This is a genomic window from Rhodococcus sp. 06-156-4 (genome assembly GCF_002259345.1).
Taxonomy (GTDB): domain Bacteria; phylum Actinomycetota; class Actinomycetes; order Mycobacteriales; family Mycobacteriaceae; genus Rhodococcoides; species Rhodococcoides fascians_E.
Genome location: NZ_NPGB01000006.1, coordinates 1 through 103022, shown reverse-complemented (window position 1 = coordinate 103022; position 103022 = coordinate 1). Strand labels below are relative to the sequence as shown.

Sequence of the window (103022 nt, the reverse complement as noted above, 5' to 3'; positions counted from 1 at the left end):
CGGAAGCTAAGCCCTCCAGCGCCGATGGTACTGCACCCGACAGGGTGTGGGAGAGTAGGACACCGCCGAACACACTTTCACAGCACACCCCCGGGAACCCCACGGTCCCCGGGGGTGTTCTGCATTCCCCAACAAAAACACTCCACCACGCACACCCCCACGAGCCACCGGTCGACACCGAGCAGGTGCCAGCACTACGCCATACACCCCGCACCGACACACCGGGCCCGTTCACACAGACGCGCACCCACGTGCCGGACGCTCACCCCAGTGCTAGCACTACGCCGTGCACCTGACGCAACGGCGAGCATCCGTCACCGAACAGCGACCACGTCCACCGGAGAACACCCCCCGAATGTGCGCTGACACCACCACACGCACAACCCCCAGGTCCCACATGATCACCGACGCTGCTGTCGACGGCACTCCGATTGCCCGCGACCCGATGACGAGCCGGCGCGATGTGCCGTGCAATTTAATTCGGTGGCGCCTGTGAGAGTTGTGCAGCATGATGGTGCACGGAACACGGCGAGTACATGGACCGAAAGGGGTGCGACTTGGTGAGAGAACTCAAAAACATTGCCGGGCATCCGTTTACGGTGTCCCGTGCCGCACTCTCTTTCGAGTAGCGACGTCCATTCCGCTATTCGTATTCGCAGGGCATTCGGCGTCTTCGCCTGTCCTGATCATGCTGGGCTGCAAAGCTATTCGAGGAGTTCCCATGTATCTGTACGAGAACGTAATCCGTGAACACGAACTGCGCGTTGCGAAGTCGTTGGAACGGTACCGGAAGAAGAAGGGTGAGGACGGCGAGCATACGGACAACTACCCGTTGTTCGCTACCGCTCGCCGGGCGATCCGGGAGAAGTGAGCAGGTCGCCGAAGTTGTCTGCGTTCGTTTCGATGAATTCGCGGACGAACCAGCAGGACGGCTGAACGAACAGTTCGTGCGAGCGCGTGTCGTTCAACGCGTATTCCGTCAGTACCGCGGCGTACCCTCTGCCGCGGTACTGGGGGAGTGTCACGGTGTGGAAGAAATTGCGGGTGTCTCCGACGTCGAAGTACTCGGATACCGCGGCAACTTCGGTGTCCGAGTACAACACGAATCTGCTTCTTTCGGTGTCGTGCTCGGCGCGTACGTTCATGCGTCGATTGTGCACGGTATCCACGTGAGGCGCCGGACCACTAGGCTGAGGTCAGATTCCCGAGTCGTGCGCGTGCTACCCGTCGTAGGCACCTCTCTTCATCTGCACGGGTAGGCAGAACAGAGGTAGCACCGTGGAAGACGTTTCGGAGCAGGGCATACGCGCATTCATCGAAGCGGTGGTGATGCACGGGGGTCGCGCTGAGCGGCTCACCACGTCGCGTCGCAATCCGGTCCAGGTGTGGGCAGTCGACGGTTCCAGCTGCGTGGTCCGAGTCAGGTCCAAGGTGGAGGGTGACTGGAAGGCGCGTCGGCAGGACGAGTCGCTGGCCACCGATGACACCGGCTCGACGTACTGGGTGTTCGTGGATCTGGGCAAGTCGGATCCGTCTTTTTTCATGGTGTCGTCGGAGGAAATGGCCGCGGACATCAGGGGCGAGGTCGATCTGTGGGTGCAGGATTCTCCGTTGCGCTCTCGGACTGGACACCACGCAATCGCTGTCGGCCGGGTGCAACACGGTCACGACAGGTGGAGTCTTCTGGGGTTGAACGTCGACGCTGACCCGACGCTGGCAGAAGCAGCGCACTCCGCGGCGTCTCATCGCGTCGGCAAGAAGACCCGGCGAACGGATGCAAAGCGTTCCGCGTCGGTCGAAGAGGTGATCGACCTGCGCGTTCGTGTCGTTGCCGACTTCGACGGCTACCGGCTCAGTGCGCGGTACGACCCCGACAGTTCGCGCCTCGAGATCGTGCGCGGACCGATGGAGGGCCGTAGATTCGAAGATCCCACCGAGGCCGCCAGTGCCGTCGCGACACATATCAGCGGCGATGCGCAGGTCTGCGACGGTTGGAAATTCTGGGAGCTCGACACCCCTGAACGCGCGCCGCTCGGGTCGCTTCTGTAGGTCACAAGTGGACCGACCGTTCTGTTGTGAACGGTCATAGCAATCCCAGAAACAGCGGATCGATCAGGTTCTACTCCCTATCGTGGGTGAAGTTCCTGTTTGTTATCGAGACGTTCGACACCCCTCGCACGGCAAGGTCCCCGGCGGATCCGCTGCCCAGCTACGTCGGCGTCTCGGTCCGTTGAGTTCGATGGCGACGACGAGTGGCGTTGTCGACCAGGGAGGCAAAGTTCCGTGGAGCATTCGTTTCGATCCCCATCGCTGCACGCATCGCGTTTCGTCATCCTTGTTGCGCAATTCGTGGACCGACGGATCTCGGCCGACCACTTTTCCGCTCAGTTCCGGGCCCTGGAAAGCAGCGACTCCGGATACCTCGAGCGTGACATCTCCATGATCGTTCGCAAACTGTCCGTCGACGTCGGCGCCTACCGTGGAGATGTCAACTTGCTGGGCGTCGACTTCATCGACAGCGAACAGCTGTGGCGTGCATCAGGAGAGGCCTTCCGGGACCTGCTGACCCTTCAGTCCGAGTTGCTCGGCCGCGAAGCCGGCTGATTCTTCTTGAACGTCTCCCGAAGTCGGACAAGATCTTCGAGGCGGAACCTGCGGTGAGTGCCGCGCATCTCGATCGCGAGGTCGCCCGCGTCGGCCAGTTTTCGGACGTAAGTGTCGGATACACCGAGGATCTCGGCTGCCTGCGACGTCGTCAGTAGCTCGCTCACCGGGCCCACCGTCACCGACGTACCCCCGGCGAGAAGTCGGAGCAGTTCCACGACAGCTCGTCGGCCCGACTCGTCGATGTCGAGTTCCACTCCATCGAGCGAAACAGTGGGTACACGATCACCCGACTCCGCAATGCGGGCGGAAACCAACTGTGCATCAGGGTGCGACAACGCCGATGCAATGTACCGATGATCCATACCTCGAGCCTATCTGCAGGCTCTACTCCCATGCTGGGCATATTCTCTAGTTACCGCTACTAGAAGGAGTGTCCGTGCCGCAGTTGTTGCATCTAGATTCTTCCGCTGATCCTGTTGCGTCCGTGAGTCGAGCGGTGACCGCACATTTTTCGGACACCTGGCATTCGCTCGGTGCCGATCATTCTGTGATCTATCGGGATCTGCATCGCAATCCGCCGCCTCATCTGCCGACGTCCGCGTTGCACTGGGCGCCGCATCTGAGAACTTCGGACGAGATTGCGCCGCCGGAGGCGGAGGCGTTGCAGAAGGAACTGATCGACGAGTTGGTGTCCGCGGATGTGCTTCTCGTCGGTGCGCCGATGTACAACTGGTCCGTTCCGTCGACTCTCAAAGCGTGGATCGATTACATCCACGTTCCGGGCATCACCGTGCCGTTCGACGCGCCGACTCGGCCTCTCGAAGGCAAGCCGGTTGTCGTGGTGTCGTCGCGAGGCAACCAGTACGGCCCGGGAACGCCGGACTTCGGTGCCGATCACACGGTGCCGCAGTTGCAGCAGGTGCTCGGTGTGGCGTTGGGGATGGAGGTCTTCGTCGTGACCGTGGACCTGACGCTCGCCTCCCGGGTTCCGGCGATGGCGGCGTTGACTCCGCAGGCGGAAGCGAGCCTCGCGGACGCACGATCCGCAGTGGCAGCTCTAGCGTCCCGACTGGGTTCGTGACCGACGTGCGCTGACGAGTACGTCGATCAGTTCCGACTCGACGGCAGCGAATTCGGGTGTCGTGACGACCATCGGCTCACGTGGCCTCGGCAGGGGAACGGCGACTTGGCGTCGGACATGGGCCGGTTTGTCGGACAGAACCACCACGCGATCCGAGAGGTACACGGCCTCTCGGATGTCGTGCGTGATCATCAGTACCGTCCACCGGTAGCGAAGCCAGACGTCCTGCAACCATTCCTGCATGTCTGTTCGGGTCAGCGAGTCCAACGCGCCGAACGGTTCGTCGAGCAGGAGTAGGTCGTGGCCTTGAACGACGGTCCGGAGGAGTGCGGCGCGCTGGCGCATTCCCCCGGACATCTCCGAGGGCCGAGCGTTCTCGTAACCAGCGAGTCCGAAGACGTCGAACAGCTCCCGAGCCCGGGTACGCGCCTCTTTCTTCGGAACGCCCTGCACCTCGAGGCCGAGGGTCGTGTTGTCCAGCACCGACCGCCAGGGGAACAGCAGGTCTTTCTGCGGCATGTAGGCACTGCGGGGTGCTTCGACGACACCCCCGTCCGGCGAGTCGAGGCCGGCCACCATGTTGAAGATGGTGCTCTTGCCGGATCCGCTCGGGCCGATCACCGACACGAATTCACCGGGTTCGACGTCGAAGTCGATGCCGTCCAGGATCGTGCGGTTGCCGTAGGACTTCGTCAGGCCTGCCACGTGCACTCTGCTCATCGCGGCTGTTCCTCTCGTCCCCGTTCGTCGCGAGCCCAGGGTATGAACAGTCTCTCGACGACGTACGTCAGCAAGAAGAGCAGGACGCTGATGACGGCGGTGACGAGGACGGCAGCGAGCACCAGATCGGTACGAAACGAGTTCTTCTGCTGGCTCATGTAGATGCCGAGGCCCGCGCTCGCGCCGGCATATTCCGCGAAGATCGCACCGACGACGGCGTAGGTGATGCCGATTCGGAGCGAGGTGAAGAACCGCGGCATCGCCGACGGTAGACGCACGTATCTGAACTGCTGCCAGCGGCCGGCTCCCATGCTCGACAGCAGCGCTCGGGCGTCGCGATCGGCCGAGGCGAAGCCCTCGATCAGGCCGATTGCCATGGGAAAGAAGGTCGCCAACGCAATGACGAGGATTTTCGGAAGCAAGCCGAACCCGAACCAGATGATCAGCAGGGGCGCGATCGCGATGATCGGCAGTGTCTGCGACACCACGAACAACGGAACGACTGCTCGACGCAGCCAGGGCGAGAAGTCGACGGCGACAGCGAGAATCCAGGCGACGACGCAGGATACGGTGAAGCCGATGACCGTGACCTGCAGTGTCGCTGCAGCATTGGCCGCGATCGTGTCTCGATGCGCCCATCCCTGACTCAGGATTCGCGTGGGTGAGGGAAGTACCTGAGGCCGAATTCCACTGACGGTGACGTAGATCTGCCACACCGCGACGAGGACGACGACGATGGTTGCCGACGGCAGGGCCCAGCGAACGAGAGCCCGCCCGTCCGCTCCGGCAGTCGGCCATCGCCTGACACCGCGTGCGGCCGGAGACGCCTCGGAAGACGCGTCGCCGATCGCCGAGGTAGTCATTCGGCGACGTACTCGTCGGTGAAGTACGTGGACCAGTCGGGCTCGGACGTGAGTGGCGCGCCGTTCTCGTCCACCAGAACCCCGTTGTCGTACAAGAATTTCGAGTACTCGGTCCACTTGTCGAGGTTCTGCGTACCGACGGTGCCGTCGTCGGTGCGCATGTACTTGTCCGCCAACATTCGTTGGCTCTCGAAGACCAACGATTCGTCCGTGAAGGTTCCCGGGTTGGCGTCGATGACGTCCTGGGCGGCGCGATCGGGGTCGTCGGCCGCAAGCTGGTACCCGCGTTGCAGTGCCTGGACGAATTTCCCGGCTTCATCGGGGTTGTCGGCCAGCCAGTTCTCGTTGCCGCTGATGGTGATGGCGTACGCGTCGGGGAACGCGTAGTCGGTGTTCTCGAAGTACTTCATCGGGGTCCCGCTGTGCTCGGCTTCGATGCCTTCCCATGCGAGATAGGAGACGGTGAAGTCCGCGGTACCGGAGTACACGGCTTCGTACGCCGACGTCCCCAGCACCACGGTCTCGTACTCGCCTCTACCACCGTCGTTCTGGATAACCTGTCGTAGGCCTGCCTGCTCACCGGTGTCGCCGAAGCCGGCGTACACCTTGCCGTCCAATGCCTTGGGGCTCGGAATGTCGTCTCGGTCTGCGCGGACACCGATTGCCGTCGCCCAGTGTTGCAGGGGGGCGAGCACCGAAACGATCTGCGCACCGGCGGCTTTCGCGAAGACGGTGGAGCTCTGCGTGCTGATCCCGAACTCCGCATTACCGGAATCGACGAGGGTGTCCGACGAAGTGTTGTTGTACGGCAACACCTCTACGTTCAACCCTGCGTCCGCGAAGTAGCCCTCCTGGAGGGCAACGTACAAGCCGGTGTGATTGGTGTTGGGTGTCCAGTCGAGCGCGAACCTGATGGTGTCCGAATCGTTCGTTTGCGCGCACGAGGTCAGGCCCGCCACGGAGATCGCGGCGCACGCAAGGGCGAGGAGACGTTTCATCGTGCCACCGGCCACGGCGTCGGGTGAAGTGCGGTGTCCCAGAACATCAGTTCGTACCGGGTGGCGACGCGAAACGCCTGCGTCATGGCGTGGCGCTGCACGTCCGTCGCCGCAGCAGCCGCGTCGTCGACGAGGGCGCGGTCGCCGTCGACGAGCGTGCGGAACTCGTCGGAATCGTACGTGGACACCCACCGTGCGTAGGGGTGTTCGGGATCGCGCTGCAGGACTTCCCGTGCCGCGAGCGACAAGCGAACTGCCACGTCGGCATAGATCCAGTAGCACGGAAGTACGGCCGCGGCCGCGACTGCGTAGGGCTCGGTCGCGGCGGTGGCGACGAGGTACGAGACGTAGCCGAGGCACGCCGGTGAATGTTCGATCTCGGCGCCGGGGCTCGGAAGCGCGTCGCTGGAGAGCAGCGACGCATGAAGTGACGCTTCGGCGACGGCACCTGCCGCAGACGACGACCAGAAAGCCGCGGTCTGCGTGTCCGGCGCTCTCGACGCCAGGATGGACAGGGCTTTGGCGTATCCGGCCAGGTAGAGCTCGTCCTGGGCGATGTACGTGCGGAACGCGTCCAGCGGAAGCGTGCCGTCACCGAGGAGCTCGAGGAACTCGAGATCGTCGATCGCGGCGCGCAGATCCGCCGTCGCGTCCCACAGGTGATCCGTGTAGCGACCGGAATCGCCGGGTTTTTCCGAGTGCACCGAGTGCACAGGCGTTGTCATCGCCTTGACATCCCTTCGTCAGCATTACCTGCATCAGGTTCGACGGGTGTGATCTCAGCATCCGCATGTACGGACGCACCCCGTGTCAGAACATCGCCGACCCTAGCACTCTCGTCGGCGATCCGTTACTGCATGTCCTCGAGCTCCTTGCCGTTGGTCTCGGGAATCTTCGATTTGACGAAGAAGAACGAGACTGCCGCCATGACGGCGAAGAATCCGTAGATCGCCCACAGGCCGATCGCTTGGGTGAGCGGCGGGAAGGCAAGTGTGACAGCGAAATTGGCCAGCCAGTTCGCGGCGGTTCCGATTCCGAGGGCGACGGCGCGCATACGGTTGGGGAACATCTCGCCGAGAAGAACCCACATGATGGGTCCCCACGTCGCCGCGAAGAAGATCACGAACAGGTTCGCTCCGACCAACGCGACGGCACCCCACGGGCTCGGGAGGGACACGTCGTCGCCACTGCCGATCTGTTGGGAGAACGAGATCGCTGCCATCAGCAGACCGACGAACATGCCGACGGAACCACCCAGGAGCAGTTTGCGTCGGCCGATTCGGTCGACGAACAGAATGGCCACGAAGGTCATCGTGACGTTGATGATCGAGGTGATGACCGACGTCGTGAACGACTGGTCCTCGGTGAAGCCGACGGACTTCCACAGCGTCGTCGAGTAGTAGAAGATCGCGTTGATGCCGACGAACTGTTGCAGGACGGCCATGACGATGCCGACCCACACGATCGGCTGGAGCCCGAACTTCGGGCCGCGGATGTCGGCGAACGAGGCCTTCTCCTCCTTGCGGAGAGTGAGGCGGATTTCGTGGACTCGCTCGTCGGGATGCAGTTCACCGGTGATGTTGGCGAGGATGTCGGCAGCTTCCTGGTCGAGATGCTTGCCGACGAGGTAGCGAGGTGACTCGGGGATGGTGACTGCGAGCAGGCCGTAGATCAGGGCCGGTACGACGCCGACGAGGAACATCCAGCGCCAGGCTTCCTGGCCGAGCCAGAGGTCGTTGGACGCACCGTCCGCGGCGCCCTGCAGCAGAGCGTCGGAGAGAAGGGCGGCGAAAATACCGAGGGTGATGGCGAGTTGCTGCAGTGACGCCAGACTTCCGCGCCATTTCGCGGGAGCGATCTCGGCGATGTAGGCGGGCGCGATGACGGAGGCGATACCGATACCGAGGCCGCCGAGGATGCGCCACAGGATCAGGTCGGGGACGCTGAAGGCGAGGCCCGATCCCAACGAGGAGATGGTGAACAGGGCCGAGCCCAGCACCATCACTTTCTTGCGGCCCCATCGATCGGCGAGCGAGCCCGCGAACCAGGCGCCGACGGCGCACCCGATCAGCGCGATGGCGACGACGAAGCCGGTGGTGAACGAGCCAAGTGAGAAACGGCCTTCGATGGCGTCGACGGCCCCGTTGATCACGGAGCTGTCGAAACCGAACAGGAAGCCGCCGACCGCGGCGGCGACGCTGACGCCTATGACTTTGGCGTTGCGTCGAGTCGGCGTGGTGGACATCGGGAAAACTCCTTCCCGGTCGGAGAGCTCAGTGCTCTCGGCCGCGACAGATGATCGTGCGGCGGTCTCGCCGTACGGCTGTCAGCTTATGCCCGGTCGTTCGCACTGCGAAACACACCGGTCACTTCACCTCGAACGCCGTGTCGGACACGGTGAAACCATGCCCTACCTGGTCGGTGCAGGAGACCCCGGCGAGCTCGTCGACCCTGCACGTGATGCCGTTCGACGTACCCGACCCGGGTATCGAGAGCGTTTCACCGTAGGGGAGCGGAGTGGCGATGGCGTCGAACCGATGGAACCGAGGGTCACCGGAGCTCAGGAATCGCGCCGCGGTGCCGGCCGTCAGCTCGATCGTGTTGGGAGCCACTCGAGAATCCGGAGCGCCGCTGCCCTCGACCCGGGGAGCAGTGGGCGGGAACTCGCCGTGACAGCCGGCGACCGACGCATCGGTGATGAACACGGCGCATTCGAATTTCCCGGTAGGGGAGGTGAAGTAGTAGAAACCGCTGAGCCCCTCGTAGCGAGCGGGGTCGGCGACTGCGGGCGTGGTGGTCGAGTTCGTCGTCGGCAGAGTGGTCGACGGCAGAGTGGTCGTCTGCTCGGGAGTGGTCGTGGCCGGGGGTGTGGTCGTCCGGATCACCGACGGCGGATCGGTGTCCACCGTCGCGAGGGGCGCCGTTGCGTTCCCCGACGACTGCGTGCTGCACCCGGACAGGAGGACGGCGGCAAGCCCGCACGCTGCACCAGCGTAGATCCGAACCCGCGTCATACGGCTCAGCATAAAGAACGTCGCGGACATGAACGACGATCCGCGCCGACGGGGAGTTGGTACGTTGGCGAACGCCGGTAGATCGTAGGAGGGGCCATGAGCGAGACGACATGCCAGGTGCGCACGCCCGACGGTGATGTGATCGGCCATCAGGACGGGTCGGTCCACGCGTGGAAGGGCATTCCCTACGCGGCGCCGACGGACGGTGAACATCGATTTCGATCCCCTCGCCCCGTCGAACCGTGGACACAGCCGCGGGACTGCAGGCACTTCGGGTCCGTCGCTCCGCAGGGCCTGGACAACCCGGTACCCATCGATCCCGACATCCCCATGTCGGAGGACTGCCTGTCGCTCAACGTGTGGGCGCCGGAGCCGGACGGAACCCCGCGACCGGTCATGGTGTGGATTCACGGCGGCGCCTACTCGCTCGGGTCCTCGTCTCAGGCGGTGTACGACGGTCGGCGTCTCTCGGAAGTCGGCGACCTGGTGATCGTGACGATCAACTATCGGATCGGCGCGTTCGGATTCCTCGACCTGTCCTCGTTCTCCACCGACGACACGGTGTTCGAATCGAATCTGGGTTTGCGGGACATGATCGCGGCGCTCGAGTGGGTGCGCCGATCGATCGACGCGTTCGGCGGTGACCCGTCGAACGTGACGCTGTTCGGTGAATCGTCGGGTGGCGCGTCGGTGACGACGCTGATGACGTCGCCGAAGGCCGCGGGGTTGTTCCACCGCGCGATAGTGCAGAGCGCACCCGCGACGTCGGTGTACGGTCCCGACCGCGCTGCGCAGGTGGCGGGACGATTCCTCGAACTCGTCGACGTCACGCCGGATCGAATCCACGAGCTGAAGACCATCGAGTTCATGCGGCTCGTGGAGGCGGGCGACACGCTCTGTTACGAGATCCCGACGAAGGTGCCCGGCACACTCGGGCTCGCGCCGGTCGTCGACGGCGACATCGTGCCTCGGTATCCGGTCGCGGCGTTCCAGAAAGGGTTCGCCCACCGAATTCCGTTGATCATCGGAACCAACAACGACGAGGCGTCGATCTTCCGGTTGATGAAGTCGCCGCTGATGCCGGTCACCTCGGACACCGTGTCCGAGATGTTCCGGGCGATCGCGAACGACCACGCGGAACTGCCTGCTTTCCGCGTCGCCGAGATCATGTCGGCGTACCCGGAACGATCGAAGACCTCCGGGGCACTCGCGATGTCGACCGACGCGGGATTCAAGATGCCCAGCCTCTGGATCGCCGACGCGCACAGCAGGCATTCGCCGGTCTGGATGTACCGGTTCGACCACGCGACGCCGATGCTGAAAGCCGCGCGGATCGGAGCCGGTCACGCAACGGAACTGCCCTACGTCTTCGGCAACTTCGGCACCCTGAACCGCGACCCGACGTTCTGGCTCGGTGGCCGCAAAGCTGCGACGGCCGTCTCGGCCCGTGTGATGAAGCGGTGGACGGCGTTCGCGCGTCACGGAGTTCCCGCAACGCTGGACGGCGCGAAACACTGGCCGCTGTACACCGAGCCGGCTCGTGCCACATTGGTGATCGACGGCCAGGACAACGTCGTCGACGACCCGGACGGGGAGACCAGGGTGGCGTGGGGTGACCGGGTACTCGGCTTCAGCTGACACACGTCGACCGAGCACGCTCGCGCCGCGGAAGGATTGAGTGTCCGACCTTCCGGTTACGTTCGGTACGTGCTGTTCACTCGAATCATCGACACCTCCTCGGCCGTCGGTGCCACGCGCTCCCGCAAGGCGAAGACCGAGGCTCTACGCCTGCTGCTCGCCGACCTGCAGTCCGCGGACGTGGGGGTCGTCGTGTCCTGGCTGTCCGGGGAGCTGCCGCAGGGCCGCATCGGGGTCGGGTGGCGCACTCTGGCAGACATCGACGTCCCGGCCGCTCCGGACGGTGTGCTGACGGTGAGCGAGGTCGACGACGCCATCACGGCCGTCGCGTCGACGTCGGGACCTGGCTCGGCCGCGCGGCGGCGTGAACTGCTGGTCGACCTCTGGGCGTCGGCGACCGGGGCGGAACGGAAGTTTCTCGTCGGCCTGATGACGGGTGAACTTCGCCAGGGTGCGCTCGAAGGAGTGATGACCGATGCGATCGCCAAGGCCGCCGGGTTGGATCCGGCGCCGGTGCGCCGGGCGTTCATGTTGTCCGGGCGTCTCGACGCGACCGCAGTTGCTGCGTTGAACGGTGGGGAGGAGGCACTGGCAGGCTTCGGTCTTCAGGTCGGAAGGCCGGTTCGTCCCATGCTCGCCTCGCCGGCGGAGACGCTGGCGTCCGCCTGGGCGGACATGGAGGGAGATGTGAGCGTCGAGTACAAGCTCGACGGTGCACGGATCCAGGTGCACAAGCTCGGAGACGACGTGCACATCTACACCAGGACGTTGCGCGAGATCACCGACGGCGTACCGGAATTGGTGGAGCTGATTCGCACACTTCCCTGTGAGTCCGTGGTGTTGGACGGTGAAACCCTTGCGCTGACCGACGGTGGGAGACCCCGGCCGTTCCAGGAGACGATGAGTCGGTTCGGCGCGCAGAGCGCACACGAATTGCTCTTGCAGCCGTACTTCTTCGACTGTATCCACCTCGACGGAGTTGACCTGTTGGACGAACCGCTCGAACGACGACTCGACGCCCTCGAGCGCGTGGCTCCGCAACATCGGATCCCGTCCTTGGTGCGACCCGACGCGGATTCGGCCGCCGCTCACTTCGATGCGGCGTTGGACGCCGGTCACGAAGGGGTGATGATCAAGTCGCTGTCCTCGATCTACGCGGCCGGACGACGGGGAAAGGATTGGCAGAAGGTCAAACCCGAGCACACTCTCGACCTCGTCGTGTTGGCTGCGGAATGGGGCTACGGGCGACGCACCGGGTGGTTGTCCAACCTGCATCTGGGAGCGCGTGACCCGGACGGCGGTGACCCGATCATGGTCGGTAAGACGTTCAAAGGTCTCACCGATGCGTTGTTGCAGTGGCAGACCGAGGAATTTCTCGAGCACGAGCGATCGCGCGACGAGCACACCGTCTACCTGAACTCCGAACTGGTCGTGGAGATCGAGCTCGACGGCGCGCAGACCAGTAGCCGCTATCCGGGTGGTGTGGCACTGAGATTCGCACGCGTGCTGCGGTATCGGCCGGACAAGACCCCCGCGGATGCGGACACCATCGACGCCGTGCGGGCCCTGTTGATGCCGTCGACCTGAGTCGTTACCCGGCCGAAACGTCCTCACTTCATGTTGTAACACCATTGACCGCACGTGTACCTCGTGGATCACTTATGTTGAACAGGCCCATCGAGAACGAGGGACGGAAGTGGTCAGCCATGACGACAGTTCGAGCGGCTCTGGTCCAGACCAACTGGACCGGCGACAAGCAGACGATGATCGAGGCGCACGAGGGATACGCGCGCAGAGCGGCCGAACAAGGGGCGAAGGTCGTCTGCTTCCAGGAGTTGTTCTACGGCCCGTATTTCTGCCAGGTGCAGGACTCGAAGTTCTACGACTACGCCGAGTCGGTTCCGGGACCCACCGTCGACAGGTTCGCGGCACTGGCGAAGGAATTGGGCATCGTCATGATCCTGCCGGTCTACGAGCAGGAACAACCGGGCATGCTCTACAACACCGCGGCCGTGGTCAACGCTGATGGTACCTACCTGGGGAAATACCGCAAACACCACATCCCGCACGTGAACGGTTTCTGGGAGAAGTTCTACTTTCGGCCCGGCAACCTGGGCTGGCCGGTGTTCGACACCGCAGTAGGTCGCATCGGCGTCTACATCTGCTACGACCGGCACTTTCCGGAAGGGTGGCGTGCGTTGGGTCTCGCCGGAGCCGAGATCGTGTTCAATCCGTCGGCCACCTCGCGCGGGTTGTCCAACTACCTCTGGAAACTCGAGCAGCCGGCGTCGGCGGTGGCCAACGAGTACTACATTGGAGCCATCAACCGCGTCGGCATCGAGGAGTACGGCGACGACGACTTCTACGGCACCAGCTACTTCGTCGACCCCGAAGGCAAGTTCGTCGGTGACGTCGCCTCGGACAGCGAGCCCGAGTTGATCGTGCGTGACCTGGAGATGGATCTCATCAAGACGGTCCGTGACCGGTGGGCGTTCTATCGGGACCGCAGACCCGACGCCTACGCGCCGCTGGTGGAGCCATGACCGCCGGCCGGAGGTGCTGAGATGGGGACGACGTTCGTTCACGGAGGCACAGTCGTCTCGCCGACGGGTGCCCAACCGCTCGATGTGCTGATCGACGGTGGCACCATCGTCGCTGTGCTGCAACCAGGTTCGACGGTGCTCGCTGCCGACCTGACCCAGACGGCGGACACGGTGATCGACGCGACCGGGAAATACGTGCTCCCCGGTGGAGTCGACGGGCACACGCACATGGAGATGCCGTTCGGGGGCACGTTCGCGTCGGACACGTTCGAGACCGGCACCCGGGCCGCAGCGTGGGGCGGCACCACCACCATCGTCGATTTCGCCATCCAGACTCCAGGGCAACGAGTTCAGGACACGCTGGCGCAGTGGCACGAGAAAGCTGCCGGGCGCTGTGCGATCGACTACGGGTTTCACCAGATCATCGGCGACGTGGACAGTGATTCGCTGAAAGCGATGAGCGAGTTGGTGTCCGAAGGTGTCACCAGCTTCAAACTGTTCATGGCGTATCCGGGCGTGTTCTACTCCGACGACGGAAAGATACTGCGCGCCATGCAGACAGCAGCGGAGACCGGTGCGTTGCTGATGATGCACGCCGAGAACGGGATCGCCATCGACGTGCTCGTCGCACAGTCGGTGGCGCGCGGCGACACCGCACCGTACTTTCACGGCACCTCGCGACCGTGGCAGTTGGAGGAAGAAGCAACCCACCGTGCCATCATGCTGGCGAACGTCACCGGAGCCCCGCTGTACGTCGTACACGTCTCCGCGAAGCAGGCACTGGAACAGATCGCGGTCGCACGAGGCAACGGACAGAACGTGTTTGCCGAGACCTGCCCGCAGTATCTGTACCTCTCGCTCGAAGAGCAGCTCGGCGCGCCGGGATTCGACGGCGCCAAATGGGTGTGCTCGACGCCGTTGAGATCCCGCGCCGAAGGCCACCAGGACGAATTGTGGCGCTACCTACGAACGGGGGACGTCGCCACCGTCAGCACCGACCACTGCCCGTTCTGCATGAAGGACCAGAAGGAAATGGGCATCGGTGACTTCTCCAAGATTCCCAACGGAATCGGATCCGTCGAGCACCGAATGGACCTGATGTTCCAAGGGGTGAAGAACGGCAGGATCACCCTGGAGAAGTGGGTGGACGTCTGCTGCACCACGCCCGCGCGCATGTTCGGCATGTACCCGAGGAAGGGCATCGTCTCGCCCGGTGCGGACGGTGACCTCGTGATCTACGACCCGAACGGCAACACCAGCATCGGACTCGGAAAGGCGCACCACATGAACATGGACTATTCCGCCTACGAGGGCTTCGAGATCGACGGACACGTCGACACGGTGATCTCCCGCGGCAAGGTGATCGTCGACGGCGGCGAATATCGTGGTTCGGCCGGAGACGGGCGGTTCGTGAAGCGCGAGCTGTCGCAGAATCTCGTGTGACCCATGGACATCGGAGTCGTGTTGCAGTGCACTCCGCCTGCATCACGCGTCGTGGACCTCGCCAGACGCGCGGAGACGCATGGTTTCTCGCATGTCTGGACGTTCGATTCCCACCTGCTGTGGCAGGAGCCGTACGTCATTCACAGCCAGATCCTGTCGGAAACCAGGAGGGTTGTCGTCGGGCCGATGGTGACCAATCCCGCCACCCGTGACTGGACGGTGACGGCGTCGACGTTCGCCACGCTCAACGACATGTTCGGCAACCGTACGGTCTGCGGAATCGGTCGAGGTGACTCGGCGGTTCGCACCCTCGGCGGAAAGCCGACGACGCTCGCCCAGTTGCGCGAGTCCATTCATGTCATCCGCGAGCTCGCCAACGGCCGGTCGGTGTCGCTCGGTGACACCGTCGTCCGATTCCCGTGGGCGACGAGATCGACACTCGAGGTGTGGGTTGCCGCGTACGGACCCAAGGCACTCGACCTCACCGGGGAAATCGCCGACGGGTACATTCTGCAGCTCGCCGACCCGGACATCGCGTCGTGGACGATCGGACGAGTCCGGGCCGCCGCGGACGCGGCCGGGCGGGATCCGTCGTCGATCAAGTTCTGTGTGGCAGCACCCGCCTACGTCACCGACGGCAGCGCGAGCGCACTCGCGCACGCGCGTGATCAGTGCCGATGGTTCGGGGGAATGGTGGGCAACCACGTCGCGGACATCGTGGCCAGATACGGAAACGACGGTGGGGGTGTACCTGCTGCGTTGACCGACTACATCGCTGCACGCACCGGGTACGACTACAACGAGCACGGAAAGTCCGGGAATTCGCACGCCGAGTTCGTGCCCGACGACGTGATCGACCGGTTCTGCATCCTGGGCAGCCCCGCCGAGCACGTCACGAAGCTGAAGGCGCTCGAAGCGCTGGGTGTCGACCAGTTTTCGGTGTACCTCCAGCACGACGCCAAATCGGCGACACTGGAGTCCTACGGTGAGCACGTCATCCCGGATCTGGCAGGGGCGACGACTGCATCCGTCGGATCGGAGGAAGGCGGCAAGTAGATGGACCACGTGTTCTACTCCTGGGCGGCGCAGGCCGAGTTGAACCCGATCACCGTCGACGGCGGCGAAGGGTCCTGGTTCTGGGACGACAAGGGGAATCGATACCTCGACTTCTCGTCGCAACTCGTCAACGTCAACCTGGGTCATCAGCACCCGGATCTCGTGGCGGCGATCGTCGACCAAGCCCGTGTGCTGACGACGATCTCCCCGACGGTCGCCAACTCCACCCGAAGCAAGCTCGCGGCTCTCGTCGCGGAGCGAGCACCGGGCGATCTGAACCGAGTCTTCTTCACCACCGGAGGAGCAGAAGCCGTCGAGCACGCCGTGCGCCTGGCCCGCCAGCACACCGGCCGGACGAAGATGTTGGCCGCGTACCGCTCGTACCACGGCGGAACCGGCGTGGCCATCGGCTTGACGGGTGAACCGAGGCGGTGGGGCACCGAACCGACCAACGTCGACGTCGTCCGGTTCTTCGGTCCGTACCCCTATCGGTCACCCTGGGGCACAACGACTCCCGAGGACGAGACCGCAGCGGCGCTGGCCCATCTGCAACAGGTCGTCGAGCTCGAGGGCCCGGGGAACATCGCGGGCCTCATCCTCGAATCCGTCGTCGGTACCAACGGTGTCCTGGTGCCACCGCCGGGTTACCTGGCGGGGGTGCGCGAACTGTGCGACCGGTACGGCATCGTCTACATCGCGGACGAGGTCATGGTCGGATTCGGCCGGGTCGGGGAATGGTTCGCCTGCCAGGCCTGGGACGTCGAGCCCGACCTGATCACCTTCGCGAAAGGAATCAATTCCGGCTACGTCCCGCTGGGCGGCGTCGTCATCTCCGAAGCCATCGCGTCGAAATTCGATCACAAGCCCTATCCGGGCGGGTTGACGTACTCGGGGCATCCGCTGGCCTGTGCGGTCGGTGTGGCATCCATCGAAGTGTTCGAACGCGACGGAATTCTGCCCTACGTCCGAAGCGTCGGCGCCGACGTACTCGGCGCCGGACTGGCCAAGCTCGCCGAGTCCCACCCCAGCGTCGGGGAAGTGAGAGGTCGGGGGTTCTTCTGGGCTGTGGAACTGGTCAAGGATCGGCAGACACGTGATCCGTTGGTGCCGTTCGCGGCGTCGGGCAAGGATGCCGAACCCATGGGGAAGGTGACCGCAGCGGCGAAAGCGCGCGGCCTGTGGCCGTTCATGGCGGGCAACAGAATTCAGATCGCGCCACCGTTGACGACGACCGAGGACGAACTCCGACAGGGCCTGGAGATTCTCGACGATGTCCTGACCGTCGCCGACGAGTGCGCCGCCGCCCTCGACTAGAGAACGGCTCCGGGATTGAGGATGCCGTCGGGGTCGAGTGCGGACTTGATTCGCTGAGTCAGCTTCATGACGTCCTCGCCCACCTGATCCGGTAGCCAGGCCTTCTTGAGCCTGCCGACTCCGTGTTCACCGGTGATCGTGCCGCCCAGCGAGATCGCGAGATCCATGATGGCGCCGAACGCGATGTTCGCACGTCGCTCCATGTCCGCGTCGGCTGGGTCGAACACGATCAGAGGGTGGGTGTTTCCGTCGCCTGCGTGTGCGATGACCGCGACGAGTACCTCGTACTTCTCCGCGATCCTCTCGATACCCTCGACCAGGTCGGGGAGCGCCGGCAATGGAACCCCGACGTCCTCGAGCAGGAGGCTACCCATCCGTTCCACCGCAGGGATCGCGAATCGCCGTGCTGCAGCGAAGGCTTCACCCTCGTCGGGATCGTCGGTGGTGAACACGTCGGATGCCCCTGCTTCGGTGCACGCCGAGGCCATGATGTCGATTTCCCGTCCGCGATCTGCGCCGGGGGAGTCCGAACGGGCGATGAGCATCGCGGCCGCACCCCGATCCAGTCCCATCTTCATCGCGTCCTCGACCGCTCCGATCGACGCACGGTCCATGAACTCGAGCATCGACGGACGGAGATTCCGGGTGATCGCGAGAATAGCCGTCGTCGCGTCGCGCACCGAGGAGAACGACGCGACGACGGTGCTCGCGGGCGGCTGTGCGGGCACCAGTCGAACGGTGATCTCCGTGATGATCCCGAGGGTGCCTTCGCTGCCGACGAACAGCTTCGTCAGAGAGAGTCCCGCAACATCTTTCAGCCGAGGGCCACCGAGACGCACCGCTGTGCCGTCGGCGAGGACCACTTCGAGGCCGAGCACGTAGTCGGTGGTCACGCCGTACTTCACGCAGCACAGACCGCCCGCGTTGGTGGCTGCATTGCCGCCGATGGAACACATCTCGAACGACGACGGGTCGGGCGGATACCACAGGCCGTGCTCGGCGGCGGCCTTCTTGACCTCGACATTGAGCAGACCGGGCTGGGTCACGGCCACACGCGTCACGGGATCGACATGGATGTCTCGCATCGATTCGGTCGTGAGAACGATTCCGCCGTCGACGGCGGTTGCACCGCCGGACAATCCGGAACCGGCGCCCCGGGGAACCACCGCGACGCGATGCGCGGTGGCCCACTTCATGACCGCCTGCACGTCGGCGGTGCAGGTTGCTCGCACGACGGCCAGCGGTGATCCGGCATCGGGGTCCTTCGCCCAGTCTCGTCGATATCCCTCGGTGATGTCGGGATCGACGATGACGGATCCCTCGGGGAGTGCGCGGCGCAGTTCGGTCAGGTCGGTCATCACCCCAGACTAGGAGTGGAGCCTGCGGAATGAACCGGAGTTGATTGAAACCGCGAGAATTCGGTCGGCTACGTATTACGTTGCAGCGTCAGCTCCGCGAGTCTGGTTGCTCCGGCGCACGGATCGACGGTTCCGGATCGGTACTGAACCCACCAGGTTATGGTGCCGGAGTACGAGGCGGTGATGCCGCAGGACGCGGGGTCGCCCGGCCGCCGGGACAGGAAGGCGCTCGCGCCGCCCACCGTGACCGGCTCCACCGAGTACTCGAGTTTCTCGGACAGCTCGCGCTCGCGGCCCAGCGAATTGTCCTCGTACCAGGCGAACGTGACGTCGATCAGCCCCGACGGGCCGGATCCGGACCACATGCAGACCGCACCGAAGAAGTACTGGCTCACGGTGTCCGCTTGGACCGACTCGGCGATCTTGTCGTCCGGCACGGCGACGCATTCCTGCAGTAGTTTGTCGAATTCTGTGTCGACGTCACCCGCGCCTTGCGCGACAGGAGTTCCGGAGACGGTCGTACTGCAACCGCCGACGAGTAGGGACAGTGCCGCTGCGGCCGCGGCCAGGGAAGTTCGACGTCTCATGGCAGTGCCTATCTCGCATTCTCGACGGTCGCGCGCACGAGTTCCTCGACCACGTCGCAACTGTCGCGAGGTGGTGCTGCGTAGACGTAGTTGAGTGACCAGTGCAGGAAGCCGTCGCCGGACTCGACGCCTGCCTCGCACGACGCGTCGCTTCCTCGTGCGGTGAACCCAGGGTGCCCGTCGGCGTCGATGACGCCGATCTCGCGTCCCATCTGGCCGGCGACGGTGCGTTCGCGGTCTATCGGGCTTCCTCGATACCAGGTGAACATCGCGTATGCGCCGGTGTCGACGGCGTCCCATCGGCAGCGAACAGCGTTCTTCGACGACGAGGCGAGCCCGCGGACCCCGGTGATGGACGTCAGTTCTTCGTCGGTCAGCGAACCGCATTCTCCGACGAACAGTTCTTCGGTCTGTGCGGAGTCCGGCTCTGTCGTGGGCGAGGCGCCGCCGTCGGTGTCGTCGGAGCCGGAGCATCCGGCGGCAAGTGTCACTGCCGCTACCGCGCCGATGATGGTTGCCCGCTTCCACACGGTTGTGGAGCCTACCGAGTCGAGTGCTGGATGTCGTTGCGCACGGCCGACGTGAGTCACATCAGTAACTTCAGTCACTTCCGTTACCTGATCGATGCGCGCACGCAACGCAATGTTGTAGCTGCGAGGTCTAGCGTCCTGCGAAGGCGGGTCGTCAGGTCCGTCCAGGGCCGGGAGTGGCACACACGGTCGGCCCCTGTGTCAGCGAGGAGGCCCGAAAATGATGGAGCCGAAACAGAAGTCGTGGAACCACGTCGCTGCGATGTTCTCGTACGAATTCCAGGACGGGGGAGTCGACTACGACACCATCGAGGCGATCCACCGCGGAGACGTCCAGGAGTGGGTCACCGCACTCGCGCAGTCCGGGTTGTTCGAGCGCGCCACCGTCGCCGACGCCGAACAGACGTGGAAGCGACGGCCCAAGATGCTGCTGGACATGCTGCTGATCGACGCCGACGAAGTGACGCGCCGCCGGTGCGAAATGGCGTGGATCTCGCTGGACCGCCTGGCCCCGATCGCACAGTTCGGTTAGAGACGCTCGAAGCGATCGCCGTCGACCACAACCACCTGCTCGTCGGTCAGCGTCAGGTACGGGACGTTCTCGCGCTCGAACACTGACACCATGGCCTGCGCGGCGCCGTTCTCGTCGAGAATCGACCCGAAATGCGGGACGAACGAGTGGTCGGTCAGACCGAGGCCGGTCCACGATGCTGTTCGACCGGTGGCCGCCTCGACTTCCGCCGGATCGTCGGCTGCCTCCACCCCTCGAAGCGACGGTGAGGCGATGCACGCGCCCGCGCTGTACCCAGCGAACACGAGGGAACCGTCCCGCACTCGCGAGGCGATCTCGCCGTCGGCGCCCGCGATCTCGAGCCGAGCTTGCAGCACGAACGTGTTACCCCCGCGGATCCAGACCGTGTCGACAGCGTCGAGTTCTCGGCAGAGCGCGTCGCGGTCGGTTCGGAATCGACGGAGGTCGAGTTCCTCGGCGACGTAACCGAGTTCGGTCAGGCTGCGCAGTTCGCTGACGACGGCAGACTGCCGCGCCGAGGCGGGCCACGCATCCGCGGCATTCGCGATCACCGCGACACGACCAGGACCGGACGTCAGGGCGAGAAATTCGTCGACGTGCGCGCCGAACCGGTACGACGCCAGAAACAGCTTCACCTGGGCTCTTCCTCGTCCAACCGCGTCAGCCCCGCCCTGATCGCCGACGCCGTCGCCTCGGGATCCTTCAGCCGTCGCGTCACGAATCCCGTCACGAACCGCAGTGTGTCACCGGTCCATCGCGGTACGACGTGAAGGTGCGTGTGGAACACGGTCTGGAAGGCGGCTTTGCCGTCGTTGAGGACGAGGTTGGCGCCGTCCGAACGAAGATCCGACCGCCTGATCGCGCGAGACAGTCGTTGTCCGGCGGCGAACAATGCGCCGCCGAGGCGCGGATCCAATGTGTCGAGGTCTTGCGAGTGTCTTCTCGGAATCACCAGGAGATGGCCGCGGGTGATCGGTCTGATGTCGAGAAACGCCACGACGTCGTCGTCGTCGTACACGGGGACCGAGGGGGCATCGCCGTCGACGATGGCGCAGAACACGCAGTTGTTCACGCCGCAACTGTAGGTGGGCGGCGACGTGCTCACTGTGATGTCCGTCACCGCAAATGGAAGGGTTGCACGTCGGGACGCGTCGGATTCGATTCAGAACAGACCACAGTTGTGGTCTGGGTTACCTGAGGTCTGCCTCATTTGGCTATCATCAGGGACCTTGTGCCTTGACGCTGGGCTTTGCCTGTTTGCCGCGCGGTTACCCCCGTTCGCCGTACCACGGGCGCCATTCAACATACGAAAGTCGGAGAATTGGAAACATCGCAGAGCACAGAGAGCAGGACGACACGTGTCGGTGTCGTGCGTGAGTCCGCGGACGGCGAGCGCCGAGTGGCCTTGGTGCCCAAGGTCGTCGCGTCGCTGATCGGTAAGGGCGTCGAGGTCGTCGTCGAGTCCGGTGCGGGTTCGGGAGCGTTGATTCCGGACGAGCTGTATGCCGCGGCCGGAGCAACGATCGGGGACCCGTGGTCCGCCGACGTAGTGGTGAAGGTGGCCCCGCCGACGGATGCCGAGATCTCGAAGTTGTCGTCGGGTTCGACGTTGATCGGATTCCTGGCGCCGCGTAACGCCGACAACAAGATCGACGCACTCGCCGCCGCCGGGGTGCAGGCGTTCGCGGTCGAGGCGATCCCGCGTATCTCCCGCGCACAGGTGATGGACGCACTGTCCTCGCAGGCCAACGTGGCCGGGTACAAGGCCGTTCTGTTGGCCGCGTCGGAATCGACTCGCTTCTTCCCGATGCTCACCACCGCCGCAGGCACGGTCAAGCCGGCGACCGTGCTGGTCCTCGGCGTAGGTGTCGCGGGTCTGCAGGCGTTGGCGACAGCGAAGCGTCTCGGCGGCCGGCCAACCGGTTACGACGTGCGCCCGGAGGTGGCCGATCAGGTTCGTTCCGTCGGTGCGCAGTGGCTCGATCTGGGGATCGACGCTGCCGGTGAGGGCGGATACGCACGTGAGCTGACCGAGGACGAGCGTGCTCAGCAGCAGCAGGCACTCGAAGAAGCGATCAAGGGTTTCGACGTCGTCATCACCACCGCGTTGGTGCCGGGTCGTCCGGCTCCGCGTCTGGTGACGGCCGCCGCTGTCGAGGGCATGAAGCCCGGCAGTGTCGTCGTCGACCTCGCCGGTGAGACCGGCGGCAACTGCGAGCTGACCGAGCCCGGCCAGACCGTCGTCAAGCACGACGTCACCATCGCCTCGCCGCTGAACTTGCCGGCCACCATGCCCGAGCACGCCAGCGAGCTGTACTCGAAGAACGTTTCCGCACTGCTGGAACTGCTTCTCGACGAGAACGGCGCACTCACGCCGGACTTCTCCGACGAGGTCGTCGCGCAGTCCTGTGTCACCAGAAAGGCTGACGCCTGATGTACACCGCTCTTCTCGCGAACATCGCGATTCTCGTGTTGGCGGGCTTCGTCGGATTCGCCGTCATCTCCAAGGTTCCCAACACGCTGCACACACCGTTGATGTCCGGCACCAACGCCATTCACGGCATCGTCGTGCTCGGCGCGCTCATCGTGCTCGGCCGTCTGCCCGAGGATGCGTCGTGGGGTGTGCGGATCATCGCGTTCGTCGCGCTGATCTTCGGCACGCTCAACGTCGTCGGCGGCTTCCTGGTCACCGACCGCATGCTCAGCATGTTCAAGTCCAAGAAGGCACCCGTTGCTTCTGATCCTGCGGCGTCGTCTGATTCTGGCCAGAAGGGTGCCGATTCCTGATGAACAATGTCGTCAACATTCTCTACATCGTTGCGTTCGCGATGTTCATCTACGGTCTGATGGGCCTGACGGGCCCGAAGACCGCCGTCCGCGGCAACTGGATCGCCGCTGTCGGTATGGGTATCGCCGTCGTCGCGACCCTGATCGAGGTGCGCGACGCCGCCGCGATCAACTGGATTCTCATCGCCGCCGGTCTCGCGATCGGTGTTCTGCTCGGCGTTCCGCCGGCCAAGCGCACCAAGATGACGGCCATGCCGCAGCTGGTGGCGCTGTTCAACGGCGTCGGCGGCGGCACCGTCGCGCTCATCGCGTGGGCGGAGTTCATCGAGACCGACGGGTTCTCGGCGTTCCAGCACGGTGAAGAGCCGACGGTGCACATCGTCGTCGGATCGCTGTTCGCCGCAGTCATCGGTTCGGTGTCGTTCTGGGGTTCGCTCGTGGCGTTCCTCAAGCTGCAGGAACTGCTGAACAAGAACGTCGAGAAGGCGTTCGTGAAGAATGCGCGCATCTTCCAGCTCACCAACATCGTGCTGCTCGTCCTCGCCGTGGCGGTCGCGATCTACATCGGTGTCAAGTCGACTCCGGGTGAGGGCACCTCGGTGTGGTTCATCGTGCTGGTGCTCGTCGCAGCCGGGCTGATGGGTCTGTTCGTGGTGTTCCCGATCGGCGGCGCGGACATGCCCGTCGTGATCTCGCTGCTCAACGCGCTCACCGGACTGTCGGCAGCGGCTGCCGGTCTTGCGTTGAACAACACGGCCATGATCGTGGCAGGCATGATCGTCGGCGCATCCGGTTCGATCCTGACCAACCTGATGGCAACGGCGATGAACCGGTCCATTCCGGCGATCGTGTTCGGGTCGTTCGGTGGCGGTGGCAGCGATGCCGGACCGGGCGCGGACGCATCGGGTGGCACGGTCAAGTCGACATCGGCCGCGGATGCAGCGATCCAGATGGCGTACGCATCGCAGGTCATCGTCGTGCCCGGGTACGGCCTCGCTGTCGCGCAGGCTCAGCATGCCGTCAAGGACATGGCGTCGATCCTCGAGAGCAAGGGCGTCGAGGTCAAGTACGCGATCCACCCCGTTGCCGGCCGTATGCCGGGGCACATGAACGTGCTGCTCGCCGAGGCCGACGTCGAGTACGACGCGATGAAGGAAATGGACGACATCAACGGCGAGTTCAATCGCACCGACGTCACCATCGTCATCGGCGCCAACGACGTCACCAACCCGGCGGCGCGCAACGACCCGTCGAGCCCGATCCACGGTATGCCGATCCTCAACGTCGACGAGTCGCGGTCGGTGATCGTGCTCAAGCGATCGATGAGCTCGGGTTACGCCGGTATCGACAACCCGCTGTTCACCGCCGATCGCACCTCGATGTTGTTCGGCGACGCGAAGAAGTCCGTCAACTCGGTGATCGAGGAGCTCAAAGCTCTGTAGTTCGTTCTTCGGTGCGAGTGCCCGGTGGCCTGACACGGTCACCGGGCTATCGGCGTTCTAGCGCAGTCTTCGCAGTGCGAGAGCAGCGGTGTCGAACGGATTCTGGGCCTCACGCTCGGCAGCGACGGGCGAGTACAACATGACTGCGGACGACCCAGCCCACCACGCGGTCACGATAACCACAGTCGTCACGATGCCCACGACTGTCGCCGAACCGCCGATGACGGCCGCCGCGGACACCGTCGCCACTGCAACCGCGCCGAGTCCCCACACCATCGGCAGGAACCGCGCACTCGCGACGAGTGTCGCCGCGCACACCAACGATGCACACGCCGTCACGTACCCGTTCGGCAGCGCCGACGCCGGCACCCAGCCGTCGGCCCACGACCGCACCGCTGCCGTCGTCAGAGACGCTCCGAGTACGAGGGCGATGACGGCACCGATCCCGTACGGCAGCTTACGAATCAGCGACACCACCGTCAGACCTGCCACCGCGACCAGAACGGGGGTGACTCCGAACGCTTCGAGCAGTGCGTTTGCGGGTCCGTCCAAGCTGGGAACCAGCGCCCGCGAATACGGATACGTCACGCCCGCGAGCGGAAGCACCACGAGTACCACGGCCAGTACTCCCAGCAGCCCGGCGACTGCGACGAGCCGTGCCATCAATCGCCTGCTTCGAGCCAGTGCGTCGTGGTCGATCTCGATGCCCTCGAGCTGCACCAATTCCATGCTGTCGGTGTCGGCACTCACTGCCTACAACACCCCCTTCGTGTCGCCCCTGTAGTACTACTGCGTTGTCCGCACGCCTGTCCTTCGGCTACGAGGATGCCGTACGACTCTGAGCGTGCGGTGTGAAGGTTCCGTCAATCCCGTTCGGGCAACACCGTGCGCGGTCGAACAGTTCCCGCGGCGGCTGCAGCGACAATCGTCAGCGCCAACGGGACAGCCATCGCCGAGGTGAGGGACACGAAGTGGGCGATCCAGCCGACGATCGCAGGTCCGGCCAGCAGCCCGACGTATCCCATTCCGACGACGCGAGACATGTTGGTCGCCGCGCCGCCTCCGAGGTTGCCTGCGGCGGTGAAGATCTGCGGAACGCTGCCGGACAATCCGAGGCCGAACAACGCCCATCCGGCGAGCGTCAGCGGCAGCACGTCCGAGACCAAGACCAGAGCCATCCCCGCTGCCGCGATCGCGTTGCCGTACCTGACCACCGCGACCGGGCCGAAGCGCGCGCTGACTCGATCCGCACAGAACCTGCCGACGGTCATCATCGTCGCGAAGAATCCGAAGGCGAGAGCTGCGGTGCTGTCCGACGTGGCGAGGTGCTCCTTCACCTGCAACGTGCTCCAGTCGTTGGCGACCCCTTCGGACAGAAGGAGGGCGAACGCAAGGGCTCCGAGCGCCAGGACGCGCGGAGAGAATCGGCCCCGCGCGGAACCGTCGGCTTCGGACTCCCCGGTGTGCGGCGACGTGCGGGGGACCAGGAACGGGCGGCAGCAGGCCAACACGCCGATGCCGACAACGGCTGCTCCGATCGTGGTCGACAGGATCGGCATGTCGATGGACAGGGTGGCGGCTCCCACGAGTGAGCCCACGACGCCACCGACCGAGAACAGAGCGTGGAATGCGGACATGATCGGTCGCGCGTAGACGCGCTCGACGTCGACTGCCTGAGAGTTCATGGACACGTCGAGAGCACCGTTGAAGATGCCGAACACGAACAGCGCAGCACCCAAGGTGGCGGCATTCGTGGCGAGCGCCGGACCGACGACTGCGGTGGACAGCAGCACTCCGGCGACGGTAACGATCCGATAACTGCCGTATCGGTCGGCCAACGGGCCGGCGGCCTGCATCCCCACGATCGCTCCGCCCGCCAAGACGAGGAGCAGCGATCCGAGGGTGGCGTGCGAGATACCGACCTGGCGCTCGACGGTCGGAATGTGCACGACCCAGATAGCGAAGAGGAAGCCGTTGACGGCGAACACTCCGAAAACGGCGGCGCGGGCGCGGCGGGCAGCGGCTGTCGAGATTGCGGCCTTGTCGATCACTGCACGCACGCTACCTGGTTGTTTGCGTCGAGCCCGCGGTGAGAGGTCGTGGGTGGACGATCTTGGTAAGCATTCGTAGCTGGATAGTCGCCGGATGCCGGCGACTCGTGTGACGCTTATCACATCATTCGGTTTGGTCTGGCGACACAACCGAGCGGAAGCGTAGTTTCGATGGATCGGACAGGAGTGCAAATTCGTTACAAATCTCTTCGTAACGATCTGAGAACGGTGCCGAGAAGGTTGGGCCGAGCGGCTGACCTGGCACCGCACAGCGACGCCGATCGAAGGAGACATCATGACCCTCGCACACACCCGCCAGGATCTCGCGGACGCGACACCCACAGTGCTGGACGCCGCAGTCGATTCGGCGCCGCTGTCCTCTTCTCAGCTGGAGATGATGCGCGCGTTCTTCTCGTGCGAGTTCGAGGTAGCTCGCCTCGACCGCGAGTCCATTCCGGTGGCTACGCCGGACGCCGTCGCCGAGTGGATCGACGCCCTGCGTATGAGCGGGCTGTTCTCCCCGTCCGAGATGCGCACGATGTCCGTGGCGTGGACGAGTGAGCCCGACGCGCTGGTGTCCTTGCTCGTCGGTGATGTCGACGAGGTGGCCGCTCGCCGCGACGTCACGGAATCGAGCCCTGAGGACGTGAACGTTTCCGCCCCGATCGTCGACGCAGCCGCCGACACCGAGCTCCCGAAGGCCAGCTGAGAGTACTTCTCACTATCCATTCGACGCCGCGGACGCCCACACGGGTGCGTCCGCGGCGTCGCTCGTCGTACGACACGTCGCAGCTCGTTGTTCGGCGAATCCACGCTCGGTCACGCGTCGTCCGTGCGACAGTGACGAGTGTTGATTCGCAAGTGAAAGGACCTTCGAGCGTATGACGACAGGTGTGGACTTCGACGCCGTCTCCGAATGGATCGGAGGCCTCGGCATCGGTGCAGTGGCCCCGCTGACATACGACAGGGTCGGCAACGGACAATCCAACCTCACGTACGCGGTCGCCGACGCCGGCGGTAGTCGCTGGGTACTGCGGAGGCCGCCACTCGGCACGTTGTTGGCATCCGCACACGACGTCGTCCGGGAATACCGGATCCTCACCGCCCTGCAGAACACCGGTGTTCCGGTCCCCAAGATGATCGCGGTGACCGAGGATTCACAGGTGTCCGACGTGCCTCTGGTGCTCATGAGCTACGTCGACGGCGTCGTGCTCGATTCGGTGCAGAAAGCCGAGGCCACCGCACCCGACATTCGCCGGGCAATCGGATCCAGCATGACGAGCGCGCTCGCGAGCATTCACCGGGTGGACCTCGACAGCGTCGGGCTCACGGACCTGGCCAGCCACAAGCCGTACGCGGAGCGGCAACTCAAGCGCTGGCGAACACAGTGGCAGCACACGCAGACACGTGAAGTACCGGCAATCGACACTCTCGCCGAGCGTCTCGCAGCGAACATCCCGGATCAACGAGAACTGACGTTGGTGCACGGCGACTTCCACCTCAACAACGTGATCACCTCACCCACCGCCGGTGACATCGTGGCCGTCGTCGACTGGGAACTGTGCACGCTCGGTGATCCACTCGCGGACATCGGCGGGCTCCTCGCCTACTGGCCGGAAGCGGGCGACGCCGTCGCAGGGCCGTTCATGGCCTCGACCTTGCCCGGCTTCCCGACCCGACAGCAATTGACGGCCGACTACGCAGCGAAGACGGGGCGCGACGTCACAGCCGTCGGATTCTGGCAGGTGCTCGCGCTGTGGAAGCTGTCCATCATCGCCGAGGGCGTCATGCGACGAGCGGAAGCCGACGCCCGCAACCGCGCCGACGCCGGTTCTCCCACGACGACCCTCATCGACGACATCATCGCCCGGGCTCTCAGCACCGCCGACGACATCGGCCTCTGAAATCTCCGCCTAGTCACTCCCGGTCTAGCTGGGGTCGTTCCTGCCGGCTCCACTCCCGGCCACAAGAGTGCGGGCGGCGGCTTCGATCTCGGTGGGAATGGCGACGGGACGACGCGTCTGCGCGTCGACGTACACGTGGACGAATCGGCCGGTGGCTGCCAGGTGCAGCTCGTCGCCCGGGCTTTCGCGGAACAGAGCGAGCGCGTAGACGATGCTGCGGGTGCCCAGTTTCTCGACCGACAGGCCGACCTGCAGGGCGTCGGGGAACGACAACTCGCTGTGGTACTTGCACGACGTCTCGGCGACCACACCGATGGCATCCAGTGCCCTGATGTCCACGCCTGTGGTGTGCATCAGCCAACCGTTCACCGCGGTGTCGAAGTACGAGTAGTAGGTGACGTTGTTGACGTGCCCGTAGTGATCGTTGTCGTCCCACCGCGTGGCGATCGGCCAGAGGGTCGGGTACTCGGCGGCGGTGTTGCGTTCGGCTCGCTGGCCGGCGGAGGCGGTCATGGTTGCTGACTCTATCGGCCGCGCGCCAGAACCCAGCGAACGACGAGGCCGACGACCAACGCCCAGAAGGCGGAGCCGATACCGAAGATGCCGATGCCCGACGCCGCGATCACGAACGTGAGAACGGCCGACTCCCTCCCGTTCTCGTCTTTCAGGGCACCGGCGAGCGAGGCGGCGAGCGTGCCCAGCAACGCCAGTCCGGCAACGGTTTCGACCACACCGGCAGGCGCAACGGACACAAGAGTCGCCACGGCAGCCGAACATGCTGCGAGGAGAAGGTAGAACCAGCCTGCCGACGATGCTGCGATCCAGCGACGCTGGGGGTCGGGGTGCGCCTGCGGCGCCGCGGCCAGGGCTGCGCTGATGGCTGCGAGGTTGACGGCGTGCCCACCGAACGGTGCGCCCACCATCGTTCCCAGGCCGGTGACCCCCATCGCGGGCCGCCAGGGTACGTCGTATCCGTAGGACTTCATGACGGCGACGCCCGGGATGTTCTGCGATGCCATGGTGACGATGTACAGCGGCAGCGCGATCCCGACGATTGCTTGCCACGTCCAGTCCGGTGCGGTGAAGGCGACGTGCGGAATCAAGTCCGCGGCGGGGGGAATACGCTGCGCGACAGCGACATCAATGGCAATGACCACGGCTGCGGTGCCGAATGCAGCGGGAACGGCCCACCGCGGAGAGTAACGCTGCAGCACCAGCCAGACCACGATGACCGGTGCGATCGCCCCGGGTGATGCGGCGAATGCAGTTACCGGTTTCAGGCACAGCGGCAACAGGACACCCGCGAGCATCGCCTGCGCGAGAGATGTGGGAATGGACGTGATCAGTGCGCCGAGACGCGGCCACAGCCCGGTGGTGATCACCGATGCGCCGACGACGAGAAACGCGCCGACGGCAGCGGGCCACCCGCCGGCCACCGCTCCTGTCCCGGCCAGCAGCGCGGCACCGGGCGTCGACCAGGCAAGGGTGATGGGTTGGCGATACCGCCGGGAGAGGTAGATCATTCCGAGAGCCTGAGTCACGCAGATCACCAGGAGCCCCGACGCTGCATCCGTCGGTGACGCGCCCACCGCGCGAAGACCGGTCAGCACCACGGCGAACGAACTGGTGAAACCGACGAGCGCGGCGACGATGCCCGCGAGGATCGGTTGAAGTGCGCTCGGTGTCGATCGGGTCGGCTCTGCCACGAACAGCAATGATGCCCTGTGTGGGGGTACGCCGGTAATCGTGGATGCGTGCTTACCGGCCACAGCGGCCGATGTGCTCCGTTAGTGTTGCAATCGTGAAGTTGTTCGTGGGAATCGATATGGGCACCGGCAGCAGCAAGGGCGTCCTCGTCACCGCCGACGGAAACGTTCTCGCCTCGGAGCAGCGAGCCCACGAGATGTCGTTACCGCACCCGGGCTGGGCGGAAGTGGATGCGGATGCGGTCTGGTGGGGTGACGTGTGCGTCATCGCATCGGCGTTGATGAACCGGGTTCCGTCGGGTTCCGAGGTCGCGGGCGTCTGTGTCAGTGGGGTCGGTCCGTGTCTGGTGCTCACCGACTCCGAACTGCGTCCGGTGCGGCCGGCGATCCTGTACGGGATCGATTCACGGGCCTCGTGCGAAATCGAGGAGCTCACCGAGCATTTCGGTGCCGACGCCATTCTGGAGCGATGTGGCAAATCGTTGTCCAGTCAGGCAGTGGGGCCGAAGATCGAGTGGGTTCGCAAGAACGAGCCGGAGGTGTTCGATCGTGCGAGACGGTGGTACGGATCCAATTCGTACATCGTCGCCAAGCTCACCGGTGAGTACGTGCAGGACCATCACACGGCCAGTCAGTGCGACCCTCTCTACTCGGTTCGTGAATTCGGTTGGAACGCAGACTGGATCGACCGAGTTCTGGGCGGACTCGAGGTGCCGAGGTTGGCGTGGCCGAGCGAGGTCGTCGGACATGTCGATGCGCGCGGCAGTGCTGCGTCCGGCATCCCTGTCGGCACGCCCGTGGTGGCGGGAACTGTCGACGCGTACGCCGAGGCATTCAGTGTGGGAGTGCGGCATCCGGGTGATCTGATGTTGATGTACGGATCGACGATGTTCCTGGTGCAGGTGTTGGCGGACTATCACACGAATTCTGCGCTGTGGACCACCACGGGAGTGCAGGCAGGCACGTATGCACTCGCGGCGGGAACATCCACCGCCGGTTCACTGACCACGTGGCTTCGGACACTCACCGGTGGAGCGCCGTTCGAGGAGCTGATGCGTGAGGCATCGGCCGTTCCAGCAGGGGCCGAGGGGTTGTTGATCCTGCCGTACCTCGCAGGCGAGCGAACGCCGGTGTTCGACGCCGATGCCCGCGGTGTGATGGCAGGACTGACTCTTCGGCATGGACGAGGTCATATCTTCCGGGCTGCGTACGAGGGAATCTCCTTCGGTATCAGGCAGATTCTGGAGATGTTCGACGACGCGGCCACGCCGGTCAACCGAGCCGTCGCCGTGGGTGGTGGGCTGCGGAGTCCGGTGTGGGCGCAGGCGCTCAGCGACATCACCGGACAGACGCAGCTCGTCACCGAGCAGGCCATCGGGGCGAGCTACGGTGACGGCCTGCTGGCCGCTATCGGGGTCGGGGAGGTATCGCCCGAAACCGACTGGGCCACCGTGGCATCCGAGGTGCCGCCGAATCCTGCACACCGCGCCCTGTACGACGACCTGTATGCCAGTTGGCTCCAGCTCTACCCGGCGACGCGAGACATCGTGCACGCGGGCGCTCAACTGACCAGGTAACCGCCGTCGACCGGGATGTCGATTCCATTGATCATCGCCGACGCGTCGGAGGCGAGCCACAGCGCAGTCGCCGACACCTCCGACGGCTCGGCGAATCGGCCGGAGGGGATCCGCGCGAGCATCGGTGCGGATTTCACCGGGTCGCCCCATACCTTCTGGCCCATGTCGGTGAGAACTACTGTGGGGCAGACGGAGTTGGCCCGGACGCCTCGCCCACCGAGTTCGAGCGCGAGCACTTTGGTGGCCATGATGAGTCCGGCTTTGGACGTGCAGTACGCGTAGTGCTCGGGGAGTGGTCGTAGTGCCGCGGCCGATGCGACGGTGACGATGGATCCGCCGTCGCCGTCCGCCATTGCTCGGCCGATACGCGCTGCGAGCAACGACGGGGCTCTCAAATTGACCTGGATCACTTCGTCGAAGTGCGCTGTATCGAGTGCGTCCACCGTTTCCGGGTAGGAGATTCCGGCGTTGTTGACGAGTACGTCGACGCCGCCGAATGCGTCGACGGCGTCGGCGGCGAGCGTGTCCGGACCCGCTGCTGTCGACAGATCTGCGACGACGATGGCGGTCTCGGTGTCGAGTGTGCGAGAGAAGCTTTCGAGCGATTCGTGATCTCGACCGGAGAGAACGAGGCGCGCGCCTGCCGCGGCGAACGTCTGCGCGATGTCGGCGCCGATGCCGCGACTTGCGCCCGTGATCAGCACGCGTTTGCCGTCGAGGCTCGGAGTCGTGGATCGGTCGATCGTAGGTGTCATGCCGTGTCTTCCTCGTCGAGTGTCGTGATGTGGGACAGGATGTCCTGTGCGGTCGCCGGGTCCGTGACGAGTCGATTGAAGAAGTGCGCTCGCGCGCCGCTGACGATCGGCACCACTTTGTCCGACCCGACTGCCACCGCGATCCCGACCGGAATCTTCTGCAGTGCATCCAGTTCCACCGCGATCAGACGATCGGAGCCGGGGAACTCGACAGAGTTTCCGTCCCGGTCGTAGAAGCGTGAGCACACGTCGCCGACAGAGTCTCGCAGTGATGCGGAGTCGGTCGGGACGAAGCGGGGTATGTCGGAGCGCAGGAGGGGAGGTGCCCCGACGCCCATCAGGATGCACCGGGCCTGGGGCCAGAGTTCGAGCACGCGTTGAATTGCGGGGTCCGAGTGGATGATCGAGTACAGATCGGCACCGGGAAGCGCGGGTGCGAACAGGTAGTTGGCTCGTCCGCCGAGTTTGTTGGAGATCAGTCTGGTGATCTCGTTCGTCTGGTACCACTCCTCGGGCTGGTCGTTGCCGCCGACGGTCGGAGCCACCAGGATTCCCGGGATTCTGTCCAGGTCGAACTGAGCCACTTCGTACACGGTTCTGCCGGAGGAGACCAACAGGATGTCGCCGGGGACGAGCCCGACCGCGGCGAGTGCTTTGGACACTGCGGGAGCGAGGTAGCGACCCATGAGATCGACCGTCGGTTTCGACGGCGTGGCCGGGGGCAGGGGTGCCGACAGGTAGACGTACTCGAGGCCGAGGGCGGACGCAACGCTGTCCGCCAGATCGTCCTGCGAGTAGTTGCTCGGTGGCACGACCTCGATACGAACGATTCCCTGACGCCTCGCCTCGGAGAGAAGTCTGCTGACCGTCGCTCGGCTGGTTCCGAGTTTGGCGGCGACCTCGGCCTGAGTGGCGTCCTCGTCGTAGTAGAGCTTGGCCGCCGTGTAGAGCAAGGTCGGCGCGAAGTGGCTCCCGTCGGCCGATTGGCCCGACAGGGGGTTCTCGCTCGCAGATCCTGTGATCGCCATGGTCGGAAGTATCCCACTGAACATATGTGCACGGAGTTTGAATTGCTGAACATTCGTTCTGGACATATGTATACCTGTTCGTTAATGTGAGCGCCAACACATCGCCGACAGGCAATGTCTCGCCTCACCCGCGACGACCGCGCGGACACGAAACTGCTGAACGAGGAGTCATAGATGCCGGACACGACAATCCCGGAGAAGATGCAGGCTGTGGTCTGCCACGGCCCGGAGGACTACCGGCTCGAGGAAGTGCCGGTACCGGTACCCGGGCCCGGCGAAGCCCTGGTTCGCGTCGAGGCGGTCGGGATCTGCGCAAGCGACCTCAAGTGCTACCACGGCGCAGCGAAGTTCTGGGGCGACGAGAACCGACCCGCCTGGGCCGAGACCGACGTCATTCCCGGTCACGAATTCGTGGGTGAAATCGTTGTGATCGACGACGAGGCGTCGGCCAGGTGGAACGTCTCGGTCGGTGACCGTGTGGTGTCGGAGCAGATCGTGCCGTGCTGGAAGTGTCGCTTCTGCCTGCGCGGCCAGTACCACATGTGCGCGCCGCACGACCTGTACGGATTCAAGCGTCGCACCCCCGGCGCAATGGCCAGCTACATGGTGTACCCCGCAGAAGCATTGGTGCACAAAGTGTCCAAGGATATCCCCGCCGCGCACGCAGCATTCACCGAGCCCCTGTCCTGCTCGCTGCACGCCGTCGAGCGGGTAGGGATCACATTCGACGACGTCGTCGTCGTCGCAGGATGCGGCCCCATCGGCCTGGGTATGATCGCCGGCGCACGGGCGAAGAACCCCGCGCATGTCATCGCGCTCGACATGCAGCCGGAGAAGCTGGCGCTCGCGAAGGAATGCGGCGCCGACATCGTCGTCGACATCCGCAACGAGGATGCCGAGAAGATCGTCAAGGACCTCACCGACGGATACGGCGCCGACGTCTACCTCGAAGGGACAGGACATCCCACTGCCGTTCCGCAGGGACTCAACCTGCTTCGCAAGCTCGGCACGTACGTCGAATACGGCGTCTTCGGAAGCGATGTCACGGTCGACTGGTCGATCATCTCCGACGACAAGGAACTCGACGTTCTCGGCGCGCATCTCGGCCCGTACTGCTGGCCCGCAGCCATCCGCATGATCGAGTCCGGTGTCTTGCCGATGGACAAGATCTGCACCCATCAACTACCCCTCGCTGACTTCCAGAAGGGTCTCGACCTCGTCGGAAGCGGCGCAGAGTCGGTCAAGGTTTCGCTGATTCCGTCCTGATTCGCTCCTGCACGAAGCACTTTGGAGACTTACCCATGACTTATCGTCAATTCTCGAGGCGGGACATGCTCCGCGCGATGGGGCTGGCAGGCGTCGCCGCAGCGTCGGTGCCGATTCTGTCGTCCTGCGGAGTCGGAGGTGGCGTGAACGCCGTCAACGGCGCCGGCGAGGTGAGCGGGTCGTTCGATTGGAAGGCCGTGGAGGGTACGACCCTCAACATCCTGCAGACCCCGCATCCGTACCAGCAGTCGTTCCAACCGCTGCTCGCCGAGTTCGAACAGCTGACCGGCATCACCGTCAATGCGGACCTGGTGCCCGAGGCGGACTACTTCACCAAGCTCAACACCGAACTTGCCGGCGGTACCGGCAAACACGACGTCTTCATGCTGGGGGCGTACTTCATCTGGCAGTACGGCCCGCCCGGATGGCTCGAGGACTTGAACCCCTGGTTGCAGAACAGTTCGGCCACCAGCGCCGAGTACGACTTCGAGGACATCTACGAGGGTCTGCGCACGTCGACCAGCTGGGATTTCGAGCAGGGCTCACCGCTCGGTACCGGTGGTCAGTGGGCGCTGCCGTGGGGATTCGAGAACAACGTCGTTGCGTACAACAAGAAGTTCTTCGACGACAACGGCATCACCCTGCCGGACACCTTCGAAAACTTCGTGCAGCTGGCCATCGACCTCACCGATCGTTCGCAGAACCGCTACGGAATCGCGACTCGCGGGTCCAAGTCGTGGGCGACGATTCACCCCGGCTTCATGACCCAGTTCACGCGTGAAGGTGCGCAGGACTACGTCTTCGAGAACGGCGAGTTGCAGGCCCGGATGAACTCGGAGAAGGCAGTTGCGTTCACCGAGAAGTGGATCGAGATGCAGCACAAGGCCGGACCGACGTCGTGGACGTCCTACGACTACCCCAACGCCACCGGTGATCTCGGTGACGGCAAAGCCATGATGGTGTTCGACGCCGACAGTGCGACCTACCCGAAGAACAAGCCGGGTGCGTCGGCACAGGCAGGCAACATCGGGTGGTACCCCGGTCCTGCAGGTCCCGACGGTAGCTACGCCACGAACCTGTGGACGTGGTCGCTGGCGATGAACTCGATGTCGAAGAACAAGCACGCAGCGTGGCTGTTCATGCAGTGGGCCACGGGCAAGGAAGCGATGTCGAAAGCTGTTCAGGGCGGGATCTACGCCGACCCGGTTCGCAAGTCCGTGTTCGACGGTGTCTTCAAGGACCAGGTCGCCGACCAAGCGGGTTATCTCGAGACGTTCGAGACCGTGATCGACCAGTCGAAGATCCAGTTCACTCCGCAGAAGAAGTTCTTCGACACCACGCAGAACTGGGCGTCGGCACTCCAGGACATCTACGGCGGCGACGATGCTCAGTCCCGGCTCGACGGACTGGCGAAAACCAACACCTCGAAGGTGAACCTGTGATGACTTTTCAGAAAGAGGTACGTCATGGCCACGCGCACTGAGCCTTCGCGTTCGACGGGCGCGCCTGTTCCGGGTTCCACGGCCAAGCCCGAGGTGCCGCGGTGGCGTCGTCGGCTGCGTCCGTATCTGTTGTCGGTTCCCGCCGTCCTGATCGTCGTCGGAATTCTGTACCCGTTCTTCGTCGGCGCGTGGTACTCGTTCCTCAACTACGCTGCCGTGAACCCGAACCCGGTGTTCGTCGGCTTCGCCAACTACGCCAGCGTTCTCGGTGACGCGCAGTTCTGGTCGAGCGTGCGCGTCACGGGCACGTTCGCAGTGGTGGCGACCATCGTGGAGACCGTCATCGGCGTGATCATCGCGCTGCTGCTCAACCGGTCGTCGATCGTCGGCCGCATCTTCGAGAAGGTGCTGATCCTTCCGCTGATGATCGCGCCGGTGATCGCCGCGGTGGTGTGGAAGCTGATGTTCAACCCGCAGTTCGGTGTGCTGAATCACGTTCTGGGACTGGGCAACACGTTCGACTGGTTGAGCAGTCAGAACGCGCTGTTCTCGGTGATCCTCGTCGACCTGTGGATCTTCACGCCGTTCGTCGCGATTCTCGTTCTCGCCGGCATCCGTTCCCTGCCGAAGGAACCGTTCGAAGCGTCCGAGGTCGACGGCGCGAGCTGGTTCTACATGTTCCGCCGGCTCATGTTGCCGATGCTGTGGCCGTACATCCTCGTCGCGGTGATCTTCCGCTTCATGGACAACCTCAAGTTCTTCGACGTGCCATGGGTTCTGACGGCCGGTGGGCCGGGTGTCGCGACCCGTTCGTTGCAGATCGGTGCGTTCGAGGACTCGATCATCAACCTCGACTACTCCCGCGGCAGCACCTACATGTTCCTGCTGTGGATCCTCGTGTTCATCACCGCGCGCTTCCTCGTGAGCGTGCTCGGCAAAGCACAGCGGCGCGCCGCTGGAGCGGAGAACTGACATCATGGCAAAGGAATTGCTTCCAGGGCAGCGCCGGTTCACCCCGGCCTCGGTCGCCGCGGACGTCGTACTGCTGGTGTGGTTCGTGTTCTCGCTGTTCCCCATCGTGTGGATGGTGTTACTGGCGCTGAAGTCCGACGCCGAGCAGACGAGCACGTACTTCTCCTTCACGCCGACGCTCGAGAACTTCGGAACCGTGCTCAGCCAGCGCGGAACCGACCTCACCAGCGTCGATTTCACGTCGTCTCTGCTCACCAGCCTCATCAACTGCGGCGGCGCGGTCATCGTCTCGCTCGTCATCGGTATCCCCGCCGCCTATGCGGCGGGTCGCTGGCAGTACAAGGGCAGCAACGATCTGATGTTCCAGATGCTCTCGTTCCGATTCGCGCCCGAGCTCATGGTGATCGTGCCGCTGTTCGTCATCTACAACCAGATCGGGTTGTTCGACACCAAGGTCGGCATGATCTGGGTGCTGCAGTTGGTGACCATGCCGCTCGTCGTGTGGATCCTGCGCTCCTACTTCCAGGATCTGCCGGAGGATCTGGAACAGGCCGCGCTTCTCGACGGGTACACCCGCTCGCGGGCATTCGTCATGGTCGCGCTCCCCTTGGTGCGCCCCGGCATTGCTGCAGCTGCATTGCTGGCTTTCATCTTCGCGTGGAACAACTACGTCTTCCCGCTCATCCTGTCCGACAGCAACGCCAGCACGGTCACCGTCGCGATCACCAAGTATCTCGGTGGTGGCGGGCAGGCCTACTACAACCTCACTGCGGCGGCAGCAGTCATCGCAGCACTCCCACCGCTGATCCTGGCGCTCACCATTCAGCGCTACCTGGTTCGCGGTCTCTCGTTCGGGGCGGTGAAATCCTAGATGGCACAGCTTGCAGTCAAAGGACTGAGCAAGAAGTACGGCAAGAAGATCGGAATCGACGGACTCGATCTCGACATCGCGGACGGCGAGTTCTTCGTCATCCTCGGTCCGTCCGGGGCGGGCAAGACCACGACGCTCAAGTCCATTGCAGGACTGGTCGAGGTCGACGAAGGTGCCGTCCACATCGGCGGCACGGACATGACAGCTGTGGAGCCGTACCACCGCAACGTCGCGATGGCGTTCGAGAGCTACGCGTTGTACCCGCAGAAGACCGTGTCGGAGAACCTGGCATCGCCGCTGAAGTCCGGCCGCACCGGCAAGTACACCGAAGCCGAGCAGACCGAACGCATCAAGTCCGTGACGACGACTCTCGGTATCGACCATCTGCTGAAGCGGTTTCCGCGCGAGCTGTCCAACGGTCAACGTCAGCGTGTCGCGCTCGGTCGCGTGCTGGTCCGTCCGGCCGACGTCTACCTGCTGGACGAGCCCCTCTCGCACCTCGATGCGAAGCTTCGTGCGGCCATGCGCGTCGAACTGAGGCAGTTGGGTGAGATGTCCAAGACCACCACCGTCTACGTCACCCACGATTATCAGGAAGCCCTCGCCCTGGGAGATCGCATCGCGATCCTCCGCGAGGGGCGTGTGGTCCAGGTCGATACTCCCGAGAACATCTGGCGTACACCGGCGGACACGTTCGTCGCCAAGGCCCTCGGTCAGCCCGAGATCAACCTCTACGACGCAACCGTCGACGACGGATCGCTGCGCGTGCTGGGAAGCAGCATCGAGGTGTCCGCTCCGGCAATGCTGTCGAGAGGGGACAACGCGCGCATCGGCATTCGGCCCTGCGACGTCGACGTGCTCGCGCAGGCGTCGACGCAGCCGGGGAAGGTGAACTTCGAGGGCACCGTCGTACTCGCCGAACGTCTCGGACGCGACGTCGAGGTGTCCGTCGATCTCGGCGGAACCACTCTCATCGCGTTGTCGAAGGGCGGACGTCACATCACCGAAGGTGCGACGGTGACCGTGTCGGTCGACGCGTCGGACATCCACATCTTCGACGGCACCGACGGGGCGTCGGACGTCGAAACTCGTCGCCTGGGCGCGGCAGACAGCAAGGAGCAGTAGATGACTGCCGTACACACCACGACCGTCGCGCAGAGCCTGACGCTCGACAACCTGGTCAAGACCTACTCGTCGCGTGGGCGGGAAGAATTCAAGGCCGTCAAGGGCATCGATCTCACCATCGAGCCCGGTGAACTGATTGCGCTCCTCGGCCCGTCCGGATGCGGCAAGACCACGACTCTGCGGATGATCGCGGGCCTGGAGACGGTCACGAGTGGAGAGATCCGCATCGGCGACAGGACCATCACGGACCTTCCGCCCGGAAAACGTGAGGTCGGGGTCGGATTCGAGAGTTACGCGCTGTACCCGCCGCTGTCCATTCGTGAGAACCTCGCGTACGGGTTGAAGGCACGCAAGGTCAAGGGTGCCGACGAGCTCGTGAACTCCATCGCTCGCAGGCTCGAGATGGAGGATCTACTCGAGCTGCGTCCGGCAGGACTGTCGAGTGGCCAGAAGCAGCGCGTCGCATTGGCGCGGGCCCTCGTTCGGAACCCTCCGGTGCTGCTCCTCGACGAGCCGCTCTCGCACCTCGATGCCTCTGCACGCCAACGAGTTCGACGCGAACTCAAGATGTTGCAGCGCGAGTTCGGGTACACCACGATCGTGGTCACCCACGACCAGGTCGAGGCGCTCAGCCTCGCGGACCGCTTGGCGGTCATGGACGGCGGAGTCATTCAGCAGTTCGGCACTCCGGACGAAGTGTTCGACGATCCGGCCAATCTGTTCGTCGCAGGGTTCGTCGGCGAGCCGCAGATCAACGTTCTCGACGGTGTCGTCCGTCGTTCGGGAACGTCCAGTGTCGTCGAAATCGGGGACGGCACACTGTCGGTGAACGTCACCGATGTCTCCGACGGCACATCCGTCAAGGTCGGTATCCGCCCGCAGGACGCGTCGATCGTCGCGGGCGTGGCCGGTGACGGGCAGATTGCGGCGTCGGTGGACTACTTCGAGCACCTGATGGAGTTCGGCCAGGCGAAAATTTCCGTCGCAGGCGGCGGCGAACTTCTGGTGCAGACCCCCGCACGCGAAAGCTACCGCAGCCACGATCGATGCGCGCTCTCCGCTCCGGCCGAACGCATCTACCTGTTCGACCGCGAATCCGGTCTCAGACTCCGATAGGACCAGTCATGACAAGGCTTTTCAACGATCCAGCGTCGTTCATGGAGGACATGCTCGACGGATTCCTCGACGCCAACTCGCGGTACGTCGTCGGTGTCCCCGGCGGGGTGGTGCGCGCGACAGCGACACCCGAGGGCAAGGCCACGGTTGTCGTCGGCGGCGGGTCCGGGCACTATCCGGCGTTCTGCGGAGTGGTGGGTCGTGGATTCGCCGACGGTGCCGTGGTGGGAAACATCTTCACCTCGCCGTCGGCCGACGATGCCGCGTCGGTGGCGCGTGCAGTCGAGCGCGGCGGGGGAGTGCTGCTGACGACGGGCAACTACGCGGGCGACGTCATGAACTTCGGTCTCGCGGTGCAGAAGCTGCGCGCCGAGGGAATCGACGCCCGGTACCTCGCGGTCACCGACGACATCGCCAGCGCACCGAAGGATCAGATCGCCAAGAGGCGCGGCATCGCCGGTGATTTCACGGTGTTCCGGTGCGCGTCGGCCGCTGCCGACGAGGGATACGACCTGGACGGTGTCGAGCGGGTCGGAATCGCCGCGAACGACGCCACCCGCACGCTGGGCGTGGCCTTCGACGGCTGCACGATGCCCGGTGCCCAGGACCCACTGTTCACGGTGGCGAAGGGGACGATGGATCTCGGTCTCGGTATTCACGGAGAGCCGGGGGTGTCCTCCCACGACATGCCGACTGCCGCCGAGCTTGCGGACCTGCTCGTCGATGGCGTGCTCGCCGAGAAGCCCGAAGGCAGCGGCGAGCGCATCGCGGTGATCCTCAACGGGCTCGGCCGAACCAAGTACGAGGAACTGTTCGTCGTGTGGCAGACGGTGTCGCGTCGGCTGCGCGAGCACGGATACACCGTCGTCGACCCGGAAGTGGGGGAACTCGTCACGAGCCTCGACATGGCAGGCTGCTCGCTCACCGTCATGTGGCTCGACGACGAACTCGAGAGGTTCTGGACCGCGCCGGCGGACACTCCCGCCTATCGCAAGGGAGTTGTCGCCGGCGATACCGGGGAGCGTCGGTCGGCCGACGACGTGGCCGAGGCTGCGTCCGCGGTAATGCCGGAGTCCGACGAGCATTCGCGGGAGTGCGCTCGGTTCGTGGCATCGTCCCTCGAAGCCCTGGCGGAGCGAATGGCTGCTGCGGAGGACGAACTCGGCCGCATCGACGCCGTCGCGGGAGACGGCGACCACGGCCGAGGAATGGTGAAGGGTACGGCTGCTGCACGTGAAGCCGCGGACGATGCCGTCAACCGAGACGGCGGCACCGGATCGGTGCTCGCGGCCGCAGGCTCGGCATGGGCAGCGAAAGCAGGTGGAACCTCCGGAGTGTTGTGGGGTGCCGCACTGACAGCCATCGGAAACAGACTGGGCAACAACGGCGTACCGGACGACGCGGCCGTCGCCGAAGCACTGCGAGCAGGGTACGACGCCCTGACATCCCTGGGCGGTGCATCGCTGGGAGACAAGACAATGCTCGACGCTCTCGACCCGTTCGTCGGGGCCGTCGAGAAAGCCGTTGCCGGCGGAAGTGACTGGCGGACTGCGTGGTCCGACGCAGTGAACGTGGCGGGTGACGCTGCGCAGCGCACCGCGGAACTCCGTCCGAAGGTGGGACGAGCACGTCCCCTGGCCGAGAAAAGCGTCGGGACCCCCGACGCGGGCGCGGTGTCGCTCAGCATGTGCGTCGCCACCGTCGCCGAACTCTTCACGAAGCAAGGACTGTAGATCATGAGCAAGCTGAGAATCGTCGTCGGATGCGACGACGCCGGACTGCAGTACAAGCAAGCACTGTTGGCCGATCTGGAGAAGGACGATCGAGTCGAATCGGTCGCCGACGTGGGCGTCGGAACCGACGAGCACACCGCCTACCCGCACGTGGCCGTCACCGCGGCACGCATGATCGCCGACGGGTCGGCCGACCGTGCGCTGCTGGTGTGCGGCACCGGTCTCGGAGTGGCCATCAGCGCCAACAAGGTTCCCGGTATCAGGGCCGTCACGGCACACGACAGCTTCTCGGTCGAGCGTGCCGTACTCAGCAACGATGCCCAGGTGCTGTGCATGGGCCAGCGTGTCATCGGAATCGAACTCGCGCGTCGCCTGGCAAGGGAATGGCTGGGCTACACCTTCGACCCGACATCGGCATCAGCAGCGAAGGTCGCGGCAATCGGAGAATACGAAACCGGTTCCCTCGCAACCGCGGAGGACGCAGCGAAAGCGGTGTGCGACTGAGTAGAACTGGATGCGACGGCGGGGCGGCAAACCCGCCGTCGCGCAGAGGGTCTCGAACGACCCTCAAGGATTTTTGGCAACCTATTCCTGCCGTGCGCAGCGAACCGTGGGCAGTCGGATGTAGACGACGAGACTTGGTATTTCGATCGACGCGAGCAGTGCGCAGCCGATGGTCCATTGCCCGACAGGACGCATGCTGATCGCCTCGAACAAGGCCCACAACGCTGCGCACCAGATCGGTTGGACTGCGAGGAGTCGACTGTACGGTTAGACGATTGGTGCGGCCGCCCGTGGACTCGTCCCGGTTACGAACACCCGTACAGAGCTGCCCCGGGAGACCTTTTAATACTTCGGAAGTCACCGATCTCGCCTGGTCTGCCGGAATCGACGGCCACCAGACCATCGGTGTGGGTTCGACCGTGTCACGAGCGTTTCGGTCGGTGGTGCAGTGCGCGGAGGTCTACCTCATGCCTCGCTGGTTCGCAGTAGTGCAACGTCGGAGACGAGGCGGATGTGGTCGGCCATGGCTCTGCCTGCCGTGGTCGGATCCTGCGCTCGTACTGCTTCGGCGATTCGGCGGTGGCCTTCGAGCGATGCTTTCGGTCGCTCGGATTGCGACAAGGATTCGATGCGTGTTTCGCGGATCAGTTCCGCGATTTCGCCCATGAGGCGTGCGAGGAGAGGGGAATGTGCAGCGTCGGTGATAGCGCGATGAAACATCTCGTCGCCTGACACGCCGCGGTCGCCGCCGGTGATCTCGGTCGCCATCACGGACAGTGCGTGATCGATGGCAGCCATCTCCGCGTCGCTGCGACGCTGTGCGGCCAATTCCGCTAGTTTCACTTCCAGCGCTTCTCGGGCTTCGATAACCTCCGGAAGTCGGTCGGCATGCTCGCGTAGTGCACGAATTGCGATATCTCCCACCGGGCGTCGAACCAGTACTGCTCCGTCGCCATGGCGCACGGACAGAATGCCTTGAACCTCGAGAGCGACGAGTGCCTGGCTGAGGGATGCTCGACTGACGCCGAGTTGTGCAGCGAGTTCGCGTTCGGCGGGAAGTCGATCGCCGAGCTTCATGTCGCGATCGACGATGTGTGCACAGAGCTGTTCGACGATCACTTCGTACAGCCGCGGCCTGGCCACCGGGCGAATTTGCTCAGCCACTGTGTCACTCGCTCTCTGTTCCTCTAGGCCTGCAAGTTTAACGGACCGCTCGGTAGTAACGACGAGCACATCGAGGGTTGACAAGTGATCCACTTCACTGGTTGAGTCCTTATTGACCCAGTGGCTAGTCCAATTGGCCACTGCGCAGCCGAAGCAACCGCTTCGGTGACGCCACAGATGAACCGGAGACCTCGATGTCGACCGAGCTGATTCCAATCCTTGCTCTTGTTGTCATGTTCCTCGCAGCCACGGTGTTCCCCGTCAACATGGGTGCGCTGGGCTTCGTGGCAGCGTTCTTCGTCGGAACCCTCGCCGTGGGTATGGGTACCGACGAGATCATCGGCGGATTCCCGAGCAGTTTGTTTCTGACCTTGGTCGGGATCACCTACCTGTTCGCGATAGCGCAGAACAACGGCACAGTGGACTTACTTGTCCGGGGTGCCGTACGTCTGGTCGGGGGGCGCGTCGCCCTGATTCCATGGGTGATGTTCGGCATCACCGCGGTGCTCACGTCGATCGGGGCACTCGGGCCCGCCGCGGTCGCCATCGTGGCTCCGATTGCGCTGGGATTCGCTGCCCGCTACAAGATCAACGCCCTGCTCATGGGCATGATGGTCATTCACGGAGCTCAGGCCGGCGGCTTCTCGCCGATCAGTATCTACGGAGTCACGGTCAACGGCATCGCCGCCGACGCCGGACTCACCAACAGCCCGCTGACACTGTTCCTCGGTAGCTTCATCTTCAATGCTGCAATCGGTGCCGCCCTGTTCGTGTTCCTGGGTGGTCGCTCGCTGATCGGCCGCAGCGTGCACGACGACGACGGCACCCGTCCCGACGGCGACACAGGCGGGGTCGGCGGTGGTGCACGCCGCTCGACGGTCATGCGTGGGTTCGGATCGAGTACGCCGAAGCCTTCGGGCCAGACGGTGACGGTCGAGAACGCCCCGCCGTTGGCGACTGCGGTCAAGGCCGTCACCTTCGATCAGATTCTGACGCTCATCGGCCTGGCGTCCTTGGCGGTGCTCTCGCTGATCCTGGACCTGGATGTCGGTTTCATCTCCATGACGGTTGCGGTAGTCCTTGCTCTGGCCTCGCCGAAGGCGCAGAAAGGGGCGATCAATCAGATCAGTTGGTCGACGGTCCTCCTGATCGGCGGTGTGCTCACATTTGTCGGGGTGCTACAGAAAGCCGGAACGGTCGGGTATGTCGGTGACGCGGTAGCGGGAATCGGAGTACCTCTCCTCGTCGCGTTGCTTCTGTGCTATATCGGTGCCATTGTTTCCGCGTTCGCCTCCTCGACCGCGATTCTCGGTGTCACCATTCCGCTCGCGGTCCCATTCCTGCTCGCCGGCGAAGTAGGCGCCGTGGGAGTCATTGTCGCACTTGCCATTTCCTCGACAATCGTCGATGTCAGCCCATTCTCGACCAACGGAGCTCTTGTCCTGGCCAACGCACAAGGCATCGACAAGGACGTGTTCTACAAACAGATCCTGAAGTACAGCGCCCTCGTTGTGGTACTCGGTCCGATCATTGCCTGGGGACTGCTGGTAGTGCCCGGTTGGCTGTAGCGGCCTCCGCAGTGTGTCGCGACCTACCGAAAGCGTCGCGGACACATTCTTGACATCCATCCGCATCGCTGGTCCAATTAAATTGGCTAGGCCACTGGGTCACTAGGCCAAGGGTACCTCTCGCTCTCGCACCCGGAAGAAGTTGATTTCGATGCCGCTCAACACGACAGGCAGAACCGGACCACTCGAAGGAACGGTGGTCATCGATCTGACGCGCGCCCTTGCCGGACCGCACGCGTCGATGATGCTGGGGGACCTCGGCGCCGACATCGTGAAGGTCGAAACTCCGAAAGGCGGCGACGACACCCGAGGTTGGGGCCCACCGTTCGTCGCCCCGGAGGGCGTGGATCGCGAGTCGACGTACTTCTTGTCGGCCAACCGGAACAAGAGATCGATCGCCCTCGATCTCAAGACCGACGACGGCCGAGAGGCATTGCACGACATGATCGAGCAGGCCGACGTGCTGCTGGAAAACTTCCGGACCGGCGTACTGGACCGGCTCGGATTCTCGCCCGCTCGTTTGGCCGAAATCAACCCCGGTCTCGTGGTGCTCTCGATCACCGGATTCGGGCACGACGGCCCAGAAGGCGGGCGTTCGGGGTACGACCAGATCGCGCAAGGTGAGGCGGGTCTGATGTCGTTGACCGGCTCCGGACCCGACGATCTCCAGCGGGTCGGAATCCCGATCGCCGATCTCCTCGCCGGCATGTACGGAGCCTTCGGTGTTCTCGCAGCACTTCGCGAGCGTGATCGCACCGGACGCGGCAAGGTGGTACGAACCTCGTTGCTGGCCAGCATCGTAGGTGTGCACGCCTTTCAGGGGACGAAATGGACCGTTGCGGGCGAGGTAGGTCAGGCGCAGGGGAATCATCACCCGTCCATCTGTCCCTACGGCCTCTTTCCCACCGCGGACGGTGCAGTTCAGATTTCAGTAGGCAGCGAAGGACTGTGGCACCGGTTCTGCGACGGCTTCGGCATCGACCCTGATCTGGAAGGCATGGCAACCAACCCACAGCGCGTCGAGTCGCGTCTCGAGGTCATCGAACTGGTATCGAAGATCTTCGGAACCTACGAGACCGAACCTCTGTTGAAGTTTCTCGACGAGATCGGTGTTCCCGCAGGAAAAGTACGCAACCTGCAGGAAGTCTACGAGTGGGAGCAGACCAAATCTCAAGGTCTGCTGGTCGACGTCCAACACGAAACGCTGGGAACCGTCACGCTCCCCGGACCACCCCTGCGCTTCTTCGAATCGGACGGCACCGAGGTCACCGAAACCCGCCACCTTGCCCCGCCGGTCCTCGGTGCCGACGACGAACTCGTCCGAGCATGGCTGAAAGAAGCGATCCGATGACCAGAATGACAGCGCACGAACTGCTGGACATCGTCGTCGACACAGACAGTTTCGACTCATGGGATACACCTGCCGTCGAGTACGTCGTCGACGAGACGTACGCCGAGGAATTGGCAGCGGCCCGCGAAAAGACCGGGCTCGATGAATCCGTCATCACAGGATCCGCCACTATCCGGGGCCGCAGAGTCGCCATTCTGGTGTGCGAATTCTCGTTCCTGGCGGGTTCGATCGGTGTGGCTGCGGGCGAGCGGCTCGTGACTGCAGTGCACCGGGCCACTGCGGAGCGGCTACCGCTTCTCGCGCTTCCGACATCGGGTGGGACGCGGATGCAGGAGGGCACCGTGGCGTTCCTGCAAATGGTGAAGATAACTGCGTCCATCACCGCACACAAGGCCGCTCACCTGCCCTACATCGTCTACTTGAGAAATCCCACCACGGGAGGGGTTTTCGCGTCCTGGGGTTCTCTCGGTCACGTCACCGTCGCCGAACCAGGTGCCCTGATCGGTTTTCTCGGGCCACGCGTCTACGAGGCGCTCTACGATGCCGCGTTCCCCGCGGGCGTGCAGACCTCGGAAAACCTCCAGGCACACGGTCTCGTCGACGCGATCCGAGCGCCCGAGCAACTCGCCGAAATAGTCGATCGTGCACTGCGCATCATTTCCGACCCGCCCTCCTGCCGTGCGCGCACTTCCCATACGCCGGAATGGAGAATCGACGACGTACCGGCATGGACGTCCGTACTCGCATCGCGTAGGACGGACCGCCCGGGAGTTCGCGAACTTTTGTTCAACACCGCAGCGGACGTGTTGCCGCTCAATGGAACCGGTCAGGGTGAAGCCGACCCCGGGTTGATTCTCGCGCTGGTACGTTTCGGTGACATGCCGTGCGTCCTGCTCGGTCAGGATCGTCGGACCCAAACGGCGACGACGCCGCTCGGTCCTGCGGCTCTGCGCGAGGCGCGACGCGGTATGCGACTTGCGCAGGATCTGGAACTCCCACTTGTCACGGTGATCGACACCGCGGGGGCGGCTCTGTCCAAGGAGGCGGAGGAAGGCGGATTGGCCGGTGAAATAGCCAGGTGCATAGCCGATATGGTCGATCTGGACACCCCGACCGTCTCGTTGCTTCTGGGCCAGGGGACCGGCGGAGGGGCTCTTGCGCTCGTGCCGGCCGACCGCGTGCTGGCGGCCCAACACGCATGGCTTTCGCCGTTGCCTCCGGAGGGGGCAAGCGCAATAGTTCACCGCGACATCGCGCACGCCGCTGACATGGCGACCAAGCAAGGAGTGCGATCACTGGATCTGTTCGACGCGGGAATCGTCGACCTCGTCATTCCCGAATTGCCGGATGCCGCAGAAGAATCGCAACAATTCTGCGATCGAGTCGGGGTCGCTCTTCATCGCGAACTCGCCGACCTGGTCGGGCAAGACCCGGAGATGCGGCGCATCACGCGAGAAAAACGGTTCAACCGAATCGGCTGCACGTCGGCAACTACCTGAACATGCTCGACCCGATCCTCCTCAGAACGTTCCTCGCAGTCGAACGTACAGGCTCGTTCACGGCTGCGGCCGACACCCTCGGTCTGCGTCAGTCGACGGTCAGCGGTCATGTAGCTCGGCTGGAACACGCAACGAGGCAAACCTTGTTTCTTCGGTCTTCCGGACGGAGAACAAGGGTGACGACGACGGCCGCGGGTGGTGTCCTGACCGAACATGCAGGACGGATACTCGCGGCGCACGAGGCAGCAACCACCTTCTTTTCCGCACCTCGTGCGTCCGGCAGTGTTCGATTCGGGACAACCGAGGATCTACTGGCGGGGCCTGTTCCGGTAGTGCTTCGCAACTTCGGACAAGAACACCCCGATGTCACGCTGGAACTCGTGGTCGACGACGACGCCCAGCAACTCCGGCGTCGTCTCGGCACGCACGACATCGACTCCGCACTGATGGCTTGTCGACCTGCAAGTTCCGCCGGCACCGTCGTCGGTCACGACCGACTCGTATGGGCTCGGGCTCCTCACTCGAGATGTCCTTCCCGCTCCCGCGAGTCCGTCGTCGTCTATCTCCCACCCACTTGGGTCCGCGACGCGGCAATCGAGGTGCTGAATCTCGGCGGCTACGACTATCGAACACCGACCGAGGTGTGCTCGCGCCGCGAGGCCCACCTGGCGTCACTCGCGGGCGTGGGGTACAGCGTGTACGCGTCCACGTCGATTCCTGGTGGTCTGGAAGAAGCCACTCGCCTTCCCGAGCTTCCCTCGGTCGATTTCGTCGTCGAACACTCCGGGCCCGCCGACGCCCCGACAACCGCGCTGAACGATTACATCGAACGACACTTTCGTTGGGAGTTGCCCCGGAATCGCGGTACCTACGTGTAGGGGGATACCGACCATGCGGACTACCGAGGGCGTTGTTTCGGAATCGATCGGCCCGATAGCCTCGATACAGGCTCCAGCCTGCACGGACGTTACGTTCGATTGTCCTGAAGTCACCGTGTGATGGAGTGCGAATATCAAGCGTTCCCCAGGCCAACCCTGCACGGTCGTTGGGCTAGCTCCGCGAGAATTCGGATGCTCGCTGGATTTGCTCGTTCGTCGGCCGGATGCCGGTGTAGAGGACGAATTGCTCGGCGGCCTGAAGTGCGATGACCTCGGCGCCGGTGATGACGGGCTTGCCTGCGGCCCGGGCTTTTACGATCAACGGTGTTTCCGACGGCATGGCGACTACGTCGAACACTGCGTGGGCGCCGTGGATCTGCTCGTCGGAGTATGGCGAGGCATCGGCGTCGGGGCCGCCCGCCATTCCGACGGGGGTGACGTTGACGAGCAGGTCGGCCTGGACGGTGCGGGCAGACCACTCGTATCCGTAGGCGGCGGCCAGAGCCGGACCGGTGACCTCGTTGCGGGCGACGACGGTGCCTCGGGTGAATCCCGAATCACGAAGTGCTGCAACGACGGCTTTGGCCATTCCTCCGCTACCGGTCACCGAAACCGTGTAGTCGGTGGAGAAGCCTGATGACGCAAGCAGATTCGCGACTGCCTGATAATCGGTGTTGTACGCGTGCAGTATGCCGTTCTCGTTGACGATGGTGTTGACCGATTCGATGGCGCTCGCGGAATCGTGCATCACGTCGATCGATGCGATGACGTCTTCCTTGAACGGCATCGAGATTGCGCACCCTCGGATTCCGAGAGCGCGGACGCCTCCGATCGCGGCAGCGAGATCCGTCGTCGTGAAGGCTTTGTAGACGAAGTTCAGATCGAGTTCGTCGTAGAGGTAATTGTGAAAACGGGTACCGATGTTGCTCGGGCGACCGGAGAGCGACATGCACAGTTGTGTTTCACGGTCGAGGAAGCTGCGCGAGGACATCGTTCGGACTTTACTCTCAGCAGTTCTGCGCCACCGACGAGAGCGCGCGCTGGTCCGCCTGTGTGATCGGCAGCGCGTACTGCGCCGCGACGGACAGGTACTTGCCCGCGTAGAAGCATCGGTACGCGGCGTTGGGTGGTAGCCACTGCGCTGGAGTGGAGTCGCTCTTCGACTGATTGTCGGGCCCGTTCACGGCAAGGAGGTTGAAGTCGATGTCGTTGGCGAACTGGACTCGCTTGTTCGGTGTCCATGCGTTCGCGCCCATGTCCCAGGCCGCGGACAGTGGGTAGACGTGGTCGATCTGGATCTTGCCTGCGTCGGCCTTGACGAATTCGACGGACTCACCGGAGTACGGGTCCGCGAGAACCCCCGACGTGACCACGCAGTTCCGAGTCCCGTCGCGGAACGTCACCTCGGTGAGGGAACGCGCCAGGACGTTGTCGCGGGTACCGCAGCCGTCGTGACCGCCGGGCCCGTCGTAATCGTCGGTCCACGCCGGACCGAACACGCAGCCCTCCCCGCTTTTGCAGCCCCGCTCGTATCCCGGGTTGTCGGGCCTGTCCGCGACCACCTGAACCCGTGCAAGTAGATCCTCGATCTGCACTCGTGTGGGACTACCCGGCGCCGGGGGAGGCGGCGAAAAACCTGGAATCGACGCTCTGTCGCAGGACCCGAATGCAGTCATGGCCAAAGCGGCCACCAGCAACAGCAGCGCCACACGCAGCTTCTTCACACACGCCCAATCGTCGTACTCGGTCTATCCGGACACGATTGTGCCGCACCCCACCGACAGTGATTGCTCAGCCGACTTCGATGATCACCTTGCCGGTTGCGTGGCCGCTCTCCACCGTCGCGAGCGCTTCACCTGCCCGCTCGAGCGGGAAGGTCTGGTCGATCCGAGGTGTCAGCACACCGGTGGCCACCAGCTCGGCCACGGCCTCGTACGCCTCCGTGGTTCGCCTGCGGTGTACGCCCGACCCGCCCAGGGACGTCGCGAGCACGGGATCCGCGACGCTGACGACAGGTGCGTCGGGCTTGGTCAGCGATACCGCCGATTTCAATGTGTCCCCGCCGACGAGATCGAAGATGCCGTCCACCACGGTGTCCACGGCGTCGGCGAAGTGCTCGCCGGAGGGGACGAAACGAGCCCCGAGGCCGGACACCCACTCCTGCTTGCCCGTGCCGGCCACGCCGATCGTGTTCAGACCGCGCGCCTTGGCTATCTGCAGCACGGCGGAACCGACCCCGCCGCCCGCGCCGAGTACCAGCAACGTCGAACCGCTCGCGAGGCCCAGCTGGTCGACACCGTCGTAAGCCGTACCTGCCGCGACCGGCAGCGTGGCGGCGGCGGCGAACGTCACGGCATCGGGCTTGTGTGCGGCGCTGGACGCGTTCAGCACCGTGTACTGCGCGTACCCGCCGTGACCGGCCGCGGTGGATCCGAACACTCGATCGCCCACCGAGAAACCGTCCACATGAGTACCGACCTGAACCACCGTGCCGGACACCTCACGGCCGAGAACTGCCGGTAGGGACGTTTGTACGGTGTCCTTGCGGTTGCCGGCCCGCACCTTCCAATCGGCAGGGTTCACCCCGGCTGCATGCACCGCTACCAGCACCTGTCCCTGTCCGGGGTCTGGAATCGGCACGTCGAGGAAATACTCGGTTTCGGGACCTCCGTACTCACTGAACCCATAAGCGATCATTCATCCACTGTGCCAAATGTCCGGTAGTCGGTGGGCGAGGTGTGCCATTTCTCGCCCGTCGGCGTCGCACGGACCCCGCGCACGGTGCGGCAACCGGCACACCACGCCCATCCGTAACCGAGCACCCTGGTTGGATGGACGAGTGCTTCACGGTCTCTGGTCTCCCGGCAGCGGGTTGGCGCTGTGGGACGACGAGGTCACCACCGGTACGGAGCCCGCTCTACCTGCCGCGCTCGCGCAGGTACTCGGCAGACCGTTTCGTCACCGAGTCGAGGTCACGTTCCCGCCGACCGACGGGGGGCGGCCCCCGACGGCCAGCGTTCCCGCGATCGCGCTCGTGCCGTTCAATGCAGCCGACCTGCTGCTCAGGATCACGCCGCATCCGCTGATCGCAGGTGATCTGCAGTATCTGGCGCACGTCGCGCACGGCATCGAGCGGTGGGCGCGCGCAGGCAGAGTCGTACCCTCGCTCGTCCGACTGGAAGGGACGTGGTGGCCGAGGTGGCGTCTGGTGGGCGGGGAGCGCCAACGGGCCTGGGCCAGCGAACTCGCCGCGGCCATGCCGTCCGTGCAGCGTGCGGCCCACAGACCCAAGGCAATCCTGGACGACATGCTGGCCGAGCTGACCGATCCCATCGTCAGGTCGGTGCTGGGCAGACCCTTTCCGGAACACCCGCTGCTGTCGGCCCTCGTTCTGGACGACCCCTACGTGGAAGGCACTCAGCAGGCGTCGACTCTGCTGGAGAAGTGGCGGGAAACCCTCACCGTCGACGAGCCGTCGCTGGTACTGCGATTGCTCGAACCCACCGACGACGAGACCGAAGATGCTGCGGATTTCGGCGAAGCGTTCTGGACCTTGCAGGTGTGTCTGCGCGCCGACGGCGAAGCGCCCGTGCCGGTTCCGATGAACCGCCGCGTCGACGCGACCCTGCTCTCCACAGCCGTGCGCAAGCTCGGCGAGGCCGTGGCGGCGTACCCGCGGCTGCGGGATCTGCCATCGGAGGACGGCACGCTCGATCTCCTGCTGCCCACGTCGGTGGTGATCGATCTCGTCGAGCACGGCGCGACGGCACTGCAGGCGACCGGAACGACGGTGCTGCTGCCCCGGGCATGGACGCGGCTGGATCCGTCGATGCGCTTGCGGGTGGAATCACCCGCGGTGACCAAGGCCGCCGCCGACCGAGCCGTCGGCATGGAGGAACTGGTCTCCTACGACTGGCAACTTCAGCTCGGCGACATGGTCCTCACCGAGGCCGAGATGAACCGCCTGGCCGTATCCAAGGGTGACCTGGTGCGTCTGCGCGGGCAGTGGGTGCTCGCCGACGGTGGTCAACTCGCCCGCGCCGCCAAATACGTCGCCGAGCACCACGGCGACGGGACCCCGCTCGGCAAGCTGATGCGCGAGATGACCCTTGCCGATCCGCCTCCGGCGTCCGTTCAGGACATCCGGGCGACGGGATGGGCGAAGGCGCTGCTCGAGCCGGGAGCGAGCCCGGAGCCGATTCCGCTTCCACCGGGCGTGAACGCAACCCTGCGGCCGTACCAGCAGCGTGGTGTGGAGTGGCTGGCGTTCATGAGCAGGCTGGGACTCGGAGCGGTACTCGCCGACGACATGGGGCTCGGCAAGACTCTGCAGGTCCTCACCTTGCTCGCGCACGAACGGAGTACGACGCCGACGCTTCTGGTGGCGCCGATGTCGGTCGTCGGAAACTGGCAGCGCGAAGCCGCGAAGTTCACCCCCGGCCTACGCGTGATGGTTCACCACGGTGCGGCGCGGTTGAGCGGTGACGAACTTCGAGACGCCATTTCCGCGCACGATCTCGTCGTGACGACGTATGCACTGATGGCGCGCGATCGGGCGCAGTTGGCGGAGCGGACGTGGCGTCGGGTCGTGCTCGACGAAGCGCAGCACATCAAGAACTCGGGTACGGGGCAGGCGAAGGCGGCTCTCGCCATTCCGGCCGAGCACAAGATCGCCCTCACCGGAACTCCCGTCGAGAACCGACTGGACGAGCTCCGCTCGATCCTCGACTTCGCCAACCCTGGAATGCTGGGCAGACCAACGGATTTCCGCAAGCGCTTCTCCGTTCCCATCGAACGCGAGAAAGACGAGAACGCGGTGACACGCCTGCGCGCCATCACCTCTCCGTTCATTCTCCGACGGGTCAAGACCGATCCCGCCGTCATCTCCGATCTTCCGGAGAAAAACGAGATGACGGTGCGCTCGAACCTCACCGCCGAGCAGGCGGGCCTGTACAAGGCCGTCGTCGACGAGATGATGGCCCAGATCGCCGACGCCAAGGGGATGAAGCGCAAGGGCGCCGTGCTGTCTGCGCTGACGAGGCTGAAACAGGTGTGCAACCATCCAGCGCACTTCCTGTCGGACGGCTCGCCGGTGCTCAAGCGCGGGCACCATCGCTCCGGAAAGATCGGCCTCGTCGAGGACATGCTCGATTCGATCCTCGGGGAGAACGAGAAAGCGTTGCTGTTCACGCAGTTTCGGGAGTTCGGCGACATCGTCGCGCCGTACTTCGCGGAAAGGTTCGGCACCGCCGTGCCGTTCCTGCACGGCGGCGTCACCAAATCGAAGCGTGATGCGATGGTGGAGGCCTTCCAAGCCGACGGCGGCCCACCGATCATGATGCTCTCGCTCAAGGCAGGTGGAACCGGGTTGAACCTCACCGCGGCCAACCACGTCGTGCACCTCGACCGCTGGTGGAATCCGGCGGTCGAGAACCAAGCGACCGACCGCGCCTTCCGGATCGGCCAGCGCAAGAACGTCTCGGTGCAGAAGCTGCTCTGTGTCGGAACGGTCGAGGAGCGCATCGATTCGATGTTGCACTCCAAACAAGACCTCGCGAATCTCGCCGTCGGCACCGGCGAGAACTGGGTGACCGAGATGGATACCGCAGAACTGCACGAACTGTTCCGTCTCAGCGAAGACGCGGTAGGTGAGTGATGGTCGACTTCAGTCAGTACGGCAAGCGTCGGAAAGCCAAGGGCGGCATCGAGTCCCGCAACAAGCGCGGTGCATTCGGTCAGACCTGGTGGGGGAGGCACTTCGTCACCGCCATGGAGGACCTGGCCGATCCGGGCAGAATCGCCCGTGGCCGGACGTACGCGCGACAGGGCCAGGTGCTCAATCTCGGTGTCGAACGCGGCCAGATCTACGGCGAGGTTCAGGGCAGCCAGCTGGAACCGTTCTCGGCGTCGATCACCGTCGATCCGCTGACCGACGGTCAGATCTCGGCGCTGATGAGCCGCGTCGCATCCAACCCAGGAATGTTGGCCGAACTGGCGTCCAACTCGATCCCACAGGCACTGGCGTCGATTCTTCTTCCGCACGACCGCGGTCAGCTGGACTTCGACTGCACCTGCCCCGACGACGGTTGGCCGTGCAAGCATGCGGCTGCCTTGATGTACATCGCCGCCGAACACGTCGATGCGTCCGCCGCGACAATTCTGACGCTCCGCGGCGTCGATTTGGATCAACTGATCGAGGGCGTCGGTGACGGCGACGACGAACTCGATTCCGGCGACTGGTTCGGGGACGACGCCAGACTGCCGGCTCTTCCGAAACCGACGTCGGCGCCGGCGATGGACGACCTGGACCCGCTGATCCTGCGCAAGGTCTTCCGAGCCGACGGGTCCAACGAGGCCGAGGTCAGCCGGGCTGTTGCCGAGCTGCGGGCGTTGTACGACCGGCTCTGACCCGCTCACGTGCTGGACATACATGGAAGTCCGACTATAGGATGAGCACACTTCATTCTCGTACCTGTTAGGACGGATTCCATGGCTCGCGAACTCACGCATTTCATCGGCGGCAAGCACGTTCCCGGAGAGTCGGGGAATTTCGGCGACGTGTTCGACCCCAATACCGGCGAGGTTCAGGCGCTCGTTCCGCTGGCCAGTGACGCCGAGGTCGAGGCGGCCATCGCCGACGCCGAGCAGGCGCAGCGCGAGTGGGCGACGTGGAACCCGCAGCGCCGCGCCCGCGTGCTGATGAAGTTCCTGCAGCTGATCAACCGCGACATGGACGAGCTCGCTCGCTTGCTGTCGAGCGAGCACGGCAAGACCATCGCCGACGCCAAGGGCGACATCCAGCGCGGCCTCGAGGTCGTCGAGTTCGCCGTCGGTATCCCGCACCTGCTCAAGGGTGAGTACACCGAAGGCGCGGGCGGCGGAATCGACGTCTACTCGATGCGGCAGCCGCTCGGCGTCGTCGCGGGTATCACCCCGTTCAACTTCCCGGCGATGATCCCGCTGTGGAAGGCAGGCCCGGCCATTGCGTGCGGCAACGCGTTCATCCTCAAGCCGTCCGAGCGTGACCCGTCGGTACCGCTCAAGCTGGCCGAGCTGTTCCTCGAAGCCGGTTTGCCGCCGGGCATCTTCAACGTCGTCAACGGCGGCAAGAACGCCGTCGACGTGCTGCTGAACGACGATCGCGTCAAGGCCATCGGCTTCGTCGGATCGACCCCGATCGCGCAGTACATCTACGAGGAAGCCGCCAGGAACGGCAAGCGCGCCCAGTGCTTCGGTGGCGCCAAGAACCATGCTCTCGTCATGCCCGACGCCGATCTCGATCAGGTCGCCGACGCCCTCCTCGGTGCTGCCTACGGCTCCGCGGGCGAGCGCTGCATGGCCATCTCGGTTGCCGTTCCTGTCGGTGAGGAGACTGCCGATGCACTCGTCGCCAAGCTGAAGGAACGCGTCGCGACGCTGAAGATCGGCCGCTCCGACGACGAGGCCGCGGACTTCGGGCCGCTCGTCGGAAGCGACGCGCTGAAGCGGGTCAACGACTACACCCAGATCGGGATCGACGAAGGAGCCGAGCTCGTCGTCGACGGCCGGGACTTCGTGCTCGAGGGCCACGAGAACGGATTCTTCGCGGGTGCAACGTTGTTCGACAAGGTCACCACGGACATGCGCATCTACAAGGAAGAGATCTTCGGACCGGTCCTCATCGTGGTGCGCGCCGAGGACTACGAGGACGCACTGCGTCTGCCGACCGAGCACGAATACGGCAACGGCGTGTCCATCTTCACCCGTGACGGCGACACTGCTCGCGACTTCTGCTCGCGCGTGCAGGTCGGCATGGTCGGCGTCAACGTCCCGATTCCGGTGCCGATCGCGTACCACACGTTCGGCGGCTGGAAGCGGTCCGGCTTCGGCGATCTCAACCAGCACGGACCGGACTCGGTGCGCTTCTACACCAAGACCAAGACCGTCACGCAGCGGTGGCCGTCGGGCACCAAGGAGCAAGCTGCCAATCACTTCGTCATCCCCAACATGGACTGACGCATGTTCACACTGACCGAAGACGAAAAGGCGATCAACGAAACCGCACGGGATTTCGCCGACGAGTTCCTCGCTCCCGATGCAGTCGAATGGGACCAGAACAAGCACTTCCCGGTGGACGTGTTGCGCAAGGCGGCCGGTCTGGGAATGGGCGGTATCTACATCGGTGAGGACGTCGGTGGGTCCGGCTTGACGCGGCTGGATTCGGTCCGCATCTTCGAGCAGCTCGCGACGGGTGATCCGTCGATCGCGGCCTACATCTCCATCCACAACATGGTGACGTGGATGATCGACACCTACGGCAACGACGAACAGCGTCGCCAGTGGGTGCCGGGATTGTGCTCGATGGACCAGCTGGGCAGCTACTGCCTCACCGAGCCCGGTGCGGGGTCCGACGCGGCGGCCTTGAGTACCAAGGCTGTTCGCGACGGTGACGACTATGTGCTGAACGGCGTCAAGCAGTTCATCTCCGGTGCGGGTACGTCGGACGTGTACGTCGTGATGGTCCGAACGGGCACTGCGGGTCCCAAGGGAATTTCCGCGATCATCGTGCCCAAGGATTCGCCCGGCCTGTCCTTCGGGGCGAACGAGAAGAAGATGGGGTGGAACGCCCAGCCCACACGCCAGGTCATCTTCGAGGACGTTCGCGTCCCGGCCGCCAACGTCCTCGGTAACGAGGGCGACGGTTTCCGCATCGCGATGAACGGACTCAACGGTGGCCGGCTCAACATTGCAGCCTGCTCCATCGGCGGGGCGCAGAGCGCACTGGACAAGGCCGTTGCCTATCTCCTCGAACGCAAGGCGTTCGGTGCCCGGCTGCTGGACTCGCAGGCTCTGCAGTTCCGGCTGGCGGACATGAAGACCGAACTGGAAGCTGCACGCACCATGCTCTGGCGCGCCGCCGACGCACTGCAGAACGACGAGGCGGACAAGGTCGAACTGTGTGCGATGGCAAAGAGATTCGCCACGGACACGGGTTTCGAGGTCGCCAACGCTGCGCTGCAGTTGCTCGGTGGATACGGTTACCTCGCGGAATACGGTGTGGAGAAGATCGTCCGCGATCTTCGTGTGCACCAGATCCTCGAGGGAACCAACGAGATCATGCGAGTCGTGGTGGCTCGCTCGATAGTGGGAGCAGCATGACCGAGGCAGTTACCGAATCCGAAGCAGAAGTGCTGTTCGACGTCGCCGGCGGAGTCGGCCGGATCACGCTGAACCGCCCCAGGGCGATCAACGCGCTCAATCACGCGATGGTGCAGCAGATTGCGCCGAAGCTCGACCAGTGGGCTACCGCCGACGACGTCGACCTCGTGCTGCTCGTGGGAGCAGGTGAACGTGGCCTGTGCGCGGGCGGCGACATAGTCTCGATCTACCACGACGCCAAGGACGGCGGCAGCGGTTCGAAGGACTTCTGGCGCGACGAATACATTCTCAACGCGGCGATCGCCCGATTCCCGAAGCCGTACGTCGCCATCATGGACGGTGTGGTCATGGGCGGCGGCGTCGGGTTGTCCGCTCACGGGAACGTCCGAATCGTCACCGAGCGATCGAAGATCGCGATGCCGGAAGTCGGGATCGGTTTCATCCCCGACGTCGGTGGCACGTACCTCCTCGCCCGGACGCCGGGAGAACTCGGCACCCACCTCGGCCTGACGACGGCGCGCATGAACGCAGGCGACGCGATCGCAGCAGGATTTGCGGACCACTACATGCCGTCGGAGAATCTGGAGAAATTCTACGACGCCCTGGAATCCGGTGAATTGTCCGACGCTCTCGACGAGTTCACCGAAGAAGCACCTGCGTCGACGCTCGATGCATCGCGTGAGTGGATCGACAGGTACTACGCAGGAGACAGTGTCCAGGCCATCGTGGACGGACTGCGCGGCAGCGGGATACCCGACGCCGAGCAAGCTGCGGGCGACATCGAATCGAAATCGCCTGTCTCGCTGAAGGTGACCTTGCGCTCGCTGCGGCACGCGGCTACGGCGTCGTCGCTCGAGGAGGTGTTGAACGAGGAGTATCGAGTCTCGCTCGCGAGCCTCGAATCACACGATCTCGTCGAGGGCATCCGCGCGCAGGTCGTGGAGAAGGACAGAAACCCGAAGTGGTCGCCGGCGACGCTCGCCGACGTGACCGACGCCGACGTCGATCGGTACTTCGCATCGTTGGGTGACAGGGAACTGGGGCTGGAGTGGAGCCTGCAGAAACGACCGATGGGACTGGAGAAGAACACATGAGTGAGAAGACGATCGGCTTCATCGGTCTCGGCCACATGGGCGGCCCGATGGCGGCCAATCTGGTCAAGGCCGGGTACACGGTGCAGGGCTTCGATCTGGTCCCGGCGGCATTGGCGCAGGCCGAGTCCGACGGGGTGACCGTCGTCGACTCTGCGGTGGCGGCAGTGAAGGACGCGGGCATCGTCGTGACGATGCTTCCGAACGGACGGCTTGTCCTCGATCTGTACAAGGATCTGCTGCCGGCGGCGGCGCCGGGCACGTTGTTCATCGACAGTTCCACGATCGATGTCGCCGACGCCCACGCCGCGCACAGGCTGATCGACGACGCGGGCCACCGCGGTCTCGACGCGCCGGTGTCCGGCGGAGTCGGCGGGGCGGCTGCGGGGACGTTGACGTTCATGGTCGGTGGCTCGGAGGAGGACTTCGCCTCGGCAGCAGCGGTTCTCGATGTGATGGGCCGCAAGGTCGTGCACTGCGGGCAGGCCGGTAACGGTCAGGCCGCCAAGATCTGCAACAACATGATCCTCGGCGTGTCCATGATCGCGATCAGCGAGGCGTTCGTGCTGGGGGAGAAGCTCGGACTCAGCAATCAGGCTCTGTTCGACGTTGCGTCGACGGCGTCCGGTCAGTGCTGGGCGCTCACCACCAACTGCCCGGTTCCGGGCCCGGTCCCCACGTCGCCGGCGAACAACGACTACAAGCCGGGCTTCGCCGCTGCTCTGATGGACAAGGACCTCGGTCTCGCCGCCAATGCGTTGCGCGACAATGGTGTCGAGGGAGTTCTGGGGTTGCAGGCCGCCGAGATCTACGCGAAGTTCAAGGAGACGTCCGGCGGCGGTACCGATGTCGACTTCTCCGGCATCATCAACGACATTCGTGAGCGTTCGACAGGAGCAGCACAGTGACGGATTTCGAGACCATTCTGCTCGAGCGTCGTGGGCGCGTCGGCATCATCACCCTGAATCGACCGAAAGCACTGAACGCGCTCAATTCTCAGCTGATGCACGAGGTCGTCTCGGTCGTCGAGGAACTCGATCGTGACGAGAACATCGGCGCCATCCTCATCACCGGTTCGGAGAAGGCCTTCGCTGCCGGGGCGGACATCAAGGAGATGCAGCCCAAGTCCTACATGGACGTCTACCTCGACGACTTCTTCACGGCGTGGGATCGTCTCGCCGCGGCCAGGACGCCGATCGTGGCGGCGGTGTCCGGTTATGCACTCGGCGGTGGGTGCGAACTCGCGATGATGTGTGACGTCCTGATCGCGTCGGACACCGCGGTGTTCGGCCAGCCCGAGATCAAGCTCGGCGTCATTCCCGGAATCGGTGGTTCGCAGCGTCTGACTCGTGCGGTCGGCAAGGCCAAGGCGATGGAGATGGTGCTGACCGGGCGGAACATGAAGGTCGAGGAGGCCGAGCGAGCCGGCCTCGTCTCTCGTGTCGTCCCGGTAGCCGACCTGCTCGACGACGCCATCGCCACGGCGACCACGATCGCGGAGATGTCGCTTCCTGTTGCGATGATGGCGAAGGACGCCGTGAACCGGTCTTTCGAGTCGTCGCTCGCCGAGGGAGTCAGGTTCGAGCGTCGCCTGTTCCATTCGACGTTCGCGACCGACGATCAGAAGGAAGGCATGGCCGCGTTCGTGGAGAAGCGTCAGGCCAAGTTCGTCAATCGCTGAACTGCTGATCGGTTGCACCACTGATCGTGGACAGCAACGCGGCGCCCCGGGCCGACACGAGCTCGGGGCGCTGCGGCACCACCGTCCGCAGGCGCAGGCGTTTCTCGAAGGCCGCGCCGATCGAGGTGACGTTGGCGCCCCCACCGAGCAGGACGATGGACGCAGGTTTGATGCCGGACAGTTCGATCGTCTGTTCCACCACCATCGTCGCGTAGCGCACCGGACCGGCGATGATGTCGTCGAAGTCGCGGCGCGTCAGCACGTGGTGGCCAGCGCCGTCGGGATCGTGTGCGCTCACCACTCCGCCGTCACTGAGCCGCTCCTTGAGTGCGCGGGACGAGTCGATGTCCGTCCGGACTCCATGGTCGGCGAGATGTCGGCGAACGAGGTGGTCCAGGTCGTCACCGCAGAACGTCTCTGTTCGACGGGCGGCGACGGTTCTGCCCGCGGCCAGATCCAGCACGGACACCGTCATACCGGTGCTCCCCAGATCGCACAGCACCGTCGATCCGTGCGCGGGAACGGTTCCGGTGAACCGAAGGTAACGCAGCTGCGCCGCGGTTTCGTGCACGAGTTGGGCGTAGCGCGGATCACGGTGAGCGCTGATGGCGTCGGCTTCCTCGGCCAGCCGGTACGCGATGGCCGAGTACTGCACCGGTAGAGACAGTTTGGCGGCGATGGCATGCAGGGCGGACACCCCGTCGGAGATCGTGGACACCAACGACTGACCTCGTCGGCGACGCACGGTACGCGACGCCACCGGCGCGCGATGAGGACTGTCGAGATACGTCAGGATCGCGCGCGCACCGTGTGCGCCCGCGCCTACACCCACAACCAACACTGCTTTGCTCCAACCTGGGAGCGGCCCCCGCCACACCCGGTGACCATTTGATCATGAAACGGGTGAGCGAGCGCGATTCACCAGGCCGCAGTGGCCCCGTCGTCCTCGAAATCGCCAGCGGTGCGCCTCAGTTCGGCCAGGATTCGCACCAGCGACGTCAACCGGTCCTTCGCCAGACCGGGCTTGCCGAACACTTGCGCATTGAGCTTCTCGGTGGCATCGACCGCCAGTTCGCGGCCGCTGTCGGTGATTTCGACGAGGGTGGTGCGTCGGTCGCTCGGATGCGGCGTCCGGCGCACGTACCCGGCGGTCTCCAGCCGATCCACCGCATTGGTGACACTCGTCGGGTGGACCTGCAGGCGCGCACTTGCTTTTGCCATCGGGATCGCACCGGTCTTGGTGAAGGTCAGCAACGTCAACAACTCGTAGCGCGAGAACGTCAAACCAGTCGGCTTCAGCACTTCCTCGACCCGCGCGAGCATGATCTGCTGCGCGCGCATCAGCGACGTGACCGCGGCCATCCCGTCGGCGACGTCGCCCCATCCATGCTTGGTCCACTGACGGTGGGCCTCTGCAATGGGATCGAGTGGAAGCGGCGACGAAGCAGACATGCCGTCCATCCTCCCATGGCATCCGGCCTGGGCGCCGTCGTCTGCCGTGTCTTTGAAATCACGCTGAGCAGAACCATGGTCACATCGGGTTCACTGGGGCACTCTTGTCCTCGATGCGGGTGTGGCTGAGTGGCTAGGCACCGGCCTGCAAAGCCGTTTACACGGGTTCGAATCCCGTCGCTCGCTCGAAGGAACCGCCAGGCGACATGCCTGGCGGTTCCGCTTTTCTCACCCTGCGCCGTCCGCCGGCCGACGTGTTCCGCGCTGGTTCTGCTCAGCGCTTCCGGCGGGCTGCCGCCGAGCGTGGGGGTGCTGTGCGCATGTGATCGCGGACCGGCGACAGGAGTTCGCCGAGAGCCCGGGTGTCCGACGGCGACAGCGACGAGAACAGTTGCTGCTGAACGATCTCGACGTGGCCGGGAATCACCTTGGCGATCAACGCCCGTCCGGAGTCGGTGACCGTGACGGTGACGCTGCGTTCGTCGTCGGGCGACGGTCCGCGGGACACGAGACCCGCTTTTTCGAGCAGTCCAGCCTGGTAGGTCAGTCCGCTACGGCTGTAGACGACGCCGTCGGCGAGGTCGGTCATGCGTTCGCTGCCCGATGGCGAGTCGAGGGCCAGGCGGGCGAGCAACTGGAATTGCACGTAGCTGAGGTCTCCGTCCTCCCTCAATTGCTGCTCCACCGCGTGACGCAGCAGGCCGGCGACCTCCATGAGCGAGAAGTACGCGCCGAGTTGAACGGAGTCGAGGGCGGGCGGTTGTTCCGACATGAGGCCACTCTACAACTGCTTCGTATTCGAAAGACTTGCTTCGAATTCGCAACAGTGCTAGCTTTGCGGTGTGCTTCGAAATCGAAGCACTTCGGGTTCGACGAGAGGCAACACCATGAAGGCCATTCGCTTCCACCAGTACGGCGACGCCGATGTTCTGCGGTACGAGGACGTCGAGACTCCCGTTCCCGCAGCCGGTCAGGTTCGCGTTCGCGTTGCAGGAACCACCTTCAACGGCGTCGACGGAAACATCCGGGCGGGCAACATGCAGGAGCCGATGCCACTGACCCTGCCGCACATCCCGGGTGTCGATGTCGCGGGAACCGTCGACGCGCTGGGCGACGGAGTCGACAACCGAAAGGTCGGGGACCGGGTGATCGGATTCCTTCCGTTCGTCACGGACGGTGCGTCAGCAGAATTCGTGGTCGTCGACGCCGACGCGCTCGCACCGGCTCCGACGTCGATTCCGCTCGCTGATTCGGCAGTGCTCGGCGTGGTCGGACTGACCGCGTGGCAGGCGTTGTTCGATCACGCCGAGCTGAAGCGCGGACAACGCATCCTGGTGAACGGCGCGAGCGGGGCCGTCGGTGGGTTCGCCGTGCAGTTGGCCCACGCGGCAGGCGCGTACGTCGTCGCGACGGGGCGTGCGTCGGAGACAGAGCGTCTGAGGAAGCTCGGTGCCGACGAGGTCGTCGACCATTCGGCGGTCGACGTCGTGGTCGCGCTGACGACGCCCGTCGACGTTCTGGTGAACTTCGCGCCCATCACGCCGGACCTGTTCGGCGCCTTGGCAACCCGAGTCGCGGACGGCGGCGTGGTCGTCAACACCACGGTCTGGATGCCCGCGCCGAGTGACGAGGCGCGCGGTGTTCGCGGCATCGACATGTACCTCCGCAGCGACGCCGCGCAACTGTCCGAACTCTCGACGCGTGTCGACCGAGGCGAGCTCGTCGTCGACGTGGCCGACCGAGTTGCGCTCCGTGAGCTCGCGACGGTGCACGCCCGCGCCGCAGCGGGGAACCTGCCGGGCAAGGTCGTCGTGATTCCCGGTTCGTGACGTGGTGTCAGCGACTGGTGCAACCCATCGGCATTCCGGTGACCCGGTGCAGTGCCAGCATCGCTCCCCATGGGCCGATGACCCACACCGGCCAGGGGTAGAGGAAGTTCCCGGTGGCGACCGAGGTGACGGCCCAGATGGTCAGGCACAGGACTCCGACGCTCGCCCACGTCAGCAGTTCGCGGCTCATCGGTGGACGTTGCGGGGACTGCGGCTCGATGAGTGTCGAGGCCACCGGTGTCGAGGCGACAGGTGCGGGGAGGTCGCGGAACACGTCGTCGAGGTCGGCGCGCGTGACGGCGGCGTAGGCCTGGGCGGCGCGTCCGTCGAAGTCCTCGATCGTCAGGCGGCCGGACGCCACATGGCTGGTCAGGAGGTCGACGGCGGCGTCGCGGTGCGCGTCGGACAGGCGGGTGTTCGAGTTCGTTTCACGGACATTCGGTTGGTACGGCATCTGCACTCCAACTCCGGACTGACGTTCCATTGTGGACTGTCGGGGTGTGTCCAGCATCGACCTACCACTGTGGAATGTCAAGGTGTGGGAGCATGACGATGTGCCCGAAACAACACCGTTGAACGCGACCGCGGCGTCACTGCTCGGGTTCCTGCATCGCGGCTCCATGACCGGCTGGGACCTTCATGCCACTGCCGTTGCCTGCATCGGCGGCTTCTGGACCGTCACGCGGAGTCAGGTGTATCGGGAACTTGCGGCGCTGACCACGAGGGGCCTGATCGAGGAAGGCGCGGTGGGAGCCAGGGCTCAGAAACCGTTCACCATCACCGATGACGGGCGGGCGGAGTTCGCCCGGTGGATCGACCGGGCTCCCGGTGAGGAGAACATTCGACACCCGCTGTTGCTGACTCTGGCGTTCGGCGAGCATCTCGCCCCGGGGCGGGTGGCGGGGATACTGGCCGACCACCGGCGTCGGCACGCGGACACCCTGGCTCGCTACCGGGAGCAGCGCGCCGCGTCGGGCGGCGCGAGTGTGTTCGATCTGGCCACATTGGATTTCGGAATCAGGTACGAGCAGGCGACACTCGACTGGTTCGATGCACTACCCGACCAGCTTCGAGCCGGAAGCTTCAGGCCAGGAGCCGAGCCGCCCGCGCCACGGTGACCGCCCAGTCGGAGTCCGATCGCCAGGGTCGCAGATCCCAAGTGCCGAAACGATGTTCGACGATCAGGCCGGACGCGGCGAGATCGTCGTCGAACTGTCCCACGGTGTACTCCCGGTCGGTGGCGAAGCCCGCGACGAACACGCCGCCCGGCGTCAGATGCGCCGCGATGCGCTCCACCGCACTGCGCTCGGTTCCGGGCTCCACGAACACCATCACGTTCCCGGCCGCGACGACGGCGTCGAACGTCTCACCGAGGTCCAGCTGGGTCAGGTCGGCCTGGTGAACGGTGATGTCCGGGTTCAGGCGGGCTGCGTCGACGAACACGGGGTCGAGGTCCACTGCGGTCACCCGATGTCCTCGACGGGCGAGCTCCGCGCCGAGACGCGCTGTGCCACAACCCGCGTCGAGGACCGAACTGCCCGGCGTGAGGAGCGCGTCGACCATCCGTGCCTCACCGTGCACGTCGACGCCCCGAGCCTCGAGCCGAGCGAACCTGTCGACGTATTTCCTGGACTGTGCCTCGTCGTTCTCGGTCTGCCAGCGTGTCGGAGCCATGGTGGACACTCTAGGCGGCCGCCGCGCACACCTCCGCCACACGATCGAGCGCAATCGTGGAATTGTGAACCTGTGAGTGCATCCTTTACACCCGAAGACGACGCACGGTTCGCAGCCGACGTTGCGCAGGCCGCGGGCAGAGTGCTGCTCGACATTCGTACGCGCGAGAACGGAAGAACGGAAGGGCGCGAGCTCGGCCGTCTCGGAGACGCCGAGGCGAACGGTCTCATCCTCGCCAGATTGAGAGCCGATCGGCCGGGCGATGCCGTGCTGTCCGAGGAGTCCGCCGACGATCCGGCCCGGCTCGACGCACAGCGCGTCTGGATCATCGATCCACTGGACGGGTCGCGCGAGTACGGAATCCAGGGGCGTGAGGACTGGGCGGTCCACGTCGGACTCTGGGAGGCCGGGAAGGGGATGACCGCGTCCGCGGTTGCTCAACCTGCTCTCGGAGCCGTCTACTCGACCACGAAGACGGGGCAACGGGCGCCGTCGAACGGCAGGCCTACCCTCGTCGTGAGCGACAGTCGTCCGCCGTACTACATCGAAGCGGTCGCCGACGACGTCGGTGGAGATGTCGTCACGATGGGATCGGCCGGGGCGAAGGCGATGGCCGTCGTCCGCGGGGACGCCGACGCCTACGTGCACTCGGGCGGTCAGTGGGAATGGGATTCGGCTGCGCCAGTGGGCGTTGCCCTCGCGGCAGGCCTGCACTGCTCACGCATCGACGGAACGCCGTTGCTGTACAACCAGTCTCATCCCTACCTCCCGGATCTGCTGATCTGCCGTACCGAACTCGCAGAGCCCTTGCTGGCGAGCATCGCCCGGCATGCGACGAGGCAAGCAGACACCGGACGCGTCGCGATGGCACGCGAATACATCAAGGCCTTGACGAGTCACGACGCCACCAAATTGCGCCTCGCGGAGGGATGCCGACGCGTCGAGAACGGCGACGTCACCGGGGAGAGCGGGCAACACATTCGGGACGACCTGGAACAGTCGTCGCGGTACCGTCGCGTCACCGCGGTCCGTGACGTGGACATCGAGGAGTGGGAGTCCTTCGTCGTCGCACGGTACCGAATCGAACTGGACGACAACACGACACTGTCCACGGTCGAACATTTCGCCATCCCCGCCGGCGACATCACCGCCATCACGACGATCGTCGTTCCCGACGATCAAGCGGGCGAACCCGCTGGACCGTCCTCGGCGGAGTGATCGGCATCGTCGACGAAAAGCAAGCCGTCGTTGTCGACGAGGTGATCGGGGTCGAGCGGCGCGTAACCGAACCACGGTGACACGCGGGCATCGGGGCACTCCGTTGCCAGCGCTTCGGCCAGCACGCGAGTGTCGACGAGGCTTTGCCCGGCACGCAACGAGAACAGGTGGCCCTCCACCGTGTTCGGCAACGGTGGGCCGACGTCGTGGCGTTCGATCGTGCCGACTGCGGTCGGCAGGAACGCGAAATCGGCCCCGAGTCGGGCGTCGACGAGTGCGCCCGCACTCCACCATTCGATCCGCCCCTGCCACATCTGCATGCTGCTCTTCCAGCGTTGGAGATGGCTGTTGTGCGCCGATACCAGCGTCGGTCCCCGCTCGGCGAGTGCCAGGAGGTTCTCCGCCATCATGGAGTCTCGTAGGCTGCACAACCTCGTGATGCGTGCCGCGGAGGCGTCCGCCATCCAGTAGTGGTAGCGCAGCAACCCGGCGGCGGTCCGAGCACACAGGTGCGCATCGAACCAGGACTCGTGGGTCGTCACCGCGCGGAGACGTGGCGCCTGCATATCGAGCAGGCTCGCCAGATCGTCTGCGACGAGCTGCAATTCGATGGCTTGTGCACTGCGTCCGAAGGAGCGGGACGGGGAGTGCATCGCGTCGGGATCGGTCCATCGCTCGTCCGGACCGAGCAACCGATCCAGAGTCTCACCGGTGACGGGGATCAGATCCGACTCCACCCAACGGGCGAGGTAGGCATGGAGTTCGGTGAGCGCGTGCCGTGGGCTGGCTGCCGACGCCATCTCCAGCGGTGCATCGAAACCAGCGAATCGAACGGCCTCGGATACCGGGCGCCGACGGTTGTGCTCTCGCATCCACTGCACGAGCTGCCGATTCCCGTCCAACGTGCCCCACTCGTGGCTGAAACCTTGTGCCAGAACGTGATCGAGTGTGCCGACGCCGCTCACGACGTAGTCGTCGACCAACCGACCCATCAGGCAGTCGCTTTCGATGGAGATGGTGCGGTACTTCTCCTTCTCGACGAGTTCGCGGAAAAGGTCGTTCCGCAGTTCCAGGAGTCCATGAGCGCCGTGGGTCGGCTCTCCCACGGCGAGCAGGCGCGGCCGGGTACCCAGCAGGCGGACGAGGGACGACGATCCGACTGGGTGGACGGCGTGATCGATCGAAGCAGGCATACAGTGAACGCTATCGTTGAACCAACGGTTGAAGCTTTGGAAGGATACTGCCATTTCGGCTGCCGAAAAGTCTCGATTGCGTCCCGTCGACCTGGCTCGCGAACACGGGGTGTCGACGCAGGCTGTGCGAAATTACGAGGATGCCGGAATACTTCCCGCGGCCACGAGAACCGAGCACGGTTACCGGACGTACACGCCGATGCACGCGCAAGCCTCGAGGACGTTCCGAGCTCTCACCGCGGGGCACGGTCACGCGATGTCGACGGCAATCATGTGCGCTGTGAACTCCGGTGATGTCGACGCCGCGCTTCAGACGATCGACGACGCACACGCACAGCTGCGCGAAGAACGTGCAACCCTGCGCTCGGTCGAACATGCTCTGGCAGGAGTGCAGCCTGCAGGAACGACTCGAGGGGGAGTGCAGCCTGCAGGAACGACTCGAGGGGGAGTGCAGCCTGCAGGAACGACTCGAGGGGGAGTGCAGCCTGTGGCCTCGTCGGGCGCCGGGTTGTTCATCGGCCCGCTTGCTCACAAGCTGGGTGTCGAGCCCGCGACCTTGCGCAAGTGGGAGCGCGCCGGTTTGGTGCGACCCGACCGTGACAGGAAGACGGGGTATCGGGTCTACGCCGAGTCCGCGGTACGCGACGCGCAGCTGATCAGGCAGCTGCGGCGAGGAGGGTTTGCGCTGAGCCGGATTGCGCCGCTGATTGCTCACGTTCGAAGCGCGGGCGGGGTGGAACCGCTTGTGGATCTGATGGACGACTGGCGCGACCGGATTCATGCTCGCGGGCGCGCGATGCTCAGCGGTGCTGCAGAGTTGGACCGGTACCTCGTGCTCAGGAATCCTGACGGTCGAGTTCGTCCAGAGCTGCCCGATGCTCCGCCGTCCGCGCCTGTGCATCGGTGAGAATCCTTCGTAGACGGCGGGATTCGCGCTCGGTCGATTTCTCGTCCTTTCTGGCGTCGGCTTCGTGCTCTTCGGCGTCGTGCAACTCGGAGCGCAGCTGAGTCAACCGCTGTTTGATCTCGGTCAATCGGGTCGACGCAGCCTCGGCCGCGGCGTCGGCGGCCGCGGCGGCGTTCTCGGCTGCCTCCTCGTCCTCCCGAGCCTCCTCGAGCCGTTCCTTAGCCTCGTCGAATCGCTTCCGAGCCTCCGCTCGCACCTCCGCGGCCCTGGCGGCCGCCTCTGTGTCCTCCTCGTGCGTCGCCTCGTCCGGCTGCTCGGATTCGGCAGTGTCGGTGGATGTGGCCGGTTCCGGCGCCAACGACAGCACGGCCGGGCCGAAGCCGCTGTAGGACTCGGCCGTCACCACTCGTCCCGCGCGTACGCGCTCGGCGACATCGGGATCCGCGAGTGCGGCACCGAGGGTCTGACCGACTTCGCGGGCCGCGTCCTCCGTGGTGGTCCGTCCGCGATCGGCGGCGATCTCGACGGCACGGGCGGAGAGGGCGCGGATCGATTTCTGACGGTCCGCCGACAGTTCTCGGAGGTCCCCGGCGGCCGATCGGCGCTGGGCGTCGCGAAGCCTGTCGCCGAGGTCGAACAGATCTGCCACGTCCTCGGGTTCTTCACGGACGAGGAGGTTGACCATCCATCCGACGGTCGTCGGCTTACGGAGCTTGATGATCGCGGCCGCTAGTTTTCGATTCCCCGAGTCCTTGGCGGCTGCGGCAGCGGATGTGCGAGCGGCGACGAACTCGGCCGGATCGACGGAATACAGCTCGGCTGCAACGTCGTCGAGTTCGGCGGAGGACATGTGCGCAATTGTTGCATCGCGCGGAAAAAATGTGTGCCCCCGGCAGGATTCGAACCTGCGGCCTTTCGCTCCGGAGGCGAACGCTCTATCCCCTGAGCTACGGGGGCGCGCCGAGACGAAGAAAACCTGCGTATTCGGCGTGCCTGTTGGGCGGCTCCAAGACTAGCGCATTGCAACCGTCACCTGAAATCGCACCTGGTGTTAACGCAACAAGAGGACAGTCGAGGGCATGACCGACTGCGAGTATTCGGACGACGCTCTCGATCTCGACCTGGCGTGGTGGTCGGCAGCGAACTATCTGACCGTCGCGCAGATATACCTGAAGGACAACACGCTTCTGCGTGATCCGCTCGATGCGTCGCACATCAAACCGCGCTTGCTCGGGCACTGGGGGACAAGCCCGTGCCTGTCGATGATCTACACCCTGCTCAACCGTCACATCACAGAGACCGACACCGACTGGCTCTACGTGACAGGACCGGGACACGGCGGCCCGGCGCTCGTGGCGTCGACCTATCTCGAAGGGACGTACACCGAGATCTACCCGCACGTGTCCCGCGACGCGGACGGAATACGACGCTTGTGCCGTCAGTTCTCCGCTCCCGGCGGCATACCGAGTCACGTCAGCGTGCAGACACCGGGCAGCATCCACGAGGGCGGCGAACTCGGCTATGCACTCGTTCATGCGGGCGGAGCAGCATTCGACCGACCACAGTTGACGGTTGCGTGCGTCATCGGTGACGGAGAGGCGGAGACGGGTCCGCTCGCGGGCTCCTGGAAGCTCCCGGCTTTCCTGAACGCACGACGCGACGGTGCTGTGCTGCCGATCGTCAACGTGAACGGCGCGAAAATCGCGGGGCCGACGGTGTTCGGCCGGAGTCGCGACGAGGACATCGTCGACTTTCTGCACGGGCAAGGATGGGAACCCGTCGTGGTGGCCGGTGACGATCCACGTGTGGTGTTCCCGGAACTGCTCCGCGTGCTTCGTGAGTCGCATCGGAGAATCCGAGCGATCCAAAGCGCCGCTCGAACCGGGGAGCCCGAGACCGGTGCCCGATGGCCCGCGATCATCCTGCGCACACCCAAGGGCTGGACGGGCCCTCACACCGTCGACGGTGTCCTCGTCGAGGGCACTTTCCGGGCGCACCAGGTGCCCCTGTCCGGTGTCAGGACCAACCCGGAGCACCTGGCGCAGTTGGAGACCTGGCTGCAGTCCTACCGTCCGCACGAACTGTTCGACGGCGACGGAGCCCTGGCCCCGCAGATCGCAGCGCTGGCTCCGGCGGGGGACAAACGTATGGGGTCGACGCCGTACGCCAACGGCGGCCGTCTGCTGCAACCACTACGTATCCCGCCACTCGAGAACTACGAGATCTCGGTCGAGTCGCCCGGCGCAGGTTTCCACGAGACGACGAGGGTGCTCGGTGAATTGATGCGCGACATCTACGCGGGGAACACCACGGACGACGGTGGAGGAAACTTCCGGTTGTTCTCACCGGACGAAACCTCGAGCAACCGCTTGGCTGCGGTCTTCGAGCAGACCGACCGCTGCTGGCAACTCCCGACGGAGGACTGGGACGACCACCTCTCACCCGACGGACGTGTGATGGAGGTACTCAGCGAGCACCTGTGCGAAGGGTGGCTCGAAGGCTATCTGCTGGCGGGAGGCCACGGACTGTTCGCGAGCTACGAGGCATTCGCGATGGTGAGCGTGTCCATGATGATCCAGCACGTCAAGTGGCTGCAGCACGCCGCCGATCTGCCGTGGCGAGAACCGGTGGCGTCGCTGAACGTGCTGCTGACCAGTACGTGTTGGCGCAACGACCACAACGGGTTCAGCCATCAAGGACCAGGCATGATCGACGCCGCGATTCCGCTCTCGCCCGAGGTCGTGCGAATCTGGCTACCACCGGACTCCAACACCCTGCTGTCGATCGCCGATCACTGCTTCCGCAGCAGGGACCACGTGAACCTGATCGTCGTGGACAAGCAACCTCACCTGCAGTATTTGACGCTCCAACAGGCGGCCGAGCACTGTGCCGCGGGCGCGTCGGTGTGGCACTGGGCGGGAACGGAAACCGAGTCCGCCGGGAGCCCCAGCGAACCCGACGTGGTGCTCGCCGCAGCGGGTGACGTACCGACCCAGGAAATCCTCGCCGCCGCACAGATCCTCGCCGAGTGGGTTCCCTACTTGCGGATCCGCGTCGTCAACGTCGTGGATCTGATGGCGCTGGTGACGCCGGGGGACCACCCGCACGGGTTCACGCACGAGAAGTTCGTCGATCTCTTCACCGCGGACACCGACGTGGTGTTCGCGTTCCACGGCTATCCCCGCGCGGTCCACGAACTACTGCACGGCCGGCCGAAGGTCGATCGGTTCCACGTGCGCGGCTTCAACGAACAGGGCACGACCACAACGCCGTTCGACATGGTGGTGCTCAACAGAATGAGCCGCTACCACCTCGTGCTCGAGGCCCTGCGTCGATCGAGGCGGGTACCGGAGCGCGGCGGAGAGCTGGTGTCCTACTGCAACGCCCAACTCGAGCGGCATGCGACCTACGTCGTCGAGCACATGGAGGACATGCCCGAGGTAGCGGACTGGACGTACTCGCCGACCGTCAGTTAGTACCGAGGGGCTGAGCGCCCTTCTCGGCGAGCATCTGTGTCATCAGGGTGGATTCGCTTTCCTGAGTCGAGATCATCGACTGAGCGAGACGGACGAGCGCCGGAGTCTCGGCGTGATCCGCCGCGTACTCCATCATCGAGAGTCCACCCTGGTGGTGACGCAGCATCAGTTGCAGGAACATGACGTCGACAGCCGGTCCGGTTGCCTGGCGGAGGGCGGCGAGTTCGTCGCTGGTCGCCATTCCCGGCATTGCCGCGACGGGGCCCGTCGACTCGGATCCGTCGGAGCCGGCGGACATTCCGGCCATCGAGTGGCCGTGCTCGTCGCCGGACATCCAGCCCATGTAGCCGTCGGTCCCGACGGGGGAGCGGTCCCAGATGGCGAGCCAGCCCTGCATCTGGCCGACCTGGTTCTGCTGCGAAGTGAGCATGTCGAACGCGAGGTTACGGACGAGTGGGTCGGAGGCGTTGGTCAGCGCGATCGACGACATGTCGATGGCTTGATTGTGGTGAACCGACATGTCCTGCGCGAAGCCGACGTCCACCGAATCGGATGCAGGAACGTTGTCGTTTCCGCCGAGGAAGTTCGTTCGTGCCAAGAAACCCAGAGCGAACCCGATTGCGACTGCGGCGACGACGCCGAGGGCCAACAGGGCGACCAACTGTGGCCTGCTGACCCTCGGCTTCGTGGGAGCAGTCATCAGGAAGCAGGTGCCGGAGCTGCCGGTGCTTCGGTCGGGATCTGGAGGTCACTCGGAAGCTGCAGGTCCGACGGCAGGCCGCCGGTCGCGCCCGTCTCGCTGGCGTCGGGTGTGATGCCTGCGCCGTCCATCGGGACGGCGTCGGGGCCGGGTGCCGAGGCGTCGAACGGCGGTGGGTTGTCGGGATCGAATCCGCCACCGGGCACCGTCGAGCAGCTCGCGCCGACCTCGGGGTACTGGTACCGGTTGAGGCGGAGCGCCGAGATGAACTGGTCCACGCGCTCGTCGTCGACGCTGTCCACCTTGAGCTGGTGTCCCCAGGACTGCAGCGAGACGGGAGATTCCTGACCGGGGTACGGCGACATCAGCATGTACGTCTCACCGTCGACCTTGTCGGCGAGAACCTGGATCTGGTCCTCGGACAGTGCGTCGGGGTTGTAGGTGATCCACACGGCACCGTGTTCGAGGGAGTGGACTGCGTTCTCGGTGCGGATCGCTTCCGGGTACACGACGCCGGTGCAGGTGGCCCACGTCGCGTCGTGGGGTCCGCCGAACGGAGGCGTCTGGTCGTAGGCGACGCGCTGGGTGGCGGACACGTGCAGGGCAGCCTCGTACGGCTGAACCACCACGTCGGCGATTTCCGACGAGGGGTCCTGGTTGCTTTCGCTGGGCTCCCAGCGCTGCGCCTCGGCGCGGTCCTGGTACTTCGGGAAGAGGTTGATGGCGAGAGCCGCGATGAGGCCGACCACGACGACGACGGCTCCAACGGTCAGCCATGGGACCTGGCGGTTCTTCGGCGCGCCCGATTTTCTGGTCGCGGGGACGCCGCTGCTTTTCTTCGCAGCCTTGATGGCCTTGTTGGCTTTGGCTGCAGACTTCTTGTCCGGACCGCCGTTGTTGGAACCCGTGGGCATCGCTGTCGTCGCTCTTTCGGTTGTCGGAGGTGCAGTTGGGCGCGCAAAAACTACTTGTGATCGCAGAGCGCCCTTACTGTACGGTCCTAGTCTGAGTGCTTGCTTTGAGGTGCCGCCAGTACGGGCTCGCGTTGCCTCGGGCCAGTGGTTGCCGACAGTCCCCGCCTCAGACCACGGGCGCCTCGAACCTCGGGCACCTCAGACAATAGGATAGACACCTGTGACTCCCGCCGACCTTGCCGAACTACTACGCGCGACCGCAAGTGCGGTACTCGCCGACCGTGGCCTCGACGTATCCGTCCTGCCTGACAAGGTGACGGTCGAGCGCCCACGCAACCCCGAACACGGCGACTACGCCACCAACGTCGCCCTTCAGGTCGCGAAGAAGGCAGGCGCGAACCCTCGTGAGTTCGCCGGGTGGCTCGCCGAGGCCTTGAGCGCCGACGCATCGATAGCCAGTGCAGAGGTGGCAGGTCCCGGCTTCCTGAACATCCGTCTCGACGCCGACGCCCAGGGCGCGATCGTCGCGCAGGCGCTCGACGCGGGTGCCGCGTACGGCACCTCGTCGACGCTGGCAGGTACCAAGATCAACCTCGAGTTCGTCTCGGCCAATCCGACGGGTCCCATCCACCTGGGTGGAACGCGGTGGGCTGCGGTCGGCGACGCACTCGGCCGCATTCTGTCGGCTCAGGGCGCGGAGGTGGTACGCGAGTACTACTTCAACGATCACGGTGCTCAGATCGACCGGTTCACCAACTCCCTGATCGCTGCGGCGAAGGGTGAGCCTGCTCCGGAGAACGGTTACGCAGGCGCTTACATCCACGAGATCGCGCAGCAGGTGCTCGCCAAGAGCCCCGAGGTTCTGGCCATGGCCGATGTTCCGCAGGCCGAGACGTTCCGGTCGATCGGTGTCGAGTTGATGTTCGACCAGATCAAGAACAACCTGCACGAGTTCGGTGTCGACTTCGACGTGTACTTCCACGAGAACTCGCTGTTCGAATCCGGTGCAGTGGAGAAGAGCGTCGAATTCCTGAAGAACTCGGGAAGTCTTTTCGAGTACGACGGTGCGTGGTGGCTGCGTAGTACCGATTACGGCGACGACAAGGATCGCGTCGTCATCAAGAGCGACGGCAACGCCGCCTACATCGCCGGGGACATCGCGTACTTCCAGAACAAGCGGCAACGTGGTTTCGACCTGTGCATCTACATGCTCGGCGCGGACCACCACGGGTACATCGGCCGCCTCAAGGCCGCCGCGGCAGCGTTCGGAGACGACCCGAACACGGTCGAGGTTCTGATCGGCCAGATGGTCAACCTGGTCCGCGACGGTGTCGCGGTGAAGATGAGCAAGCGTGCGGGCACGGTCATCACCCTCGACGACCTGGTCGAGGCCATCGGTGTGGATGCGGCCCGCTACGTGATGGTCCGCTCGTCGGTGGACTCGAGCATCGACATCGATCTCGAACTGTGGGCGAGCGCGAGCAACGAGAATCCGGTCTACTACGTGCAGTACGCGCACGCGAGGCTCGCGTCGTTGGCGCGCAACGCCGCCGAACTGGGTATCAGTGGGGACGATCCGGACCTGAGCCTGCTCACGCAGGATCAGGAGGGCGAATTGATCAGGACCATCGGCGAGTATCCGCGGGTCGTCGCCAGCGCTGCCGACCTCCGTGAGCCTCACCGCATCGCGCGGTACCTGGAAGAATTGGCCGGCGCGTACCACCGGTTCTACGGCGCATGCCGAGTACTGCCACAAGGAGACGAGGAGCCAGGCCCCGTGAACACTGCTCGATTGGCATTGGGCAACGCAACCCGTCAGGTACTGGCCAACGGCCTGCGCCTGCTCGGTGTCAGCGCACCGGAGCGGATGTGAGCGCGCATCCGGCGGGTCCGAAGCACGCGGACGTACGCTCCCAGGACGGGCTCGCCGAACGCCCGAAGGTCGCTTCCGACATGACTGCTCTTCCCGAGCACGTCTACCCGCGCAACGCTGCTCGCGGCGACGACGGTGTGGTCACGCTTGCGGGTGTGCCGGTCACCGAGTTGGCCGAGCAGTACGGGACTCCGCTGTTCGTCATCGACGAGGACGATTTCCGTTCCCGCGCAAGGGAAATGGCGGAAGCGTTCGGTGATCCCGCACGGGTTCACTACGCCTCGAAGGCATTTCTGTGCGGCGAGATCGCACGGTGGGTGGCGGACGAAGGATTGTCCCTCGACATCTGCTCCGGCGGTGAACTGGGGATTGCACTCGCGGCGGGCTTCCCCGCTGAGCGAATTGCGATGCACGGCAACAACAAATCCGTCGCGGAGTTGACGGCCGGTGTTCGAGCGGGCGTGGAGCACGTCGTGCTCGATTCCATGATCGAGATCGACCGCCTCGACGCAGTCGCCGCGGACGAGAAGAAGGTCCAGGACGTTCTGGTTCGCGTGACCGTCGGCGTGGAAGCTCATACCCACGAGTTCATCGCGACGGCGCACGAGGACCAGAAGTTCGGCTTCTCCCTCGCCGACGGTTCGGCACTCGAAGCGATCAAGCGCGTGTTCGCGACCGACAACCTCCGCCTCGTCGGATTGCACAGCCACATCGGTTCGCAGATCTTCGAGGTCGACGGCTTCGAGCTGGCCGCGCACAAGTTGCTGGGCCTGCTGCGAGACGTGGTGGCGGAGTTCGGCGTCGAGAAGACGTCCCAGATCTCGACGGTCGATCTCGGCGGAGGAATGGGAATTTCCTACGTGCCGAGCGACGATCCGCCGCCGGTCGATCAACTCGCCGCGAAGCTGAAGTCGATCGTCGCCACGGAATCCGCTCTGGTGGGTCTTCCTGTGCCCAACATCGACGTTGAGCCCGGCCGTGCCATCGCAGGCCCGGGAACGGTGACGCTGTACGAGGTCGGGACCATCAAGGACGTCACCGTCGACGCGCAGACTCGTCGACGCTACGTGAGCGTCGACGGCGGAATGAGCGACAACATTCGCACCTCCCTGTATCAGGCGGAGTACGACTGCAGGCTCGTCTCGCGTGACTCCGACGCCGATGCAGTGCTCGCTCGCGTCGTCGGAAAGCATTGTGAGAGCGGTGATGTGGTGATCAAGAACACCTGGATGCCGAGCGATGTCGGCCCCGGTGATCTGCTTGCCGTCGCCGCGACCGGCGCGTACTGCTACTCGATGTCCAGCCGGTACAACTTGCTGACGCGACCCGCCGTCGTCGCGGTGAAAGACGGAAAGTCTCGGCTCGTCCTGCGCCGAGAGACACTCGAAGACCTGCTCAGCTTGGAGGTGCAGCCATGACAACGAAGCCGTTGGGAGTAGCCGTTCTCGGCCTCGGGAACGTCGGAAGTGAAGTCGTCCGAATTCTGACCGAGAACGCCGAGGACCTCGCCGCACGTGTCGGTGCACCTCTCGAGATTCGCGGCATCGCGGTCCGGCGAGTCGATGGAGATCGCGGAGTCGACACCGCGTTGCTCACCGACGATCCCGAGTCCCTCGTCGCCCGCGACGATGTGGACCTGGTCGTCGAGGTGCTCGGTGGTATCGACATCCCGCGCAAACTGATCCTGTCGGCTCTGGAGAAGGGCAAGTCGGTCGTCACGGCCAACAAGGCTCTTCTCGCGGAGTACACCGGCGAGCTTGCCGACGCTGCCGAGAAGTCACGCGCAGACCTGTATTTCGAGGCCGCGGTCGCCGGTGCCATTCCCGTCGTACGTCCGTTGATGCAGTCGCTTGCAGGTGACCGCGTCAACAAGGTCGCCGGAATCGTCAACGGCACCACCAACTTCATCCTGTCCGCCATGGACGAGACCGGCGCGGACTACGCCGAAACCCTGGCCGAGGCCGGACGGTTGGGCTACGCCGAAGCCGATCCCACGGCCGACGTCGAGGGATACGACGCGGCGTCGAAGGCTGCGATTCTGGCGTCCATTGCCTTCCACACCCGCGTGACCGCGGGGGATGTCTACCGCGAGGGAATCTCGAAGATCACCTCGGCGGACCTGGAGACGGCTCGCTCGCTCGACTGCACCATCAAGTTGCTGGCGATCTGCGAGCGCATCACGACGCCCAAGGGCAAAGAACGCATCTCGGCGCGTGTCTACCCGGCGCTCGTTCCGCGTGACCACCCGCTTGCCACCGTCAACGGGGCCTTCAACGCCATCGTCGTCGAGGCGGAAGCCGCTGGACGCCTGATGTTCTACGGGCAGGGTGCCGGCGGAGCCCCGACCGCGTCGGCAGTTCTGGGTGACCTCGTCATGGCTGCCCGCAACAAGTTCTACGGCGGCCGAGGCCCGCTGGAGTCGAAGTACGCGAAGCTGAAGGTAGCTCCCATGGGCGACATCCCCACGCGGTACTACGTCAGCATGCAGGTGGCGGACAAGCCAGGGGTCCTCGCGACCGTGGCGGCGGAGTTCGCCACTCGCGACGTCAGCATCTCCACCGTTCGCCAGGCCGGTTCGGGTGACGGGGCGAGGCTCGTCGTCGTCACCCATCTCGCCGCCGATTCCGCTCTGTCCGAAACCGTCTCGGCGTTGGACAAGCTCGACGTCGTCACCTCTGTAGTCAGTGTTCTGAGATTGGAAGGCACCGAATGACCGTGCATACGCCGTGGCCGGGACTGATCGAGGCGTACCGCGATCGTCTGGCGATCGGACCGGACTGGAAGACCGTCACGCTGCTCGAGGGCGGCACGCCGCTGATCCACGCCGAGCGTCTGTCCGAGATGACGGGCTGCGAAGTCCATCTCAAGGTCGAGGGCTTGAACCCGACGGGCTCGTTCAAGGACCGCGGCATGACCATGGCCGTGACGGATTCCCTTGCGCGCGGCCAGGAAGCGGTGCTGTGCGCGTCGACGGGCAACACGTCCGCGTCCGCTGCCGCGTACGCCGCGAAGGCAGGTATGGGCTGCGCTGTCCTCGTCCCGCAGGGCAAGATCGCGATGGGCAAGCTCGCGCAGGCAGTCATGCACGGCGCCAAGATCATTCAGGTGCAGGGCAACTTCGACGACTGCCTCGAGCTGGCGCGCAAGACCACGGCCGAGTTCCCGACCATCGGCCTCGTCAACTCGGTCAACCCGGTGCGCATCGAGGGCCAGAAGACGGCTGCGTTCGAGATCTGTGACGCACTGGGCAACGCGCCCGACGTCCATGCGCTGCCGGTGGGCAACGCAGGCAACATCACCGCCTACTGGCGGGGCTACTCCGAGTACTTCCGTGACGGATTGACCACGGTGAAGCCGCGCATGCTCGGCGTCCAGGCCGCCGGTGCTGCACCGCTGGTTCACGGCGCGCCCGTCGCGGACCCCGAGACCATCGCCACGGCCATCCGGATCGGCTCGCCCGCGTCCTGGAACGGTGCGGTCGCCGCGAAAGAAGAGTCCGGCGGTGCCTTCCGCGCGGCCACCGACGAGGAAATCCTCGAGGCGTACCGTCTGGTCGCGAAGACCGAAGGCGTCTTCGTCGAACCCGCGTCCGCGGCCTCCATCGCCGGCCTGATCGCAGCCCGCAAGGAAGGCTGGCTGGACAGCGGCCTGCGCGTCGTCTGCACGGTCACCGGCAACGGACTCAAGGATCCGGACACCGCGTTGTCCGGAATGCCGGTGGTCGAGCCCATTCCCGTCGACCCTGTCGCTGTGGCATCTGCGCTCGAGTTGGCGTAGTGGCAGAGTCTCGTTCCATGACGACGACACTGCCGCACGGTTTGACGGTCACGGCGCGGGTTCCTGCGTCGAGCGCCAACCTCGGCCCCGGATTCGACACCTTGGGGATTGCCCTCGGGCTGTACGACGAGATCAAGGTCACCACCACGGCGTCGGGTCTGAGTATTCATGTCGAGGGCGAAGGTGCCGACGACGTCCCGTGGGGACCTTCGCATCTCGTCGTCCGTGCCATCGAACGGGGCCTCGAAGCCGCCGGTGTCTGGGCTGATGGCTTGGACGTGGTGTGCACCAACGTGATTCCGCATTCACGTGGGCTCGGCTCGTCGGCGTCCGCTGTCGTCGGTGGACTGTCGGCAGCGAACGGTCTTGCGGCCAAACTGGACTCGTCGTTCGCCTTGTCGGATGCCCAGTTGGTTCAGCTCGCATCCGAGTTCGAAGGTCACCCGGACAATGCGTCGGCGAGCGTCCTGGGCGGTGCCGTCGTCTCCTGGAGCGAGCCCGCGAGCATCACGCAGCGGACGTACTCCGCGGTGCGACTGCCCGTGCACCCCGATATCCACGTGGTGGCGTTCGTCCCCGCGGAGCGATCGTCGACATCGCACACGCGAGGCCTGTTGCCCGAGTTGGTTCCGCATCGCGACGCCGCGTTCAACGTCAGCCGCGGCGCGTTGGCCGTCGTCGCGCTCACCCAGCGTCCGGACCTTCTCATTCCCGCGACCGAGGACATGCTGCATCAGGGGCAACGTGCGAGCGCGCTCCCGGGTGCCACGGAATTGATTGCTTCACTTCGGTCCAGGGGAATCGCGGCTGTACTGTCCGGTGCCGGACCGACGGTCCTTGCTCTCTGCACCGAACCGTTCCCGCAGGACCTCAAGGACAAAGCCGTCGCCGACGGTCTCCGGGTCCTGGAACTCGACGTCGCCGACGGCGTCAGCACATCCTGAGAAAACCTTTCGTGACTCGCCGGTAGGTGCTTCTTGCCGACCGAGAGGATCGACGCTATCCTGAGGGTCGTCCGTACATCGTGCGCTTCAGACGCCGGTTTTCGCCAGGGCAATCACGTCATCGCATTCGGGGGGTTCCACGCCCGAGCCGACTGTCGTCCTTGGAGAGGAGCCTGCGGAGTGACCGGAAGTCGCCGGCTTCGACCCACCGTGGTTCTCACACGGCTGCGGGTCGGTCGTCCGTCGGAAGTGGCGTGATCGTGAACGGCAATATCCGTGCTCGAAAGAGATTCGAGCTGCGGAACGAACCCTTGGCTGCGCAGACTGCGAGCGAGGGAAGGAAAGGACCTCCGTGACCGATACGGAACTGATCTCTGCGCCCGAAAAGACGCGTCGTGGAGCTGGCCTGTCCGGAATGGTGCTCACCGAGCTGCGTACTCTCGCGGGCGAACTCGGAATCAAAAGCATTTCCGGCATGCGCAAGGGCGATCTGATCGCCGCCATCTCTGCACGTCAGGGCGGTGGTGCGTCGGCAACGACCGAGGCGCCCAAGGCAACAAGGCGAGGCGCAGCCGACAAGGCTCGTGCGCAGGACGCCGCTCCCGCTGCCGAGGCTCCTGCAGCCGAAGCCCCGGCCGCAGCAGATGCGCCCGCGTCCGACGACGCGTCGACCGAGCCGCCCCGCCGGACACGTGGTCGACGCACCGCAGGCCGCCGAGCAGGCGCTCCCGACCAGCTTCCGCTGGACGACACTGCCTCGCAGTCGGTCGATTCGGACGCCGCTCAGCAGGACTCGGGATCGACCCCCGATGCCCCGGCGTCGGACACCGGTTCATCGACGCGACCGCGTCGCGCTCGCGCCGATCGTGGTGACCGAGAGAACCGCAACGCTGCCGACAACCGCAACGCTGCCGATAACCGCAACGCTGCCGACAGCAACGACGGTGCCCGCGCACAGCGCGGTGACGCACCCGGTCGTGATTCGGCAGGCCAGGACGGCGAGGGCAACCGCGCCGAGGGTGGCCGCGGAGACCGCAACCGCGACAACAACCGTGGTGACGGCAACCGGGACAGCCGTGACGGCAACCGGGAGAACTCGCGCGGCGAGAACGGCCGGAACCGCAATCGCAATCAGAACCAGAACGACAACCGTTCCGAAGACCGCGGCAACGGACCGCGTGACGGCCGGGACAACCGGGACAACGCCGAGGACGACGGCGACGGCCGCGGACGCAGGGGCCGTCGGTTCCGTGAGCGTCGGCGTGGTCGTGACCGCGGCGAAGGCGGTGGTGGCAACGAGCGCGAGCCCGAGATCCGCGAGGACGATGTTCTTCAGCCGGTAGCGGGCATCCTGGATGTCCTGGACAACTACGCGTTCGTGCGTACGTCCGGCTACCTTGCGGGCCCGAACGACGTGTACGTGTCGATGAACCTGGTGCGCAAGAACGGTCTTCGTCGCGGTGACGCGATCACCGGCGCCGTCCGGGTGGCCCGCGAGGGTGAGCAGTCGAACCAGCGTCAGAAGTTCAACCCACTGGTGCGTCTGGACACGGTCAACGGCGGAGACGTCGAGGCCGCGCGCAAGCGTCCCGAGTTCGGCAAGCTCACGCCGCTGTACCCGAACCAGCGTCTGCGGCTCGAGACCACGCCGAACATCCTGACCACGCGCATCATCGACCTGGTCATGCCGATCGGTAAGGGCCAGCGTGCATTGATCGTGAGCCCGCCGAAGGCAGGCAAGACGAGCGTTCTGCAGGCCATCGCCAACGCGATCTCGGTCAACAACCCCGAGTGCTACCTCATGGTCGTTCTGGTCGACGAGCGTCCCGAGGAAGTGACCGACATGCAGCGTTCGGTGAACGGTGAGGTCATCGCCTCCACGTTCGACCGTCCGCCGGGCGATCACACCTCGGTCGCCGAGCTCGCGATCGAGCGCGCGAAGCGTCTCGTGGAAGCCGGCCAGGACGTCGTCGTGTTGCTCGACTCCATCACCCGTCTGGGTCGTGCGTACAACAACAGTTCACCTGCGTCGGGCCGGATCCTGTCCGGTGGTGTCGATTCCACGGCCCTCTACCCGCCGAAGCGTTTCCTCGGTGCTGCTCGCAACATCGAGAACGGTGGATCGCTCACCATCATCGCCACGGCGATGGTCGAGACCGGTTCGACCGGCGACACGGTGATCTTCGAGGAGTTCAAGGGCACCGGTAACGCGGAGCTCAAGCTCGATCGCAAGATCGCCGAGCGTCGTGTGTTCCCTGCGGTCGACGTCAACCCGTCGGGTACCCGCAAGGACGAACTGCTGCTGAGTTCCGACGAAGCCGCGGTGCTGCACAAGCTGCGTCGCGTGTTGTCCGGTCTCGATTCGCATCAGGCGATCGATCTGCTGATCGACCGGTTGAAGAAGAGCAAGAGCAACATCGAGTTCCTGATCCAGGTGTCGAAGACGGCACCCGGCGCGCTCGACGACTGACCTCGTGAGTACTTGTGTGTCCCCTGGGACACACAAGTACTCCCAGCGGGGAACAAGCCGACAGGGGTTCGTGTTGAAGCCACTGTCGGTGAGCGATTAGCAGGTCGGATCGCATATCTGGCATACTGAACGGCCGAGTCCGGTTCCGGTTCACGTCCTCGAACGGCGAGGTCGACCCGGCGACCATATGAAAGGGACACCATGAAGGCAGGAATTCACCCCGACTACACGCTGACCACGGTCGTGTGCGGTTGCGGAAATACTTTCGAGACGCGCAGCACCACCGACAAAGAGCGCATCAACGTCGAGGTGTGCTCGCAGTGCCACCCGTTCTACACGGGCAAGCAGAAGATCCTCGACACCGGTGGTCGCGTTGCACGCTTCGAGGCTCGCTACGGAAAGCGCGCCGGCAAGAAGGCTGCAGCCGACAGCTAGCTGCTCTCCCGACGCCCGTCCTGCGATGTCTGCAGGGCGGGCGTTCGGCTTTTCACCACCGATTCTTTTTCAGGGAAGCAGAGCGGAGCGACACCATGGCGAGGACCACGAAGCCTTCGGCCATCGACGACATTCTGGCCGAACATTCAGGCCTCGAGCAGCAGTTGGCCGATCCGGCTCTGCACAACGATCCGTCCGCTGCGCGCAAGGCAGGCAAGCGTTTCGCCGAGCTGGCGCCGATCATGTCGGTGCACGGAAAGCTGATGTCCGCCACGGACGATCTGGCTGCCGCTCGTGAGCTCGCCGCCGACGACGCATCCTTCGCTGCCGAGATTCCGGAGCTCGAGCACACCGTCGAGTCGCTCGAACAGACGCTCGCCGATCTGCTCGCACCGCGCGATCCGCACGACGGCGACGACATCGTCATGGAGGTCAAGTCCGGTGAGGGCGGCGAGGAATCAGCGCTGTTCGCCGCGGACCTCGCACGGATGTACGTCCGGTACGCCGAGCGTCGCGGATGGCGCGTCGAAATTCTCGACGCGAACGTGTCGGATCTCGGCGGTTACAAGGACGCGACCCTGTCGATCAAAGCCAAAGGCGATCCGCTCGACGGCGTCTGGGCGCGGCTGAAGTTCGAAGGTGGAGTCCACCGCGTGCAGCGCGTTCCCGTGACCGAATCGCAGGGCCGAGTGCACACGTCGGCCGCCGGAATTCTCGTCTATCCGGAGCCCGACGAGGTCGAGGAAGTCCAGATCGACGAGACCGACCTGCGTATCGACGTCTACCGGTCCTCGGGCAAGGGTGGTCAGGGCGTCAACACAACGGACTCCGCGGTGCGCATCACGCACTTGCCGACGGGCATCGTCGTCACCTGCCAGAACGAGCGGTCGCAGTTGCAGAACAAGGCGCGTGCGATGCAGGTACTCGCCGCGCGGTTGCAGGCCGCAGCCGAAGAGGCTGCCGACGAGGAAGCCGCGGCCGGTCGGGCGAGCCAGGTCCGTACCGTCGACCGCTCGGAACGCATCCGCACGTACAACTTTCCAGAGAACCGCATCACCGATCACCGGATCGGGTTCAAGTCTCACAATCTCGACGCGGTGCTCGACGGCGAGCTCGACGCTCTCCTCGACGCTCTGGGCAAGGCCGACCGCGACGCTCGGATGCAGGCAGAATGATGTGGTCGTGAGCGCGTAGGTTCCGCTGCACGACACCGCACGGGCACACGAAGGGGAACCGATGCATCAGCAGCTCACACCCACCGGCGAGGACGCCGTGGCGGACCTGGCCGCTCGCCACGGAGTATCCACCGACGCTGTGCGGGCGATGCTCGACGCCGTGAATGCAGGCCGGGGATCGATGGCGCAGTTCCACATACCCGAGCTCGGTGGCGGCGGGCAGTGGATGCGCGGCGGAATGACGATGGTCGGCAACATGTTCGATCACGGTCTCAAAGCTCGCGTCGACGGCCTGTGCCGCGATCTGTCCGAGCTTCTGGCCTCGCACCAGATCTATCCGCCGCTGCAGTCGAACCAGGGTTTCGGCGGGAAGTGGTGGCCGAGCGGCCTCGGAAGCCCCAGTTCGAGCGGGGGTCAGAACGGTTCGCAGTACGCGTATTTTCCTGCTGCGCGGCGGCTCGCGGTTCTGGTCGGTGGACGGTTGTCGGTGTACGACACTCTCGACCACTCCATCGGCGGTGTTCAGCAACAGCAGGGCGGGAGTCCAGGCTCGGTGGAGTTCACCAGCCAGTACGGAACGTTCACCGCGGCAAGTCTTCCGCTGGTGGATCCCGCGCCGGCCGATTCGATCTCCGGTTCCGCACCAGATCCCACGCCGGCGACGAGCCCGGTAGCGCCACCGTCGACGAATCTCGACGAGATCACTTCGGCCATCGAGGCGTTGGCGGCACTGCACGGCAAAGGCATCCTGACGGACGACGAGTTCTTCTCGAAGAAGGCCGAGCGGCTGAAGCGAATCTGACCGTCGCGTGGGTGGCCGGCGGGACGTGGCAGGCTGTAACCGTGACCCGGAAACCTCTTCGACTGGCCATACTCGAAGCAACAGCGATACTCGAAGCGGCCGGTGTTCCGAGCCCGCGGGTGGACGCGGAACTCCTCGCGTCTCATCTCGTCGGAGTCGAGCGTGGTCGGCTCGGGCTGGTCCCTCTCGTGGAACCCGAGGTGGTCGAGGCCTACAACCGCACCATCGAACAGCGTGCCAAGCGAATCCCGTTGCAGTACATCACCGGAACGACGGCGCTCGGCAACATCGACGTCGAGGTCGGACCGGGGGTTTTCGTTCCGCGGCCGGAGACGGAGCTGCTGCTCGGGTGGGCGCTCGCATTCCTCGAGGGCGTCGATCGCAAGCCGCCGGTGATTCTCGATCTGTGTACCGGATCGGGGGCACTCGCGCTGGCGCTCGCCAACGCCAGGCCCGACGCTCAGGTCCACGCCGTCGAACTCGACCCGTCGGCTCTCGCGTGGGCCAGACGCAACGCCGACCTGCGGGCCGAGCGGGGAGACACACCCATCACCCTCCACCACGGCGATGTCACCGACCGCGAACTGCTACGAGAGCTGGACGGCCGCGTCGACGTCGTGGTCGCCAATCCGCCCTACATCCCGGAGGGCGCCGAGCTGGATCCCGAGGTGATCGATCACGACCCGCATCTCGCCCTGTTCGGAGGTGTCGACGGTCTGTCGGTGATCGAGCCGATGATCCAGAACATCGCGCGGTGGCTCCGCGTCGGCGGGGGAGTAGGCGTCGAACACGACGATTCTCACGGTGATCGCGTGGCTGCGCTGTTCGAGAAGCGCCGCGTGTTCGGCGACGTCGTCGAGCATCCCGACCTGTCCGGACGGCCCCGGTTCGTCGTCGCCTCGCGGGCAGTGTCCGCAGACAGCTGACATCACTCGGCTACCGCCGGACGGGTAGGCGACGCACGGCAGAGGCGTCCTGCACCGCGGGAGGCACAGGTGAGAAGATGAACGGGTGAGTACCGTCTACGACTGCCAGCACGCCGATTCACGAACAGCAGGGTTGTCTGCAGCCAGAGGCGCACTCAAATCCGGCCGCCTCGTGGTCATGCCGACGGACACGTTGTACGGCCTCGCGGCCGATGCATTCGACGGCAGCGCGGTCACCGACCTTCTCCGCGCCAAGGGCCGTGGGCGCGACATGCCGGTCCCCGTTCTCGTGGGTTCGTGGAACACCATCGACGGGCTGGTCGGCAGTGTCAGGCCGCGCACCAGAGATCTGATTCGGGCCTTCTGGCCGGGCGCACTGAGCCTCGTCGTGCAGCAGGCACCGTCCCTTGCCTGGGACCTCGGTGACGCGCAGGGCACGGTGATGCTCAGGATGCCGCTGCACCCGGTGGCGCTCGAACTGCTCCGCGAAGTCGGACCGCTCGCCGTCTCGAGTGCGAACATCTCCGGACAACCGCCGGCTACGACGGTCGTCGAAGCTCGCGATCAGCTCGGCGGATCTGCGGCGGTGTATCTCGACGGCGGGCCTGCGGCGCACGCGAAAGCGTCGACGATCGTCGATCTCACGTCCGAGCAGCCGAGGATCCTGCGCGCCGGAGCCATCGCGACCGAAGCCGTCGCCGAGGTGCTCGGAGTGACGGCGGAGAGCCTGACGCAGGGGAGTTCGACATGACCGAGCCGCGTTTCCACGGACCCGACTTCGCGGCGCTCGAGGCATCCGATCCCGAGATCGCGGGCATCGTCCTGGACGAGCTGGACCGTCAACGTGGCGGTCTGCAGCTCATCGCGAGTGAGAATCTGACGTCGCCTGCTGTCCTCGCGGCGCAGGGGAGCGTGCTGACCAACAAGTACGCCGAGGGTTACCCGGGTGCGCGGTACTACGGGGGCTGCGAGGTCGTCGATCGTGCGGAGACCATTGCGATCGAACGAGCGAAGGCACTGTTCGGCGCGGATCACGTCAACGTGCAACCTCATTCCGGCGCTTCGGCGAACCTCGCGGTCTATGCAGCCTTCGCGCAGCCGGGCGACTCGATTCTGGCGATGAGCCTCCCGCACGGCGGCCACCTCACCCACGGGGCGACGGTCAACTTCTCCGGCCGATGGTTCACCGCGGTGCCGTATCACGTGCGAAAAGACACGGAACTGATCGATTACGACGAGGTCCGTGAACTCGCGTTGGTCCACCGCCCGCGCATCATCGTCGCCGGGGCGACGGCGTACTCGCGTGAGCTCGACTTCGCGGCCTTCAGAGCCATCGCCGACGAGGTGGGCGCCATCCTGTGGGTGGACGCAGCGCACTTCGTCGGACTGGTGGCAGGCAAGGCAATTCCCTCGCCCGTGCCGTACGCCGACGTGGTGTCCGCGACCACTCACAAGGTGCTGCGAGGGCCTCGCGGAGGAATGTTGATGTGCCGCGCGGAGCACGCACGCGCCATCGACAAGGCTGTGTTCCCGTTCGGCCAGGGCGGGCCGATGATGCACACGATCGCGGCCAAGGCCGTCGCGTTCGGCGAGGCGCAGACCGAGAGCTATGCACGCTACGCAGCCCAGGTCGTCGCGAACGCGCAGACACTGTCCGCGTCCTTGACCGACGCCGGGATGCGTGCCGTGTCCGGAGGGACGGACACACATCTGATTCTGTTCGACCTCCAGCATCTGGGGATCGACGGACGTACCGCCGAAGCACGATGTGCCGCAGCCGGCATCACCCTCAACAAGAACGCGATTCCGTTCGACCCCGCGCCGCCTGCGGTGGCGTCGGGCATCCGGGTCGGTTCCGCGGCTGTGACGACACAGGGGTTCGACGCGGCGGACATGAACGCGGTCGGATCTCTCGTGGCCCGTGCGGTGCGCGCCGAGGCAGGCACCGCCAACGGTGACCGTGAACTCGCCGCCGTCAGGGACGAGGTCACCACCCTCGTGGCACGCAAGCCTGCGTATCCCGGCATATGACGGTCGAGGTTCTCGCTCAGTCCGGCCAGGGCGCAGGCGTTCCGATCCGCGAACTCCTGCTGGTGTTCTTCACGGCTGCGGTGGTGACCTTCCTGGCGACCGGTGGTGTGCGGGTGCTCGCCGTCAAGTTCGGTGCCGTCGCCGCTCCCCGTGACCGCGACGTGCACGTGACGCCGACGCCGCGTCTCGGCGGAACCGGAATGTTCCTCGGGATGCTGGTTGCCTTGTTGTTCGCGTCGCAGCTGCCTGCTCTCGCACGTGGTTTCGACTCGGCCTACAACCAGGACGTCCGAGCTGCGGCCGTCGCCGGTTTCGTCATCGTGGCGGTGGGGATCATCGACGACCGATGGGGCCTCGACGCGCTCACCAAATTCGTCGGGCAGGTGACGGCGGCGGGTGTGCTCGTCGTGATGGGCGTGAGTTGGAACATCGTCTATCTGCCTTGGGGGCCGGACGGCGGTAGCACTCTCGTGCTCGATCAGCTTCAGGCCGGGCTGGTGACGGTGCTGGTGACGGTCGTGATGGTCAATGCCATGAACTTCGTCGACGGTCTGGACGGCCTCGCGGCAGGGCTCGGGTTGATCGCGTCGCTCGCCATCTGTGTCTTCTCCGTCGGACTGTTGCACGAGCAGGGCGGCGACACCGGTATCTATCCGCCGGCGATCATCGCGGCGACGTTGGCCGGTGCCTGCCTGGGATTTCTTCCGCACAATTTCCAGCCTGCGCGGATCTTCATGGGCGACTCCGGGTCCATGATGATCGGGCTGATGCTCGCGACGGTCGCGACCAGTGCGTCGGGCAGAATCCCGCTCGTCGCGTACGGCCCACGCGACCTCCTCGGTCTGCTGTCGCCGTTGCTCCTGGTCGGCGCGGTGATGTTCATCCCGATCCTCGATCTCCTTCTCGCGGTGATCCGACGGACGCGCGCAGGCCGAAGTCCGTTCAGTCCGGACAAGATGCACCTGCACCACCGTTTGCTGCAGATCGGGCACTCTCACCGGCGCGTGGTGTTGGTGATCTACCTCTGGGTCGGTGTCCTCGCGTTCGGCGCCGTCGGCTCGTCGTTGATCGACCGTCGAATAGTGGTGTTGCTGGTTGCTGCCGGATTGGTGTTCGCACTGGTGGTGACGGCCGTGCCGAGCATCCGTCTCGACATGGCCAGGCAGCGCAGGCGCACCAGAAAGTCCGCTGGACGAGGCCGTCGGGCCTGAAGTCGGACATGGCTGGGTAGTCTGTGCGGCTGTGAGCTTCTCTCCTTCTCCGGTGCCCGATCAGTCCGACTCGATGCGAGCCGCGGTTCGGTACGGAATCATCGGCCTCCTTGCGCTGACGGTTCTCGGAGCCGTCGTCGCCACGGTGGCCGCCGGTCTTCCCGGTTTGTGGGGTGCGCTCATCGGTGCGGCACTCGGTGGGGGATTCATTCTCACCACGGCGCTGTCCATCGCCCTGACGTCCAAGTTTCCGCCGACGATGGCAGGCGCGGTGCTGCTCGGTGGCTGGATCGTGAAGATGCTTATCGCCGTTGTCGTGCTCGCGGTTCTGAAGGACATGGATTTTTACAACAGAAAAGCTCTTGCCGGGGTGGTGATCGCCGCACTGGTTCTGGTTCTCGGCGCGGAGGTATACGGTGTCGTCCGTACGAAGGCCCCCTACGTCGACGATCCTGAATCCGACAAGGCGTAGTACGACGACCAGTCGTAATCGGTCAAGAAGTAGCCCCACCTACACAACGTCGTAGTTGTGTTGATAAAGTTCCGACCAAGTAAGGGTAGGACTGCCGCTAATAGGACAAAAGGCGTGCAGAACAGCCCTTGCAGGTAACCGAAGCTGCGTGAAATTGCTTACAGACGCGGCCGCAAAGTTACCGAGTCGACGTGAGTCGCCGACACCCGACAGACGCTGGCCTTTCAAGACCAGGCCTCAGCTGCTGACGACCTCGAGCCGATCTCGTCGACTTGATAGATCGTCAATGTCCGATCGAACCGCAGTCCTTTGGCGTCTGCGGCCCGAACACGGGAGAGACCGCTGAGCGTCACCAACCTGGCTGCGGAGTTCCACCCGCCGTCACTATCCGACTTCTTTCCTCCCGCTGTGCTGTTCGAGGGCACACCCTTCGAACTCGACCGGCTGATGCTGATCCGCATCCTGATGACCCTCGTGTTGGTCGTGCTGTTCGCAGTGGCCATGCGCAGCCCGAAGGTCGTTCCGCGTGGTCTGCAGAACTGCATCGAGTACATGCTGGACTTCGTCAAGGTGCAGATCGCCGACGAGATTCTCGGCAAGGAGCAGGGCAGGCGGTTCCTGCCGATCATCATGACGATTTTCTTCGCCGTGCTGTTCATGAACCTGTCGGGCATCATCCCGTTCCTGAACATCTCGCCGAACGCTCGAATCGGTATGCCGATCGTGCTCGCACTGATCGCCTACGTGACGTTCAACTACGTGGGAATCAAGAAGTACGGATTCTTCAAGTACGTCAAGAGCAGCGTCGTGGTTCCGGACGTCCCGCCCGCACTGCACATCATTCTGATTCCGATCGAGTTCATCTCGACGTTCATCCTCCGTCCGTTCACGCTCACCGTTCGTCTCATGGCGAACATGCTGGCCGGCCACCTCATGCTCGTGCTGTTCTTCAGCGCGACTCAGTTCTTCTTCTTCCAGGCCGCGGCGGGAATGAAGATTTTCGGCGTGTTCTCCCTTGCAGCGGGCTTCGGCTTCACGCTGTTCGAGATGCTCGTCATCGGTCTGCAGGCGTACGTGTTCGCACTGCTGACCGCGGTGTACATCGATCTCGCCCTGCATGCAGACTCGCACTGATCTGCACGCCGATTCTCACTAGACCGCACGACCAAGATCTACCTGACCCACGCACCGACCGGTGATGGGCAACAGAAAGGGAACGGAAATCAAATGAGCCTCGCGTACCTGGCACAGGAAGTCACCGAAACCACCGTCACGGGTGGCGGCTACGGCGCAATCGGTTACGGCCTCGCTGCCATCGGACCTGGCATCGGTGTAGGCATCGTGGTCGGAAAGGCTATCGAGGGCATCGCTCGCCAGCCTGAGCTTCAGGGCACCATCCGTACCAACATGTTCCTCGGCATCGCGTTCACCGAAGCGCTCGCGCTGATCGGTATCGTCGCCGGCTTCCTGTTCGGTTAATCCACTATGGCAACCAACATCGCGATCTTGGCCGCGGAGGAAGGCGAGGACATCAATCCTCTCCTCCCCGCGACATACGACATCGTTTGGTCTGCGGTCTGCATCGCTGTCATCGGCTTCGTCTTCTGGAAGTACATCCTTCCGAAGTTCCAGGAAGTGTTGGCGCAGCGTAGCGATCTGATCGAAGGCGGCATCAAGAAGGCCGAAGAGGCTCAGGCAGAAGCCAAGGCTGCTCTCGAGCAGTACCAGAAGCAGCTTGCCGACGCCCGCGCCGAGGCTGCGCAGATCCGTGAGGAAGCGCGCACTCAAGGCCAGGCCATCCTCGCCGAAATGAAGACGAAGGCACAGGAAGAAAGCGACCGGATCGTGGCTGCAGGCCACAACCAGCTCGCTGCGCAGCGCCAGCAGATCGTGACGGAACTCCGTGGCGACCTGGGACGCACTGCAGTCGAACTCGCAGAGAAGGTCATCGGAGAGCAGCTGTCCGACGAGGCCAAGCGCGCTGGTTCGATCGACCGCTTCCTGAGCGAACTCGACTCCGTCACCGCTGACTCTGCAGCGGGAAAGTGAGATAACCATGTACGCAACTTCTCGCGAGGCTCTCGCTCGCACGCGTTCGGTTGCGAACGAAGCACTGGGACAGGCGGGGGACGCGACAGCGGTCGCTGCTCAGACCGGTGCAGAGCTCTTCGCAGTCGTGGAGGCCCTCGACGGCCAGCGCACGTTGCGTACTGCGCTGGCCGACGCTTCGGTCTCTGCCGAACGTCGCAGCGCGCTCGCGGAGGAAGTGTTCGCCGGTCAGGTCTCCGCCACCACGGCGCAGATCCTGAAGTCCGCCGTCGCGGACAACTGGTCCAAGGCGTCGGACCTGCTGAACTCTCTGGTCGAACTGGGTCGGGAAGCACTGCTTCGCGCCGCGGCCGATCAGGATCAGCTCGACACGGTCGAGGACGAATTGTTCCGCCTCGGTCGCATCGTCGCCGCGAATCCTCAGCTGGAACAGGCATTGTCGGATCTCGGCAAGCCGGTTCAGGCGAAGCGTGAGCTACTGGGCCGGTTGCTGTACGGCAAGGTCACCGCGGTGACCGAAGCCCTGGCAATCCAGACGGTCAGCCGCCTGCGCAAGACGGCACCTGCGGACGCACTCGATGCGCTTGCAGGCTTGGCGGCACAGGTTCGCGATCGGGCTGTCGCACACGTGCGGAGTGCTGCTCCGCTCAGCGCCAGCCAGCTCGAGAAGCTGACCGCGACACTCACACGCACCTACGGCAAGCCGGTCACCGTGCATGTCGAGGTCGATGCCGAACTGCTCAGCGGACTGGTGGTCCGGGTCGGCGACGAGGTCATCGACGGCAGCGGGGCGGGTCGTCTCGCCGCACTACGAAAGACCCTCAAGTAGTCCGCGAGCGGACACCACTTCTTACGAAGAAGCGTTTCGAACCTTCGAAGCCCTTCACACCGCGAACATTGAAGGAAGAGCAGGAAAAAATATGGCGGAGCTGACGATCTCCTCCGACGAGATCCGTAGCGCGATCGAGAACTTCACCGCGAGCTACTCACCGGAGTCCTCTCGCGAGGAGGTCGGCACGGTTACCGACACGAGCGACGGTATCGCTCACGTGTCCGGACTGCCGTCGGCGATGTCCAACGAGCTGCTGGAATTCCCCGGTGGCGTTCTCGGTGTGGCGCTCAACCTGGATGCCACCGAAATCGGTGCCGTCATCCTCGGTGACTACGAGCACATCGAAGAAGGCCAGGAAGTCAAGCGCACCGGCGACGTTCTGTCCGTGCCGGTCGGCGACGGCTACCTCGGCCGCGTCGTCAACCCACTCGGCCAGCCCATCGACGGCCTCGGCGACATCGAGTCCAGCGAGAACCGCGCCCTCGAACTGCAGGCTGCGTCCGTGCTCGAGCGCCAGCCGGTGGAAGAGCCGCTGCAGACCGGCATCAAGGCCATCGACGCCATGACGCCGATCGGTCGCGGACAGCGCCAGCTCGTCATCGGTGACCGCAAGACGGGCAAGACCGCCGTCTGCATCGACGCCATCCTCAACCAGAAGGCCAACTGGGAGTCCGGAGACGAGAAGAAGCAGGTTCGCTGCATCTACGTCGCCATCGGTCAGAAGGGCTCCACGATCGCAGGCGTCAAGGCTGCGCTCGAAGAGCAGGGTGCACTCGAGTACACGACCATCGTCGCGGCTCCCGCATCCGATTCGGCCGGCTTCAAGTGGCTCGCTCCGTACACCGGTTCGGCCATCGGCCAGCACTGGATGTACCAGGGCAAGCACGTCCTCATCGTGTTCGACGACCTGACCAAGCAGGCCGAGGCTTACCGCGCCATCTCGCTTCTGCTGCGTCGCCCGCCGGGCCGCGAGGCATACCCCGGTGACGTCTTCTACTTGCACTCTCGTCTGCTCGAGCGTTCGGCGAAGCTGTCCGACGAGCTCGGCGGTGGATCGCTGACGGCGCTGCCGATCATCGAGACCAAGGCCAACGACGTCTCGGCATACATCCCGACCAACGTCATCTCGATCACCGACGGACAGGTCTTCCTCGAGTCGGACCTCTTCAACAAGGGTGTTCGTCCCGCGATCAACGTCGGTATCTCGGTGTCCCGAGTCGGTGGCGCTGCGCAGACCAAGGGCATGAAGAAGGTCTCCGGTTCGCTTCGTCTCGAGCTCGCTCAGTTCCGTGAGCTGGAAGCATTCTCGGCGTTCGCGTCGGACCTGGATGCTGCATCGAAGGCTCAGCTGGACCGCGGTGCTCGCCTCGTCGAGCTCCTCAAGCAGGACCAGTACGCACCGGTCGCCGTCGAGGATCAGATCGTCTCGATCTGGCTCGCCGGTCAGGGCACGTACGACTCCGTTCCCGTCGGCGACGTCCGTCGCTTCGAGAGCGAGCTGCTCGAGGACCTGCATCGCAACGCGAGCGGCGTCTACGACAGCATCGCCGGCGGCAAGGCTCTCGACGACGACGCTCAGAAGTCGCTGCTCGAGGCAACCGAGAAGTTCAAGGCAGGGTTCCTCGACTCCGAGGGCAACCGCGTCGTCAACGAGGCTGAGGCGGACACGCTGAACCCCGACGAGGTCAGCCAGGAGCAGGTCAACGTCACTCGCAAGACAGTCAGTAAGTAGGTCTTACGAGATGCCAAGTGTCTTTACGAGCAGAGAAGGGAGCGTGAACAGCTAGATGGCAAGCATTCTCGAGCTACGTTCCCGGATCAAGTCGGTCAACTCGACGAAGAAGATCACCAAGGCTCAAGAGCTGATCGCGACGTCGCGAATCACCAAGGCGCAGGCGCGCGTGGCAGCGTCGAAGCCGTACGCGGAGGAGATCACCAAGGTCCTCTCCGCGCTGGCCAGTGCGTCGGGTTCGCTCGACCACCCGCTGCTGAACGAGCGTGACGAGCCCAAGCGCGCAGCAGTTCTGGTCGTCACCAGTGACCGCGGCATGTGCGGTGGCTACAACTCCAACGTCCTCAAGGAAGCGGAGGAGCTGTTCCAGCTTCTGCGCAAGGAGGGCAAGGATCCGGTCATCTACGTGCTCGGCGCAAAGGGCCTCGGCTACTACACCTTCCGTCAGCGCGACGTGAAGGGCGCGTGGACCGGCTTCTCGCAGGAGCCCGGTTACGCGGATGCAGCCAAGGCGAGCAAGCACCTGGTCGAGCTGTTCATGGCGGGTTCGGGCTCCGAGGTCGAGGCTCCCAACGGTGAAGGCACCGTCGAGGGCGTCGACGAACTGCACATCGTCTACACGCGGTTCGTGTCGATGCTGACGCAAAAGCCCGAGGTCCGGCGTATGGCTCCGCTCGAGGTGTCGTACACGGACGAGGAAATCGAGCTGGGCGCGGATGCTCTGACCGATTCCCCGTCGGCGTCCGAGGTTCAGGCTCAGTACGATTTCGAGCCCGAAGCCGGAACTCTCCTGTCGGCTCTGCTGCCGAAGTACATCAGCACGAGGGTCTACTCCTCGTTGCTCGATGCGGCTGCATCCGAGTCGGCCGCGCGCCGTACTGCCATGAAGGCGGCCACGGACAACGCGAACGAATTGGTCGAGACCTTGAGCCGTCAGGCGAACCAGGCTCGGCAAGCCCAGATCACCCAGGAAATCAGCGAAATCGTTGGTGGCGCAAACGCGTTGGCTGACAGCGCAGGAAGTGACTAAGCAATGACCGCAGCAGTAGCCCAAGAGAACGCGAGCGGAGCGGACACTCAGTCCGGCCGTGTCGTTCGGGTCATCGGCCCCGTTGTGGACGTCGAGTTCCCGCGCGGCTCCATCCCCGCCCTGTTCAACGCACTCCACGCAGAGATCACGCTGCCGACGGTGGCGAAGACCCTGACACTCGAGGTTGCACAGCACCTCGGTGACAACCTGGTCCGCACCATCTCGATGCAGCCGACCGACGGTCTGGTCCGTGGCGCCTCGGTGTCCGACTCCGGCAAGCCGATCTCGGTGCCCGTCGGCGACGTCGTCAAGGGCCACGTGTTCAACGCCCTCGGTGACTGCCTCGACAGCCCGGGCCTCGGACGCGACGGCGAGCAGTGGGGCATCCACCGCAAGCCACCAGCCTTCGATCAGCTCGAGGGCAAGACGGAGATCCTCGAGACCGGCATCAAGGTCATCGACCTCCTCACCCCGTACGTGAAGGGTGGAAAGATCGGTCTGTTCGGTGGCGCCGGTGTCGGCAAGACCGTTCTGATCCAGGAGATGATCACCCGTATCGCGCGTGAGTTCTCCGGTACGTCGGTGTTCGCCGGCGTCGGTGAGCGCACCCGTGAGGGAACCGACCTCCACCTCGAGATGGAAGAGATGGGCGTCCTCCAGGACACCGCCCTCGTCTTCGGCCAGATGGACGAGCCGCCGGGCACGCGTATGCGCGTCGCCCTGTCCGCACTGACCATGGCGGAGTACTTCCGCGATGTTCAGGGCCAGGACGTGCTGCTGTTCATCGACAACATCTTCCGTTTCACGCAGGCAGGTTCCGAGGTGTCGACCCTGCTGGGACGTATGCCTTCTGCCGTGGGTTACCAGCCGACGCTGGCGGACGAGATGGGTGAGCTCCAGGAGCGCATCACCTCGACCCGTGGACGCTCGATCACCTCGCTGCAGGCGATCTACGTTCCCGCCGACGACTACACCGACCCGGCACCTGCGACGACGTTCGCCCACCTCGACGCAACGACCGAGCTGTCGCGTCCGATTTCGCAGATGGGTATCTACCCCGCTGTGGACCCGCTCAGCTCGACGTCGCGAATCCTCGAGCCGGGCATCGTCGGTGCGGAGCACTTCCGCGTCGCCAACGAGGTCAAGCGGATCCTGCAGAAGTACAAGGAACTGCAGGACATCATCGCCATCCTCGGTATGGACGAGCTTCAGGAAGAGGACAAGGTTCTGGTCGGTCGCGCACGTCGCCTCCAGAAGTTCCTCGGACAGAACTTCATCGTCGCCGAGAAGTTCACCGGTGAGGCCGGCTCGGTCGTGTCCCTCTCGGACACCATCGAGGCGTTCGACAAGGTCACCAAGGGCGAGTACGACCACCTTCCCGAGCAGGCATTCAACAGCTGCGGTGGACTCGACGACGTCGAGGCTGCAGCCAAGAAGATCGCCGGAAAGTAGCCCGACGTGACTTCTGCGGAAAGCTCCGGCATGGAGGTCGCTCTCGTCGCGGTCGAGCGCGAGTTGTGGTCCGGCAACGCAACTCTGGTCAGTGCTCAGACGACCGAGGGCGAGATCGGCATCATGGCCGGCCACGAGCCAGTGCTCGGCCAGCTCGTCGAGGCAGGCACGGTGTCCATCACGACGACCGACGGCGAGAAGATCGTTGCTGCGGTTCACGGTGGGTTCCTGTCCGTGACGGGTAAGACCGTCACGGTCCTGGCGGAGTCCGCGGACTTCGCTCAGGACATCGACGTCGACGCAGCCCGTTCGGTCCTCGACGCCGGCGGCGACGACAAGGAAGCCCTCGCTGTGGCGAAGGGCCGAATTCGCGCCGTCGAGCGGGCCTAGGTTCCAAGAGAAAGCCGCGACGAGGTTCTGTGATGCACATGGGAGTGATCGTTCTGATCATTCTGGTTGTGCTGCTCGCAGGCCTCGTCGCGGCTTTTCTGTACCGTCTCACCATTCTTCGTCGCGGTGGAACGGCTGCCATTCTGCGCATGACGCCCGCTGCGGGTGGAAGCGGTTGGCGGCACGGGGTCATCCGGTACGGAGACAACACCCTGGTGTTCTTCAAGCTGTCGAGCCTGCGGCCCGGCCCGGACCACCGGATGAGCCGTCAGGGCATCGAGGTCGGGGAGCGGCGCACCCCACGCAACGACGAGTTCGACATCATGTCCGACGAGATCGCGATTCTCGAGCTGACCGATCAGGGCCTGGGCTACGAGATCGCTCTCGACCGCGGTGCGCTCACCGCATTCATGTCGTGGCTGGAATCGCGTCCGTCCGGCCGTTCTCGGCGGGGTCGGCCCGCCGCCTGATCTACGTGTCGGTGGAGCGTGATGCTCCCGGCACCCATTTCACGTCACCTTCGGGGTTCGCGTACCTGCTCAGGATGAACAGCAGGTCGGAGAGCCTGTTCAAGTACTTCGCCGGTAGGACGCTCGTGTTCTCGGGGTTGGCGTCCACCGCGGCCCATGCCGAGCGCTCTGCTCGACGCGCCACGGTTCGGGAGGTGTGCAGCAGCGCCGCCAGGGGAGTGCCGCCGGGAAGAATGAACGAGTCGAGCGCCTTCAGGCCTTCGTTGAACTCGTCGCACCATCCTTCGAGCCGGTCGACGTAGGACTGATCGATGCGTAGGGGTGGATACTCGGGGTCTGCGACGACGGGTGTCGAGAGATCGGCTCCGGCGTCGAACAGATCGCTTTGAATCGTTCGAATGACCGAGACGACCTTCTCCGACGGATTGCCCAGTGCCAGAACGACTCCGAGGCTCGCGTTGGTCTCGTCGCAGTCCGCGTAGGCAACGAGCCGCGGATCGTTCTTCCCGACCCGCGAGAAGTCGCTGAGACCGGTGGTTCCGTCGTCACCGGTGCGGGTGTAGATCCGAGTCAGGTGCACAGCCATGGCGCTACGGTACCGCCCGGATGGGGCGACCGAACCCTGGCTACGCTGTCGAACTGTGAGTGAACGCTTTTTGGTCTCCGGTGGTAACCGGCTCGTCGGTGAGGTGTCGGTCGGCGGCGCGAAGAACAGCGTGCTCAAGTTGATGGCGGCAGCGCTGCTCGCCGAGGGCACGAGCACCATCACCAACTGCCCCGACATCCTCGACGTGCCGTTGATGGCCGAGGTCCTCCGCGGATTGGGGTGCGAGGTCGTGCTGGAAGGCGACGTCGTGCACATCACCACGCCGGCGGAACCCAAGCACCATGCAGATTTCCCGGCCGTCACGCAGTTCCGAGCATCGGTCTGTGTCCTCGGTCCGCTCGTCGCCCGGTGCAAACGAGCGGTGGTGGCGCTTCCCGGTGGTGACGCAATCGGGTCTCGTCCGTTGGACATGCACCAGTCGGGACTGCGCCTGCTCGGTGCGCACAGCGAGATCCAGCACGGCTGCGTCGTGGCGGAGGCCGAGGAACTTCGGGGCGCCAACATCCGTCTTGCTTTCCCGTCGGTCGGCGCGACGGAGAACATCCTGATGGCAGCAGTGCTCGCCAAGGGCGACACCGTCATCGACAACGCTGCGCGTGAACCCGACATCGTCGACGTGTGCAACATGCTCAACGAGATGGGGGCGCAGGTCAGCGGCGCCGGCACCTCCACGTTGACCATCAGGGGCGTCGAGTCGTTGAAGCCCACCACGCACAAGGTGATCGGTGACCGTATCGTCGCTGCGACGTGGGGAATCGCTGCCGCCATGACGCGGGGCGACGTGCGAGTTCGAGGCGTCAACCCCAAGCATCTGTCACTCGTGTTGGACAAGCTGAGGCTTGCGGGTTCGGAGGTGACGTCGGAGGCCGACGGGTTCCGCGTGGTCCAGCGCGAGCGGCCGACCGCCGTGAACTTCGCGACGTTGCCGTTCCCCGGTTTTCCCACCGATCTGCAGCCGATGGCGATCGGCCTCGCGGCGGTGGCGAACGGAACGTCGATGATCACCGAGAACGTGTTCGAAGCGCGCTTCCGGTTCGTCGAGGAGATGATCCGACTCGGCGCCGACGCCCGTACCGACGGTCACCACGCGGTGGTCCGTGGCGTAGCCCAGTTGTCGAGTGCACCCGTGTGGTCGTCCGACATCAGGGCGGGTGCAGGACTGGTACTCGCAGGACTGTGCGCCGACGGGGTCACCGAGGTGCACGACGTTTACCACATCGATCGGGGTTACCCGAGGTTCGTGGAGAACCTGACGGAGCTCGGCGGAAGCATCGAGCGAGTCAGCTGACGGACGTCAGCGCGTCGACCAGTACGTCGAGTCCGTAGGCCAGTTCGTCGTCGGACACCGATCCGTATCCGACGATCAGTCCGGTGACGGGCGACGGGGAACGTGTGGATCCAGCGAGAGTGTCGACATCGACGCCGGCCGCTGCCGCTCGTTCTGCCACGGCGACCGCGATCGTGGCGTCGAGCAGGAGTGTGGTGTGCATTCCAGCGCCGACACCACGAAGTTCACCGAAGGGCGCCAGAGCAGCGGCGACCAGTCTGTCGCGTTGCCGATAGACGCGGCGGGCAGCACGCACAGTTCTGTCCCACTCGCCGTCGCGTAGCAGCGAGAGCATCGCGTGTTGGACCGGTGTGGAGGGATAGTCGCCGAGGTCGGTGCGAACGTGTGCGATGAGTTCGACGACATCGGGCGGGGCAACGAGCCAACCGAGTCTGATACCCCCGCCCAGGGTCTTCGCCACCGTTCCGAGATAGACGGTGCGGTCGGGCGCCAGCTCCGCGATGGTAGGCAAAGGTGCTACGTCGTAACGGAATTCGGAATCGTAGTCGTCTTCGATGATCATCGCGTCGCGTGATCGTGCGTACGATGCGAGGGCGCGACGGCGGCCGACGGTAAGGAGGCCGCCGGTGGGGTACTGGTGAGACGGAGTGACGTACACCGCGCGTGTGGTCCGTGGCGTCATGTCCAGACGTTCGGTGACAATTCCGTCGAGGTCGACGGGAACGTCGAAGACGGACCACCCCCAGCGTCGTGCGGCTGTGGTCGCGACCCGGTAGCCCGGGTTCTCGTGTGCCAGGACCGGACGTGAAGTGCCGTCTTCGGTCGACAGTGCGGCCAGGGCCAGGCTCATCCCGTGCATGCTCCCCGTGGTGACCACTATGGATTCGGCTGACGTGTGAAGCCCACGCGCGCGGCCCAGTAGGTCTGCAAGGGCGGCTCGGAGTCGGTGGTCACCGCGAGGGTCCGGGTATTCCTGCGGTTGCGGGACTGCGCTGACGTCCCGCCACGCTCGCTTCCACGCCGCCGAGCTCGGGGGCACCCACGGTGTTCCGGTGGCAAGTCGAATACGGCCTAGGGTTTCCGTGGTTCCGGCGGTACGGGATGTGGTCGACGGCCGCGTCGGTGTGGTGACGCCGCTGAGGCGGCGCACGAACGTTCCCGATCCTGCGCGCGGTTGTAGCCACCCCTCCGCGGTCAGTTGATCGTAGGCGCTCTCCACCACGCCCCGAGCGACTTCGAGCTCGACCGAAAGCGCTCTGCTACTTGGCAATCGGGTGTTCGGTTCGATACGAGCGGAGTCTATGGCCGCGCGTATCCCGTCCGCGATCTGCACCGGCAGCGTGCGGGGATCCGTCCGGTCGACCGAGACGATCAGGGACATCGGCAGCATGCTCGCCTCCAAGTGGTCTATTGGAAATCGAGTTGATTGGATCATGACAGTAGGCCAATCATGACCGAGGATCGACAGTATGAGTACCGAAGCCGATTTGTCGCCGACCGAACGCACCACCATCAGGCGAGGCAGAGTCCGAGCACGAACCGATCGCTCGGACCTGGCGGACGTGCTGGCCACCGCGCGGATATGCCACCTCGGCGTGGTGGTCGACGGGAGCGTGCGCGTTCTTCCTACTGTGTTCGCGGTCGATCATGACGGTCCCGATCCCGGCGGCACTCTGTACGTGCACGGATCGGTGGCCGCTCGCAGCTTGGTCGATGCGCCGAATGGGGAGATCTGCGTGACCGTCACCGTGCTCGACGGCCTGGTTCTGGCGAGGTCGGCGTTCCATCACTCCATGAACTACCGAAGCGCCGTCGTGTACGGCCGGCCGCGATTGGTTGGCGACGACGAGGAACGCGTGCGCGCACTTGCGGCGATCGTCGATCAGGTGGTGGACGGGCGCAGTGAGCATCTTCGTGCGCACACGCGGAAAGAGTTGGCGGCAACGGTGGTGCTCGCCCTCCCGCTCCACGAGGCATCGGTGAAGGCGCGGACCGGAGACCCGGTGGACGACGAGCGAGATGTCGACGCGGGTGGAGTGTGGGCAGGCGTCGTTCCCGTGCGCGACGACTTCGCCGAGCCGACTCGGGCGGCGGACGTGGACGTGAGAATCCCTGTGCCCGAGCATGTTCTGGCCCTCGTTCGACAATTCTGAACGCGTCTATGTCCGGCGTCACATTCACGAATTTTGCGACGAGGCGCTTTCGAGTTCGTCGTGACGAGCGAGCTACCTGCGGAAATGTTGTCCAGGATTTCCTCGACCTGGCGATTTGCGCGACGGATTCTGCTCGCGTAACTTTTGTCGAGTCAGAGCGACACGGACACCGACCAGGGCCTACACGGTCCCGGACACGAGGTTGGACGTCGGAGCCTGACGGAACATGAAATTCCAGTTCTACCCACCAAGAGTCGGAGCTTGCATCCGAGACCAAGCTGGGATAGGCTGGAGAAGTTGCCCCAAACACCCTGAAGCTACGGTTTCCTGGCTGTTCGGTGTGTGCGTGTTCTTTGAGAACTCAACAGTGTGTCGATGAATGTCAGTGCCGAATGTTTTTGGTGCTCATGCCTTTTGGGGTGTGGGTGTGACATCTTCTTGCTTCATTCTTCCCGTCTGGGGTGAGAGGATTTTTTGTAGTGCTAGTTGAGTTTTTTTGCTAGTGATTTGGACTTGATGTCATTTGACTGATTGCACTGTCTTCTTTTGGGGGATGGTGGGATTGCAAGTCTTTTACGGAGAGTTTGATCCTGGCTCAGGACGAACG

General features: G+C 64.6%; 98 protein-coding genes, 2 tRNA genes, 2 pseudogenes and 1 riboswitch. Of the genes and pseudogenes, 67 read left to right on the top strand and 35 right to left on the bottom strand.

Annotation, left to right across the window (positions count from 1 at the left end):
* Positions 1–839: 839 nt before the first annotated feature.
* Positions 840–1145, bottom strand: coding sequence for a GNAT family N-acetyltransferase (locus CH290_RS03000; protein WP_033190334.1), 306 nt, complete (start codon positions 1143–1145; stop codon positions 840–842).
* A 133-nt stretch (positions 1146–1278) separates the two neighbouring features.
* On the opposite strand from CH290_RS03000, the gene CH290_RS02995 reads away from it, so the two are divergent.
* Both CH290_RS02995 and CH290_RS02990 read left to right on the top strand, forming a co-directional pair.
* Entirely contained in the window at positions 1279–2049 is a 771-nt protein-coding gene (locus tag CH290_RS02995; protein WP_026348138.1) for a hypothetical protein, read from the top strand.
* 234 nt (positions 2050–2283) lie between these two features.
* The gene (locus CH290_RS02990) at positions 2284–2604 is read left to right on the top strand and encodes a hypothetical protein (RefSeq protein WP_019667153.1); all 321 of its coding nucleotides are present in this window, start codon (positions 2284–2286) and stop codon (positions 2602–2604) included.
* On the opposite strand, the gene CH290_RS02985 is transcribed toward CH290_RS02990, so the two are convergent.
* Entirely contained in the window at positions 2571–2969 is a 399-nt protein-coding gene (locus CH290_RS02985; protein ID WP_019667154.1) for a helix-turn-helix domain-containing protein, read from the bottom strand. The two genes, CH290_RS02990 and CH290_RS02985, sit on opposite strands and share 34 nt — an antisense overlap.
* Positions 2970–3043: 74 nt before the next feature.
* Here CH290_RS02985 and CH290_RS02980 point away from each other — a divergent pair, with 74 nt between their 5' ends.
* Positions 3044–3688, top strand: coding sequence for an FMN-dependent NADH-azoreductase (locus tag CH290_RS02980; RefSeq protein WP_027499055.1), 645 nt, complete (start codon positions 3044–3046; stop codon positions 3686–3688).
* Here CH290_RS02980 and CH290_RS02975 read toward each other — a convergent pair.
* The 6 genes and pseudogenes from CH290_RS02975 to CH290_RS02950 all read right to left on the bottom strand — a co-directional run bounded on the left by CH290_RS02975 (position 3665) and on the right by CH290_RS02950 (position 9283).
* Complete coding sequence (locus CH290_RS02975; RefSeq protein ID WP_019667156.1) at positions 3665–4408, bottom strand: ABC transporter ATP-binding protein; 744 nt, start codon at positions 4406–4408, stop codon at positions 3665–3667. The two genes, CH290_RS02980 and CH290_RS02975, sit on opposite strands and share 24 nt — an antisense overlap.
* A complete protein-coding gene (locus CH290_RS02970) occupies positions 4405–5271 on the bottom strand; it encodes an ABC transporter permease (protein WP_033190335.1) in 867 nt (288 codons plus the stop codon). Before CH290_RS02970 ends, CH290_RS02975 begins: the two co-directional genes overlap by 4 nt.
* Positions 5268–6269: an ABC transporter substrate-binding protein gene (locus tag CH290_RS02965; protein ID WP_230621089.1), complete on the bottom strand. Its 1002-nt coding sequence runs from the start codon at positions 6267–6269 to the stop codon at positions 5268–5270. Before CH290_RS02965 ends, CH290_RS02970 begins: the two co-directional genes overlap by 4 nt.
* The gene (locus CH290_RS02960) at positions 6266–6994 is read right to left on the bottom strand and encodes a TenA family protein (protein ID WP_170947650.1); all 729 of its coding nucleotides are present in this window, start codon (positions 6992–6994) and stop codon (positions 6266–6268) included. Before CH290_RS02960 ends, CH290_RS02965 begins: the two co-directional genes overlap by 4 nt.
* A riboswitch (TPP riboswitch) is annotated at positions 6988–7087 on the bottom strand. It overlaps the preceding gene by 7 nt.
* A gap of 32 nt (positions 7088–7119) precedes the next feature.
* A pseudogene (locus tag CH290_RS02955) lies at positions 7120–8562 on the bottom strand (sugar porter family MFS transporter); the annotation flags it as partial.
* Positions 8563–8635: 73 nt separating this feature from the next.
* The gene (locus tag CH290_RS02950; RefSeq protein WP_230621090.1) at positions 8636–9283 is read right to left on the bottom strand and encodes a hypothetical protein; all 648 of its coding nucleotides are present in this window, start codon (positions 9281–9283) and stop codon (positions 8636–8638) included.
* Positions 9284–9379: 96 nt separating this feature from the next.
* Between CH290_RS02950 and CH290_RS02945 the strand changes: the two genes are divergently transcribed.
* The 6 genes from CH290_RS02945 (at position 9380) to CH290_RS02920 (ending at position 17277) form a co-directional block, all read left to right on the top strand.
* Positions 9380–10921 (top strand): carboxylesterase/lipase family protein, encoded by a 1542-nt coding sequence (locus CH290_RS02945; protein WP_033190338.1) that lies wholly within the window; start codon positions 9380–9382, stop codon positions 10919–10921.
* Between the two features lie 69 nt (positions 10922–10990).
* Complete coding sequence (locus tag CH290_RS02940) at positions 10991–12508, top strand: ATP-dependent DNA ligase (RefSeq protein ID WP_033190339.1); 1518 nt, start codon at positions 10991–10993, stop codon at positions 12506–12508.
* 119 nt (positions 12509–12627) lie between these two features.
* Entirely contained in the window at positions 12628–13464 is an 837-nt protein-coding gene (locus CH290_RS02935) for a nitrilase-related carbon-nitrogen hydrolase (RefSeq protein ID WP_033190340.1), read from the top strand.
* 21 nt (positions 13465–13485) lie between these two features.
* Positions 13486–14907 (top strand): dihydropyrimidinase, encoded by a 1422-nt coding sequence (gene hydA / locus CH290_RS02930; protein WP_033190341.1) that lies wholly within the window; start codon positions 13486–13488, stop codon positions 14905–14907.
* Between the two features lie 3 nt (positions 14908–14910).
* Positions 14911–15963 (top strand): TIGR03842 family LLM class F420-dependent oxidoreductase, encoded by a 1053-nt coding sequence (locus CH290_RS02925; RefSeq protein WP_033190342.1) that lies wholly within the window; start codon positions 14911–14913, stop codon positions 15961–15963.
* On the top strand, positions 15964–17277 hold the full coding sequence (locus CH290_RS02920; RefSeq protein ID WP_033190343.1) for an aspartate aminotransferase family protein: 1314 nt from the start codon (positions 15964–15966) through the stop codon (positions 17275–17277). It begins immediately after the preceding gene.
* Here CH290_RS02920 and CH290_RS02915 read toward each other — a convergent pair.
* The 3 genes from CH290_RS02915 to CH290_RS02905 form a co-directional block, all read right to left on the bottom strand.
* Entirely contained in the window at positions 17274–18635 is a 1362-nt protein-coding gene (locus CH290_RS02915; protein ID WP_020113120.1) for an FAD-binding oxidoreductase, read from the bottom strand. The genes CH290_RS02920 and CH290_RS02915 overlap by 4 nt on opposite strands.
* A gap of 68 nt (positions 18636–18703) precedes the next feature.
* Positions 18704–19222 carry a DUF3558 domain-containing protein gene (locus tag CH290_RS02910; protein ID WP_019667169.1) on the bottom strand — a complete coding sequence of 173 codons (519 nt, stop codon included), beginning with the start codon at positions 19220–19222 and terminating at the stop codon, positions 18704–18706.
* 8 nt (positions 19223–19230) lie between these two features.
* Positions 19231–19830 carry a DUF3558 domain-containing protein gene (locus CH290_RS02905; protein ID WP_230621091.1) on the bottom strand — a complete coding sequence of 200 codons (600 nt, stop codon included), beginning with the start codon at positions 19828–19830 and terminating at the stop codon, positions 19231–19233.
* 142 nt (positions 19831–19972) lie between these two features.
* Here CH290_RS02905 and CH290_RS02900 point away from each other — a divergent pair, with 142 nt between their 5' ends.
* The gene (locus tag CH290_RS02900) at positions 19973–20284 is read left to right on the top strand and encodes a hypothetical protein (RefSeq protein WP_020113123.1); all 312 of its coding nucleotides are present in this window, start codon (positions 19973–19975) and stop codon (positions 20282–20284) included.
* Here the strand turns inward: CH290_RS02900 and CH290_RS02895 are convergent.
* Positions 20281–20919 carry a Type 1 glutamine amidotransferase-like domain-containing protein gene (locus CH290_RS02895; RefSeq protein WP_033190345.1) on the bottom strand — a complete coding sequence of 213 codons (639 nt, stop codon included), beginning with the start codon at positions 20917–20919 and terminating at the stop codon, positions 20281–20283. The two genes, CH290_RS02900 and CH290_RS02895, sit on opposite strands and share 4 nt — an antisense overlap.
* The gene (locus CH290_RS02890) at positions 20916–21356 is read right to left on the bottom strand and encodes an HIT family protein (RefSeq protein WP_033190595.1); all 441 of its coding nucleotides are present in this window, start codon (positions 21354–21356) and stop codon (positions 20916–20918) included. Before CH290_RS02890 ends, CH290_RS02895 begins: the two co-directional genes overlap by 4 nt.
* 249 nt (positions 21357–21605) lie before the next feature.
* Between CH290_RS02890 and CH290_RS02885 the strand changes: the two genes are divergently transcribed.
* From CH290_RS02885 to CH290_RS02875, 3 genes are read left to right on the top strand one after another with little or no spacing between them, the layout of a single operon-like run.
* The gene (locus CH290_RS02885; RefSeq protein WP_019667174.1) at positions 21606–22718 is read left to right on the top strand and encodes a Re/Si-specific NAD(P)(+) transhydrogenase subunit alpha; all 1113 of its coding nucleotides are present in this window, start codon (positions 21606–21608) and stop codon (positions 22716–22718) included.
* A complete protein-coding gene (locus CH290_RS02880) occupies positions 22718–23071 on the top strand; it encodes an NAD(P) transhydrogenase subunit alpha part 2 (protein ID WP_019667175.1) in 354 nt (117 codons plus the stop codon). The genes CH290_RS02885 and CH290_RS02880 overlap by 1 nt, the downstream gene beginning before the upstream one ends.
* Positions 23071–24513: an NAD(P)(+) transhydrogenase (Re/Si-specific) subunit beta gene (locus tag CH290_RS02875; RefSeq protein ID WP_019667176.1), complete on the top strand. Its 1443-nt coding sequence runs from the start codon at positions 23071–23073 to the stop codon at positions 24511–24513. The genes CH290_RS02880 and CH290_RS02875 overlap by 1 nt, the downstream gene beginning before the upstream one ends.
* Positions 24514–24570: 57 nt before the next feature.
* Here the strand turns inward: CH290_RS02875 and CH290_RS02870 are convergent, their stop codons facing one another.
* Entirely contained in the window at positions 24571–25263 is a 693-nt protein-coding gene (locus CH290_RS02870) for a hypothetical protein (protein WP_033190346.1), read from the bottom strand.
* Positions 25264–25376: 113 nt separating this feature from the next.
* Positions 25377–26573, bottom strand: coding sequence for an MFS transporter (locus CH290_RS02865; protein ID WP_033190347.1), 1197 nt, complete (start codon positions 26571–26573; stop codon positions 25377–25379).
* 286 nt (positions 26574–26859) lie between these two features.
* On the opposite strand from CH290_RS02865, the gene CH290_RS02860 reads away from it, so the two are divergent.
* Complete coding sequence (locus CH290_RS02860; protein WP_033190348.1) at positions 26860–27273, top strand: hypothetical protein; 414 nt, start codon at positions 26860–26862, stop codon at positions 27271–27273.
* A gap of 172 nt (positions 27274–27445) precedes the next feature.
* On the top strand, positions 27446–28468 hold the full coding sequence (locus CH290_RS02855) for a phosphotransferase family protein (protein WP_019667180.1): 1023 nt from the start codon (positions 27446–27448) through the stop codon (positions 28466–28468).
* 24 nt (positions 28469–28492) lie between these two features.
* Here CH290_RS02855 and CH290_RS02850 read toward each other — a convergent pair whose 3' ends face one another.
* On the bottom strand, positions 28493–28981 hold the full coding sequence (locus tag CH290_RS02850) for an acyl-CoA thioesterase (RefSeq protein WP_033190349.1): 489 nt from the start codon (positions 28979–28981) through the stop codon (positions 28493–28495).
* A gap of 11 nt (positions 28982–28992) precedes the next feature.
* Positions 28993–30183 (bottom strand): benzoate/H(+) symporter BenE family transporter, encoded by a 1191-nt coding sequence (locus tag CH290_RS02845; protein ID WP_019667182.1) that lies wholly within the window; start codon positions 30181–30183, stop codon positions 28993–28995.
* A gap of 86 nt (positions 30184–30269) precedes the next feature.
* Here CH290_RS02845 and CH290_RS02840 point away from each other — a divergent pair, with 86 nt between their 5' ends.
* Positions 30270–31751, top strand: coding sequence for an FGGY-family carbohydrate kinase (locus CH290_RS02840; protein ID WP_094739406.1), 1482 nt, complete (start codon positions 30270–30272; stop codon positions 31749–31751).
* Here the strand turns inward: CH290_RS02840 and CH290_RS02835 are convergent.
* Both CH290_RS02835 and CH290_RS02830 read right to left on the bottom strand, forming a co-directional pair.
* Entirely contained in the window at positions 31736–32506 is a 771-nt protein-coding gene (locus CH290_RS02835) for an SDR family NAD(P)-dependent oxidoreductase (protein WP_019667184.1), read from the bottom strand. The two genes, CH290_RS02840 and CH290_RS02835, sit on opposite strands and share 16 nt — an antisense overlap.
* Entirely contained in the window at positions 32503–33534 is a 1032-nt protein-coding gene (locus CH290_RS02830) for a sugar-binding transcriptional regulator (RefSeq protein ID WP_051104989.1), read from the bottom strand. The genes CH290_RS02835 and CH290_RS02830 overlap by 4 nt, the downstream gene beginning before the upstream one ends.
* A gap of 174 nt (positions 33535–33708) precedes the next feature.
* On the opposite strand from CH290_RS02830, the gene eltD reads away from it, so the two are divergent.
* From eltD to CH290_RS02790, 8 genes are all read left to right on the top strand, one after another.
* Positions 33709–34800, top strand: a complete 1092-nt coding sequence (gene eltD, locus CH290_RS02825; protein ID WP_033190350.1) for an erythritol/L-threitol dehyrogenase — start codon at positions 33709–33711, stop codon at positions 34798–34800.
* A gap of 65 nt (positions 34801–34865) precedes the next feature.
* Positions 34866–36242, top strand: coding sequence for an ABC transporter substrate-binding protein (locus CH290_RS02820; protein WP_052062007.1), 1377 nt, complete (start codon positions 34866–34868; stop codon positions 36240–36242).
* 24 nt (positions 36243–36266) lie between these two features.
* Complete coding sequence (locus CH290_RS02815) at positions 36267–37214, top strand: carbohydrate ABC transporter permease (protein ID WP_019667188.1); 948 nt, start codon at positions 36267–36269, stop codon at positions 37212–37214.
* Positions 37215–37218: 4 nt separating this feature from the next.
* Entirely contained in the window at positions 37219–38085 is an 867-nt protein-coding gene (locus tag CH290_RS02810) for a carbohydrate ABC transporter permease (RefSeq protein WP_033190352.1), read from the top strand.
* Positions 38086–39210: an ABC transporter ATP-binding protein gene (locus CH290_RS02805; protein ID WP_033190353.1), complete on the top strand. Its 1125-nt coding sequence runs from the start codon at positions 38086–38088 to the stop codon at positions 39208–39210.
* Complete coding sequence (locus CH290_RS02800) at positions 39211–40326, top strand: ABC transporter ATP-binding protein (RefSeq protein ID WP_019667191.1); 1116 nt, start codon at positions 39211–39213, stop codon at positions 40324–40326.
* A gap of 8 nt (positions 40327–40334) precedes the next feature.
* Complete coding sequence (locus tag CH290_RS02795) at positions 40335–42059, top strand: dihydroxyacetone kinase family protein (RefSeq protein ID WP_033190354.1); 1725 nt, start codon at positions 40335–40337, stop codon at positions 42057–42059.
* A 3-nt stretch (positions 42060–42062) separates the two neighbouring features.
* Positions 42063–42563, top strand: coding sequence for a ribose-5-phosphate isomerase (locus tag CH290_RS02790; RefSeq protein WP_019667193.1), 501 nt, complete (start codon positions 42063–42065; stop codon positions 42561–42563).
* Between the two features lie 465 nt (positions 42564–43028).
* On the opposite strand, the gene CH290_RS02785 is transcribed toward CH290_RS02790, so the two are convergent.
* Complete coding sequence (locus tag CH290_RS02785; protein ID WP_094620608.1) at positions 43029–43727, bottom strand: FadR/GntR family transcriptional regulator; 699 nt, start codon at positions 43725–43727, stop codon at positions 43029–43031.
* Between the two features lie 194 nt (positions 43728–43921).
* On the opposite strand from CH290_RS02785, the gene CH290_RS02780 reads away from it, so the two are divergent.
* The 4 genes from CH290_RS02780 (at position 43922) to CH290_RS02765 (ending at position 49023) form a co-directional block, all read left to right on the top strand.
* Entirely contained in the window at positions 43922–45295 is a 1374-nt protein-coding gene (locus CH290_RS02780; RefSeq protein ID WP_033190356.1) for an SLC13 family permease, read from the top strand.
* Between the two features lie 151 nt (positions 45296–45446).
* The gene (locus tag CH290_RS02775) at positions 45447–46646 is read left to right on the top strand and encodes a CaiB/BaiF CoA transferase family protein (RefSeq protein WP_020113139.1); all 1200 of its coding nucleotides are present in this window, start codon (positions 45447–45449) and stop codon (positions 46644–46646) included.
* Positions 46643–48145: a carboxyl transferase domain-containing protein gene (locus tag CH290_RS02770; RefSeq protein WP_033190357.1), complete on the top strand. Its 1503-nt coding sequence runs from the start codon at positions 46643–46645 to the stop codon at positions 48143–48145. Before CH290_RS02775 ends, CH290_RS02770 begins: the two co-directional genes overlap by 4 nt.
* A 2-nt stretch (positions 48146–48147) precedes the next feature.
* A complete protein-coding gene (locus tag CH290_RS02765) occupies positions 48148–49023 on the top strand; it encodes a LysR family transcriptional regulator (protein ID WP_052083243.1) in 876 nt (291 codons plus the stop codon).
* A 172-nt stretch (positions 49024–49195) separates the two neighbouring features.
* Here CH290_RS02765 and CH290_RS02760 read toward each other — a convergent pair whose 3' ends face one another.
* From CH290_RS02760 to CH290_RS02750, 3 genes are all read right to left on the bottom strand, one after another.
* A complete protein-coding gene (locus CH290_RS02760) occupies positions 49196–50014 on the bottom strand; it encodes a shikimate 5-dehydrogenase (RefSeq protein ID WP_033190358.1) in 819 nt (272 codons plus the stop codon).
* A gap of 16 nt (positions 50015–50030) precedes the next feature.
* Positions 50031–50699, bottom strand: a complete 669-nt coding sequence (locus CH290_RS02755) for an HNH endonuclease family protein (RefSeq protein ID WP_033190597.1) — start codon at positions 50697–50699, stop codon at positions 50031–50033.
* A gap of 115 nt (positions 50700–50814) precedes the next feature.
* Positions 50815–51720, bottom strand: a complete 906-nt coding sequence (locus tag CH290_RS02750) for an NADP-dependent oxidoreductase (protein WP_019667242.1) — start codon at positions 51718–51720, stop codon at positions 50815–50817.
* A gap of 142 nt (positions 51721–51862) precedes the next feature.
* On the opposite strand from CH290_RS02750, the gene CH290_RS02745 reads away from it, so the two are divergent.
* From CH290_RS02745 to CH290_RS02715, 7 genes are all read left to right on the top strand, one after another.
* The gene (locus tag CH290_RS02745; RefSeq protein ID WP_033190359.1) at positions 51863–54679 is read left to right on the top strand and encodes a DEAD/DEAH box helicase; all 2817 of its coding nucleotides are present in this window, start codon (positions 51863–51865) and stop codon (positions 54677–54679) included.
* Entirely contained in the window at positions 54679–55431 is a 753-nt protein-coding gene (locus CH290_RS02740) for an SWIM zinc finger family protein (RefSeq protein ID WP_020113146.1), read from the top strand. Before CH290_RS02745 ends, CH290_RS02740 begins: the two co-directional genes overlap by 1 nt.
* A gap of 81 nt (positions 55432–55512) precedes the next feature.
* On the top strand, positions 55513–57018 hold the full coding sequence (locus CH290_RS02735) for a CoA-acylating methylmalonate-semialdehyde dehydrogenase (protein ID WP_020113147.1): 1506 nt from the start codon (positions 55513–55515) through the stop codon (positions 57016–57018).
* A 3-nt stretch (positions 57019–57021) separates the two neighbouring features.
* Positions 57022–58161: an isobutyryl-CoA dehydrogenase gene (locus tag CH290_RS02730; RefSeq protein ID WP_019667246.1), complete on the top strand. Its 1140-nt coding sequence runs from the start codon at positions 57022–57024 to the stop codon at positions 58159–58161.
* A complete protein-coding gene (locus CH290_RS02725) occupies positions 58158–59255 on the top strand; it encodes an enoyl-CoA hydratase/isomerase family protein (protein ID WP_033190360.1) in 1098 nt (365 codons plus the stop codon). The genes CH290_RS02730 and CH290_RS02725 overlap by 4 nt, the downstream gene beginning before the upstream one ends.
* Entirely contained in the window at positions 59252–60160 is a 909-nt protein-coding gene (mmsB, locus tag CH290_RS02720) for a 3-hydroxyisobutyrate dehydrogenase (RefSeq protein ID WP_019667248.1), read from the top strand. Before CH290_RS02725 ends, mmsB begins: the two co-directional genes overlap by 4 nt.
* Positions 60157–60933 (top strand): enoyl-CoA hydratase, encoded by a 777-nt coding sequence (locus tag CH290_RS02715; RefSeq protein ID WP_033190361.1) that lies wholly within the window; start codon positions 60157–60159, stop codon positions 60931–60933. Before mmsB ends, CH290_RS02715 begins: the two co-directional genes overlap by 4 nt.
* Here CH290_RS02715 and CH290_RS02710 read toward each other — a convergent pair.
* On the bottom strand, positions 60923–61774 hold the full coding sequence (locus CH290_RS02710; protein ID WP_230621093.1) for a DUF7159 family protein: 852 nt from the start codon (positions 61772–61774) through the stop codon (positions 60923–60925). The two genes, CH290_RS02715 and CH290_RS02710, sit on opposite strands and share 11 nt — an antisense overlap.
* Positions 61775–61851: 77 nt before the next feature.
* Positions 61852–62385, bottom strand: a complete 534-nt coding sequence (locus CH290_RS02705) for a MarR family winged helix-turn-helix transcriptional regulator (protein ID WP_026348155.1) — start codon at positions 62383–62385, stop codon at positions 61852–61854.
* Between the two features lie 115 nt (positions 62386–62500).
* On the opposite strand from CH290_RS02705, the gene CH290_RS02700 reads away from it, so the two are divergent.
* Positions 62501–62571 (top strand) — tRNA-Cys (locus CH290_RS02700).
* 88 nt (positions 62572–62659) lie between these two features.
* Here CH290_RS02700 and CH290_RS02695 read toward each other — a convergent pair.
* Positions 62660–63157: a MarR family winged helix-turn-helix transcriptional regulator gene (locus CH290_RS02695; RefSeq protein WP_019667252.1), complete on the bottom strand. Its 498-nt coding sequence runs from the start codon at positions 63155–63157 to the stop codon at positions 62660–62662.
* 115 nt (positions 63158–63272) lie between these two features.
* On the opposite strand from CH290_RS02695, the gene CH290_RS02690 reads away from it, so the two are divergent.
* Entirely contained in the window at positions 63273–64214 is a 942-nt protein-coding gene (locus tag CH290_RS02690) for an NADP-dependent oxidoreductase (protein ID WP_019667253.1), read from the top strand.
* A 7-nt stretch (positions 64215–64221) separates the two neighbouring features.
* Here CH290_RS02690 and CH290_RS02685 read toward each other — a convergent pair whose 3' ends face one another.
* Positions 64222–64668 (bottom strand): DUF1707 SHOCT-like domain-containing protein, encoded by a 447-nt coding sequence (locus CH290_RS02685; RefSeq protein WP_033190598.1) that lies wholly within the window; start codon positions 64666–64668, stop codon positions 64222–64224.
* A gap of 46 nt (positions 64669–64714) precedes the next feature.
* Here CH290_RS02685 and CH290_RS02680 point away from each other — a divergent pair, with 46 nt between their 5' ends.
* Complete coding sequence (locus CH290_RS02680; RefSeq protein ID WP_033190363.1) at positions 64715–65332, top strand: PadR family transcriptional regulator; 618 nt, start codon at positions 64715–64717, stop codon at positions 65330–65332.
* Here the strand turns inward: CH290_RS02680 and CH290_RS02675 are convergent.
* Positions 65298–65888, bottom strand: a complete 591-nt coding sequence (locus CH290_RS02675) for a class I SAM-dependent methyltransferase (protein ID WP_033190599.1) — start codon at positions 65886–65888, stop codon at positions 65298–65300. The genes CH290_RS02680 and CH290_RS02675 overlap by 35 nt on opposite strands.
* Positions 65889–65960: 72 nt before the next feature.
* Between CH290_RS02675 and CH290_RS02670 the strand changes: the two genes are divergently transcribed.
* The gene (locus CH290_RS02670) at positions 65961–67106 is read left to right on the top strand and encodes a 3'(2'),5'-bisphosphate nucleotidase CysQ (RefSeq protein WP_033190364.1); all 1146 of its coding nucleotides are present in this window, start codon (positions 65961–65963) and stop codon (positions 67104–67106) included.
* Here CH290_RS02670 and CH290_RS02665 read toward each other — a convergent pair.
* Complete coding sequence (locus CH290_RS02665) at positions 67067–68299, bottom strand: erythromycin esterase family protein (RefSeq protein WP_033190365.1); 1233 nt, start codon at positions 68297–68299, stop codon at positions 67067–67069. The genes CH290_RS02670 and CH290_RS02665 overlap by 40 nt on opposite strands.
* Before the next feature lie 16 nt (positions 68300–68315).
* On the opposite strand from CH290_RS02665, the pseudogene CH290_RS31100 reads away from it, so the two are divergent.
* Together CH290_RS31100 and CH290_RS02660 are read left to right on the top strand one after the other, a co-directional pair.
* Positions 68316–68546 (top strand): annotated as a pseudogene (locus CH290_RS31100) (MerR family DNA-binding transcriptional regulator); the annotation flags it as partial.
* 9 nt (positions 68547–68555) lie between these two features.
* The gene (locus CH290_RS02660) at positions 68556–69206 is read left to right on the top strand and encodes a TioE family transcriptional regulator (RefSeq protein ID WP_441347091.1); all 651 of its coding nucleotides are present in this window, start codon (positions 68556–68558) and stop codon (positions 69204–69206) included.
* Here CH290_RS02660 and CH290_RS02655 read toward each other — a convergent pair.
* On the bottom strand, positions 69136–70056 hold the full coding sequence (locus CH290_RS02655; RefSeq protein ID WP_033190366.1) for a hypothetical protein: 921 nt from the start codon (positions 70054–70056) through the stop codon (positions 69136–69138). The genes CH290_RS02660 and CH290_RS02655 overlap by 71 nt on opposite strands.
* A 34-nt stretch (positions 70057–70090) precedes the next feature.
* Positions 70091–70163: transfer RNA gene (locus CH290_RS02650), tRNA-Arg, on the bottom strand.
* Between the two features lie 122 nt (positions 70164–70285).
* Between CH290_RS02650 and CH290_RS02645 the strand changes: the two genes are divergently transcribed.
* Entirely contained in the window at positions 70286–72682 is a 2397-nt protein-coding gene (locus CH290_RS02645) for a phosphoketolase family protein (RefSeq protein ID WP_033190367.1), read from the top strand.
* Here CH290_RS02645 and CH290_RS02640 read toward each other — a convergent pair.
* Together CH290_RS02640 and CH290_RS02635 are read right to left on the bottom strand one after the other, a co-directional pair.
* Positions 72675–73382, bottom strand: coding sequence for a DUF305 domain-containing protein (locus CH290_RS02640; RefSeq protein WP_020113160.1), 708 nt, complete (start codon positions 73380–73382; stop codon positions 72675–72677). The two genes, CH290_RS02645 and CH290_RS02640, sit on opposite strands and share 8 nt — an antisense overlap.
* A complete protein-coding gene (locus tag CH290_RS02635; RefSeq protein ID WP_019667263.1) occupies positions 73382–74296 on the bottom strand; it encodes a thioredoxin-like domain-containing protein in 915 nt (304 codons plus the stop codon). The genes CH290_RS02640 and CH290_RS02635 overlap by 1 nt, the downstream gene beginning before the upstream one ends.
* 220 nt (positions 74297–74516) lie before the next feature.
* On the opposite strand from CH290_RS02635, the gene argS reads away from it, so the two are divergent.
* From argS to CH290_RS02515, 23 genes are all read left to right on the top strand, one after another.
* Positions 74517–76169 (top strand): arginine--tRNA ligase, encoded by a 1653-nt coding sequence (gene argS, locus CH290_RS02630; protein ID WP_033190368.1) that lies wholly within the window; start codon positions 74517–74519, stop codon positions 76167–76169.
* Positions 76166–77587 (top strand): diaminopimelate decarboxylase, encoded by a 1422-nt coding sequence (gene lysA, locus CH290_RS02625; protein ID WP_019667265.1) that lies wholly within the window; start codon positions 76166–76168, stop codon positions 77585–77587. Before argS ends, lysA begins: the two co-directional genes overlap by 4 nt.
* On the top strand, positions 77584–78882 hold the full coding sequence (locus tag CH290_RS02620; protein ID WP_019667266.1) for a homoserine dehydrogenase: 1299 nt from the start codon (positions 77584–77586) through the stop codon (positions 78880–78882). Before lysA ends, CH290_RS02620 begins: the two co-directional genes overlap by 4 nt.
* Complete coding sequence (thrC, locus tag CH290_RS02615) at positions 78879–79946, top strand: threonine synthase (protein WP_019667267.1); 1068 nt, start codon at positions 78879–78881, stop codon at positions 79944–79946. The genes CH290_RS02620 and thrC overlap by 4 nt, the downstream gene beginning before the upstream one ends.
* 17 nt (positions 79947–79963) lie before the next feature.
* Entirely contained in the window at positions 79964–80890 is a 927-nt protein-coding gene (thrB, locus tag CH290_RS02610; RefSeq protein ID WP_019667268.1) for a homoserine kinase, read from the top strand.
* A 415-nt stretch (positions 80891–81305) separates the two neighbouring features.
* Positions 81306–83360, top strand: coding sequence for a transcription termination factor Rho (rho, locus tag CH290_RS02605; protein WP_033190369.1), 2055 nt, complete (start codon positions 81306–81308; stop codon positions 83358–83360).
* Between the two features lie 201 nt (positions 83361–83561).
* Complete coding sequence (rpmE, locus tag CH290_RS02600; RefSeq protein ID WP_019667270.1) at positions 83562–83795, top strand: 50S ribosomal protein L31; 234 nt, start codon at positions 83562–83564, stop codon at positions 83793–83795.
* A 95-nt stretch (positions 83796–83890) separates the two neighbouring features.
* The gene (gene prfA / locus CH290_RS02595; RefSeq protein WP_019667271.1) at positions 83891–84970 is read left to right on the top strand and encodes a peptide chain release factor 1; all 1080 of its coding nucleotides are present in this window, start codon (positions 83891–83893) and stop codon (positions 84968–84970) included.
* A 61-nt stretch (positions 84971–85031) separates the two neighbouring features.
* Positions 85032–85772, top strand: coding sequence for an SHOCT domain-containing protein (locus CH290_RS02590; RefSeq protein ID WP_033190370.1), 741 nt, complete (start codon positions 85032–85034; stop codon positions 85770–85772).
* 41 nt (positions 85773–85813) lie between these two features.
* Entirely contained in the window at positions 85814–86698 is an 885-nt protein-coding gene (gene prmC, locus CH290_RS02585; protein ID WP_026348157.1) for a peptide chain release factor N(5)-glutamine methyltransferase, read from the top strand.
* Positions 86699–86783: 85 nt separating this feature from the next.
* A complete protein-coding gene (locus CH290_RS02580; RefSeq protein WP_027499063.1) occupies positions 86784–87449 on the top strand; it encodes an L-threonylcarbamoyladenylate synthase in 666 nt (221 codons plus the stop codon).
* Positions 87446–88729 carry a serine hydroxymethyltransferase gene (gene glyA, locus CH290_RS02575; protein WP_019667275.1) on the top strand — a complete coding sequence of 428 codons (1284 nt, stop codon included), beginning with the start codon at positions 87446–87448 and terminating at the stop codon, positions 88727–88729. Before CH290_RS02580 ends, glyA begins: the two co-directional genes overlap by 4 nt.
* On the top strand, positions 88726–89940 hold the full coding sequence (locus tag CH290_RS02570) for a glycosyltransferase family 4 protein (protein WP_019667276.1): 1215 nt from the start codon (positions 88726–88728) through the stop codon (positions 89938–89940). The genes glyA and CH290_RS02570 overlap by 4 nt, the downstream gene beginning before the upstream one ends.
* A gap of 31 nt (positions 89941–89971) precedes the next feature.
* Positions 89972–90412 (top strand): Cg1360 family ATP-synthase-associated protein, encoded by a 441-nt coding sequence (locus CH290_RS02565; RefSeq protein WP_019667277.1) that lies wholly within the window; start codon positions 89972–89974, stop codon positions 90410–90412.
* A gap of 357 nt (positions 90413–90769) precedes the next feature.
* Positions 90770–91546 carry a F0F1 ATP synthase subunit A gene (gene atpB, locus CH290_RS02555; RefSeq protein WP_495677178.1) on the top strand — a complete coding sequence of 259 codons (777 nt, stop codon included), beginning with the start codon at positions 90770–90772 and terminating at the stop codon, positions 91544–91546.
* Between the two features lie 93 nt (positions 91547–91639).
* Positions 91640–91891, top strand: a complete 252-nt coding sequence (locus tag CH290_RS02550) for an ATP synthase F0 subunit C (protein WP_019667280.1) — start codon at positions 91640–91642, stop codon at positions 91889–91891.
* 6 nt (positions 91892–91897) lie between these two features.
* On the top strand, positions 91898–92461 hold the full coding sequence (locus CH290_RS02545; RefSeq protein ID WP_019667281.1) for a F0F1 ATP synthase subunit B: 564 nt from the start codon (positions 91898–91900) through the stop codon (positions 92459–92461).
* A gap of 7 nt (positions 92462–92468) precedes the next feature.
* Positions 92469–93290 carry a F0F1 ATP synthase subunit delta gene (locus CH290_RS02540; protein WP_019667282.1) on the top strand — a complete coding sequence of 274 codons (822 nt, stop codon included), beginning with the start codon at positions 92469–92471 and terminating at the stop codon, positions 93288–93290.
* Positions 93291–93381: 91 nt separating this feature from the next.
* Positions 93382–95025 carry a F0F1 ATP synthase subunit alpha gene (gene atpA / locus CH290_RS02535; protein WP_019667283.1) on the top strand — a complete coding sequence of 548 codons (1644 nt, stop codon included), beginning with the start codon at positions 93382–93384 and terminating at the stop codon, positions 95023–95025.
* A gap of 55 nt (positions 95026–95080) precedes the next feature.
* Positions 95081–96055, top strand: coding sequence for a F0F1 ATP synthase subunit gamma (locus CH290_RS02530; RefSeq protein WP_019667284.1), 975 nt, complete (start codon positions 95081–95083; stop codon positions 96053–96055).
* Between the two features lie 3 nt (positions 96056–96058).
* On the top strand, positions 96059–97507 hold the full coding sequence (gene atpD / locus CH290_RS02525; RefSeq protein WP_019667285.1) for a F0F1 ATP synthase subunit beta: 1449 nt from the start codon (positions 96059–96061) through the stop codon (positions 97505–97507).
* A gap of 30 nt (positions 97508–97537) precedes the next feature.
* Complete coding sequence (locus CH290_RS02520; RefSeq protein WP_019667286.1) at positions 97538–97897, top strand: F0F1 ATP synthase subunit epsilon; 360 nt, start codon at positions 97538–97540, stop codon at positions 97895–97897.
* A gap of 32 nt (positions 97898–97929) precedes the next feature.
* Positions 97930–98367, top strand: coding sequence for a DUF2550 domain-containing protein (locus CH290_RS02515; RefSeq protein ID WP_026348159.1), 438 nt, complete (start codon positions 97930–97932; stop codon positions 98365–98367).
* A 1-nt stretch (position 98368) separates the two neighbouring features.
* Here the strand turns inward: CH290_RS02515 and CH290_RS02510 are convergent, their stop codons facing one another.
* Positions 98369–98953 carry a cob(I)yrinic acid a,c-diamide adenosyltransferase gene (locus tag CH290_RS02510; RefSeq protein ID WP_019667288.1) on the bottom strand — a complete coding sequence of 195 codons (585 nt, stop codon included), beginning with the start codon at positions 98951–98953 and terminating at the stop codon, positions 98369–98371.
* Positions 98954–99008: 55 nt separating this feature from the next.
* Between CH290_RS02510 and murA the strand changes: the two genes are divergently transcribed.
* Positions 99009–100262, top strand: a complete 1254-nt coding sequence (gene murA, locus CH290_RS02505; RefSeq protein WP_026348160.1) for a UDP-N-acetylglucosamine 1-carboxyvinyltransferase — start codon at positions 99009–99011, stop codon at positions 100260–100262.
* Here the strand turns inward: murA and pdxR are convergent.
* A complete protein-coding gene (gene pdxR, locus CH290_RS02500) occupies positions 100255–101643 on the bottom strand; it encodes a MocR-like pyridoxine biosynthesis transcription factor PdxR (RefSeq protein ID WP_230621094.1) in 1389 nt (462 codons plus the stop codon). The genes murA and pdxR overlap by 8 nt on opposite strands.
* An 88-nt stretch (positions 101644–101731) precedes the next feature.
* On the opposite strand from pdxR, the gene CH290_RS02495 reads away from it, so the two are divergent.
* A complete protein-coding gene (locus CH290_RS02495) occupies positions 101732–102415 on the top strand; it encodes a pyridoxamine 5'-phosphate oxidase family protein (RefSeq protein WP_019667291.1) in 684 nt (227 codons plus the stop codon).
* The last annotated feature ends 607 nt before the right edge of the window (positions 102416–103022 follow it).

Coding starts and splice junctions, on each gene's coding strand:
- CH290_RS03000 (WP_033190334.1), bottom strand. CDS start 1,145: ATGAACGTACGCGCCGAGCACGACACCGAAAGAAGCAGATTCGTGTTG.
- CH290_RS02985 (WP_019667154.1), bottom strand. CDS start 2,969: ATGGATCATCGGTACATTGCATCGGCGTTGTCGCACCCTGATGCACAG.
- CH290_RS02975 (WP_019667156.1), bottom strand. CDS start 4,408: ATGAGCAGAGTGCACGTGGCAGGCCTGACGAAGTCCTACGGCAACCGC.
- CH290_RS02970 (WP_033190335.1), bottom strand. CDS start 5,271: ATGACTACCTCGGCGATCGGCGACGCGTCTTCCGAGGCGTCTCCGGCC.
- CH290_RS02965 (WP_230621089.1), bottom strand. CDS start 6,269: ATGAAACGTCTCCTCGCCCTTGCGTGCGCCGCGATCTCCGTGGCGGGC.
- CH290_RS02960 (WP_170947650.1), bottom strand. CDS start 6,994: ATGACAACGCCTGTGCACTCGGTGCACTCGGAAAAACCCGGCGATTCC.
- CH290_RS02950 (WP_230621090.1), bottom strand. CDS start 9,283: ATGACGCGGGTTCGGATCTACGCTGGTGCAGCGTGCGGGCTTGCCGCC.
- CH290_RS02945 (WP_033190338.1), top strand. CDS start 9,380: ATGAGCGAGACGACATGCCAGGTGCGCACGCCCGACGGTGATGTGATC.
- CH290_RS02935 (WP_033190340.1), top strand. CDS start 12,628: ATGACGACAGTTCGAGCGGCTCTGGTCCAGACCAACTGGACCGGCGAC.
- hydA (WP_033190341.1), top strand. CDS start 13,486: ATGGGGACGACGTTCGTTCACGGAGGCACAGTCGTCTCGCCGACGGGT.
- CH290_RS02925 (WP_033190342.1), top strand. CDS start 14,911: ATGGACATCGGAGTCGTGTTGCAGTGCACTCCGCCTGCATCACGCGTC.
- CH290_RS02920 (WP_033190343.1), top strand. CDS start 15,964: ATGGACCACGTGTTCTACTCCTGGGCGGCGCAGGCCGAGTTGAACCCG.
- CH290_RS02915 (WP_020113120.1), bottom strand. CDS start 18,635: ATGACCGACCTGACCGAACTGCGCCGCGCACTCCCCGAGGGATCCGTC.
- CH290_RS02910 (WP_019667169.1), bottom strand. CDS start 19,222: ATGAGACGTCGAACTTCCCTGGCCGCGGCCGCAGCGGCACTGTCCCTA.
- CH290_RS02900 (WP_020113123.1), top strand. CDS start 19,973: ATGATGGAGCCGAAACAGAAGTCGTGGAACCACGTCGCTGCGATGTTC.
- CH290_RS02880 (WP_019667175.1), top strand. CDS start 22,718: ATGTACACCGCTCTTCTCGCGAACATCGCGATTCTCGTGTTGGCGGGC.
- CH290_RS02875 (WP_019667176.1), top strand. CDS start 23,071: ATGAACAATGTCGTCAACATTCTCTACATCGTTGCGTTCGCGATGTTC.
- CH290_RS02860 (WP_033190348.1), top strand. CDS start 26,860: ATGACCCTCGCACACACCCGCCAGGATCTCGCGGACGCGACACCCACA.
- CH290_RS02855 (WP_019667180.1), top strand. CDS start 27,446: ATGACGACAGGTGTGGACTTCGACGCCGTCTCCGAATGGATCGGAGGC.
- CH290_RS02850 (WP_033190349.1), bottom strand. CDS start 28,981: ATGACCGCCTCCGCCGGCCAGCGAGCCGAACGCAACACCGCCGCCGAG.
- CH290_RS02835 (WP_019667184.1), bottom strand. CDS start 32,506: ATGACACCTACGATCGACCGATCCACGACTCCGAGCCTCGACGGCAAA.
- CH290_RS02830 (WP_051104989.1), bottom strand. CDS start 33,534: ATGGCGATCACAGGATCTGCGAGCGAGAACCCCCTGTCGGGCCAATCG.
- eltD (WP_033190350.1), top strand. CDS start 33,709: ATGCCGGACACGACAATCCCGGAGAAGATGCAGGCTGTGGTCTGCCAC.
- CH290_RS02820 (WP_052062007.1), top strand. CDS start 34,866: ATGCTCCGCGCGATGGGGCTGGCAGGCGTCGCCGCAGCGTCGGTGCCG.
- CH290_RS02815 (WP_019667188.1), top strand. CDS start 36,267: ATGGCCACGCGCACTGAGCCTTCGCGTTCGACGGGCGCGCCTGTTCCG.
- CH290_RS02810 (WP_033190352.1), top strand. CDS start 37,219: ATGGCAAAGGAATTGCTTCCAGGGCAGCGCCGGTTCACCCCGGCCTCG.
- CH290_RS02805 (WP_033190353.1), top strand. CDS start 38,086: ATGGCACAGCTTGCAGTCAAAGGACTGAGCAAGAAGTACGGCAAGAAG.
- CH290_RS02800 (WP_019667191.1), top strand. CDS start 39,211: ATGACTGCCGTACACACCACGACCGTCGCGCAGAGCCTGACGCTCGAC.
- CH290_RS02795 (WP_033190354.1), top strand. CDS start 40,335: ATGACAAGGCTTTTCAACGATCCAGCGTCGTTCATGGAGGACATGCTC.
- CH290_RS02790 (WP_019667193.1), top strand. CDS start 42,063: ATGAGCAAGCTGAGAATCGTCGTCGGATGCGACGACGCCGGACTGCAG.
- CH290_RS02780 (WP_033190356.1), top strand. CDS start 43,922: ATGTCGACCGAGCTGATTCCAATCCTTGCTCTTGTTGTCATGTTCCTC.
- CH290_RS02775 (WP_020113139.1), top strand. CDS start 45,447: ATGCCGCTCAACACGACAGGCAGAACCGGACCACTCGAAGGAACGGTG.
- CH290_RS02770 (WP_033190357.1), top strand. CDS start 46,643: ATGACCAGAATGACAGCGCACGAACTGCTGGACATCGTCGTCGACACA.
- CH290_RS02765 (WP_052083243.1), top strand. CDS start 48,148: ATGCTCGACCCGATCCTCCTCAGAACGTTCCTCGCAGTCGAACGTACA.
- CH290_RS02760 (WP_033190358.1), bottom strand. CDS start 50,014: ATGTCCTCGCGCAGCTTCCTCGACCGTGAAACACAACTGTGCATGTCG.
- CH290_RS02755 (WP_033190597.1), bottom strand. CDS start 50,699: ATGACTGCATTCGGGTCCTGCGACAGAGCGTCGATTCCAGGTTTTTCG.
- CH290_RS02750 (WP_019667242.1), bottom strand. CDS start 51,720: ATGATCGCTTATGGGTTCAGTGAGTACGGAGGTCCCGAAACCGAGTAT.
- CH290_RS02740 (WP_020113146.1), top strand. CDS start 54,679: ATGGTCGACTTCAGTCAGTACGGCAAGCGTCGGAAAGCCAAGGGCGGC.
- CH290_RS02735 (WP_020113147.1), top strand. CDS start 55,513: ATGGCTCGCGAACTCACGCATTTCATCGGCGGCAAGCACGTTCCCGGA.
- CH290_RS02730 (WP_019667246.1), top strand. CDS start 57,022: ATGTTCACACTGACCGAAGACGAAAAGGCGATCAACGAAACCGCACGG.
- CH290_RS02725 (WP_033190360.1), top strand. CDS start 58,158: ATGACCGAGGCAGTTACCGAATCCGAAGCAGAAGTGCTGTTCGACGTC.
- mmsB (WP_019667248.1), top strand. CDS start 59,252: ATGAGTGAGAAGACGATCGGCTTCATCGGTCTCGGCCACATGGGCGGC.
- CH290_RS02705 (WP_026348155.1), bottom strand. CDS start 62,385: ATGTCTGCTTCGTCGCCGCTTCCACTCGATCCCATTGCAGAGGCCCAC.
- CH290_RS02695 (WP_019667252.1), bottom strand. CDS start 63,157: ATGTCGGAACAACCGCCCGCCCTCGACTCCGTTCAACTCGGCGCGTAC.
- CH290_RS02690 (WP_019667253.1), top strand. CDS start 63,273: ATGAAGGCCATTCGCTTCCACCAGTACGGCGACGCCGATGTTCTGCGG.
- CH290_RS02685 (WP_033190598.1), bottom strand. CDS start 64,668: ATGCCGTACCAACCGAATGTCCGTGAAACGAACTCGAACACCCGCCTG.
- CH290_RS02675 (WP_033190599.1), bottom strand. CDS start 65,888: ATGGCTCCGACACGCTGGCAGACCGAGAACGACGAGGCACAGTCCAGG.
- CH290_RS02665 (WP_033190365.1), bottom strand. CDS start 68,299: ATGCCTGCTTCGATCGATCACGCCGTCCACCCAGTCGGATCGTCGTCC.
- CH290_RS02660 (WP_441347091.1), top strand. CDS start 68,556: ATGTCGACGGCAATCATGTGCGCTGTGAACTCCGGTGATGTCGACGCC.
- CH290_RS02655 (WP_033190366.1), bottom strand. CDS start 70,056: ATGTCCTCCGCCGAACTCGACGACGTTGCAGCCGAGCTGTATTCCGTC.
- CH290_RS02645 (WP_033190367.1), top strand. CDS start 70,286: ATGACCGACTGCGAGTATTCGGACGACGCTCTCGATCTCGACCTGGCG.
- CH290_RS02640 (WP_020113160.1), bottom strand. CDS start 73,382: ATGACTGCTCCCACGAAGCCGAGGGTCAGCAGGCCACAGTTGGTCGCC.
- CH290_RS02635 (WP_019667263.1), bottom strand. CDS start 74,296: ATGCCCACGGGTTCCAACAACGGCGGTCCGGACAAGAAGTCTGCAGCC.
- CH290_RS02620 (WP_019667266.1), top strand. CDS start 77,584: ATGACAACGAAGCCGTTGGGAGTAGCCGTTCTCGGCCTCGGGAACGTC.
- thrC (WP_019667267.1), top strand. CDS start 78,879: ATGACCGTGCATACGCCGTGGCCGGGACTGATCGAGGCGTACCGCGAT.
- thrB (WP_019667268.1), top strand. CDS start 79,964: ATGACGACGACACTGCCGCACGGTTTGACGGTCACGGCGCGGGTTCCT.
- rho (WP_033190369.1), top strand. CDS start 81,306: ATGGTGCTCACCGAGCTGCGTACTCTCGCGGGCGAACTCGGAATCAAA.
- rpmE (WP_019667270.1), top strand. CDS start 83,562: ATGAAGGCAGGAATTCACCCCGACTACACGCTGACCACGGTCGTGTGC.
- prfA (WP_019667271.1), top strand. CDS start 83,891: ATGGCGAGGACCACGAAGCCTTCGGCCATCGACGACATTCTGGCCGAA.
- CH290_RS02590 (WP_033190370.1), top strand. CDS start 85,032: ATGCATCAGCAGCTCACACCCACCGGCGAGGACGCCGTGGCGGACCTG.
- glyA (WP_019667275.1), top strand. CDS start 87,446: ATGACCGAGCCGCGTTTCCACGGACCCGACTTCGCGGCGCTCGAGGCA.
- CH290_RS02570 (WP_019667276.1), top strand. CDS start 88,726: ATGACGGTCGAGGTTCTCGCTCAGTCCGGCCAGGGCGCAGGCGTTCCG.
- CH290_RS02550 (WP_019667280.1), top strand. CDS start 91,640: ATGAGCCTCGCGTACCTGGCACAGGAAGTCACCGAAACCACCGTCACG.
- CH290_RS02545 (WP_019667281.1), top strand. CDS start 91,898: ATGGCAACCAACATCGCGATCTTGGCCGCGGAGGAAGGCGAGGACATC.
- CH290_RS02540 (WP_019667282.1), top strand. CDS start 92,469: ATGTACGCAACTTCTCGCGAGGCTCTCGCTCGCACGCGTTCGGTTGCG.
- atpA (WP_019667283.1), top strand. CDS start 93,382: ATGGCGGAGCTGACGATCTCCTCCGACGAGATCCGTAGCGCGATCGAG.
- CH290_RS02530 (WP_019667284.1), top strand. CDS start 95,081: ATGGCAAGCATTCTCGAGCTACGTTCCCGGATCAAGTCGGTCAACTCG.
- atpD (WP_019667285.1), top strand. CDS start 96,059: ATGACCGCAGCAGTAGCCCAAGAGAACGCGAGCGGAGCGGACACTCAG.
- CH290_RS02520 (WP_019667286.1), top strand. CDS start 97,538: ATGGAGGTCGCTCTCGTCGCGGTCGAGCGCGAGTTGTGGTCCGGCAAC.
- CH290_RS02515 (WP_026348159.1), top strand. CDS start 97,930: ATGCACATGGGAGTGATCGTTCTGATCATTCTGGTTGTGCTGCTCGCA.
- CH290_RS02510 (WP_019667288.1), bottom strand. CDS start 98,953: ATGGCTGTGCACCTGACTCGGATCTACACCCGCACCGGTGACGACGGA.
- pdxR (WP_230621094.1), bottom strand. CDS start 101,643: ATGTCCCTGATCGTCTCGGTCGACCGGACGGATCCCCGCACGCTGCCG.
- CH290_RS02495 (WP_019667291.1), top strand. CDS start 101,732: ATGAGTACCGAAGCCGATTTGTCGCCGACCGAACGCACCACCATCAGG.